Raw genomic sequence first — 92,753 nt, 5'->3', positions numbered from 1 at the left:
AAGGCTATATAAACGTCGCTCTGCTCCGGCCTTGACAAGTTTCCTTACTTGAGCTAGGGGGCATTTAAGATGATGAAAACAAAAGAAAAACAATAAAAAAAGTGTCAAGTAATTTCAGGACGCGACAATAGATTTGCAAACAGGGACGAGAAGCATGAAATTAGAAATAAGAAACAAGAGGCAAGAAAACGCGACAAAAATTTAGAACTTTGAAAGGGTCTGGTTGGAGTCTGACAAGGTTACAAAATCCCCGAGTCGTAACTCGGGGATTTTGTTGAAATGAAAAATGCCGATTCAAATTTGTTTGACCGAGGAGAGTTCTCCTCTCATTTATTTTGGGATGTAAATTTAGACTAATTAGATTTTCAAAAATAAAGCCTATCAGATTATAAAAACTCATGGGCTTTGTTTTACAGATTGCTCAGTTTGAAAAATCATTTAAAGGATTATTTGAAAATATTAGTATTTATTTAACTTTTTTTAATCTTTGAAAAATCATATAAAAAAGCACCTTTAGTTTAAAACTGAGTGTTTTATTGAATTTTTATTCAGCTTAGATAGGATTATTCCATTATCTCCTAAGTTAGGAATATTATATTTTCCTTTTTATATTCAAAAAATTAATTTTATAACTAATAAATTTTTATGTAATGAAAAAAGTTATCTATCTATCTATCTATCTATCCTTTTTATAGGATTTATTTTACTTAACTCTTGTCAGGATGCTGCTCAAGATGAAATTGAAGTCGAAGTTCAGGAAAAACTGAAAGTTAATGATCCTGTCGCTTATGAAAATAAGCTCAAAGAATTGACCCTTTTTATGGGAGAAGTGTTCAAAGAACCCGCAGCAAGGAGGGAGTTATTTGATTTAGGTGAAGCAGATGAATACAAGGAGGATATAAATTACAGTTTAAAGAAACTTTTGGATGTTAAAGAGAATCCTTATACGAGACAAAGTTCTGCTATTGTTAATGCATTTTATGCGAATGTAGAAAACCATAGAATCATGGGGGATGATGGGTTTAGTGAACAAGAGTTGATTGAATTTATTAATACTAATAATATAAGTATGTTAGCACCTTATATGATAGGGTATTTTGAACCTGAATCAATTAAGGAATTAACGATGTCTTGGTGGACAGAAGAAATGGAGAAATCTGCACTTAAAGATAATCCAGAATGGAAAGGAGAAACTCCAGCTGTTAAACTTAGATTAGACGAAAGAGGGAATTTTATTCAGTTTAAGAAGTCTGGGATTAATTATTTTACAAATGAGTTGATATATGTGAATGATAGCTATGCGATTTCCAACCCTACTGTTGTTTTGGGAAGTTTCCATGATGATAGAATTGATATTCCAATTGATGGTGATTCAATGATTGGAGGGAATATTATCGATTACAGCTTAAACACTCCTTATTGTGAGGATTTAACATCTAGTACAAATGAAATTGTAGTTTTAAGGGCTCCTGAATTACAATTAGATGGAAACATTAGGAATTGGCCAAATGCTAATTATATACATATGTGGGTTGCAACTGGAAGTTTTGAAGTAGATTCAAATGGTATCCCTAAAATAAATTCTTCAGTAAACTACCCAATTGCTGATTTGAAAGTAGTTAGAAGTGATGCTAAAAATAGAAGGTGGGTTTCCTCTCAAACTTCATTCATCATTTCAAATTGGAAATTTGATTCTCAAGATGCATATATCGTATGGGGAAGTAAAAAGACTTCTGCAAATATTGATGTTACAGGAACTGTAAGTGCAAGCTCTGGGACTTCTGGTAATACAGGATCCTTAAGTGTTAAGGTAGCATTTCAAAGTAAAATAGAATTAGTATCAGCAATGTCATATGATAAATGCTTTGTATTAAAGAATAATAGAGATAAGATAATTCAAAATAATTTACCACTAAGAAATAGAGTTCCTGTATATAAATTCGGCAAAATTAATTCATACTTTGAGGTTCAAAAATTATAAGTAATATGAAAAGAATTTTAATAATAAGTTTACTTAGTTTGTTGATGACTCCATTGCATGCGCAATTGGCTCAAAAAAACAATATTTATGTAAACTATGCAAATGTCACAGGAGATAGAACCTTATCTGGGAGCTTCCTAGGTCATGGATATGCAATAGGATATAGCAGGTATTTGAAACCAAGACTTTACGCGGACATTTCTGTTGGTAGGTTGGACTATGAAGGGAAGCAAAGTCCTTTCTTCCTTACCAAGGATGAGACTGGTCGTTTTGATATGGCTTTTTTCACATTAGGTTTTGGGTATGATTTGGTACAACGAGAAAAGTTTATCTTATCAGCGGAAGGTTCATATTTGCGAATTAGTAACACAATGCTAATGAGTCAGATAGAAAGTAATGGATTGACGATTAGAGAGATTTCTAGAAGTCCAGACGTTTCAGCCCGTGTAGGGATAAAAGCCAAGTTCTTTGTGAACGATCATGTTCAAGTTAGTCCATCTGCATCTTATGGTTTTGCAATTGAGAATTTTAGAACTATTTGGCTTAATTTGGGTATTGGGTATTCTTTCTGATTGAATGAAATTTTAGTGTAACTTACGTAGGGCTTAAAAAATTAAGAAGTCGATATTAATCTTCAAGTATTAAACACAAAAAAAGCTGACCCTTTTCAAGGTCAGCTTTTTTGCCAAAGTAAAATTCAGATATAAGATTTTTTTAATGTTGTTCTATTTTACGTAACTTTGTTTTGATATATAGAACAAGTAGAATCTTTCAAAAATTAATGAGAGTTGTAACTTATAAGCGAATACAAGAATTTGCAAAAAAGCATGCTGATGCTGAATTGCCATTGCGATTCTGGTATTCTACAACGAGTAAGAAAGAATGGAGCTCTCTAAATGATATTAAAAATGATTTCAATTCAGTTGATTATGTCGGAAATCATCGTTTTGTTTTCAATATTAAAGGGAACTCGTACCGGTTGATTGCCATAATTTCATTCAATGCCAAAAAGGTTTACATTCGATTCATAGGCACCCACGCTGAATATGATAAAATACAGGATATCCAAAATATTTGAGATATGATTAAGTCTGAAAAAGAGTATAATGCTATTATAGTAAGGATTGAAGAATTGCTTTCTAATCCTGATAATATAGAAAACACAGATTCCAAAAATTATATAGAATTGAACTTACTCTCTGATATGGTGGCTGACTACGAAGAGAAGTACTTTCCCATACAGACACCTACATTATCAGAGGCAATTAGACTTCGTATGCAGGAACGGGGATTAACCCAAAAATCCCTGTCAGAATATCTTGGTGTAAGTACCTCTAGAATCAGTGAGTATTTGAATGGGAAAAGTGAGCCTACGCTTAAAATCGCCAGAGAAATCAGCAGAAAATTAGATATCGAAGCTTCTATTGTATTGGGAGTATAAGTTTTTCCGTTTCATGCAGACGCTAAGCAAAGTTTGTTAGATTCTTTTTAATGTAAAACGTTGATCACTTTGAATACAAAGCGGGGAAAAGGTAAAATGAAAAAAAGCCGACTCCTCACGAAGTCAGCTTTTTTAGTATTTCTAAATTTTAAATCTAAGATCTTACATCTAATATTATCCAATAGATACTCTTTTGAAAGCAGCTACAGTCATACCTTTGCTTACTTTGTCAAGATACTGAGCGATAGACAATGAACCATCTTTCACAAATGCTTGGCTAAGCAAAGTGTTTTCTTTGTAGAATTTGTTCAATTTACCCAAAGCAATTTTCTCAAGCATTTCTTCAGGCTTACCTTCTTGTCTTGCTTGGTCTTTACCTACTTCGATTTCTCTTTCGATTACAGTAGCGTCAACGCCATCTTTATCTACGGCTACAGGGTTCATAGCTGCGATTTGCATAGCTACGTCTTTTCCAGCTTCCTCTACATCAGCACCGCTTGTGTTAGTCAATGCTACCAACACACCAAGCTTACCGTTAGAGTGGATATAAGGTACTACAGCTTCTCCTTTTACTACTTCGAAATTTGAGATTTCGATTTTCTCACCGATTTTTCCAGTCAATTCGATGATTTTCTCACCTACAGTGTTTCCTTCAAATGGAAGCGCCTGGATATCTGCTACGGAAGTAGCGTTGTTAGAAGTAGCCAAATCTAATGCAGTATTAGCGAAAGCTACAAACTCTTCGTTTTTAGCAACGAAGTCAGTCTCACAAGTCAAAGATAATAAGTAACCAGTAGCGCCATCAGCACTTACTTGTGTTACGATAGTACCTTCTTTTGTTTCTCTGTCAGCCCTAGAAGCAGATACTTTTTGACCTTTTTTTCTAAGGATGTCAATAGCTTTTTCGAAATCTCCTTCAGCTTCAGTAAGGGCTTTTTTACAGTCCATCATACCAGCTCCGGTCATTTGTCTCAATTTGTTTACTTCTTGTGCAGTAATAGCCATTGTATTAGTTAATTTATGAGATTAAACTTTTGTTCTGTTTCAATTAAACTTCAAAAATCTTGATAGTAAAGATCTTCGAAGTTTAAGGATATGTGTTGCTCAACCTGAATTGTAAAAACCTCAAAGGTCAGGCAAAAACAAAAAATTGAACATAGGTGAGTACCGTATGTTCAATTTTTGCAATTTATATTTCAAAGTAGTGGATTACTCTTGTGTATCAGCGTCCACAGCTCTTTTTGCTTCCTCTTCTTCAGAGAGTTTAGCATCTTCTTTGTCTTTCTTTCTTTCAGATAGACCTTCTTCAATAGCTGCACCAAATGCCTTTACGAGCAAAGAGATTGATTTGAAAGCATCGTCATTGGATGGGATTGGGAAATCTACCTCATTTGGGTTAGAGTTCGTATCTACCAATGCGAAAACAGGGATACCAAGCTTTTGTGCTTCAGCGATAGCGATGTGCTCTCTTTTAATGTCTACTATGAACAAAGCAGCAGGAAGTCTAGTAAGGTCAGCAATACCGCCCAAAACAGATTCCAATTTTTCTCTTTGTCTAGTGATCATTAGACGTTCTTTCTTCGCTAAGTTCTTGTAAGCGTCTTCTTTCATCAATTTGTCGATGGAAGACATTTTTTTCAAGGACTTTCTGATTGTAGCGAAGTTAGTCAACATACCGCCTAACCATCTTTCAGTTACGTAAGGCATGTTAAGTCTTCTAGCTTCATCGGCTACCAAGTCTTTCGCTTGCTTCTTAGTAGCAACGAACATGACTTTTTTACCTGAGCGTACGATTTGCTTGATTGCATTGGATGCTTCTTCTAGGCAAACAAGCGTTTTGTTAAGGTCGATGATATGGATACCATTCTTCTCCATGAAGATATATGGTGCCATTCTCGGATCCCACTTTCTAGTCAAGTGTCCAAAGTGAACACCAGCATCCAGTAAGTCTTTATATTCTATTTGTGCCATTAAAATATGATGTTGTTTCGATATAAAATGTAAAGAATCTCCCGATTAACGTTTAGAGAACTGGAATCTTCTTCTTGCTTTTCTACGTCCTGGCTTCTTACGCTCTACCATTCTAGAGTCACGAGTTAAGAATCCTTCTTTTTTCAATGCTTCTCTGTGGTCTGCATTGATTTCGCAAAGTGCTCTGGCGATAGCCATTCTTGCAGCTTCTGCTTGACCTTTGATTCCACCACCGTCTACGTTGATTTTGATGTCAAAAGCGCCATCTTCTCCTACTAGAGCAAGAGGCTGCTTTACTACGATCTGGTGCAGATCAAATGGGAAGTAAACTTCGATGGATCTGTTGTTTACAGTGATCTCACCTTTGCCTGGTTGCATATAGATTCTAGCAACAGACGTCTTTCTTCTACCTAAAGTGTTGATAATTTCCATAGACTGCTTTGATTAGAATTTGTGTTCTTTTGGTTGCTGTGCAGCATGTGGGTGCTCAGGACCATTGTACACGAATAGGTTTCTGTACAATTGTCTTCCAAGTCTATTTTTTGGAAGCATACCTCTCACTGCCTTTTCTACCAAGATTGAAGCTGACTTGTCTTTCAATAATCTTGGTGTAGAAATACGCTGACCTCCTGGGTATCCAGTGTGACGAACATATACTTTTTCGTTCCACTTTTTACCAGTCAATCTAACCTTGTCTGCATTGATGACAATCACGTTGTCTCCGCAGTCTACATGAGGGGTATAAGATGGCTTGTGCTTACCTCTCAAGATTTTCGCTACCTCACTAGAGAATCTACCTAATACTGCAGCCTGGGCATCCACTACGATCCAGTTCTTTTCTACAGTTGCGGCATTCGCTGATACGGTCTTATAGCTTAATGTATCCACTGTGTAAATGTTTAATTATTAGCTTGTTAAATATATTTCACCCTCAAAAAGGGACACAAAGATAGAAGTAATTTATTTTCTATGCAAAAGAAAGATCATTATTCCCCACATTTTCATCACTTTATGTCTAATTTTCTTCTATTTAATTGTCGAAGATTGAATTAGACAGGAAGTGAATCTCAGTGGGTAATTGTACTCAATGACTTTAAGCCGTTTTCTCCAATTGCTTGATCAGTACTTGCATGTCTTTAGGGTATGGAGCTTCTACATAGATAGGCTCTCCCTGTATACTAGTAAATTTCAAAGCAAATGCATGGAGCGAAACACGCTGCATGATCGGTAATTCTTCCGTGTCTTTTTTGAGATTGAATCGTCTCTTAAGTTCTGAAAGATATAACGGCTTGCCTCCATAAGTCTCATCTCCACAGATTGGAGACTTCAAATAGGCCAAGTGAACCCTAATCTGATGAAGTCTTCCAGTGATAGGTTTACACTCTATCAACGAATGTTTGAAATAAGTCTTTACAGTATTGAATACTGTCTGTGCCGGCTTGCCATCTTTACTGACTTTGGCGATTCCCTTATTGTTTGCAAGTAGGTTGCGGTCCAATAGTAAATCTTTGTACTCGTGAATGCCTTCTACTACTGCATGATAGATTTTATCAACTTTCCTGTCTTCAAACTGAATGGCGATATGACGGTAGGCCTCTGGATGCTTTGCTATTGCAAGGCAACCTGAAGTCTCCTTGTCCAATCGATGACACACCTGGGCATCAGGGATGTATCCTTTGGCCAAGTCCAGGATGTTCTGGGCCTCATGCCGGTCACTCAATGTCGATAAATATGGAAGCTTATTGATCACGAGGTAATCCTCATTTTCAAACAGAATAAGATCTTTAAAATCAATTTTCTTCATGCAGCTTCTTTTCCCAATAAGGGCGCAAAGGTATATAAATAAATTAATGTGATGAAATTTTAACAATAGATTATTTTGGGTAAGCTTTGAAAATCTCATAGTTGTGATAGATCTTTTGAGAATGGATTTGACTCCACTAGTGTCTGACTTCTGATTCCAAGTGTTTGTTGAGTTTGAATTGATTACATTTACGCTTTATGTTTTACCTTTGAGATAGGAAAACTTTCAAAAATGGATAGTCAAAAAACCAATTCTACACTTCGTACGGTAAATGTAGTCCGATATGTGATGCCGTTGCGAGAGGGTGGTTCATTACCAGCTTTGGCTGATGCTGACGATGGATTTAGCTATGTGCTTAAGTTTAGAGGTGCAGGCCAGCGTGAAAAGGCGCTTATTGCCGAGCTACTCGGAGGAGAGATAGCAAGACTTCTAGGATTGAAAGTGCCCGAACTTGTTTTTGCTAATTTGGATGAGGCATTTGGCCGATCTGAAGGCGATGAAGAGATTCAGGATTTGCTGAAAGGTAGTCAAGGATTGAATCTAGCACTTCATTTTTTGTCCAAGGCACTTACTTATGATCCAGGTGCTACAATAGTGGAATCAGTTTTAGCGTCCAAAATTGTCTGGCTAGATACTTTCATTACCAATGTAGATCGGACTTACCGAAATACCAACATGCTGCTGTGGAATAGGGAGCTTTGGCTTATTGATCATGGTGCATCATTTCTTTTTCATCACAGTTGGGATAATTGGGAGAAGCAAGCAATCAGCTCTTTTCCTTTGATCAAAGACCATGTTTTATTGCCTTATGCCAATGATTTGAAAGCTGTGAGTGAAGAGTTTGTTGCTATAATCACTGATGAAAAAATCGAAGAAATAGTAGCAATGATCCCCGACGAATGGATATTGGCTTCTCGTGACGTAGAGACTGCAGAAGAAGGCAAAGAGGTTTATGCTAGTTTTCTTAAAATGAGGTTGAAGAATTTTGAAGTATTTATAAAAGGAGCTGAAGATGCAAGGGAAGCACTTATATGAATATGCCATTCTCCGTATAGTACCAAGGGTCGAGCGTGAGGAATTTGTAAATGTAGGCGTGTTGATCTGCTGCAAGCGAGAAGGGTTTCTTAGCTGTAGGCTTACGGCGGACTTGTCAAAAGTCCAAGCTCTGGATAAGGATGCAGATATACAAACCTTTGATCAATACTTAAAGTCAATAGAAAAAATCTGTCAAGGGGAGGAGTCTGATAGTCCTATTGCAAGACATGATGCCCCATCAAGATTCCGCTGGCTTACAGCCAATAGGAGCTCAATGATTCAGACATCAAGGCCTCACATTGGGTTTGCAGACGAATTGCAATGCGCTTTGGATGAACTCTATGAACTTTTTGTAGCTTGATTATTCCTCTACTTTCTTTTTTTCTTTTTCCAGAGGGAGTGAAAAACTGAATATAGATCCTTTGCCTACTGTGCTGCTGACAGAAATCTTGCTCTTGTGTGCTTCTAGTATATGCTTGACAATGGCAAGACCAAGTCCTGTTCCGCCTTTTTCCCGAGATCGACTTTTTTCTACCCTATAAAATCTTTCAAAAATGCGTTTTAAGTCCTCTGGTGGAATTCCTTGTCCATTGTCTTTGACATCTACAATATGTTGATGTTTGTGCGTGTGCAAATTTACCTCCACTTCTCCACCATCATGATTGTACTTGATTGCATTAGAAATTAGGTTTTGGCAGACGCGGAAAATCTTATCTTTGTCAGCGGTAGTAGGAAAAGTTTTCGATTTATCGTAATAGAACCTTATGAGCACATCTCTTTTAGAAGCTTTTTGCTCCAACTCTTCTATCACTTCCAAGATTATGTCTTTGAGATCGAACTTTTCAAAGTGAAATTTAATCACTCCGCTTTCCATTTGATTCAAAGTGAGTAGGTCTTGTACGAGTTTGTCTAATGAATTGAGGCTTTTGGCAGCACGCTTGAGAAATTTGTACCTAACTTCTTCATCATCCACAGCACCGTCTAGAAGTGTATGGATAAATCCTTGAGCTGCAAAAATGGGGGTTTTTAGTTCATGAGAAATGTCTGCAATAAACTCTCTCCTGAATGTAGCGTTTTTTTGCAGTGTCTCTATTTCCTTATTTTTCGCCAAAGCATAGGAGTTTATTGTTTTATTAATTTTCCTAAGGGGTGAAATAGAGGTTCTTGTTGATTTTTCATTGATATTAGACAAGTCCTTTTTTTGGATTTTGTCCAAAACCGTATAGATGTTGGAGATTTCTTTGAAGATCAAAAACTCCAAAGTAAGGTTCATCAAAATATAGGCGACTGAAAATGAGATTGCTCCAGCTACCAGTAGTAAAGTGGCGGTGGCATCATCCAGTAGAAAGAGGAAAGCTACAGTAAGTGTAGAGATAGCTATAGCTAGCAATAAGGAAATTCCTCTAGACGTGGTAAGCATGTTGTTTGAATCAGTTCAATTCGAATTTGTACCCTACTCCTTTTACAGTAGTGATGTAATCATCTCCGATTTTTTCTCTTACTTTTCTGATGTGAACATCCACTGTACGAGCCAATACATAGACATCGGCTCCCCAAATATTTTGCAAAAGTTCATCTCTACTGAATACCATATTAGGGTTTTTTGCGAGAAAATACAAAAGTTCGAATTCCTTTTTAGGAAGGATGATCGTTTTGCCACTTTTGTCAATCGTATAGCTCGTCCTATCTATGACGAGATCTTTGATCTTAATTTGGGTGAGTTCTTGCTCTTTTTTGGCTTCTCTTCTAAAAAGCGCAGCAATTCGGCTCATCAATGCTCTAGGCTTGATAGGCTTGGTGATATAATCATCTGCTCCTACATCAAAGGCGGCTACTTCGGAATATTCTTCTGAACGTGCAGTCAAAAATATGATAAAAGTGTTTTTAAGTTCGGGGATTTCACGAATCTGACGGCATGTTTCTACTCCGTCTTGTTGAGGCATCATGATGTCGAGAAGTATGACATCAGGGATGAATTTGGCGGCGGTTTTTACGGCCTTGATCCCGTCTTCGGCTGTGGCCACGTCGTATCCTTCTTTGTTGAGGTTGTAGGAGAGGATTTCTACAATATCTGGCTCATCATCTACTACTAGGACTTTGACTTTCTGTTTTTCGCTCATGGGGTGTCTGACGATGGTTTCAGGTTGTTTTCCAGTACAAATCTATAAAAAGACCTTGCATAAATTTGCCTTATATTATTGGAGAAACCTAAATACAACATTAAATTTTTATTTGAGCACCTAATGTTATTTTAATGTTAAGAGAACTTTAATGTTTAATTACGTAAACCCTTTGCCTCAGTGATGTCCATGTTCAAAGCGCCGACCACAAGCCTTGCTTTTATTTTGAGAGGGATTTTGTTCTCATCATCAGAGACCCATACAGTGACAGGATGTTCTCCCTTGAATAGTTTATTTGAAGGCATTATGGGGGTAAACATGAAAGTGTCGAAATCTCCTACGCTGGTTGAAAGCTTCTCTTTCCCCCCGTATATTAATTTTATATTATATATTTCTTTATCGAAAAAACCAGTGATAGCTATGGTGTCTCCTTTTTTGTATTTGGATAAGTCCATGGTGCGCAATAGGTAAAAGCCACTGACTATGTCTTGAACATTTGAAGGGACTTTGAAGTCCTTTGTTTCTACTACTTTTTTATTCTCTTTATCATATAGTCGCACCATTGCATTGCCTTTTTTATGGTCAAAGATGATACGCTCATTTTTTCTAAATTTCCCTTCTTCTATATGTTGATAAAATTGGTGGGGGATGATTTTAGCAGTATCAAGATAGCTTCCCCAGACATTATTAACTTTGAATAGTTTGAAAATGCCAAGGGTCTGACCAGTGACATCGATTTTGTATACAGGATTACTATTGATTGTACTTACGTGGGGGTTGACTTTCATCTTTGCTTCTGCAGCATCGAGAAAACCATAAGACACCTTGAATGTAAGCTCTTCACCATGCTTGAAAGCGCTGTTTTTTGACTGAGCAAATCCAGAAAGACTTGCTAAGCAAAACACAAGTGCGACAATTACTGACAATTTGAGCTGGTTTTTCATTTATTTATAATTTTCAAACAAATCTTTTCAAATCTTATTCCAATCTTTACAGACACATAGTTGATACGCAAAGAAATGAATCGTGTTGTAGATACGAAATTATCCGACTAGGTTGATCTATCGGGTTGTCGTTCCAATAATCAATGATTAAATTCACAAATTCAAATTAGGAAATAGTTAATTTTAGAAATATGAGCGCAAATACAGAAAAACTTAAAGCATTACAGTTGACCATAGATAAGTTGGAAAAAACCTATGGTAAGGGAACAGTAATGAAGCTTAGTGACAATAAAGTTCAAGATGTACCAACGATTTCAACTGGGTCATTGGGCTTGGATATGGCTTTGGGTGTTGGCGGAATTCCTAGAGGTAGGGTGATAGAGATATATGGGCCAGAATCTTCAGGTAAAACAACACTGACCATGCACTGTATTGCAGAGGCACAGAAAGCTGGAGGATTAGCAGCATTTATTGATGCGGAACATGCATTTGATAAGACATATGCTGAGAAATTGGGGATAGATACGGAGAATCTTTTGATTTCACAGCCAGACAATGGTGAACAAGCATTGGAAATTGCTGAACATCTCATAAGGTCTGGAGCTATAGATATTATCGTGATTGACTCTGTGGCAGCTCTAGTGCCAAAGGGTGAACTGGAAGGTGATATGGGAGATAGCAAGATGGGTCTTCAGGCTAGGTTGATGTCTCAAGCACTTAGAAAACTCACAGGTGCTATCAACAAAACAGGATGTGCATGTATATTCATTAATCAGCTTAGGGATAAGATTGGGGTGATGTTTGGTAGTCCAGAGACCACAACAGGGGGTAATGCTTTGAAGTTTTATGCTTCAGTGAGGTTGGATATCAGGAGAATAGGCCAGATCAAAGAGTCGGCGGATAATGTGTTGGGTAATAGGACAAAGGTGAAAGTCGTGAAAAATAAGGTGGCACCTCCTTTCAAAGTTGTAGAGTTTGATATTATGTATGGTCAGGGAATCTCCAAAGTAGGGGAAATCATTGATCTAGGTGTTGAATTTGATATTGTGAAAAAGGCAGGTTCATGGTTTTCTTATGAAGGAAATAAATTGGGACAAGGAAGAGATGCTGTAAAGTCTCTCTTACTTGATAATCCTGAGCTTATGGAAGAATTGGAAAAGAAGATCAAAGAAAAAGCTGGAGTGGGTTCAGCTTCACTGCCTCAGGAGTTGGGAGAAGATTGATCTGAAGCTTTGTATATGGAAGCTATTTAATACATATATAAAATCTAAACCTATTGAATTGGGATCAATGCATGAATGAATCAGTTTGATTTTGTGCAAATTCAGCTTTGCTTCATTTCAGAAGACGATAAAATAGCAAGTTTGATCTTATATGATAACAAAAAAAGCACCTGTTGAAAGGTGCTTTTTTTGTTAATTCTTTAAATGCCTTAATTAAAAGCTAGGCAGATCTTATGGCTTCTACAGGATCAAGTCTTGCCGCTAAGGTCGCAGGCACTATACCTGATACAATTCCTATAAGTGATGATACGCCCAGGCCCAATATAATATTGGATAAGGAAAGAATCAGCTCAAGCGAACCAAGGTCAATAAAGGTAATCAGGAATACCATGATGATTCCTGTAACACCTCCGATTAGGCTAAGGAACATCGCTTCAAATAAAAACTGGAAGAGAATAAAGTAGTTTTTTGCCCCGAGTGATTTTTGTATACCGATGATGTTCGTCCTTTCTTTTACGGAGACAAACATAATATTTGCAATTCCAAAGCCTCCAACCAATATAGAAAAGCCTCCAATAATCCAACCTGCACCGCTAATCACATCGAAAATCGATCCGATTGTATTCATGATGTATTCAGATTTATTGATAGAAAAATCATCCTCTTGAGTAGGTTTGAGTCCTCTTTTGGCTCGCATGAGCCCCCTTACTTCGTTTTCTAAAGAAATCAAGCCAGTATCATCCTCTTGACCTTTGAGTGCTATGCTTGGTCCCATGCCATACCTGCCTACATTGTAAAGCTTTGTAAAACTCCCGTATGGAATCATGCATGCTTCGTCTTTGGAAGGTGTGTCAAAGAGTGCTTCTCCTTCTTCCTCGAATAAGCCAATCACCACGTATTTTTGCCCCCTAATCTTTACCTCTTTTCCAAGAGGATCACTATTTGGGAAAAGTGATCTTGCTATTTTGACACCTAATATAATGACGTTTCTGGCTGAAGTGATTTCAAGCTCTGTAAAATACCTACCCACGTCGATAGGCACATCGTAGACATCTTTATAAGAGAAAGCTACGCCTTTAAGTGATGTTCCGCTATAGCTATTGTTTCCAGCTTGTATTGTAACATTGGCATCTGCAAAAATAGTGACGGCATCAGCATTTTTGACACTTGAGCTTAAGAAGGTATATTCTGAATACGAATTGTTTGGTCTGCGAAAATACTTCCACCAAGGATACTCTGGTCCGCTTGACACATAGTCAAACTTATCAATACTCATTACATTGTTTCCTAGAAAGCTTAGACTGTTTTTGATGTTATTTTCTAATGAATCTACTAAGGTAAATACAGCAATAATGGCAAAAATACCCACAGTAACACCGAGTAGAGATAGAATGGTCCTGGTGAGGTTGGACTTCAGGGCTTGAATAGCAAATCTTATGCTTTCCCAGATAAGTTTGATTACGATCACGGTAAATGCTTGTGTTTTTGAAAACTAATTCCCAATATAGGATAGTTTTCGGAATTTTTCTTGTTAACTTTGCAGTTTTTACAAAGTACCGTAAAATTTAACAAAAGCACACTACATCATTCTATATGAAGTTATCAGATTTTAAATTCGAAATTCCGAAAAAACTAATTTCCTTATATCCAGTAGAAAACAGAGACGAGTCTCGTTTGATGGTGGTTCATAAAAAAACAGGGGAGATTGAGCACAAGATGTTCAAAGAAATCACTGATTACTTTGAAGATGGAGATGTGTTTGTAATGAACAATACGAAAGTGTTTCCTGCTCGTCTTTATGGGAATAAAGAAAAAACTGGGGCTAAGATTGAGGTTTTTCTTCTAAGAGAACTCAATCAAGAACTTAGACTTTGGGATGTTTTGGTAGATCCAGCAAGAAAAATCCGTGTCGGAAATAAGCTTTATTTTGGTGACAGTGATTTGGTAGCTGAAGTAATTGATAACACAACTTCTAGAGGTAGAACGATCAGGTTCCTTTTTGACGGAACGGATGAAGAGTTTTATAAGACTATAGATTCTTTGGGTGAAACTCCTTTGTTGAAGGAATTCATTGATAGAAAAGTTGAGCCAGAAGATAGAGAGCGGTATCAGACCATTTTTGCCGAACATGTAGGAGCCGTAGCTGCGCCTACAGCTGGATTGCATTTTACACCACATTTGCTCAAAAGACTTGAACTCAAAGGTGTGGATGTGTCGCCTATCACTCTTCATGTTGGGTTAGGAACTTTCCGTCAAGTTGATGTGGAAGATCTTACTAAGCATAAGATGGATTCAGAGAATTATGATATTCCTGAAAAGACTGTGGAGTTAGTAAATGATGCTTTGGATAATAAGAGAAGGGTTGTAGCTGTAGGTACTACAGTACTCAAAACTGTAGAGTCTTCAGTAACAGCGAACAATAGGCTTAAGGTAAGTAACGGCTGGACTGATAAGTTTATCATTCCTCCATATGACTTCAAAATCGCCAATGCTTTGATTACTAATTTTCACCTCCCAGAGTCAACTTTGCTTATGACGGCTTCAGCTTTTGGTGGGTACGATTTGATAATGAAAGCTTATCAGGAAGCAATCAAAGAAAAATACAGGTTCTTCTCCTATGGAGATGCGATGTTAATCATTTAATAATAGAAAGGCTCAAATTGAGCCTTTTTTTATTTTCGACAATTTGTCAACTTTGCGCATCCAAAAAATCAAAGGAATAATGTTGAAACATGCTATAATAGTAGCTGGAGGTAGTGGGACAAGGATGGGAGCACCCATGCCCAAGCAATACCTTCTACTTAATGATCAGCCGGTATTGATGCATACATTGAGAAAGTTTGCACATGCTGAACCAGAGGTGAAGTTGATTCTTGTGATTCCTGAGAATGATTTTGATCTATGGAGTGAACTCTGTGAAAAGCATAATTTTCAAATTCCTCATCATTTGGTTGCTGGCGGTAAGAGTAGGTTTCAGTCTGTGAGAAATGGACTAAAAGCCATAGAAGGTGAAGAGGGGCTAGTCGCTATACATGATGGTGTTCGGCCATTTGTCAATGCTTCGGTGATCAATGAATCTTATACAGTTGCAGCTTCTCAAGGAAGCGCTGTTGCTGTGATTGCATTGAAGGATTCGGTTCGGAAGCTACTCGATGATGGGAAGTCCGTTTATCAAGAGAGACAATATTTCAGGTTGGTACAGACTCCACAGACATTTCAATTAGCAAAGATCAAAAAGGCCTTTGAGATTACGGAGCTACATACTTTTACTGATGATGCTACTGTGTATGAGCATCAAGGGTGGCAAGTAACCCTGATCGCTGGCAATCCCGAAAATATAAAACTTACCACGCCAGAGGACTTGGATTATGCCGCGTTTTTATTGAGCCGTTAGTTTTTTACCGAAGAGTCAGGGCTATTTACCGAGTTTTTCGCTTTCTCTGCCTATTCTGTAGGTTTGAAAAGTGATGTGATGTCTAATTTTGGGATATTCTAAAACATCAAATATTCAAAGACATGGCAAATCAGAATTTCAAAAATCAGAGTAATAATTATACTTTGGGGATTATCCTCATCGTAATAGGTGGCATTATCTTAGTGAAAAAACTAGGCTTTATTTTGCCAGTTTGGTTGTTTTCATGGCCGGTAATCTTCCTTTGTGTTGGTTTAGTGATTTTGATCAACTCACAATTCAAAAGCGGAGCTGGATATTTCTTCTTGATTTTCGGTTCATTCTTTTTGCTCAAAAAATATGTTGACCTCCCTTATGGTTTTGAGGGATATGTGATAGCCCTTGGTTTGATAGGGGCTGGATTGTATTTCTTGGCCAATCAGAAAAGAAATATCCCAAATACTTTTGATTCAAAAGGGCAAGTGTTTGGTTCACCTTTTACTGGCGGTGGATTTGGGAATCAAGGATCATCGACCGTTGATGCGGAGGCAGAGGAAGTTAAGTTTGATGGGGCGGCGTTTGAACCTGAGATTATTACTTCTCAAGCATTTCTTTCAGGAGATCAAAAGCGAATTTTATCGAAGAATTTTAGAGGGGGGAAAATATCCGCCATACTTGGGGGTTCGGAGATAGATCTCTCACAAGCGGATTTGACTGAGCCCGCTATGCTTAATGTGGAAGTGGCTCTAGGTGGTATCAAATTGCTAGTTCCTCCACACTGGAATGTTCAAGTGAATGTTTCTAATGTGCTAGCTGGTATTGAGGATAAGCGAATGTTTTCGAATGTAAGCCCAGATCCGAAAAAAGTATTGAAAATTTACGGTTCTGTAGTGCTTGGTGGTTTGGAGATTAAATCATTCTAAGCCAAATTGTAACTGTGATTACAAATACCCTAAAGCATAGCGCTGCTCATAGATATAAAGCCACTTTGATTATCCTTATTTGGATTTTTGGAGTGGCCTACCTTATGCACTTGTTTGTACCAGGTTATTTGATGGCGCTTTTGGTCTCTGCCATACATACTGGTTATCTATTTGTTGGACTTTTTTTGTTGGAAAATATTTTCAAATATTATTCTCCACAAGGCAGGCATTACTTAGTATTCTTGCTATTTCCTTTACTTGTTTCGATTTTGGTAAATGTTGCTGCTGGGTTTACACTTGAGTACTCTTTAAATTCTAGTGATCCATATCATGCTTTTGTATTCCAAATTGATTTGATCAGGTGGTTTGTTTTGTTTCTAGTTTCATTAAGCTATGCGCTGATCTTGCTTTTACAATCTAAGCTCGAGTCTCAGCTGCAAGTCAAGGAACGTGAAGAGCAAGTTAAACAACTGGCTAAAGAAGCTGAATTGTACCAACTAAGACAGCAATTGCAGCCACATTTTCTGTTCAATAGCCTGAACTCCATAAGTTCACTGCTGAGAAAGAGGCCAGAGGAAGCCAGAGCAATGATTGTACAGCTTTCTGAGTTCTTGAGGAAAACAATTAGAAAGGATGAGCGGAAGTGGGTTTCTGTTGAAGAGGAGCTAGAATACCTTCAGTTATTTGTGGGGATAGAGCAGGTTAGGTTTGGATATAGGCTAAGTACCTCTTTTGATATACAGGAAGAGGCTAAGTCTTGTAAGGTGCCTCAATTGTTGATACAACCAATTTTGGAAAACGCCATCAAACATGGATTGTATGGAGTGTTAGGTGAAGTAGGTATTGATGTTTTTTTTGCTTTAGAAGATGTTTATTTGAAAGTGAAGGTGATAAATCCTTATGACCCTGCTGCTGGTCAAGCTCCAGGAGAAGGCTTTGGTCAGCGTGCTATCAAGAGGAGGTTGTATTTGCTTTTTGGCAGGCACGATTTGTTACGTGTAGTAGAAGAGTCAGACAGATATATAGTAGAAATCAGTATACCACAGAATTATGATCAAAGTAGTAATAATTGATGATGAGCCTTTAGCGGCTGAAATCGTGGAGGATTTTTTGGAGTCTTATCCAGAAATTAAAGTGCTTCAAATCTGCCATGATGGGTTTGACGGATTGAAGGCTATTAAAAATCATGAGCCAGACTTGATATTTTTGGATGTGCAGATGCCCAAAATCTCTGGTTTTGAAATGCTAGAACTGCTCGAAGTACAGCCTGCTGTGATTTTTACCACGGCTTTCGATGAGTATGCAATGAGGGCTTTTGATGCTCATGCAGTTGATTACTTGTTGAAACCCTTTTCCAAAGTTCGTTTTGAGCAAGCTTTGGAAAAATTTATGAAGATGAGAGATAGTAACACTCCCCTTGGTAGGGTATCGGAAGATTTGGCGACACCTGTAGAGCGAATAGTTTTAAAAGATCGTGGTGAAATCAAGATTGTCCCTTACAGCAATGTAAGGTATTTTGAGGCAAATGATGACTATGTAAATATTTATACTGCTGATGGTAAATTTTTGAAAAATAAGACGATGAAATTTTTTGAGAAGCATTTGCCACCTACTCAATTTGTGAGAGTACATCGGTCTTACATTGTCAATGTCACAGAAATTACAAAAATAGAGCCTTATGAAAAGGATGGGTATGTCCTATTGCTGAAGTCGGGAGCGAAAGTTCCTGTAAGCAAAACGGGATATCCCAAGTTGAAAATGGTTTTAGGGCTTTAGGTTGATATCAAGTGTAGATTGGTTTATGCAAAAGTGCATTGGTTTTTTTCGTAAACAGTTGTGAATGTAGATAAGCATAAAATAAAAAAAGAGCTATCTAGCTCTTTTTTTATTTTAATATTCGTCCTCGTTGAAGAAGAAATCATCCTTGGTCGGATAATCCGGCCAAATCTCTTCGATATTCTCGTAAGGCTCACCGTCATCCTCCAGCTCTTGGAGGTTTTCTACAACTTCCAATGGAGCACCAGAACGGATAGCGAAATCTATCAATTCATCTTTGGTGGCAGGCCATGGAGCATCTTCTAGGTAAGATGCGAGTTCTAATGTCCAATACATAGTGTCAATGTTTTAAAGTTTACCGCCTTAACGGGTTGCAAAAATAGAAATTGTTTTAAATTTTCAATCTTAAACTGATTATTTGTTGGAAAGTTCCTTTAAGATGAAATTTTTTACGTCTATTTTTCTACGGAAAGCACTAATTTTTCTTCTCATCATGATCTCAAAATCAGGCTCCTGACTTCTGAAATTGTCAGCATTTTCCTTGATTGTTTTTAACTCACTCTCATCTCTTTGAAGTAAGTCTTTGAGTATTATGGATTTGATTTTCGCTTGCTCTTGTTCTGACTTGTCTCTGAAGTCGGCATCCTTTGATACGGCAAGCCTGTTGAGAAAGGATTTTTCAAATACGATCTCTGAATAAAATATAAAATTCCTTGTAATGAAATTTGCGTCTCTTGGCCTTGTTTGGCTAAGGGGTTTCCATTCTGCTTGTAATTTTTTAGCCTGAGAGACTACCATTGGTGTGCTGTCAAGGTATGCTAGCTTTTTCATGGTGTCTGTGATTTGCTCCATTTTCGCTAGCACTTCTCTTGGGTTAAGCCTCGGACCAGATTGCATCTCTCTTTTGAATCGACTGAATATTCTGTTGTTGAGTTTAGAAAACTCATCCCAAAGTGGTTGTCTTTTCTCCGCAGGAACTTTTCCAGAAGCTTTCCATTCCTTTTGAATTCTTTTACTGACCTCAAAAGCTTTTTTTGCGTCTGGATTATTGAAAGCTTCTTGCGCCTGTCTTACCAAGTCCTCATAAATTTTGATGTTTTCCTCGGCTTGAGCGGCTAGTTCTTCGAAGAACTCTTTTCTTTTCTCAAAAAACGAATCAACTGCTTCATTGAAACGGTTTTCAATATCTTCTTCAAACTCCTTTTCTACTGGACCTGTTTTGATCCACCTAAGCTTAAGCTCTTTGAACTGCTCTGAAACTTCCTTCCAGTCTGTCTGGTTGCTCAAAGCTTCTGCTTCTACAATTAGCCCTTGCTTGATTTCAAGGTTTCTCTCTCTGTTTTTTTTGATGATATCCTCTAGAAAGACTTCTTGCTTGTCCAGCTCTTCGATCAGAGGGACGAAATCTCCCAAAGCATCATACTGGTACAGAGAATCCCTGAGGTGTATCAGTTTCATTAGGAATGAACCTTTGTTTTGGTTCTCTTCAATATTTGTTTTGAGATTCTCTACTTTCATTTTGACAGTAGCAAATCTATCTTCAAAGTATTTCAAGGTCGATGCTTCGTCTTCTTTGACTTCGCCGATGATTCTATCTGGCTGATTAAGAAAACCTTTTAAATACACTTTTCCTTCTTTGATGTATCCGTGTGGATGCTCCATTTGATTTAATAGGTTGTGGTGGTCTATAGCTTTACTAAATGCAAATTAATTAATTCGAAATGATTTATCCTAAGAAAGGGCTTTTTTTGCATCTTTGTTCCATAAGATGTAAAATTTTAATAAAAATTAAAACTTATGAGTGGAGAAAAGATCATATTTTCTATGGCTGGGGTATCCAAAATCTACCCTCCTCAAAAGCGAGTACTCAAAGATATATACCTTTCGTTTTTTTATGGTGCCAAAATTGGAGTATTAGGTCTCAATGGCTCAGGGAAAAGTTCCTTGCTAAAGATCATAGCGGGTATTGATAAAGAATTTCAAGGAGAAGTTGTCTGGTCACCAGGCTATTCTGTGGGGATGCTTGAGCAAGAGCCTCAGCTTGATCCAAACAAGACGGTGAAGGATATTGTAGAGGAAGCTGTATCGGAGACTGTCAACCTGCTGAAAGAATTCGAAGCGATCAATGAGCAATTTATGGATCCTGCAATCATGGAAGATCCAGATGCTATGGATAAGCTGATTACCAAACAGGGAGAGGTTCAAGAAAAGTTAGATGCTGCCAATGCTTGGGAACTAGAGACAATGCTTGAAAAAGCCATGGATGCCTTGAGACTTCCTCCTAGCGATGCGGTTATTGGGAATTTGTCTGGTGGTGAGAAACGAAGGGTTTCGCTATGCCGATTGCTACTTCAAGAACCGGATGTATTGCTTCTTGATGAGCCTACCAACCACCTAGATGCCGAGTCAGTTCACTGGCTTGAGCAACATTTGCAGCACTACAAAGGTACAGTGATCGCTGTGACCCATGATAGGTATTTCTTAGATAATGTAGCTGGGTGGATTCTTGAGTTGGATAGAGGTGAGGGTATTCCTTGGAAAGGTAACTATTCATCATGGCTTGATCAGAAACAGAGTAGACTGAAGCAAGAAGAGAAGACGGAGTCAAAGAGGCAGAAAACACTCGAGCGTGAGTTGGAATGGATCAAAATGACTCCTAAAGCTCGTCAGGCTAAAGGTAAGGCGCGTTTGAGTGCATATGATAAACTGATCAGTGAAGAAGGAAAAGAGAAGGAAGCTAAGCTGGAACTTTACATTCCACCAGGACCAAGACTAGGAGCCAAGGTGATCGAGGTCAATGGTGTTTCTAAAGCCTTTGGTGATAAGTTACTTTTTGAAGATTTATCTTTCAACCTTCCTCAAGGTGGTATTGTAGGAATCATTGGTCCAAATGGTGCTGGGAAGTCTACCCTTTTCAAGTTGATTACTGGTCGAGAGAAGGCAGATGCAGGTAATTTTGAAGTTGGGGAAACCGTCAAGCTGGCTTATGTAGATCAAGAGCATGATAGCTTAGATCCTAACAAATCAGTGTTTGAGTCTATCTCTGGTGGAAATGAGATTATTAAGTTGGGTAATAAAGAAATGAATTCCCGGGCTTATGTTGGGAAATTCAATTTTACAGGTTCTGATCAAGAGAAAAAAGTAGGGGTGCTATCTGGAGGGGAACGCAATAGGGTTCACTTAGCAATGACCTTGAAAGAGGGCGGAAACTTACTTTTACTCGATGAGCCTACCAATGATTTGGATGTGAATACGTTGAGAGCTTTGGAAGAAGCGTTGGAGAACTTCGGTGGCTGTGCGGTGATCATCTCCCACGACAGGTGGTTCTTGGATAGGATTTGCACCCATATTTTGGCATTTGAAGGAGACTCTCAAGTGTATTGGTTTGAAGGAAACTTCTCCGATTATGAAGAGAACAAGAAGAAACGCCTAGGCGACTTGACACCAAGAAGAATCAAGTACAAGCCATTGAGGTAAGTTAATGGTTAATTCTCGGAATTGAGAGGATATTTAAAGAGGCATCCGAGCTGATTTTTGTTAGTTCGAATGCCTCTTTTTATTTTTTGAATCATAAGTATGATTGGGTTTATGATAAAACCCAAAGCTGTCTTTTAAGTAGATATGGCTATTTTTTTATTCAATGAGTTGGAAGGTACTCGTTTGTTATGAGGAATTCTTTTGTCCACCATAATCGTCAATAAGCCACCTAATGCACACAGTGCCATGATACTCACCATAGGCAGGGCTGTGCCGTTGTGGATGAAACTGACTGTAGCGGAGACTACTCCTCCCATGGCCATTCTCATACTTCCTAATAGGGCAGAAGCACTACCTGCACTCTTTGCAAAAGGTGCCAAAGAAAGAGCTGCTGCATTTGGTTGATTAAGTCCGTGTGCCGTAAGGAAAATGAACATAGTGAAGACTAATCCATATACATTGAATAGATTCAGCCATAGTCCAGCCACTAGCACCAAGCCGGTAATGGTCTGATACCAAAGTGAAAATTGTATGATTTGTTTGCTGGTGAATTTTCTAAGTAAGTAATGATTGAGTTGTGTGGAACCTATCATTGCAAATGCCAAAACACCAAATATCAAACCATAAGTCTGCTCCGATACCTGATAGATATTCATAAATACATTGGCTGAACCTGCGATGTAGGCAAATGGTGCTGCTCCAGCAATTCCTCCCGCAAGCATGTAGGTTAGAAACTGGCGATTATCTAACACTGACCTGTAGTTTGATATAACCTTCATTGGTCTAAGTGAAAGGTTGCTTTCTGGTGCTGCTCCATTGGGTAATAGGAATATTGCAGCAACCAAAATTACAGCCGTTATAGCGGCCAGTACAATAAAAATGGCATGCCAATGAAAATGTGCGCTCATGTACCCCCCTACTGTAGGTGCAATCATAGGCGATACGGCAATCACCAAAGTAAGCAGTGCCAGAACCTGAGCGGTTTTATTGATAGGGAAGATATCTCTTACCAAAGCTTGAGCTGCAACCATACCAACACAACCACCGACGGCTTGCAAGAAGCGCATCAAGATCAAGCTATCCACAGATGAGGCATATGCACAAAATATCGAAGATACGATATAGATCAGCATACCTATGATCAGTGGTTTCTTTCTTCCATATTTGTCCAAAAGCGGGCCATAGAACAGCTGACCAATGGCAATTCCAACAAGGTAACTTGTCAGAGATAGTTGGATTTGGGAAATATCAACTCCAAGGTCTTTCGCCATAGCGGGAAACCCTGGGAGGTACATGTCAATCGAAAATGGACTGATGGTACATAATGCACCGAGTATGAGTATGATTACAAAATTCTCTCTATTTTTCATTTTATTCCTTCGAGATTCTGAAAATTGATAAAGCTTTTTCAGTAAGGAAATTTTGGGTATCAAAAATCAACAGGGATTTCAAACTTTGAGTTCTTTTTTGCAAAGATAAGTTGGAATAATTCTTGGTCAAAAAATTAAGTGATTAAGAAAATGTTTAGCGACCTTCCCAAAGGTCTGGATTTCTACTCATGTGAAAAACTGCCGCTATAATGATTTTACCGCTATCTTCGTCAAAAACGTAAGGTATCGTAAGTGTACTGATTTCAAATTTATAAAACTTGCAAAAGAATTTGAAATGCTATTATTTCCAGATACATTTAGTTGTTTCCATAGATTGTTTTCTAGGTTTGTGGTTAGGAAGAATCTCATTTCATTTTTTATGAAGGTTTGAATATCTTTCTTTGAAATTAATTAGTCTTCACATAGTTTTTTGTTTCTTTGCTGACGATTTTCTAAAATTTAAATTATGAGAACTTTGTTGCTTAGGCCAGGCGCCGAAGAGTTGAATTATGAGATCAGGGGAATTGTCAAAAAGGCAAGACAAGTTGAGGCTTTGGGACAAAGGATCACTTGGGAGAATATCGGTGACCCAATTCAAAAAAACAACAAAGTGCCCGTGTGGATGAAGGACATAGTCGCTGACCTGGTGAAGCAAGATCATTCTTACGGTTACGCAGACTCCAAGGGTGTTTTGGAAACCAGGGAGTTTTTGGCCAATTTGAATAATGAGAAGAATGGAGTTCAGATTACGGCCAGCGATATTTTATTTTTTAATGGTTTAGGTGATGCTATAGCTAAACTTTATCAGTTTTTGATTCCTACAGCTCGGATTATTGGACCTTCCCCAGCTTATAGTACACATAGTTCTGCTGAGGCTGCACATGCTAACACTTCTCCGATCACTTATAAGCTTGATCCAGACAACCAGTGGCTTCCAGATATGGAGGATTTATATAACAAGGTGAAGTATAACCCTAGCATAGTGGGTATATTGATTATTAATCCTGATAACCCTACAGGCATGGTCTACCCCAAGGAAGTGCTTGAAGGCTTTGTGAAAATAGCTAGGGAATTCAAGTTGCTTTTGATTGCGGATGAGATCTACCAAAATATCACCTATAATGGGATAAATGCAGTGGCGCTTTCCGAGGTAGTTGGAGATTTGCCAGCGATTTCGCTAAAAGGCATTTCTAAGGAATTTCCATGGCCAGGCTCTAGGTGTGGTTGGATGGAGTTTTACAATAGAGATGCTTCCAAAGAATTTGGAAAGTTGGTTCAGACTTTGGAGAATGCCAAGATGATAGAGGTGTGTTCGACCATTTTACCTCAACTTTCGATTCCAAAGATCATGTCGCATCCAGCTTACAAAACTTACAGGCTTGAGGAAAATAGTAAAATTGGGAAAAGAAGCCAACTCTTAAGCGATTTGCTTGAAGGAATTCCAGGTATCAAATTTAATCCTACGCAAGGGGCATTTTACAATACCATTGTTTTTGACGAGACTTATCTTCATCCAGATCAGTTGTTGCCAGTCGATAATCCAAATGTGAAAACCCTGTTAGATTCATGGCTGTTGGAAAAAGATATGCCGCTTGATAAGCGATTTGTGTACTGTTTGTTGGCATCTACAGGGATTTGTGTGGTGCCGATTTCTTCTTTTTGCTCAGAACTTAGAGGTTTTAGAGTGACACTGCTAGAGGATGATGAAGCTACTTTTCGGAGTACTTTTACAAAGTTGGCAGATGCCATAAAGGAGTATTTGAATGTTTAGCCTATAAATGAGCTCCTTGATGTTTTAAAGTTGTCAATTCCCAGTTCTCCACATAGACCTGTAAAATGATCTGCAGAGTTCTTCTTGAGATTCTTTGCTAGCAAGTCCTTCGTGTTCTCGTACGTTGAGTGGAGTGCTGGGTGAAGAGAACTTTTCTTCGAGATCTTCCACAGGTTTGTCCAAAAGATCATTGAGGATTGGTTGGCCAGCATCTATCCATGCACTATACCAAAAATCCGCTATCATTTTGATAGAACGCTTCATCTGTCGTTTAAGATTTTTTCAGAATGAAGGATAGAGTCAAGTGTCAAATGTGCATAGATTATTGCGTCCTAGGCAGCAAGTTGGGTATTTGGGATGATTTTAGCTTGTCCAACCAATAGGTCGTAATCATCCGATAATAGTTCTGGAATTCTACTTTCCCAAAATGCGTGAATTCCATATACATTTGTCAATTGGCCGTTATAGTTTTTGGTGGTATGTAACGGCACATTGATGTCGCCAATATAATGGACAAGATCAACCGCAAGTCTTAGAATGGCTTTTTTATCCTTTCTCTTAAATGCTTCCGTAAGTTGGCTTTTGGTGTTGTATGCATTCCAGGTACCTATTCCGTATTTGCCTAGCTCTTCTTCTCCGAATTTTTCTACCGCTTACTGCCAATACCTCGGAGGGGTGTAGAAAGCACTATGGCCATAGATGTCTGCGTCCAAATAATGTTTTTCAGCTTCGCCAAATACGGCGTAGCGCCTTCTGTCTGGGTTGACAGCGTTTTCAGTAATAAATTGGATATTTGACTTAAAAAAGCCTATCATTTCAGGTGGGAGTGAAAAAAAGCATGCCTGTTAATTTTTTTGTGAGCAAAAAATCCCAAGCCGCCATGACCATGTTACCTATCAGAAGAAGAACAATATCAATTAAAAGTATCTCATGATTAAAAAGAGTTTGTATTGATGAAATTTAAAAATATGTATTGAAAAATCAATCCTTTAAAATTTGCTAGCATTAAAAAAATCAGAGCAATATCACTGATTCCCTTGCTAGTATTTATAGCAAATCGATTTGGATACTGAAATTATATGTTACCTTTGCAGCACTAAGGCGGAAAAAGAAAAAAAAACTCATGCTGATTTCTCAACTTTACTAGGTTTAGTTAAGAAATCCTTTTGTGTTTAAAAATTAATCTATTAACTTTGCACTCCGTTTAGGAATAACGGGATTGTAAAAGAAATTAAGCAAATAAAGATATGGCAAATCACAAATCGGCACTTAAAAGAATTCGTGCAAACGAAGCCAAACGTTTGAGAAACAGGTATCAGGCCAAGACTACAAGGACTTTTATCAAAAGATTGAGACTTACTACTGATAAAGTTGAAGCTCAAGAATTGTTGAAGAAAGTTACTTCTATGATCGATAAATTGGCTAAGAAGAATATCCTTCACAAGAACAACGCTTCAAACAAGAAATCAAAATTGACCAAATTGGTTAATTCTTTGGGTTAATTGTAACCTGAAAAATATAATTAAGTCCTGATCTGTGAGGTTAGGACTTTTTTTGTGTCCAATATTTTTTTAACTTGTTAGAGATTATTTTTAACCTCAATGAATTTTTATGGATACATACCAGTCTATTAAGATCTCTATGCTCGCAGAAGAGGATAGACCTCGAGAAAAGTTACTGCTCAAAGGTAAGTCTGCCTTGTCAGATGCTGAGTTGATCGCTATATTGATCGGTTCTGGAACTAAGTCAGTAAGTGCAGTTGATTTATCACGCTTTATTCTCAGCAAGGTCAACAATAGTCTAGCTGAACTTGCTAGGCTTTCTGTCAAGGATTTGCAGCAGTTCAAGGGTATCGGTGAAGCGAAGGCAGTTACTATAGTGAGTGCGCTGGAGCTAGGAAGACGAAGAAAGCTGCAAGAGCCAGCAAAAAAAGATCGCATTACGTCTTCTACTGAGGCCTATCATATCATGATCCCCTATTTGCAAGATGAGATAGTGGAGAATTTTTGGGTAATTTATCTCAATAGAAACAACTATGTGATCAAAAAGCAGTTGATATCCAAAGGAGGATTAAATGCTACAATCGCTGACCCAAAGATAATCTTTAAGTATGCTTTGGAGCTGATGGCGAGTTCCATGATCTTGGTACATAACCATCCTTCGGGTAGTCTGAACCCTTCACGACAAGATATAGCATTGACGGATAGGCTAAAGCTTATAGGTCAAAATTTGGATGTTAGTGTATTGGATCATTTGATTTTCACAGATAGTGGTTACTTTAGCTTTGCAGATGAAGGAAAGATTTAAAAGATGAACAAAAGAAATATCGTTTTATTAATGGTTGCTATTGGTGTAATAGCTTCAGTAGCATATATGCTAACAAGTGCAGATGACCAAGAGGTGTATTTTGAAAGTGTAGAGAGGGAAAGGGATAAGCAGTTTAAGTTTCTGAGGTATAGCCCAGAGTCTCCTCTTGATGATGAGCAAAAAAAGGATTTGAATACTTTGACTTATTACCCTACAGATGCTAATTACAGAGTAAGGGCCAAGCTGGAGCCGGTGGAGGATAGGAAGATGATTGAAATCCCAATGACTGATGGTACTGTAGAGAAATATATCAAACATAGCTACGCAGTATTTGATTTGCAAGGGAAAACAGTCAAGTTGCTTTTGTTGCAGGCAAAAGATGAGTCAGATATGAGAAATTTTTTTCTTGCCTTTGCCGATGAGACTAGTGGAGCAGAAACCTATGGTGGAGGCCGTTATTTGAACCTGAGGCAGGATGGGAAAAATAGTGTTTTGATAGACTTTAACCTGGCATACAACCCTTACTGTGCATATAACCCAGAGTTTGCATGTCCATTGCCTCCCAAAGAAAATCTATTGGATGTGGCGATTACGGCTGGGGAGAAAGATTACGAGAAATAGAAAATGCTTTTGATAGGCTCGTAGAATTTTTATCACATTTTTTAATTGAGCTAAAATGGCCAAAAAAATAGGCTGATTTAGCCTTATGCCTAATGCATTTCTCTTAAATTTGTCCTTTATTCTGAAATAATAGCAAATTCATGAAGATTTCTATAAATAGACTCAAGCATTTTATTGAACTGGATCAGACTGCTGAAGAAATCGCAGCGCTATTGACTGGGTCAGGCTTGGAAGTAGAAGGTATCGAGACCTTCGAGTCGATAAAAGGTGGATTGGAAGGTGTGGTAATTGGTGAAGTATTGACATGCGAAAGACATCCCAATGCAGATAAGTTAAGCATCACTACCGTAGATATTGGCACAGAGGTAGTTCCTATCGTATGCGGAGCACCAAATGTAGCAGCCGGTCAAAAAGTAATTGTGGCTACTGAGGGGGCGATGTTATACCCTTTATCAGGTGAGCCTTTTCAAATTAAAAAAGCAAAAATCAGGGGAGAGGTTTCTCAAGGAATGATTTGTGCGGAAGATGAAATTGGCATTGGAGAAAGTCACGCAGGGATCATGGTTTTGGACACTGATTTAGCTAATGGTGCACCGGCAGCATCTTACTTCAATATTGAATCTACCGAAGTGTTGGAAATTGGCCTTACACCCAATAGGGCCGATGCAGCTTCACACTTGGGAGTGGCACGAGACTTAAAGGCGCTCTTGGGAAAAGATATTCAATTGCCTTTGATCGAACATTTTGATGCACCAAAGGGGAAAGATGGCATCGCAGTCGAGGTAGAAAATACAAATGACTGTCCAAGGTATGCAGGGATCACCATAGAGGGTGTTCAAGTAGCTCCTTCACCTGAGTGGCTGCAAAATTACCTCAAGGCTTTAGATTTGGAGCCAATTAACAATGTGGTCGACATTACAAACTTTATCCTACATGATCTCGGACAGCCACTGCACGCTTTTGATGCAGCAAAGATCGAAGGGAACAAGATTATAGTTAAGAAGCTTCCAAAAGGAACAAAGTTTACTACCCTTGATGAAAAAGAAAGGACACTTTCTGGTGAAGAGTTGATGATTTGTGATCAGAATGGAGGGTTGTGTATAGCTGGTGTGTTTGGTGGAAAAGGTTCTGGGGTGTCAGAAGAGACCACTTCAATATTCTTGGAATCGGCATATTTTTCACCTGATGTGATCAGAAAAGGGAGTCAGTTTCATGGCTTGAAGACTGATGCTTCTTTTAGATTTGAAAGAGGCACAGATCCAAATATGCCCATCTATGCGCTAAAGCGTGCGGCAAATTTGATAAAAGAAATTGCTGGTGGAGAATTCGCATCGGAAGTAATCGATATCTATCCAAACCCTGTCGAGGATTTTCAAATCGAAGTGAGCTACAAGCATATAGACAGGCTGATAGGTAAGCATATAGCTCCAGAAGAAGTTAAAACAATTTTAGAAGGCTTGGATATTCAGTTGAGCAATGAGTCAGCGGATGGATTTACTGCTACGGTAAAGCCTTACAGAGTGGATGTAACGAGAGAAGCTGATGTGATAGAAGAGATCTTGAGGATCTATGGTTTTGACCGGGTAGCATTGTCTGAAAACCTTGATGCAGATTATCTTGCTGAGCATCCGTCCAAAGACCTGAACAAACTTCAATATAGATTGAGTGAGCTGCTTACTGGACTTGGCTATTTTGAGATCATTACCAATTCATTGACTAAGCCAATATATGTTGAGAAGTCCTCATATTTGCAAGAAGCTGATAATGTGATGATTTTAAACAAATTAAGTGAAGATTTGGGTGTGATGCGTCAAAGCCTGTTGTTCACAGGACTTGAGGTTTTGGCTCATAATATCAATCGTAGGCAAAAAGATTTGAAGCTTTTTGAATTTGGATCTGTCTACTTCAAGGAAGCTCAAGGATATAGGGAAGAGAAAAGGTTGTCTTTGTTTTTGACAGGCGACAAGGTGGCAGAGAGTTGGCTAGCGCCTTCAAAATCCGTACAATTTCCAGACCTTTATGCCGTTGTAGAATTGATTTTGGAAAAAATGGGGATAGACAATGTGAATGTGTCTATTGTGCATGAATCTCCATATGACTATGCTTTGCAGTTGATGATCGGAACCAAGGTGCTGGGTAGTGTAGGGATGCTTAGTACTTCATCTGCTAAGCTTGCGGAGGTTAAGCAAGAAGTGTTATTTGCAGAGCTAAATTGGGGTTTGATTTGTAAGAAATCAAAGGGCTTGAAGAAGTATCAAGAAATCTCTAAGTTTCCTGAAGTTAGGAGAGACTTGTCTTTGGTGATTGACAAAGCGATTACTTTCGATCAGGTGAAAACTGTGGCATTGAAAGCCGGTGGGAAATTGTTGCAACGCATTGGGGTTTTTGATGTGTATCAAGGAGATAAAATCGAATCTGGCAAAAAGGCCTATGCGCTTAGCTTTTACCTTCAAGACACAGCACAGACGCTAACAGATAAAGTAATCGATAAAACAATGAATCGACTGATTCAGACATTTGAGAATGAAGTCGGAGCAATGATTAGGAAATAAATATGATTCACGAAGAACTCCAAAGGCTAGAGAAGCTCAGCAACCAAGTAAGCAAAAAAGTTGAACAGTTGGAAGAGCAAAACCTAATGCTAAAGCATGAGGTAGATTTCTTGAGATCTAGTGTCAAAGAGAAAGATGCAGCCTTGGAGGATTTTAAAAATCAAATTAAAATCACTAAACTTGTAAACAGCATACCAGTGGAGAACATTGAGTCTGCCGAGTTGAGAGAGAGGATCAATAATTATATACAAGAGATCGATAATATAATTGCCTATTTGTCTGAATGATATGGATACACTTTCGATAAAAATTAAAATAGGAGATAGGGAATATCCCATGAAAGTAAAAGTGGAGGATGAGGCGAAAATCAGACATGCAGGAAAATTGATTAATGATAAAATAAAAAGATATAGAGAAGAATTTGGTTTGGATGACAAGCAAGATTTGCTCGCAATGGCGGCATTTGATTGTATGGTAGAATCCATGGAACAAGACAAGGTCAATTCCGACGATAGTGAATTGATCAAAGAAAATTTGCATAAAATCAATCAAAGACTGACTAATCTATTATAATTAGATACTTGAACCAATCGGTACTTTTTGTTTTCCTATGAGGTATTAAAGCATAATAAACCTATGGGAGAATCAATATACATGATCGTCGCAGGCCTAGTAGGTCTTGGTATCGGCGCTTTGTTAGTTGGCCTATTTATGAAAGGCAACAACAAAAAAATTGAAGAAGAAGCTAGAGAAAAAGCTAAAATCATCACTCGTGAAGCTGAAGTGAATGCTGAGGCCTTGAAAAAGGATAGGATTCTTGAAGCTAAAGAAAAATACCTGAAGCTCAAGTCGGAGTTTGAAGAAGAGGTGAATAAGAAGAAAAACATCATCATCACCAATGAAAACAAACTCAAGCAAAAAGAACAGTCTCTCAATAAGGAACTAGAGCAAATCAAGAGGAAAGAAGCGGAGCTTGAAAGCAAAAAGGAAAACTTGAATGCACAACTTCACTCCGTGCAAGTAAAGAAAGATGAGCTTGATAAAGTAACTAGTCAGCGAATTTCAGACTTAGAGAAAATTGCTAACCTGACCAAGGAAGAAGCCAAAGAACAACTAGTCGAAATGCTCAAAGATGAAGCAAGTACAAAAGCTTCTTCTCATATCAAGGACATCCTCGATCAGGCTAAATTATCAGCAACCAAGCAAGCTAAAAAAATTGTTCTTGATACTATTCAAAGAACGGCTACTGAGCATGCAATCGAAAACTGCGTATCTATCTTCAACATTGAGAGTGATGATATCAAAGGTAAGATCATCGGTAGAGAAGGTAGGAATATCCGTGCATTGGAAGCGGCTACGGGTGTAGAGATCGTGGTAGATGATACACCAGAGGCGATCATTATATCAGGGTTTGACCCTGTAAGAAGGGAAGTCGCGAGGCTATCACTTCATAGATTGGTACAGGATGGTAGAATCCACCCTGCCAGAATCGAGGAAGTTGTAGCCAAGACGGAGAAAAATATAGAAGAAGAAATCGTTGAGATCGGCGAGAGAACTTGTATTGACCTAGGAATCCATGGCTTACACCCTGAGTTGATCAGAATGGTAGGAAGAATGAGGTTCAGATCTTCTTATGGCCAAAACCTACTTCAACACTCAAGAGAAGTAGCCAAACTTTGTGCTACTATGGCGGCTGAGATGGGCTTGAATGCCAAGCTTGCCAAGAGGGCAGGATTACTACATGATATCGGGAAGGTCTATCCAGAGGAGGCAGAATTGCCTCACGCTATCTTGGGTATGGAGCTTGCCAAAAAGTACAAAGAGCATCCTGAAGTATGTAATGCCATCGGAGCTCACCATGATGAGATTGAGATGACTTCGATGATATCACCGATTGTTCAAGCTTCTGATGCTATTTCTGGTTCAAGGCCTGGAGCAAGAAGGGAGATCATGGACAGCTATATCAAGAGATTGAAAGATCTTGAAGACTTGGCTTTGAGTTTTGATGGTGTCAACAAATGTTTTGCAATGCAGGCAGGTCGTGAGTTGAGGGTGTTGGTAGATGCCGACAATGTCAATGATCAAACAGCCAGTCAGCTTTCATTTGATATTTCTCAAAAGATCGAAAAGGAAATGCAATACCCTGGTCAGATCAAGATCACTGTGATCAGAGAAATGAGATCAGTGAGTTACGCAAAGTAATTGATAGCAATAGGCAGGATTCAGTTGTCGTTGAAAGAATAAAAAGGTTTGTGTTATCACAGGCCTTTTTTTATGCTCAACTATTCGGGTTTTGTGTCTCTACCAAACATTAATTTACCTTCACTTTGTTCTTTATTTCTTATTTCCCATGGTTTGTGTCCTCACAAGCTATGAGGAATGAGTAATTCATTTAGTATATTGTTTGCTTTTTATTACAAATGTAAAAGGTGTGTTATAGTCTGGTGAGGAAGCTAGTCAATGGGTAGTTTATAGTGACACATAAACAGTACGATAAGATTGACGCTAGAACAATTTAATTATGAACATTAGACCAATAAAAACAGAAGAGGATTATCAAGCTTCTTTAAGTAGGATTGAAGCATTGTGGGGGGGGTAAAAAAGATACTTCAGAAGGCGATGAATTAGATTTGTTGGTGACCTTGGTGGAATCATATGAGTTAAAACATTATCCTATTGCACCACCAGATCCAGTGGATGCCATTAAATTCCGCATAGAGCAAATGGGTATGTCTAGTGCCGATATGGTGAAATACCTAGGTAGCCAAAGTAGGGTAAGTGAAATTCTTAATAGAAAACGTAAGCTGACTTTGGGTATGATAAAATCCCTTTACAAAGACCTAAAAATACCAGCAGAAATTTTATTGTCCTGAAAAGGATTGAATCCTTACATTATTATGTGTCCTCAGTGGATATTCATGCCGCCAAGTTAACGCTTATTGCAAAACCATTGGTTATTCAGCCAATTTTCTTTTACCATAAGGTTTGTGTCCTCAAAAATCATGGATGATTCAAAAAGCCTTGGATCGATAATATGTTTTGCAAAAAAGCGTGGATATGTGTTAGCTATGTTCTATCTCTGCTAGCGTGTTCTATTACTTTTCATTATCTTTGCAGCTTCAAAAAAGTCGAACTATAATTTTAAAATATTATTGGTTTTTTAGACTATTTTATAACAATGTTTATTATTTCAATTATGAATGCGAAATTACAACCTGTCAAGGCTTGCATGATGCTGTGCTTATTATTAAGTTTTTTATCTATTTCATGTTCGGAGGATATGATTTTAGAAAGAAACAGTACGTCAAGATCCGAAAATGCTGTTTTAAAAGAGGAGAATTTGGTGAAGTTTGCCATTATTTTGTCCAAAGCTGTACATCAAAGAATGGATTTAAGAGATTTCCTCAAGGAAGAAGCTTTGAAACAGTTTGATAGGAATTATGATGTCTTGTATTATTTGGTTAAAGATGAGGTTATTGGAGATGAATCTTTTCGAGATATTTTGATTTCTTACTCCTCTACACAGGAATTGGAAAGTATAGAAAGAAGTATTCCATTGCTGAATATTTATTTGTCAAAAATTGAGTTTTTTGATGTTTTGCCTGAAAACTTAGACACAAATGATGCGGATGTCCCAGTGATTGTATCAAAAAGCTCAGAAAATGTGCTATTTTATAATGGGAATGAAGAATTAACTTTTGATAAAGGTGAGGTTCCTGATTTTCACGTGTTTGTTGTAAATGAGAATACTAGGGTTACTCTTCCAGAGAATAGCCATATGTTGAGGGGTAGAAAAGGGTTGAACTTTAGGTCGCCTATCTATGATGGAATTAATCCAAACTCCGTAGGTCAAGTTGAGACAGCTATAGGTATTGAAAATGTCGATTTCAAATCATTAGAAGCTTTTAAACATTTTTATAAAGATGATGAGAGTATTAATCGAAAAGGTTTTCAGCGAGACTATATATATTATGGTATTACTCCTGAAAAAAGGCAAGGGAGCTTAAACCTCGGAGTAACAGAGTATATTCAGTTTTTGGAAATTGACCCTGTGGTCTATTATGATATATCAAACCAAAGAAATGCTGAAATTTATAATGGAGACCCCTTTGTGAATAATACTGTAGCTGTCAGGAAGTCAAGAAAAGGATTCAGTGAAGCTGAACTAGTTAATAAAATGTGGTCAAAGGGTGCGTATAATTTTCGATTTGAGGTTTTCACTACTGAAGGTTCACCTTTAATTGTGTATGCCCCACTAAGGCCTGAGGAGATCTGGGATTTTAACATTGATCATACTTATAGAAACTCAACTTGGTTGAGAAAAGGTAAACATACCTATAAAATTGATCCTTCTAAATTCACTTCGAAGAAGGTTTTTTTACCCCACCCAGTCACAATTGGGAAATGGGATATTCGAAATGAATCAATTATAAGATATATCAAAGTTTATGAAGAAGATCAAGGTCTGGAGGTTTTAGAGAAGGATGTAAATGAAATGTTTTTTGTTCATAAATCAAATTTTATAGGAAGTAGTAAGATTAGCCTTGGGTTAAAAAATGAAGTAAATGAAGAAGTAGGTGTGTTTGGTGTTGTGAATTCTCCTATGACTAAGTCTAAATTTATCGAACATCAAATATATAGAAGTTCCGAATCAGATTATTTAGGACATGTTAAAATGTCTTTTTACGATCCTGTAATAGATGCTGTGGATGTTTCTAATAATTCAGTAGATGTTTTTACTTATAACACAGGGGTTGTTAAAATAGGTATTTTGGTGGAATGATTAAATAGTGTTTGGACATCTCCTACGTGTTTTGAGTCCTTACAGAATATGTTCAATTATTATTTGTGTCCTCACAAGCCACGGCCTAAGAAATGAGCAAATATGGCTGGGGAGGACACCAGACATGGGAGAGTATAAATTGCTGGTGAGGATACCAGCCTTGGGGTGGGGGAAAGAAAAGGAGCACATTAGCAAAGTAGCTGGTAAAGTAAAAGAGTGAATTCAGAAGCTTTTGTTATTTTGCAGGAGTCTTTCAATTTTAAACCAGCTGTTTGGATGTTTTTCTTCACACGTTTATTCTTTTCGCTTGGAGAGCATGTGTATGCTTCTTACAGAAATCTCAAATTGAGATTGATCAAGCAAAAACTTTCACCCCAAGATAAGAATGTATTAACAAACCTGTTTTCATATTATGCGGGGCTTTCCAACGTGCATAAGGAGGAATTTGTTGAAAAAGTGGAGTGGTTTATAGCCGAAAAGGAGTTTTTGCCACGAGGAGACTTGAAAGTCGTCACTCAAGAGATGAAACTTTTGATCGCCGCCACTGCGGTGATGGTCACATTCGGGTATCCTCGGGTCAGGCTGAAGCATTTCAGTAAGATTCTTATCTATCCAGATTCCTATTACTCGACCATAAACAAGCAATATCATCAAGGTGAAGTGAATCCTAGACTGGGTATCATAGTGTTGTCTTGGGAGAATTTTGTAAAGGGTTTTATAGACCAAGAGAATGGGGTGAACTTAGGAATTCATGAAATAGCTCATGCCATGAAACTGGAGAATCAGATTCATTACAACAGAGAGAGTCGTTTTTTTAATCCTGATCTTTGGGAAAGGTATGCGGAACAGGCCAAATTGGAAATGGAGAAAATCCGAAACAATCAGAAATCACTTTTCAGAGAAAGTGCAGGCATAAATGCTCATGAGTTTTTTGCTGTTGCCTTAGAAACCTTTTTTGAGAAATCATCCGCTTTCAAGGCTTACAACAAAGAGCTCTATCAGTCCTTGGTTTACTTACTTCGGCAAGATCCGCTAGTAATTGCTAGTAGGGGGTGATTTTTTCTTTGAATGTCTGGTGAGGATACCAGCCATGGAGTGTGGATAGGGGAATGGTTTGTGGGGACACAAACCATGGGGTTAGATCGGTTTCCCTGATAAAGTAGGGAAGATTGCGATTTATTTCAATTTATTTCGCGAAGCATTTATCCATCTTATTTCCCCCGTGCTCTGTGTCCTCACAGAACACTTGATTTGGATGGCTCGTGCGATATTGGCTGGTGAAGGCACCAGCCATGGGTATATATCTAATCTACTTCCTCTCCACATCTCTCAAATTCTCCAATTTCTTATTTCTCAGGAATCCATTGATGTCTTCAAAGTGTTCTTTGACACGCTTATTGCCAAATTCGAATACTTTGGTGACCAATCCATCCAAGAAATCTCTATCATGCGATACGATGATCAAGGTGCCGTCAAAGGCTTTTAGTGCATCTTTGATGATGTCCTTGGTCTTCATGTCCAAGTGGTTGGTTGGCTCATCGAGAATCAGGAGATTGACAGGCTCTAGCAAAAGCTTGATCATGGCAAGCCTGGTTTTTTCTCCTCCAGAAAGTACTTTTACTTTTTTGTTGATATCATCTCCTTTGAACATAAAAGCACCAAGCAAGTCTTTGATCTTGGAACGAATCTCACCTACAGCTATCTGGTCTATGGTCTCAAATATGGTCAAACTCTCGTCAAGTAAAGATGCTTGATTCTGAGCAAAATAGCCAATCATTGCATTGTGTCCAAGCTCGCACTTGCCTTCATAGTCAATTTCTCCCATGATGGCTTTGATCATGGTGGATTTACCTTCTCCGTTTTTTCCCACGAATGATACTTTCTGCCCTTGCTCGATGATCATGCTCGCATCTTTGAATACCACATGGTCTCCATATGCCTTGGAGAGGTCTTGTACGATCACTGGGTATTTGCCTGATCTTGGCGAAGGAGGGAACCTGAGCTTCAAAGCCGAAGTATCCACTTCATCTACTTCCACGATATCAAGTTTCTCTAGCATCTTCACCCGAGATTGTACTTGTAGCGTTTTGGAATAAGTTCCTTTGAATCTTTCTATAAACTGAGTAGTCTCTGCAATGAACTTTTGTTGCTCGTCATATTGCTTTTGTTGCTGCTCTCTGCGCTCTTTTCTCAGCTCGAGGTAATGGGAGTATTTGGCTTTGTAATCGTAGATTCTTCCCATGGTGACCTCGATGGTACGGTTGGTGATGTTGTCTACAAAAGCCCTATCGTGAGAGATTACTACCACTGCCTTAGCTTTTTCTGTCAAAAACTCTTCAAGCCACTGTATGGATTCAATATCCAAATGGTTCGTTGGCTCATCGAGAAGGATGAGGTCGGGCTTTTGAAGGAGGATTTTTGCGAGCTCTATGCGCATTCTCCAGCCACCTGAAAACTCAGAGGTTGACCTGTCCAAGTCAGCTCTTTCAAATCCTAATCCCAATAGCACCTTTTCGACTTCAGCTTCATAATTGACTTCTTCTATAGCATAGAATTTTTCGCTGAGTTCGGATACTTGTTCGATGATTTTATAATAATCTTCAGAATCATAGTCTGTTCTGACAGTAAGCTCTTCATTGAGCCTTTCGATTTCAGTTTTCATGCTCAGGTAGGAGGCAAATGCTTTGGCTGCTTCATCTCTTACTGAGCAATCGTCAGATGTGAGCAAATGCTGCGGCAGGTATGCAATCACTGCATCTTTTGGTGCAGAAACTCCACCTTTTGTGGCTTTGGTTGCGCCTGCAATGATCTTAAGCATGGTGGATTTTCCTGCACCATTTTTACCCATAAGGGCGATTTTATCATTCTCGTTGATTGAAAATGAAACGTCACTGAACAATGCATGTCCTCCATGCAAAACTGAAATATTGTCTACTGATATCATGATTTTCGCTATTCCCCTGCAAATGTAGGGAATTGAAGGCTGAAATTTATGGCTAGGCCTGAGATCGAATTTAAAAAATGGTGTTTGGATTTATAATATTGATAATACTTTTAAGTAGAATTATAGAAATCTAATCTAGTTTTAGCGCTACTTGCCATTTCTTGTCTCGCATTTTTAGTTCAAGAGCATTGTCAAATATTACACCCTGTTTTCTGTTAATGCCTTCAAAATCAATGAAAACCATTTTATTTTCAATCGCACGATCGAACCGTTCTTCAAGAATTGATCTGTTTCTGGGCTGGACAATTATGTAAATGGTCTGGCTATTTGTAGTTTCTATTTCGTTAAAGATTTTTTCTTTGCATGGTGCACAGCTGAAGTCTGAAACCAGTATGTATTGGTGATCTTCTTGAGGTTTGGAATTAGTGATTTCTTCAACATAGCTCAATATCATATTTTCCATGGAGCTTTTTGAGCTACAGTATGAAAGAAGCTGAAACACAAATATGAAATAAATATACCTCATTCTACTAAGTAGGTTTTGAAGTAAAGTTTATCCTCATTTTCATTGCTGACATAAGTGATATTGAACCCTTTTTCATTGACAAAACATCGGTCCAGATAAGTCCCATTTTCTGATTTTTCAACTAGGAGTTGAGCGATTTTACGATAGTTTTGCTTTGGGTCAAAAGCCATAATCGTCATATTCCGAGCTCGGTGAATTGGGTCACGTAGCAATCCTGGTTTATAATTTTTATTTGGCTCCTCAACTATTCTATAGATGAGTTTTCGAAATGGATCCCAATGAATAGATCCAAAGATGTGGTGGTTTTGATAATGAGATCTGTACGCATCATTGTTTTCGATTTCTTTAGAGGATAGAGGTGGGGCTTTTTTGTAGTTTTTCGGAAATGCGTCAAACTCTTCTATAATATTCAACTCCCTGTTTGCCAAGTAAGCTTTTTCGTCCGCAGCATAACTTAACAAGAAGAAGTCCTCATCATAGCTATAATCCATTAATACTTTCCCATAATATTCTCCTAATCCTTTACCTTGCAACTTTTCTGGAAAACCTAAAAGTGATTGTGTCTCGCCGTTGACTAGACTTTTGGAATTGAGAAGGGTTTTTACACTAGTTGCTTCGGCAAATACTGCATTGATATTTGGTGCGCCAGAGACATAGACCTTATCTTCGATCTTCCTGAAAAGTCTATTCCTGCTGAATACAGGCATAAATGCCTCTTTGGATTTCGGCCAACCTGTGTTTTTATCTATTTCATCATTTTCTAGAAAAAAATCTAAGGTTTGAACAATGTCAAACTCCTTGTTGATGAGGTACATTTTATATGCTCTCCGGCGATTTAGAAAGATGCTATCTTCATTTAGAATGAAAAATTCATGAATTCCAGTTTGAAGGTTAGGTTGATTTTCTGCATATGCAATACTTTCTATTAGCTCTCCTGTCTCTAGACTGTATAGCTTGATTTGTCCTTTTGCCTCAACATGAAAAGCATAAGCTTCTTTACCTTTCCAATCACTCAAATATTGAAAGTACTCCTCAACAGGAGAGGTGAATCGGTCAAGATGAATTTCATATGTGTGAATTTCCTTAAAGCTGAGTTCAGGTTCCGAGCTTTGATTTCCAGCGCAGGAGTACATGCAGACTAAAATAAGCTTTAGCAAAATAAGCTTAATATTGATTTTCTTCATGGTGTATCGGTTTGAAAAGTTTGTAGCTTCCGATTGCTCGAAAGCTACATTAGACTCATTTGTAATTTAATTAATCCTGGACTTCAACTTCTGGAATACATAAATAATTACCAGGTTCTTCACAAAATTCGCTACCTGCCCATGGATTAAACCCTTCTTGTGCATGAGCTTCTGTTAGTGAGCCATGGAACAATAAACCAAAAGAGACAATCATTGCGATAGCACAGGCAACTGAGAAAATTGATTTTTTAATTTGATTGTTTTTCATAGTATTTGTTTTTTAGTTGGGGTCAATTAAAAAAAAATAACATTAAAGCAAGTTTAATTTAAATAATTTTAAAATCAGGATGCTGCTTTTTGAGCTACAATATGAAAGAAGCTGAAACACAAATATGAAATAAATATACCTCATTCTACTAAGTAGGTTTTGAAGTAAAGTTTATCCTCATTTTCATTGCTGACATAAGTGATATTGAACCCTTTTTCATTGACAAAACATCGGTCCAGATAAGTCCCATTTTCTGATTTTTCAACTAGGAGTTGAGCGATTTTACGATAGTTTTGCTTTGGGTCAAAAGCCATAATCGTCATATTCCGAGCTCGGTGAATTGGGTCACGTAGCAATCCTGGTTTATAATTTTTATTTGGCTCCTCAACTATTCTATAGATGAGTTTTCGAAATGGATCCCAATGAATAGATCCAAAGATGTGGTGGTTCTGGTAATGAGATCTGTACGCATCATTGTTTTCGATTTCTTTAGAGGATAGAGGTGGGGCTTTTTTGTAGTTTTTCGGAAATGCGTCAAACTCTTCTATAATATTCAACTCCCTGTTTGCCAAGTAAGCTTTTTCGTCCGCAGCATAACTTAACAAGAAGAAGTCCTCGTCATAGCTGTAATCCAATAATACTTTTCCATAATATTCTCCTAACCCCCTACCTTGCAATTTTTCAGGAAAACCTAAAAGTGATTGTGTCTCGCCGGTGACTAGACTTTTGGAATTGAGAAGGGTTTTTACACTAGTTGCTTCGGCAAATACTGCATTGATATTTGGTGCGCCTGAGACATAGACCTTATCTTCGATCTTCCTGAAAAGTCTATTCCTGCTGAATACAGGCATAAATGCCTCTTTGGATTTTGGCCAACCTGTGTTTTTATCTATTTCATCATTTTCCAGAAAAAAATCTAAGGTTTGAACAATGTCAAACTCCTTGTTGATGAGGTATATTTTATATGCTCTCCGGCGATTTAGAAAGATGCTATCTTCATTTAGAATGAAAAATTCATGAATTCCAGTTTGAAGGTTAGGTTGATTTTCTGCATATGCTATACTTTCTATTAGCTCTCCTGTCTCTAGACTGTATAGCTTGATATGTCCTTTTGCCTCAACATGAAAAGCATAAGCTTCTTTACCTTTCCAATCACTCAAATATTGAAAGTACTCCTCAACAGGAGAGGTGAATCGGTCTAGATGAATTTCATAAGTATGAATTTCCTTAAAGCTGAGTTCAGGTTCCGAGCTTTGATTTCCAGCGCAGGAGTAGATGCATATTAAAATAAGCTTTAGCAAAATAAGCCTTATATTGATAATCTTCATGGTGTATTGGATTGAAAAGTTTGTAGCTTCCGATTGCTCGAAAGCTACATTAGACTGATTTGTAATTTAATAAAAAGTAACATTAAAGCAATTTTAGTCTGAATAATTTTAATATCAGGGTAGAATCAAAGTTTGTTATTTCTGGAACAGTCTTTGTACTTATCTTATCAAAAATTATATTTTAGATATGAATAACAGAGAGAAATTAGAGAAAATGGATAGGGCATTGAGAATGCTTGAGGACTTAAAGCACAGTCAGGTTGCCATGATCGAAAAATCCTCCAAACTTCAGTTGGACGCTATGGAGTTCAATTTTTCAGAAATGGAGAAAAACATGTCGGATTTGTTTGCAAGATACAATGAATCCCTCGACCTAGTAAATGCAGAAATCGAACGTTTCGAAATCAAGAGGAATCAGTTTGAGCAAGAGCATGGTCTAGACAAGATCGAAGAATAATTAAAATGGCTGTTTCGAATTTTCGAAACAGCCATTTTTTAGTTTTGATATATAAAAAATCGCTTCAAGAGAATTCCTGAAGCGATTTTTTTATGGTATTTTTAGATATTAAGCTTCCACCCCAAGTGCTTTAGCCATTACAGCACCAATCTCAGCTGGTGATTCGGCCACATGGATGCCATTTTCTCTCATGATTCTCATCTTGGCTTCTGCTGTATCATCTGCTCCGCCTACGATGGCTCCTGCGTGACCCATACGACGTCCTGGAGGTGCTGTTTGTCCTGCTATGAAACCTACTACAGGCTTTTTGTTTCCTGTTTCTCTAATCCATTTTGCAGCTTCAGCTTCATAGTTTCCACCGATTTCACCGATCATTACGATGGCATCAGTTTCGCTATCTTCCATAAGAAGTTGTACCGCCTCTTTGGTAGAAGTTCCGATGATTGGGTCTCCACCGATACCGATTGCTGTTGATACACCTAATCCAGCTTTTGCTACTTGATCAGCCGCTTCATAAGTTAAAGTACCTGATTTTGACACGATACCAATTCTACCTTTTTTGAATACAAAACCAGGCATGATACCTACTTTGGCTTCTCCAGGAGTGATTACTCCTGGACAGTTAGGACCTATCAAAGTAGCTCCTCTTTGCTTGATATATGGCTTAGCTTTCAACATGTCAGCTACAGGAATTCCTTCTGTGATAGCGATGATTACCTTGATACCAGCATCAGCTGCTTCCATGATGGCGTCAGCTGCGAAAGCTGGCGGTACAAAAATAATTGAGGTATCTGCACCTGTTTTTTCTACAGCTTCTTCTACTGAATTGAACACTGGCTTTTCAAGATGAGTAGAGCCGCCTTTGCCTGGGGTTACACCACCGACTACATTGGTTCCGTACTCTATCATTTGCTGTGCGTGGAATGAACCCTCAGATCCAGTGAAACCCTGCACAATCACTTTTGAATTCTTATTAACTAAAACACTCATGTTGCGATTTTTATAAGTTTGACACAAAAATAAAAGAATAAGCCCTTAGACAAAAAGAATTCTCAAACAATATCCATTTTATTTACACACTCATTATCTTTTTCCTATTTTAGACCCGCCTAAGCCCATTATATGAAGAGAATTTACGTTATCCTTTTATTTATGCTACTGGATTTTGATCTCTTTGGTCAATCTTTTCAATTCAATAGTGAAATCAAAGGTGTATCATTACCTACTTCCAATGTCAAACAAGTAACTCAAGATCATGAGGGCTTGATTTGGTTCAATACGAATGATGGGGTCTATTACTCAGATGGCATGTCTACATACAGTATACCAGATAGCGTATCTGAGGACCTTACGAACAAAGTGAATTTTCAAAAGGACAAAGATGGAAAGATTTGGATATTCAATACAGTCAAAGAGGCTAGGGTTTATTTTCAATCAAAGCAAGGCTGGGAAAGGCTTCAACTTCCTCCAGACTTGGAAGAGACGAATACACTAAAATATCTCAATGTGACCGTCCTGGGAGGGGGTAAAGATAAAGTTGTTTGTATCATCACGCATGATGCCATTTGGACTTTTTCAATGTCAGATGCAAAATGGGCAAAAACTAAATTTCCTACCCTAGAATATGGTCCTTTTGTATCGGGATTCTTTTATGATGGCAAGTCCTACTTGTCTTTTGAGTATGCGACTTTTCTGCTTTCTCCTGCTGGATTAGAGGAAATTCACTATGATGGGGTGGAGACTCCAGGTCCAGTATTGTATATAGCTTATTGTGAGATTAAGAAAGAATTTTACTATTTGGGGAAGGACTTTTTGGCTAGAGGCTCCTCATTTTTGAAAATTGATAAGTTGGTTCATAGAGGGTTTGTGAAGAATATTTACAGTGTGGTTGATTACAGCGGGCTTCAGTTTGAAAGTGGTAGGGTGTATTACTTTTTCAATTCACAGCTCTATAAGTATAATCCTGAAAATGATCAAGTCCAAGAAATAAGTGTTTTGGATGCGCTCAAGGCTTACAATATTTACACAGCTTTTGTAGATCGAGAAGGAGTAATATGGATTGGAACCAACCGGGGCTTAGTCAATATTAATTCGCTGTTGTTTTTGAATTATGATTCAAGAAGATTTCTAGAGGATGAGGTCACTGCAGTTGCCAAGTTGGGTGATGGGAAATTTTTGTTTGGTTTCAACAACGGGGTACAACTTTTTGAAAATGGCGCTTATAAAAATTTACGTCATGATTCAGCGCTGGGTGGCCAGCCTAGAAACAGGGTGACGAATTTTTCAAAAGATAAAAATGGCATATTTTGGTTTTCATCAAATCTTGCTGGTGTTGGGAGATACGATCCTGTCAATGGAGAGTTGACTTATGAAGAGAGTGGTGAGGGTAAATTTGTGACTTCTGTAAAAGCAATCGGAGACTCTTTATTCGTAGTGACTCGTGATCGAGTGTACCTTTCCGATATTTACAAAAAATCAGGTTTTTTTGAGAATGATATCACCCTAGAGCTATTGAAGGATATCCCAAAGGAACAGGTTTTTTTAAGAAAAGTTGACAAACTCAAAGATGGTAGATTGATTTTTTTACAAGGTGGAAATGAGTTGATTCAAGGAACAATGTCGCAAACTGACAAGTATATCAATGTCATAGGGTATGATTTTTTGGAAGAAGAAGGACGAATGCTTCTTGGCACAGAAACAGGACTCAAAGTATGGGAAAATGGGATGATTGAAGATTTTGAACTTAGAGGTCAGCGTATCAGGAGGCCAATATTTGTATTGATGAAAGATTCACGAGGGAAGATTTGGGCAGGATCAGATCAGGGTGTGTATATGATAGACGAAGTTTCAATTAGGAAATTTGATCAAAAAAGTGGCTTGATTGGGACAGAGGTGAATAGAGGTGCTATGTTAGAAACAGATAGGGGAAGGATCATGATAGGTACTCAGAGAGGTCTTTCTGTTTATTTCCCTTCGGAAGATAACGTCAAGCTGGTTGCACCTTCGACTTCTATATTGGGTGTTTCTTTGATGAATAAGGAAATAGAGCATCCGAACTTAGGAAGAATAGCTTATCAAAATAATTCCATTGAAATCCATTACAGAGCAATTAGCTTTCTTCAATTTACCGATTTGGTTGTGAATTATAAGCTGGAAGGTTATCATGAAGATTGGCAGCAAGTACAAAACCCGAATACAGGTGTACTTACCTTCAATAATCTTCCCGCAGGTACTTACAGGTTACGGATGTTTTCTAGTTTGGGTGGTGTTATTTATTCTGATGAGGTTCTCAGTGAGTCATTTACGATAAGAAGGCCTTTTTATTTTCAAGGTTGGTTTATTTTACTAATCCTTGGAGTCTTTGTAGGCATAGGTTTTTTGTTAAATACCTTGATCAATCAAGGAAAGAGTCAACTCTTACTCAAGAAAACGATTGATGAAAAGACCAAGGAGGCTTTTACTTTGGAGAATCAGTTTAGGAATGTTTGGAACAGTTCAGTCGATGGATTGATTTTGTCTCTAGAGGGAGGTAAGATTCTCACTGCAAATCCCAGTATGGAAAAGATGGCAGGGTTCTCCAAGCAAGAGCTTGAAAAGATGCAGATTGAGGAGATGTACACTGATCCACATTTTTATTCGAATCAAAGGGAAATCATATTGTCCAAAGTAGGAGCAAAAACAAAAAACCAAATCATAGAGCATGAAGCTGAAATGCCTTTTAGGTCGGGTAAAAGAATTGTGTCTATGTTCATCACTTGGTTAGATACAGAGTATCAAGGTAAGACAGTCTTGCTTACGGTTTTCAGGGATGTCACAGACAAGAGACTTTATGAAGAAAGCTTGAAGCAAGCAAAAGAGAAGGCCGAAGAGTCCAATAGACTAAAGTCTAGCTTCTTGTCCAATATGAGTCATGAGATTCGCACACCTCTCAATGGGATTCTTGGGACGGCAGCCCACATAGCGGAGACTTGGAGACAAGATCAAAAATTGCAGAGCCAACTTGAAGTCATCCGTGAATCTGGTGAACGACTTTTACATACTATAAATGGCATTTTGGACCTCTCAAAAATCGATGCTAACAAAATGGATGTGTTGCTTGAAGAGACTCAAGTCAATGATTATGTCCGAAAGATCTTGATACCGCTGAAGACTCTAGCAATGAAGAAGGGTTTGTTGCTTTCAGCGAAATTTGAAACAAAACCTTTTGTAGCAAAAATCGACAGGAGGTATTTGGAAATGATCATAAATAATCTCGTAGGTAATGCAATCAAATACTCTGAAAAAGGACTTGTCTCTGTGAAGGTTGGTGAAAGCAATGGAAATTTCAAGTTAGAAATCAGAGATCAAGGAGTCGGTATTAGTGAGGATTTTATGGATAAGCTGTTTAATCCCTTTGAGCAAGAGAGTGAAGGATATAGCAGGATGTATGAAGGTACAGGGCTAGGCTTAACTATTACTAGAAGCTTGGTGGAGATTTTAAAAGGCGAAATTAAACTAGAAAGTCAGAAAGGAAAGGGTACTTTAGTATTGGTAGAATTTCCATTATCAACAAATTGATTTTTCGGAAAACATTAAATCATGTAATTTGCAATTGAATTTAATCATCAACTATGTTTCCATTAAGGATATTAATCACTGAAGACGATCATGTTTCGGCTCTTTTACTCAAAAAAGCACTAGAAAAGAATAACCACCATATTATTGGGATTTCAGACTCTGGCGAAAAAGCTTTAGAGATTTTAGAAAAGCATACAGCTGACATTGTAATGATGGACATTAACCTTTCTGGTGAGCTAGATGGGATCAAAACAACGGAAATCATAAATGAAAAATATGATATACCTGTAGTATACCTTAGCGCAAGCTCAGATTCAGAGACATTGACCAAGGTAGTCGGTACCAATCCTAGTGCCTATGTGATCAAACCTTTCAATATCCGTGAACTCAATATGGTTATAGAGTTGGCTATATTCAAGGATAGAAAAGAGAAAGAATTACAAAAACTCAACAATGAACTCGAGGAAAAGGTAAAACAAAGGACAAAGGACCTTCATGAGGCGAACAAAGAGTTGACCAGGGCATTGGAAAAGGAAAGAGAGATTGGAGAGCTTAAGTCACGGATTGTTTTGAATGTCTCACACGGCTTTAAAACACCCTTGACATCCATACTGAGTTCAGCTCAGTTGCTTCAAGTGTATGCTGAGAAGGAGCATCCTTTTAAGGCAAAGATCACTAAGCATGCAAACAAAATAGAAAGTTCTGTTCGTAGTTTGAATGGCTTGTTGACTTCCGTGCTGTTTTTTGGAAAAGCAGATGCTAATAAAATTGACTACAATCCAAAGAAAATGTACCTAACCTCATTTTTTCAAGAGATCGTAGATGTGGTCAGGGCTGGCGCAGAAAATGATGTGAGAGTTACCCTTGAGATTGGTAAAATACCCAGATCAATGGTGACGGATGTCGATTTGATGTATCAAGTATTTGAAAACCTACTTTCTAATGCTGTCAAATACTCAAAAGACGGTCAGCAAGTCAATTTTAAAGTATGGGCTGAAGGAAATTTCATTGTTGCTGAAGTCAAAGATCAAGGGATAGGTATTCCAAAGAAGGAACAAGAACAGTTGTTTGACCGTTTCTTTAGAGCGAAGAATGTGGGGATTATAGAAGGTTCGGGGTTGGGACTTTCGATTGTGAAGAAATGTGTAGAAGTACTTAAAGGAGATATAAGTTTTGTCAGTGATGCAGGTAAAGGCACTACCTTTCATGTGAAAGTGCCAATAAATAGAGAATAATGCTAGAGATAAAAGGTGTAAAATTTCAATACGATAAAGGTAAACCATTTGATATTCCAGACTTCCAGTTGAATGCGGGTGATCAGCTTTTGATTTTAGGAAAATCAGGTAGTGGAAAGACTACTATTCTCAATATTCTTGGAGGCTTATTGAAACCTCTTGCTGGAGAAGTCAGGCTAGGTGATACATTGATCAATCAGCTCAGTGGAGCCAAATTGGATAAATTCAGAGGGAAGCATATTGGTATCGTTTTTCAAAAACCTCATATTCTTTCCCCGTTGACTGTAGAGGAGAACCTCAAATTAGCTAACTTTTTTTCTGGGATAAATGGGGATAGGAATCTCGAGTTGCTCCAAGAGTTAGGAATTGCAGATAAGCGCAAAGCAAAAGTAAATACCCTAAGTGAAGGAGAGGCACAGAGGGTCTCGATAGCCAGGGCATTGGCTAATAAGCCTGATTTGATCTTAGCCGATGAGCCAACAGCCAGCTTGGATGATCAAAATGCGGAAATTGTAGTAAAGCTACTTCAGGAGCAAGCCAGAAAGCATCATGCGGCACTCATCATAGTGACACATGACCAAAGAGTCAAAGATCATGTTGTGAATCAAATAACGATAGGAGGTTTGTCATGAATATGTTAAAACTAAGCTGGAAATATTTGATTGCAAAACCTTTAAATACAGGTTTGAATATACTTTTGTTGGCCTTAGGTCTTTCTATTATTACAGTGCTGATCTTGATACAAGATCAGTTTGAAAACAAAATGTCCAAAGATGCAGAGGGTATAGATCTTGTTGTAGGCGCCAAGGGGAGCCCGCTACAATTGATACTATCTAGTGTATACCATATCGATTTCCCAACCGGAAATATTGATATGGAAGAAGCGCAATCACTCTCTAGGAATCGACTTGTGAAAAACATCATTCCGCTAGGGATGGGAGATAACTATCAAGGATATAGGATCATCGGGACCAACCATGATTACCTCCAATTGTATAATGCAGAAATTGAAGACGGCGAGATTTGGAAAAAACCGTTTGAGGTAGTCTTGGGAGAAGAGGTAGCCAGAAAACTTGAACTGAAGGTTGGGGATAATTTCATAGGCTCGCATGGTATAGGGAGTAGTAGCCACGAGCACGATGAGCATCCTTACCTCGTTACGGGTGTTCTTAACAGAATGAATAATGTATTGGATAAATTGGTGCTGACAAGTATAGAGTCGGTATGGTATTCACATGATGAGGGGCATGATCATGATAAGTTTACTGCCGATGTAAGTACGACTGGTTTTCCTCCTACAGAAGAAGATCGTGAGGTTACCTCACTACTAGTGCAATATAGAAACCCTATGGCCGCTGTACAACTTCCGAGATACATCAATAGCAGAAGTTCTATGCAAGCAGCGTCTCCTTCTTTTGAGATTTCAAGATTGTTTGAGCTTTTAGGAGTAGGGGTGAAATTGATCCAAGGCCTTGCCTATGCCATTATATTTATTGCAGGCTTGGGGATATTTATTGCTTTATTCAATTCATTGAAAGAAAGAAAGTATGATCTCGCAGTTATGCGGACATTGGGGGCGTCTAGTTTACAGTTGTTCATGCATATTGTATTAGAAGGGATTATTTTGACTTTGCTTGGAGCATTGGTCGGTATTACGATTGGGCATGTTTTTCTTGCCGTATTGGTAGCGCAGAATGAGCAAGGTGCTATAAGTGGACTTTCTGCGGCAGTGTTTTTGCAAGAAGAAATGTGGATTATCGTATATGCAGTAGCTGTGGGTTTTGTTGCATCACTTATACCTGCTTACTCTGCATACAGAACAGATATAGCTAAGCAACTTACAAGATCCTGATAGTCTTAAATAGTCAAGTTGTTACGATGTTTGTGTTTTGTTAAATCCAAACAGATAGGCATGTAAAGTCAGCGCTTTAATGTAGTTTTGTGAAGAGAGAATTAAATTGTCAACCTAATATAATTGAATTAATGAGATTGAAGAGAGCACTATTGCTATTGGTATTGGTGGGTTTAAGTACGTTTACCTATGCCCAGACCAATGGTAATGTTTGGAGAGCCTTGTCTGAGGTGACTTATAAAATTGGCGAGGATGATTTCGGAGAATTATACATTCCCGTATTCAGTGATAATATCAAGAAACTGGAAGGAAAAGTCGTCGAGGCTGATGGTTACATCATCCCTTTTGAAGGGATGTTCAAGCCAGAGCATATAATATTATCTTCACTTCCACTTGCAGAATGTTTTTTCTGTGGTTCTGGTGGTCCAGAAACAGTGATGGAAGTAATGATGAAGTCCCCAATAAAGTACACTTCAAAGCGAGTGAAAGTAAGGGGGAAGTTGACTCTGAATGATAGTGATCCAGAGAAGTTAATGTATATCGTGGTAGATGCAGAATTAGTCAACTGATAATGCCAAACTTCCAATAGTATTATTAACAAAAAAGCTTCCAACAAACAGATTGTTGGAAGCTTTTTTTGTTTGATTTATATTCTTTTTTGTAAGTAAATCTAAAATAGCAAGCGCATTTACAAAGTTACTTGACGCAATGCTTCTCAATCAGGTGGGGGTTATTTTTTTGTATGCGTAGCCTCCATTTTTTTAAAATCGTCCATGAGTTGTTGGGTAATTGTACCTACTTTTCCATTTCCCACTTTAGCATCATCGATAGTTGTGATCGGCAGGATTCGCTTGGTGGTACTTGTCATGAAAACTTCATCGGCTTCCATAAGTTCATCTAAAGTGATAGACCTAATGCTTGACTGGGGAGCCAGTTCTAATACTCTCTTTCTTGTGATTCCATGAAGGATGTGCTCATTTGGAGTGCTGATTTCTCCATTTTTGATCATAAAAATATTACTTCTTGAGCTTTCAGAAATGATTCCTTGATGGTGATAGATTACATCTTCAGCATTTAGCGATTTCCATTGAGCACTTAGCCATACTGGGTAAGCATAGTTTGTTGTTTTGATGTCAGCTATTGCTCTTACATAATCGGCCGTTACAAGCTTTACACCATTTTCATATTTCGATAGAGCGGGAAACAACAGCTCTTCACAGAATATGAAAAGATCACTTTTGGCTGGACTAAAGTGGTTTTCAGAGACGCCACCTGTCAGAAGCATTCTGATACCACCATCTTCTAGATCATTTTTCTCGATTAATTTCAAGATGATTTCTTCTAATTCTTTTTTGGAGAACCTTAAATCTAAATGAGTTTTTTCAGCAGATCTGATGAACCTGTCCAAATAATCAGATAAAAATAGCGGGACATAGTTTGAAGTCCTGAAAAAATCAAATATCCCATACCCTCTGATCAGCCCTATGTCCATAGGGTGCAATTGTGCATTTTGGGATTGAATTATATCAGTTTTTGAAAAGCAATATGGTTTCATAGGTCTATATTTTTTATGCTTATGATTGAATTTTATTTAAGATTAAAGCGGATTGATAAATTTTAATATATATTTGCAACTATGTTGCAAAAACTTAAAAGAATATCCTCAAAGTCAGCTGACTTGATGGGCATATCGGCCTCTCTATTGTGTATGATTCATTGCTTAGCTATTCCAGTGATGATTTCATTAGGATTCATATTTGGTCATGATGATCATGGTCATGATCATACGCATGCCCATGATCATCATATTCATTTCCATGGACATTGGATGGATTTCATTTTTGTGGCATTGGCTATTTGGGCGGTTTTAAACGCCTCTAAAAGTACAAATTCCAAAGGGATAAAAATAGCGCTTTATGCTGCGGTATCGATTTTTTCTGTAGCAGTTTTGCTACATGAAAGTATCTCTTGGATGATCTATGTTTCCCTTGTTGCTTCTTTAAGTTTAGTTATTGTTCATATTATAAATTGGAAGTTTCACAGGAAATGCAATGTAAATGTTAAATAATTTCTTTTTTTAGTGAAATTATTTTTTCTTTGTGTAATTAGTAGAGAAAAAATAATGAATGCTTATTTAAGAAATTTTTACATTTTGATATTGATCTCATTGTCCTATTCTTGTACTGAGGATAAAGCCCAAGAGAATCAAAAACTTAGAGACGAAGTGATTCAGATTCACGATGAAGTCATGCCTTATATGGGTGAGTTAAAATCGCTTAGAAAGGATGTTATTGCCAAATCACATGAGATCGAAAGAAACCAAGGAGAAGAAGGTGCTAAAGAGGTAGAGTCTCTCAAACTTTTGGCTAAACAGCTTGATGATGCTTTTGATGGTATGTTCGTGTGGATGCGTCAATTCAATCAAAAGGAAGATGAGATGTCCGATGAGGAATTGGAATCTTATTTACTCAACCAAAAGGAAATGGTCAAAGTAGTGAATGAAGATATCAAAACAGCCATAGCTGATGCTAAGGCTGTTTTGAAGGATTAATTTTCTTTCAGGTAATCAGCTACGCTTTGGCTACTAATGATTCCCTCATTGCTGCCCCAGATATTGTAAATATATGTGGTGATTTGTGCGATTTCCATATTTGTAAGCATGGGATTGGCAGGCATGGGTTGATTGTACTTTTGGCCATTGACATAGATTTCGCCTTTTAGCCCATTTTTTATGATTCCTACTGTTCTTCCGATATCCTCAAGCATGTAGTCAGCACCATTGAGTGGAGGAATGAGCTTTCCAAGTCCTTTTCCGTCAGTTTGGTGACAGTTTGCACAGTGATTTTCGAATAGAACCTTTCCTTCTATTGCATATTGTAAGACTTTCGCATCCTTGATGTCTGATAGGCCTTTTTCATCATCGCTTTTTTCTGGTTTACAAGCAAGTATCAACCCAAGGCTTAGGAGGCATAAGACAGTCTTTTTCATTCCTAATTGTTAAAAAGTTTAGGAATGTCTCTCATGAGTTTGTTCACTTGGTCTTCTTTGGTTCCGTCATACACTCCTCTGATACGCCCTTTTTGATCTACTAGGACAAATGCACCCGAATGTAAGATACCTCCTGGTTCACTACTGTCTTCCATTGCTGTGGTTAAGTAGCTTGTTTGCCCTATTTCAAATATTTTCTCTTGGTCTCCACTTAGAAACTGCCAAGTGTTGTCATCTTCGATGCCTATTTTTTCGGCAAAGTCTTTTAGAAGTTCTGGCGTGTCATGTTCCGGATCTAAAGTGTGGCTTAAGATCATAAACTGGTCCTCTTCTTTGAATTTTTCGTGAACCCTTAGCATTTGAGTTTTCATGATAGGGCATATGGTCGGGCAAGTGGTGAAGAAAAAATCTGCCACATATACTTTGCCAGCTGTTGTGCTGTTGCTTACCTCTTTTCCTTCCTGATTGATAAAGCTGAAATCAGCGATTTTGTGAAAAACTGTGTCTTGAATGGTTTTTCCTTCCATTTCGAACTCATTGATGTGCCAGTTTCCCAAAATAGGTAATGTGTTTGATTCTTCTTCTTGTTGCTTTTGACAACTTATGACAAGGAGAAAAACAAGGGCTAATAAGAATACGGATTTCAATTTATGATTCATTTTTTTCTCTGATTTTTTTATAAAACTTGATTCCTATCATCATGAGTATACTCAGTAATAATAGGCCCACAATTCCCCAGACAGCGCTTAGGAGGCTTTTTAGCACGATGATAAATACTATAGCAAATAACAGTACGGTGGCAATTTCGTTCCAAATGCGAAGCTTTGTTGATGTCCATTTGGAGGTTCCCGATTGCAAATCTTTGAATAACTTGTGGCAATAGAAATGATAGATATACAAGACAAAAACAAATGCTAACTTAGCATGCATAAAGCCTAACTGCATGTATCCCCACCTATAAGACAAAGTCCAAAATCCAAAAATCAATGTCAAAATTGCTGAAGGCCAAGTGATGATATACCAAAGCCGAGACGCCATAAGGTTCAATTGGGGGATCAGGATCTTTCTTTCAAACTCGGGCTTTTCCCAAGCCTCAGCTTGATAGATGAATAGCCTCACGATATAGAACAGGCCTGCAAACCAGGTGACTATGAAAATGATATGCAGTGCTTTTATATATTCGAATGCCATTGTCCTTTTTTTCTGCTAAATTAAGGCTTTAAATGCAAAAAACATCTCTTATATGAAGTTCAGTCGCCTCATTTATATTTTGTTCGCTTTGGTAATTGGTTTGATGGTTTGGATAGTGAAGGATTCATTTACCCAGCCGGGTGTTTCTAATTTAGATTTGGTTTATGAAGAGCTTGCTTTTTATAGAAATGAGAATAATACTGGACCTATTCAGCGGGTGTATGTCGTGTATGTGGAGGATGATTCTCGAGAGTTACTCGAGGCTTATGGCAACTATATGCCACATACAAAGTATGGAAATACCCAAGTTTTTTTCTTCACAGACAGTACCAAAGCTCCTAAGGATGTGCTTCATGTTGCTCCTTTTATTCCAAATGAATATCAAGCATATTGTGTGGCAAAATATGAAAAATCAGCGATGGGTGATGTGAAATTTTCAAATAGACCTTTTGGAAACAAAAGTGTGGTGAATCAATGAAAAGACGGAAAAGGTTATCAGCAAAATCATATGTGGAAGGTGTTCTGAAAGGAGATAGGGTGATTCTAAGTCAGGCAATTACCTTGATAGAGAGCTCTTTAGATTTAGATCAAAATCTGGGTGATGAAGTAATGGATGCCATACTTCCTTATACTGGCAAGTCTATCAGAATAGGTGTCACAGGGGTGCCGGGGGTAGGGAAGAGTACTTTTATAGAGCAGTTTGGTCTTTTGCTTGTGGAGAAGGGATTCAAGGTGGCCGTTCTTGCCGTGGACCCCAGTAGTCAATCAAGTCGTGGGAGTATATTGGGGGACAAGACTCGGATGGAAGAGCTTTCTATGGATCAAAGAGCTTACATACGACCAAGTCCAGCGGGTACTACTTTGGGTGGGGTGAGTGCAAAGACAAGAGAGGCCATGTTGCTTTGCGAAGCGGCAGGCTTTGATGTGATATTGATAGAAACCGTCGGAGTGGGTCAGTCTGAGATTGCGGTCAAAGCAATGGTGGATTTCTTTTTACTTCTGATGCTGGCGGGAGCAGGAGATGAGCTTCAAGGGATCAAGAAGGGGATTGTTGAAATGTGTGATGCATTGGTTGTCAATAAGGCAGATGGAGAGAATATTGACGAGGCAAAAAAGGCAAAAAGAGTTTATTCAAATGCCCTTCACCTTTTTCCAATGAGAGAAAATGGATGGAGTCCCAAGGTGCTGACTTGCTCGGGGTTGAAAGGAAATGGCTTGCCTGAAGTTTGGGAGGTGATCTTGCAGTACAAAAGTATGATGTTAAGCAATGGCTACTTTGAAGGCAACAGGTCAAAGCAAAGGGTGAGTTGGTTGAATGAGCATGCGAAGTACCTCTTAGAGACTGCGTTTTATAAGAATGAATCTGTCCAGTCAGTTTTAGCTTCATCTTTGCAAGAGGTAGAATCTGGAAAAACATCAGCCATAAAAGTCGCTAGAGCCTTAGTCAAATTGTTTATAAATCAAGAAACAGAAAATGAAGAATAAATTTTATTTAAACTTAACATTCGGCTTGTTATTAGCCTCTTGTGGAGTCAAAGAGTCTGATAAGCCTCTGATAGCTGAGATCAAAACGTATACTGATGAGCAGTGTCATGGCGATGCTTGCGCTAAGGTGGATTTGTCCTATGTGTATTACACAGGGGAGAGTGAGGTTGATTCCTTAGTCAACTTTAATATTGATCAGGTTATTACAAACTTTGTGTCATTTGAAGAACCAGCGGAGACTTTGGCATTGGCAGTGGATCATTTTTTTGATGAATTTGATCGTTATATCGAGAGTTTCGATCATGGGATAGGTTGGTTTCATGATGTGAGTGCCAAAGAAGATTTTCAAAATGATCAAGTTTTGACGGTTACTGTGAGAGGGACATCATTTTTGGGAGGTGCTCATCCTAATACTTTTCCTAGGATATTGAATTTCAGCAGGCAGACTGGTAAGTTGATCTCTAACGAGGACTTGATCTTAGATCAAGAGGCACTTTTGATTAAGGCTGAGGAAAAGTTTAGGGATTACCATGAAGTAGCAGAAGAAGTGTCTCTAGGCGGAGATGGGCGATTTTTTCTGAAAGATGATAAATTCTTCTTCTTACCAGCCAATATGGGTTTTTGTGAAGAAGGATTTTGTTTGTTGTATAGCAGCTATGAAATAGGGCCTTATGTACTTGGGGAGACTTCTTTGGTGTTGACCTGGGATGAGCTTGATGGGCTGATAAAAACTGAGTTTTAAAAATAATGCGATCTTTTAATAAGATCGCATTTTAAATTTTTTCTTAAGTTCATTTACAGAGTTCCTAAAAGAAGTATCCGTTTCCATTAGGTCATTTACTGTTTGGATGGCATGTATTACAGTGCTGTGATCTCTGCCTCCAAAGTGGTAGCCAATCGATTTCAGAGAGTGATTGGTGTATTCTTTTGAGAAGTACATGGCTACTTGACGAGCTGTTACGATTTCTTTCTTTCTCGTTTTTGCTTTGAGGTCGTCAAGTTTGATTTCAAAATAGTCAGAAACAGATTTTTGGATAAAGTCAATGCCTACTTCGGTTTCGATATCTTTGACGATGTTTTTCATGATCGTCTTGGCCAAAGTGAGGTCTATCTCTACACGATTGAGAGAAGCATGAGCAATCAGCGAGATCATCACTCCCTCTAGCTCACGGACGTTGGTGTCTACCGTATAGGCCAAATATTCAATTACATCATCAGGAATATAGATCCCTTCAGATTGCATTTTTCGTTTGATGATGGCTACCCTTGTTTCGAAGTCTGGCATTTGCAAATCTGCAGTCAGTCCCCATTTGAACCTCGATAGAAGTCTTTCCTCTAGTCCTTTCAGGTCTCTAGGAGGACAATCTGAGGTCATGATGATTTGTTTCTTATTCTGGTGCAGGTGATTGAAGATATGGAAAAACATTTCCTGCGTTCTATCTTTTCCTGCCAAGAACTGGATATCATCAATGATCAGCACATCTACCTGCATGTAGAAATTTGTAAAGCTCTTCACATTTCCGTCTTTGATGGAGTCCATGAATTGATTCACGAATTTTTCAGAAGACACATACAATACAAATTTCTCCTCAGGACCATTTTTGATTTCATTCCCAATGGCTTGCACCAAGTGAGTTTTGCCTAGACCTACGCCTCCATAGACCATGAGTGGGTTGAATGAAGTGATTCCTGGCTTTGTCGCTACTGCAAAGCCTGCCGATCTTGCCAACCTATTACAATCCCCCTCAATGTATGTATTGAAAGCATAGTTAGGGTTCAGGTTGGATTGTAAAAGCATTTCGCTATTCAGACTCTGCATCTCAAATGGACTCTTGCTTTCAGGAAGATTGGCTGTGTTTTGCTTTTTATTTGAATTGGAAGCATTTCCCTGCGGGAAACTCACCATATAGGGTTGGTTTTGAGAGTTTCCACGATCTACTACTACTGCATACTCAAGACGCCCATTTGGGCCTAGGGTGGTTTTGATGGCAAGTTTGAGAACTTCTACATAATTATCTTCCAGCCATTCATAAAAAAATTGGCTTGGAACCTGTATGGTAAGGCTACCGCCTTCCAACCTAACTGGGTTGATAGGTTGAAACCAAGTGGAAAAGCTTTGTTCATTAACGTGTTGTTCGATCACACGCAAGCATTCCTTCCATACTGCATTAGCCTCTGAACTCATTTACTTATGATATGAATAGAATTAATTGAAAAGATTTAACTTGCCTTCATGGTCAAAATGAAGGGGAACAAAATTGGGGAAAATATATTTAAATAAAAAATCAAATTCTGCTTGACTTTTTAATAAACTTGAAGATTTCTTGCTGATGCAAAGGAAGTTTGGAGATTTTTAGAAAATTCAAAATCTAACTTACCCAACCTTAGCGCTCCAGTACCTACTTGATTGATGATCGTTTTGTGGTTGTGTGCATCGAGTTTAACAATAGGTTCATCCAAAAAGGTGTGCGTATGCCCACCCAAGATAAGATCAATACCCGTGACTTCATCAGAAAGTTTGAGGTCTGATTGGTATCCTAGATGAGAAAGACAGATCGTAAGATCACATTTTTTTGCTTTGAGCTCTTGAATCATTTCATTTGACACGCCAACAGGATCTAAAAACTTGGTGTTTCCATAATTTTTTTCAGAAACCAATCCTTTGAGTTGAATACCTAGTCCAAAAACCCCAATTTTCAATCCTTGTTTTGTGAATATTTTGTAAGGAGAAAATGCGTCTTTGAGTATGGTTTCAGAGAAATCGTAGTTGGCGCACAAGATGTCAAATTTGGCATGTTCGATTTGATTCGCAATGCCCTCAAGTCCATTGTCAAATTCATGATTTCCAAGAGTGCTTGCGTCATAGCCCATTTGACTCATCAGTTTGAGCTCTAGCTCGCCCCCATAGAGGTTGAAGTAGGGTGTTCCTTGGAAGAAATCACCTGAATCTAACAATAGAATATTTTCTTCTTCCTTTCTTACCTTATTAATTAATGAGGCTAGTTTTGTCATTCCGCCTTGATTAGCATTTCTGCTGCCATCATTGGGGAATGGCTCAATACGGGAGTGCATATCATTGGTGTGGAGGATAGTCAGTTTCTTTGCATGAGTAAATTCGCTTTCTGAAGCCCAAAGGGAACTTGAAAGTCCCAACCCTATACCAGCTAAAGTACCTCTTTTTAGGAATTCTCGTCTCTGCATGTCAATTATATTTTTGTCTTCCTTCGATTTCAGCATTAAGCTGCTCTCCATTAGAGCTCATCTCTCTGATTACTTCGATCAGCATGTCTCTCAACAGGATGTCTGTTTTTTCTTTTGCAGGTAGCGCTGACAAAAAGCCCATATTGTCTCCACCATTTGCTAAGTAATCATTGATGGCGAGCAGGTATGTTCTATTTTCCTCCAAAGACTTTCCATTGATGAGGAACTCATCCAGCTGGTCTTCCCTTCCCGATATTTGCATACCGCTTACGGACATGTTTTTATATTTTGCCATGAAAGTAGCAAGGGTACTGACATCTGCGGCACGCAGTTCTAATATGGTAAGATAGTTGTCAAAAGGAGAAAGCTCATAGATATTTCCTAAGGTAATGTTGCCCTTTGGAAGGTCATTTCGCATGCCTCCATTGTTGATGATTGATATGTCAATAGGGAGATTCAACGCTTTTTCGGTATAATCCCTTTGAACATCTGCTACAAAATTGCCCAAAAGCGATTCGCCTTTGCTTCTAGTAAGTGCTTGACTAGAAACGCCTATCACCTCATTCATTTCTTGCTCCAATTTCACTTTATATGGTGTGATCATTTGAACAAGCTCTTCTGATTCTTGGATTTCTTCCGAGACTGGAACAAAGTTCCCACTTGATTGTAATGAAAGCTGCGGAGCACAGCACGTCCAAAATATAACAGCAAAGATTAAAAAAGGATGATAATGCTTGGATAGGTTTTTCATGTCAGTTTTGTGTTCCTGATTTGTGCGGCTAAGATAGGTTTTTTTTTATTTTTAATCCTTGTAAAATTACAAGTCAAGGGTTTGAAGCAAGTCAATCCAATGTTATTTTATTGAGGATATTATAAACTAGGTGATCAAGTCCTGAATTATATTTTCTTGGACAAGAAGACTATAAAAATTAACTTTGATGATATGATCAAGGATTTTCCGTAGCTTGTGGAAGTCGATGATCAGTTGAAATAGCCCAAATAGTTACCAGTTTTATGAGAGATAAATTGTTTGAAGATTTTCGTGCCACGAGTAAGTCAGACTGGATGGAACAGGTGCTCAAGGATTTGAAGGGTAAATCCTTTGAAGACACCCTGATAAGTCAGGCCGAAGGAGGGATTCATATAAAGCCATTTTATACAAGAGAGGATTTAGGGGCAGAGTTTCCGTTGTCTACCATTCATAATCAAGTCAATCCAATACCTAGTCTGCCAGGACTTTCTCCCAGGCAGTGGAGCAATACGGTTAGGGTAGCGGTAGGTGAACAAAATGAAGTTTCGGAGAATAAGAAGTTGATAAATGCCTTACAAACCGGCGCTGATGGACTCGTCTTATCCCTGACTGGTAAGGAAGATTTGGCAGTGCTTCTCAAAGATGTTGAGCCTTCATACATTCAAATTTTCATTGAACCAAAGGATCATGTGCTGAATGTTGCAGAGGTATTTGAAGCATGGCTGGAAAGCAAAAATGTGGATTTGAATGATGTGATAGGTGGGTTTTTATGGGATCCTGCGACGGTTAGCTTGACACTGGAATTCTATCGGTCTGAAGGGTTGGAAGTGATAAAGAAGCTACTTGTTCAGTTCGAAAAGTATCCTAATTTCAAAACGTTTACCATAGATTTTGCTCACTATCATCATGCGGGGGGGCTTAGTTTCCAAGAGTTATCCTATGGATTTGGAGCTTTTCTTGAGCATGTTGATAGGTTGACTGAAGAAGGTGTGTCTTTAGAGTTGATTTTTAAAAATGTCCTTTTAAAATCGGCTGTGGGATCTGACTTTTTCTTGGAGATTGTCAAATTGAAAGTAGCAAGGATGCTGATTTTTCAAATTGCCAACCTTTTCAAACATAAGCTAGACCCAAAATCTATACCTTTCTATGTACAGACAAGTTATTGGTCAAAAAGCAAGTTTGATATGGATACCAATATGCTTCGGAATACCACTGAGGCCATGTCTGCAATAATCGGAGGATGTACAGCATTAGAAGTGCTTCCTCATGATCTCTCTATGGGTTCTTCTAGGGACTTTGCCTCAAGGATGGCTAGAAATGTGTCCAGTATATTGAAGGAGGAGGCTTATTTGGATAAAGTATTAGATCCAGCTGCAGGATCTTATTATATTGAAAAGCTTGCAGAAGAACTTTTTAATCGAGTTATCAATGGGATTTTGACAGTGGACGCAGAAGGAGGGTGGTGGAGTATGTCTAGCCTTCATGATATTCAAGCTGAAATCAAAGAAACGAGATCACAAAGACAAGATGAATTGATCAGTGGGCAAAGTGTGAAAGTAGGAGTAAATAAATACAAGCAAGAAAAAGCTAATGCCTCCATTGATGATGAGTCGGAAATGTTTGACTACCAATTGAACTGGAGCAGACATGCGTTGAAATATGAACTTTTAAACTCTAGTAACTCATGAAAATTGATCTTCTAAAATTGGGCTTTTACACACGAAGAGAAGAGTTTATAGTTGACAGAGAAAGCGAAAGTTGGGAAACCGCAGAGAAAATCATTGTTCCACCAGTCACTTCAAGTGATTTGATTGAAGGAATGGAGCATTTGAATTTTGCAGCGGGAATTCCTCCCTACCTTCGTGGGCCTTACAGTACCATGTATGTGACTAGACCATGGACGATTCGTCAATACGCAGGCTTTTCTACAGCAGAGGAGTCAAATGCTTTTTATAGAAGAAATCTAGCCGCTGGTCAAAAAGGGCTTTCTGTTGCTTTTGATTTGGCGACTCATAGGGGGTATGATTCTGATCATCCTCGGGTAGTAGGTGATGTTGGGAAAGCTGGAGTTGCAATAGACTCTGTTTTGGATATGAAGGTTTTATTTGACCAGATTCCTTTAGATCAAATGTCGGTTTCTATGACCATGAATGGTGCTGTTTTACCTATTATGGCATTTTACATTGTAGCTGCCGAAGAGCAGGGAGTTACTTCAAATCAATTGACTGGAACAATTCAAAATGATATTTTGAAGGAATTCATGGTGCGGAATACGTATATCTATCCACCCCAAGCTTCCATGAGAATCATTGCGGATATATTTGAATATACTGCGAAGTACATGCCCAAATTCAACTCGATATCCATATCTGGGTATCATATGCAAGAAGCGGGTGCTTCGGCTGAATTAGAATTAGCTTATACTTTGGCTGACGGCTTAGAATATTTGAGGACAGGCGTTGCAGCTGGTTTGGACATTGATGATTTTGCGCCTAGGTTGTCTTTTTTCTGGGCGATTGGGATGAATCACTTTATGGAAGTGGCTAAGATGAGAGCGGGAAGATTGCTATGGTCAAAAATTGTTAACCAGTTTGCTCCAAAAGATCCAAAATCCTTGGCTTTGCGAACGCATTGCCAGACCAGTGGCTGGTCACTCACTGCGCAAGACCCCATGAATAATGTGGCTCGAACGGCAGTTGAAGCACTGGCAGCAGCATTGGGGCATACTCAATCTTTGCATACCAATTCATTTGATGAAGCCATAGCACTTCCTACAGATCATTCTGCTAGGATTGCAAGAAACACACAGCTTTATCTGCAAGAAGAAACAAGGATTACTAAAGTTGTGGATCCATGGGGAGGTTCGTTTTATGTGGAATTTCTCACAGATCAGCTTGTGTCTCAAGCGTGGAAATTAATCCAAGAAGTAGAAGATTTGGGCGGAATGGCAAAAGCAATAGAAGCCGGTATACCTAAAATGAGGATCGAGGAAGCAGCTGCAAGGAAGCAAGCGAGGATAGATAGTGGAAAAGATATCATTGTAGGTGTGAACAGGTATATTTCCGATGAAGAGGAAGATTTTGAAATCTTGGAGGTGGATAACGATGCCGTGAGGAATGCTCAAATTGCCCGACTCCAAAAGCTGAAGGAAGAAAGGAATAGTGAAGAAGTAGCTGAGAGTTTGGAGGAAATTAGAAAATCGGCGAAGTCTGGTAAAGGAAATCTTCTTGAACTAGCTGTCAAAGCTGCGCGTAAAAGAGCTACATTAGGGGAAATATCAGATGCTATGGAAGATGCTTTTGGAAGACACAAAGCCACAGTAAAGTCAATATCTGGGATATATAGTGGTGAAGCAAAGGATAATCAAGGATTTCAGGAGGCAAAAAAATTAGCAGATAAATTTGCTTCACTGGAAGGGAGAAGACCAAGGATCATGGTGGCGAAAATGGGCCAAGATGGACATGATAGAGGAGCAAAAGTAATTGCTACAGGTTTTGCAGACCTTGGTTTTGATGTGGATATTGGGCCACTTTTTCAAACTCCAGAAGAAGTTGCAAAACAAGCTGCTGAAAACGATGTTCATATAGTAGGTGCCTCTTCATTGGCAGCTGGGCATAAGACCTTGGTGCCAGCCTTGATCAAAGAGTTGAAGCGCTTAGGTAGAGAGGATATAATGGTAATTGCTGGTGGTGTAATACCAGCTAAGGATTATGATTACCTTTATCAATCAGGAGTGTCAGCGGTATTTGGTCCAGGCACAGTGTTGCCCAAAGCAGCAGTTGAAATATTGAATAAATTGATGGAAGGTTGACATTCAACCTTTCTTTTTTTTAAATAACTATATGAAGTCGATTATTTTAATTTATGATGAAAGTCAGGTGGAGTTTGTGGAAGATACAGTGTTGCCATTGTTTTCTAATAATGTCAAGCTAAAACTCCCTTACAAAGACTACCGAAAGCATGATTTTTCTGAAAGCGATTTCATAGTGACATACCTTTCTGATGAGCAGATCAGGTCTTTGCTGGATATAATCATAGAAGATCATTGGAAAATTGGCTTTTTGCCACATCCAAAGATGGTTGAGGCAAGGCAAGGGTTTGGGGTGTCCTCCAATCTTGAAGTAGCCGTGGAAAATATTTTGACAACCGAAGAGGTTTTTGAGATTGATGTCTTGACTGCAAATGGACAGCCTGTTTTGAATAAGTTGATGGTAGGTGATTCATTTAGTTTATTGTATTCAGTAGACAAGGAGAGAAATTGGCTATCTCAATTTGTAAGAAGATTCAAAAGGCTTATAGGGTCTTTTAGAAGGGTGAAACTTCAGCCGTATGCAATCAACTGGAGTACGGAATCTGGAGATTTTAGAGAAAAGCCAATAGATACAGCTGCCTTGGGTATGGTAGTCGTACAGCATGGTCAAAGTTCAATTTTGTCACGACGAATTATTGAAGGTTCTTATGCAAATGATGGTCTTATGCACTGTCTTATACTCGCCCCTAGTAGCATATGGGAAATTTTAAAGTTTGGGTTTTTCAGTCTTTTTAATAGTTCGAAGAAAAATGGATTGCCTGATTATGTCGCTCACATCAAGACAGATAAGGTTAAAGTAATAAGTCGGGAGCCTATTAATTACACCATAGATGATGTGTTGTTGACTTCGAAATCTATAGAGCTTGAAGTACATCCTCAATCCTTGGCTATTGTTCCCGGTAAATCACTTAAAACAGAGGAAAAAGTAGAAAAAAGCAAGGCGTTTAAAATCCAAAACCTTCCTCAAGGAGAATTGAAGAATGAGTTACTAGAGCGCTTTTTGCCAATTACCAATCATGCTACTACAGAAGAGTTTAAGTGGCTTTTTTCTATATTAAGAGAGAATTCAAAGCTTAGTTCTAGCTATATGGTACTCATGGCTTTGTCAACAATTATTGCAACATTTGGTCTATTTGGTGATTCGTCCCCTGTGATTATTGGGGCCATGATATTAGCTCCCTTGATGTCACCTATTATTTCCTTAGCAATGGGAGTATTGAGACAGGATGAAAAGTTGATCAAAGAAAGCTTCAAAACCATTGGTTATGGCTTAGCCATCGGGTATTTGTTTGCTGTTTTGATTACATGGTTCACGCCTTTGAATGTGATGAATAGTGAGATTACAGCTAGGATAAGGCCGAATCTGCTCGATTTGGGAGTAGCCGCAGCCTCTGGTATGGCAGGAGCATATGCTCATGCCAAAAAGGAAATAGCAAAGACACTTGCAGGTGTGGCCATTGCCGTAGCTTTAGTTCCGCCTTTAGCTGTTTCTGGGGTGGGATTAGGCTGGGGAGATTGGTCGGTATTTTGGGGAGCGCTTCTATTGCTAGGCACCAACTTGGCAGGTATGGTATTGGCTGCGGCAATGACTTTTCTCTTTTTAGGCTTTAGCCCATTCAAATTGGCAAAGAAAGGACTTATCATTTCTTTAGTTTTTGTAGGAGTGATTTCCGCGCCTTTGGCTTTTGGTTTTTCGAAGATGGTAAAAGAGAATAAAATCATTCAAGAGTTGAGTGGAAAAGAATTGTCTATCGGTACACTTAGAGATGTAAAAGTGATCAAAGTGGCACCATTGAAGTTGTCTGCCACGATTGTTTCCGAGTCCCCCCTTGATGTCAATGAGCTAGGTATAGTCAAAGAAGATATTGAGGAAGTTCTATCACAAGAAATTGAGCTTGAACTTTCTGTTGCTATTGAACTGTAAGGGGCGTGGAAATCAGGAGCAATAATCATGTTTCCAGAGAAATAAGTTTCTTTTGATTATGCTACCAATAATTTGGAAGCTAATTATTTAATTTTTCTAGCTTTAACCCCAAACCAATACCAGTGGTCCGCTCGCCATTTTGGGTTGCTGCTTTAGGGTTATAATAAAATGAGACTTGAATGGCTGCTATTTTATAGCTGTAAGTAAACCCTATACCTAGGTTAGGAGTTACAAAGCTGTTTCGCGGAATGTTTCTGTCTTCTTTGAAACGAAGAGAGGGCAGTGTGCCTAAAATGACTTTTTAGTTTTTGTAAGTCGAATTGATATTAGGGCCAGTGAAGTTGATAAATGCATCCTGTTCAACATATCCTATGATACCGATACCTTCGTAGAAAGCTGCCTGTGTTTTTAAGTTTTGAGAGAAGGTGGGAAAGCTCATGAGGAGTAAAACGAATGTTATTGCCTTTTTCATTTTCCAAAAGTTTAAAGGTATTTAAAAGTAGTTTAACTTGCTATTTAGCAAAAATCAAAGATTTATACTAAGCTATAAGATTAGATTGAAAAATTTTCTTTAATATGTTTGAACATATGAACAAAATATTTAAATTTAGATTCTCAAAATTACAACCCAATTAATAACCCGCAATTTTAATGGAAAGAAGGCTTTATATTGGTAAAATCACCTTTATAAGTTCTCTAGGAGGACTTCTTTTTGGATTTGATATGGCCGTCATCTCAGGAGTGCTGCCTTTCGTTCAGACACAGTTTGACCTGAGTCCCTCCCAAGAAGGATGGTTTGTATCATCAGCACTACTTGGTGCAGTGATGGGAGTAGGTTTGTCTGGGGAGCTTTGCGATCGATTTGGGAGACGAAGTTTACTCTTTATCGCCGCTATTTTGTTTCTATTGTCCGCTATAGTCAGTACTGTTCTTCCTACCTTCACGCTTTTGATCATAGCAAGAATACTTGGCGGGATTGGTGTTGGGATGGCGTCTAATGCTGTTCCGCTTTACTTGTCAGAGATTGCTCCATTGAAGATTAGGGGGCGATTAGTTACTTGTTATCAGCTTGCAATTACATTTGGTATTCTATTGGCATATTTGACCAATTCAGGAATGCTAAAGTTATCCGGCTCTTTTTCTGACAGTTCAATAAATGAATCATATTTGGGTTATATTTTTAAAGATGAGGTTTGGAGAGGAATGTTTAGTGTTGAGATAATTCCAGCCACATTGTTTTTGATAGGATTAGTGCTGGTACCTGAAAGTCCAAGATGGCTGCTCCAGCAAGGTAGGGTTAAGGAAGCGATTGCGACATTTTCAAAACTGAAAGATGGGTCTGAAATGAAGCAAGATTTGGAAGAGCTTGATGTTCAGAAAAATGATGGAATCAATGCGTACAAAACACTCTTTTCAAAAAGATTGAGGAGGCCCTTGCTTATTGGTGTTCTATTACCACTTTTCTCACAATTCAGCGGAATCAATGCGATAATATATTATGGGCCAAGTATTTTGAAGGATGCTGGAGTATCTTTAAATAATGCTCTTATAGGTCAGATAGTATTAGGAACTGTCAATATGTTATTCACTTTCATTGCAGTATGGAAAGTTGATAGCTTAGGAAGAAGACCATTGTATTTAGTTGGATCAATGTGTGCATCTATTAGTTTATTCGTTACTGGGTATTGTTTTTATGAAGGAATGACGCAGAGTCTTCTGCTACTACTTAGTGCTACGATATTTCTTGCAAGTTTTGCATTTTCAATTGGTCCTTTAAAGTTTGTAATAGCCTCCGAAATCTTTCCTGATGCTATTCGTGGTAGAGCACTGGCATTGAGCATTATGGTGATGTGGATAGCTGATACTATAGTAGGACAGCTTACACCTATAATGTTTTCGACGCTTGGCACCTCAGGAGCTTTCTGGGTGTTTGCATCATTTTGTTTGATAGCTTTCATCGTAGTATCCAAAATGGTGTCAGAGACTAAAGGAAAGTCCTTGGAAGAAATACAAGAAATTTATGTAGATCATAAAGATGAAAACACATGATCCATACCAACTCATATTACGGTGGTTTCAATTATGGCCTCTCTGCATTTGGTTTAATTGCAGTTGAAAATAACTTTGCCAAAGTTTGTTCTGCATTATGGTATGATGCTTTGGATAATATTATAACAAGGAAGAACTATTTATTAGAAAGTTGCCTTTCTAAAGTGATTCTAATTTCGAGTAGGTTATTGAGTCAAGTAGATAAAAATAAAAATGTGCTATATTGTAGCTTGTTTAGACATAGGTACAATAATATAATTGAAGCGGTGGATATAAAAGTAGATCATGAGAGCCCAATTCCATTACATATTCAGGTGGAAGAGTTGTTGAGAAAATTAATAGAGCTTCCTGAATTCAAAAATGGGGCATTTTTACCAAAAGAAGTTGAGCTTTCCAAATTATTAGGTGTTTCTAGGAATACTATTCGTCAAGCAGGTAACAAGCTCGAATATGAAGGGTTGATATCAAGGAAAAAGGGGGTTGGGACAAAAGTTTCATCAAAGTCAATCGTGACAAATCTTGGTGAGTGGCATAGTTTTACCCAAGAAATGAATTCAAAAGGGATTCCATTTAAGAATTTGAGAATTGAAATAGAATGGGTCTCTATAAGTAAACATATTTCTAATTTTTTGAATGTCGAAGAAGGAACAAAAGTCTTGAAATTAAGTCGGTTGAAGGGGTTTGAAGAACCGTTTGTATACTTTGAAAGTTACTTTCAGCCACGTATAGGCCTTACTGGAAAAGAGGATTTTAGTAGGCCCTTATATGAAATTCTGGAAAAGGATTATTTTTCAATACCAGCTGTTTCAAGGGAAAAAATTAAAGCAGGCTTAGCTGGAGATTTTGCTTCTGTTCTAAATGTGAAGCCAAAAGACCCAATCCTGATCAGGGAAAGATTTGTTTCTGATCCTGGAGATAGGCCACTTGAATATAATATTGGATATTATAGAAATGACTTATTTACTTATTCCATAGAAATTAGACGTTAAAAACATGTATAGTATCGGAGTAGATATAGGAGGAAGCCACATTAGCTCATGTATGTTTGAACATTCAGACAAAAGGTTGTTGTTAGAAAGTATGGTGTGCTTGCCTGTAGACAATAAAGGCTCAATAGAAGAAATATTGAGCGTGTGGATTCAGGCAATTAGACAAACAATAACAATTTCCAAAGTTAAGTTTCAAGGAATAGGCATAGCCATACCTGGACCATTTGACTACATCAATGGGATAAGTTTGATCAGTGGAGTTCAGAAATATGAGGCTTTGTATAATGTAAATGTACGTGCAGAGCTTTCAGAGCAACTGGATATTCCTGCTTCGGAGATTTATTTTATAAATGATGCCATGGCATTTGGTGTTGCAGAATCGACAATTGGGACTACTTCAAACTACAATAGAGTGGTAGCTATTACGCTAGGGACAGGTTTGGGGGCGACCTTTTGTATATCTGGAGTTCCATACATCGAGGGAGAGGGAGTGCCTCAAAATGGGATTCTATTTGAAAAGCAATACAAAGGTCAATTAGCTGATGAGTTTTTTTCGACTAGAGGTATAATCAATCACTACAAGTCAATTTCGGGAGAGAAGGTCGGTTCAGTTTTAGAACTTAGCAATAAAATATCATCTGATAGCAATGCAATGGCTACATTCATATGGTTTGGGAAAGAACTTGGTACTTTTTTACAACCGTTTCTTGATTCCTTTGGTGCGGAAGTTTTGGTTCTCGGTGGTAATATTTCAAAATCATTTGAGCTTTTTGAAGAATCATTGAAATCTCAGGTGAATGATATTCCAATATGCATCTCAACTCAGACCGAAGAATCAGCAATATTGGGAGCGGCTATGTATTATCAACTGAAGCACCATTTTGCAGTTTGAAGAATGGAATTTAAGTATAGAAACAATGAACCAAAATAATTTATTAATGAAACGATTTCAAAAATTAGCATTTTCATTACTCAGCCTTGTTGTATTGGCTTCATGTCAGTCGACATATACTGGGTATTTGGATAACAATACCGAGGAAGATCTATTGAGTCTTGTAGATCCAAATATTGGCTCGGTGCATAGTAGGTGGTTCTTTTACACTCCAGGAGCGCTTCCTTTCGGAATGGCAAAACCAGGTCCTTCTACAGATGGAAGCTATGGTAATCCCAATGGTTGGGAGGCTGTGGGGTATGATGGTAGACACGAGAGTATTGAAGGGTTTGCAAATTTACGAGAATTTCAAGTAGGAGGCTTTCTTTTTACTGCGATGACAGGTGATGTAAAAACAGTGCCAGGGAAACTTGAAAATCCTGAAGAAGGATATCGTTCAAGGTTTGATAAGAAGGATGAATATGCAAGACCTGGATATTATAGCGTGAAACTGCTAGATTATGATGTGACTGCAGAACTTACGGCCACAGAAAGGGTTGGATTCCATCGATATACATTCCCACGATCAAAGCAATCGCATGTTATCATGGATATTGGAAATCAACTCGGAGAAAGTGGGAAAGTGAAGGATGCTTATGTGAAGTTTAATGATGATGGCACTGTTGAAGGTTGGGTGATCACTTATCCTGAGTATGTCAAAAAATATCAACCAGAAGGTGAAATTAGGATGTATTTTTCTGCTATTTTAGATAAGAAGCCTATATCAGTCGGTGTGTTCAATGGAAAAGATAAAAGAGATGGGCAGCGTGAAGCTTCAGGGCCAGGGGCTGGTATTTATTTGACTTTTGAGACAGATGAGAATGAGTCTGTTGAAATAAAAGCAGGGTTCTCATACACATCTTTGGAAAATGCTAAGAAGAATCTTTTATCTGAAGCAAGTGACTTGACATTTGATCAAGCAAAATCATCAGCTCAGAGTAAATGGGAGAGTGAATTGGGGAAAATTCAAATCAAGGATAATTCCAAAGAGAACAAAGTTAAGTTTTATACAGGCTTGTATCATGCCCTTTTAGGAAGAGGTTTGGCTAGTGATGTGAATGGGCAGTTTCCTGAAAATGATGGAACTATTGGTCAGATTCCTCTGGATAAAGATGGCAATCCAAAATTTAAATTTTATAACACAGACTCTGTTTGGGGGGCATTTTGGAACCTAACACAGCTGTGGTCCTTGGTTTGGCCAGAGTATTATAATGATTTTGTTCAGAGTCATTTGGCCGTGTACAAAAATTCTGGTTGGATGAGTGATGGTTTGGCAAATAGTAAATATGTATCTGGCGTGGGGACTAATTTTGTAGGACTGGTTATTGCTTCTGCATACCAAGCAGGAATTAGAGATTTTGATTTAGAATTGGCATTTCAAGCAGCTTATGAAAACGAGTTGAGGTATGAAGATAGAAATGAAGGAGCTGGTAAAACCGATTTGAAACCTTTTGTGGAAAAAGGGTATATACCATATGTTCCGGGTTGGGATACTTCGCCTGAAGGATCAGCATTCTCAGTTTCTCATGCTTTAGAATATAGCTATAGTAGTTATGCTGTAGCACAATTTGCCAAAGCTTTAGGAAAGCAGGATGAGTACGATAAACTAATGTCCTTGTCCAATAACTGGAAAGCGTCTTATGATGATAGAATAGATTTTGTAAGACCAAAAAACCAGTCAGGAGAATTTATTGAGGATTTTGATCCATTTGCGCCTTGGGTTGGATTCCAAGAAGGCAATGCATGGCAATATACATTTTATGTGCCACATACTCCAGAAGAGTTGGTTAACAAAATGGGTGATGAAAAATTTGTGTCTCGACTAGACTCCATCTTTACAGTGTCAGAAAAGACCAATTTTGGTGGAGAAGATATAGATGCTTTTGCTGGACTTACTTATCTATACAATCATGGAAATCAACCAAACCTTCACATATCTTGGTTATTTAATTTCACCAGTAAGCCTTGGTTGACGCAACAGTGGGTTAGAAGGATTTGTGATACTTTTTATGGAGTGGAAGAGGTGCATGGCTATGGTTTTGGTCAAGACGAAGATCAAGGTCAGCTAGGTTCGTGGTTCGTGATGGCGTCTATGGGATTGTTTGATGTCAAAGGACTGATAGAAATTGACCCATCTTTTCAATTTTCAAGTCCTCTGTTTGATGAAATAGAAATTAAAACAGGCAATGGGAAAAAGTTAAAAATAACGACAAATAAGAAAGGTGTCGATGATGTATTTATTCAGTCTATCAAGCTGAATGGATCCAAATATACTGATCGCAATATAAGCTTGGAAGCGCTACTAGAGGATTCTCATTTAGAGTTTGATCTTGGGAGACAACCCAATAAAACGCTTTATTGAAAAAGTTTTGAATCGCTGTGGAAGTAGGTTCTTTTGATCCGAGTATCCATGCTTTGATTACATAAGTTCTCACAATTTTAATAAAATCAATAACCCAAAACCAATAATATGTTTAAACATATGAACCTAAATTTTACAATAATTTGGTCAGCCAAACTTAAGTTATTGGCGATCACCTTGCTCATGTTAGTGAATTGGCAGCAAGGATTCGGACAGAGTAGAATGGTATCAGGTACCATTACAGCGGAGGGGGAGCCCCTTCCAGGAGCATCAGTGCTTGTCAAAGGAAAGTCACAAGGGACAGTAAGTGATATTGATGGTGTATTTCGGTTGGAATTGACTAGTTCAGGAGAAACGACCTTGTTGGTATCATTTATAGGTTTTATTTCTAAAGAAGTAATTATCTCTCCTAATCAAACAACAGTGAACGTTGAACTTGAAGTGGATTTAAGTGATATGGATGAATTTGTTGTCGTAGGTTATGGGACCAAAAGGAGGGATAACATCACTGGAGCGATAAGTGAGACGGGTGAGAGGGCCATAGCAGGTAAGCCCTTGACCAATGCCTATCAAGCACTTCAAGGAGAAGTGCCTGGTTTAGTTATTCAACAAGGTACTTCAGAGCCAGGCTCTCTTCCAGAGATCAATATTCGTGGTCTGAGTACGATGAGTGGAAATTCACCATTGATTGTAGTGGATGGCGTGATAGGCTCGCTCAACAATGTCAACCCAAATGATATCGAAAATGTAAGTGTTTTAAAAGATGCTGCCTCAGCGGCAATCTATGGGTCAAGAGCGGCCAATGGAGTGATATTGATTACGACAAAAGGAGGGAAAGAAGGTAAGCCCAAGTTTTCATACAATGGTCAGTTTGGGGTACAGCAGCCAACAAATTTTCCTAAAATAGCAGACTCTTGGGAGTATGCCACTTTGAGAAACGAGGCATTGGTAAACTCAAGGATGAATCCTGTATTCACACCAGAGCAAATTTTAGGCTTCAAAGAAAATGGACCTAATGTGTCTCATTATGAAGCATTATTCAAAGATCAAGCCATACAAAGTAATCATAATTTGTCAGTGAGTGGCTCGGAGAAGGGGCTGAATTACATGATGTCACTAGGGTATATGGATCAAGAGAGCTTGTTTCATGGTCCAGGTTATGGGCATCAGCGCTATAATGTCAGGATAAATTTAGACAAGCAGGTCAATGATAAATTAAAAGTAGGTGGTAGAATATCCCTTGCTAGAAATGACATCAAAGGACATGCTTGGTGGACAGAGTGGCTTATAGAGCCTACAGTGAGGATGCCACCGATTTACAATATTGTTGATGCAAATGGTAATTATACCCTATCAAGTGGGAGCAATGGAAATCCACTGGCCCAGCTAGAGCAGGGTGGAGCGAGGAAAAATCAAAATGATGAGGTTCTCGTCAATCTAAGTTTGGAGTATGAGCCTATAGAGAACCTATTGATCAAAGGTGTAATTGGGGGCAATACCACGAGTAATTTGACTCACGAGTTTAGAAGGGCGATATCATATGCATATCCTGGTGGAGGAAATAACCAAAACTCTGTGGCAAATCAATATGGTAGGTCTTTATACCTTAATCCTTATATTACTGCATCATACAAGTTGAATATAGCTGAAAAGCACGACTTTGACTTCCTTTTGGGAGTTTCTTCGGAATCATTTAAGAATGAGTTCTTTGGTGTGTCAGGTTTAGATGTTCCTGGTAATGAGTTTGGAGTGATAGATAATGTGTCTGAAATATTACAAAGTGGGACATATGGATCAGGTAATGAGTGGGGGATTCAGTCTTTTTTTGGTAGAGCTGGGTATAGGTATGAGGATAAATACCTACTAGAAGGTAACTTGAGAGTAGATGGGTCATCAAGGTTCACATCAGCGAATAGGTGGGGAGTATTCCCCTCTGTATCTGGTGGATGGGTGATTAGTAGAGAAGATTTTTTCGCCCCAGTTGAGGAGGTTGTTTCATTTGCGAAACTTAGAGCCTCATGGGGACAGCTTGGAAATCAAGATATCGGAAGCTTGTATGGGCATCAAAGCCTAGTGAATATGGGAAGTAATGTTTACGCATTTGGAGGAGTAGGAGTACCTGGGGCATTCTATTCGGTGTCCAATCCCAATAGAACTTGGGAGACTTCTACCATGTCAAATATAGGTATGGATTTGGGCTTTTTTCAAAGAAAATTAAATGTAAGCTTTGACCTATTTGATAACCTAACCCGAGATATTCTATTGCAACTTCCTGTGCCTGCCGCATATGGACTTGGACAGCCAATACAAAATGCAGGAGTAGTTAGAAACAGAGGGTGGGAAATTTCAGTAGATTATGGTTTCAAAACAGGTGCAGTAGATCATTCAGTAATATTAAATTTATCAGATAGCCAAAATGAGGTAGTAGACCTTAGGGGTCGTGAATTTATAAATGGATCAGATGTTCAGACTATTCTGAGAGAAGGATACCCAATGAACTCTTATTTTGCTTTGCGGTCTGATGGGTTTTTCAATTCGCAAGAGCAGATAGCGGGAAGTCCTACACCAATTTTTACCAACAGCGTGCAGCCGGGAGATATCAGGTATGTTGATAGGAACAATGATGGGGTCATCAATTATGAGGAAGATAGATTTGTACTTGGTCATGCATTTCCTAGGTATACTTTTGGGGTAACTTATGCAACAAGTTTTAAGGGTTTTGACTTTTCGATCTTCATCCAAGGAGTAGGAGAAAGGTCTCAATGGGTCAGAGGTGAAATCATAGAGGCCTTCCATAATAATAATGAGGGGCCTGTATTTAAGAGGCACTTAGACAGATGGACTCCTGAAAATTTGGATGCATCCTACCCAAGACTTACAGTGGGAGCCGAATCCGTCAATAATGCTGCAAGATCTGACTTTTACATATTTAATGCTCAATACCTTAGGATTAAAAATGTGCAGTTAGGTTATACCTTACCTAGCACACTAGTTTCTAAAATTGGCTTAGGGCAAGCCCGCTTATATGTTACAGGTTTCAATTTACTCACATTTAGTCCGCTTATGGATATTGGTTTAGATCCAGAGACTTATGGTGGGGCAGGCTCCAATGGCAGAGTATATCCTGTATCAAGAGTGATATCAACAGGTATTGACATTAATTTCTAATCTAAAATAGCCATTCCATGAAAAAGTATATAATAGTTTTAGCATTGGCGTTTCTTAGTTCAGGGTGTTTCAATGAGCTAGATTTAGCGCCTATAGATGCTACAAGTGAATTAACATTTTGGCAAACAGAAGAGGATAGCAGAATTTTCTTAAACTCTATGTATGCAGATTTGATGAGTGCTGACACGTATTTATTTCTAAGTGCGATGACAGATGATGCATATTCTAGGGCAAGAGAAGATGTCAGGAATATAGGTAGTGGAAGTTACGGATCATCCAATGGTATGATAGCAGGTGTATGGTCATCTAGGTATGAAGGGATTAGAAGAGCGAATATCTTTTTCAACAATGTGGATAGAATTCCCAATATCAATGATGAAACAAGAGAATCTTATAAGGCTCAAGCTAGATTTATCAGGGCTTGGCATTATTTTCACTTGAGGGAATTTTTTGGAGGTGTACCTCTAATTACAGATGAGATCAGCCTAGAAGAATCTATACAAATCACTAGAGATGATCAAAGCGTCATTCTGAACTTTGTTTATGAAGAATTAGAACAGGCGATCAACAACCTTCCTAATTCATATCCTTCAGATCAATTTGGGAGGATCACACGTGGAGCAGCCATCGCTTTCAAGTCGAGAGTTCACATGTACAATCAGGAGTATGAACAAGCGGAATCCTTGGCCAGTCAAATCTTAAGTTCTTATTCACTTTATCCTAACTATGGAGAACTTTTCCAAAACCCCAATTTTGGAAACAATGAAGTCATACTTGCGCTACAATATGTGCCTACAGATAGAGAGCATAATATTCAGTATTCTCTAATACCACCTAGCTTGTCAGGTTATGCTAATTTTTCTCCACTTCAAGAGCTAGTAGATAGTTATCCAATGATAAATGGTCTTCCTATTGATGACCCAATGTCAACCTATGATATAGACAACCCTTATCAAAATAGAGATCCAAGACTTCAGGCATCTATAATTTATAATGGATATGTGATGAGGAATTTTGCGGGGAATGATGTTGTCATCAATACCATGCCTGGTGCTGCACCAGATGGACTTAATTATTCTTCCAACTCTACACCCTCTGGATATTATGTGTCAAAATTCTATGATAGAGAAGCGAGGAATCAGGTGAATTCGGGTAGAAATCTAATTTTAATAAGACATGCAGAGGTTTTGTTAAATTATGCAGAGGCAAAGATTGAAAGGGGGAATTTCACGCAAGAGGATTGGGATGCAACAATCGGAGCTATTAGAGCACGCGCAGGACTTAATTCTTCAGCTTTATCTTTTCCAAATGTGGGACAGGATGGACTTCGTGAAATTGTAAGAAATGAAAGAAGGATTGAGCTGGCTTTTGAGGCAGGTCATAGATTCTTTGATATCAGAAGGTGGAGAATTGCCGAAGATGTACTCAATGGATGGGCAACTGGCATGCGAATCACAGGTGCTGATGGGAACAGTGAATTCGAAAGAGTGGACTTGAGAACCTTTGAATCTTCTCGACACTATCTGTGGCCAATCCCTCTTCGTGAAACAGACCTTAATAATAACCTAACCCAAAACCCAAATTGGTAATGAAATCAAACATAAAAATATATTGGATTATAGCCATTACCCTGTTGGCTTTCCAAGCTTGTCAAGATGAGTCATTTCAATTAGATCTTGAATTTGCAGAACTAGGAACTTTACAAGGACCTCAAAATAGCGGTCACATAGATATCAATCCAGAAAGCAATGATAGAGTATCGTTTAGTTGGTCTGAGGCGAAGTCTCGTGGAGGTGGTCTTGTACTTTATAGGGTGCTCTTTGATACAGAAGATGGAGATTTTGAAGAACCTATTGCGACTTTTGTATCTTCGAGTGGTGGGGCTGGTCTTACTCTCAACCTTACACAGCCTGCGCTAAATAACATAGCTTCAGAAGCTGGGATCCCACAATTGGGTACTGGAAGAATCAAATGGACCGTAGAAGCATCGATAGGGTATCAAAAAGTGCATTTTGAAGACGTGAATATTCTTTCTTTAACTAGACCTGAAGGTATAGCGATTCTTCCTGAGGAACTATATATTTTCGGCTCAGCCACTGAAAGTCAATCAAGAGAAGATGGAGTGGCTTTCAAAAGGTTAAGCAACCTATTGCCTATTGATGACTTTGTGAATGGAGTTTATGAATCAATTACATACCTCAAACCTGGGGATTTTCAAATTATAGATTCTACAGACGACACGGATGGAATAACGCATTTCTATATTAATGATGAGGGTAAAATTAGAACTGGAGAGCAAGCAAGCTCATTTGAAGGAGATGAAGGGGTGTATAGAATTCGTCTGAATTTAACACAATCCATGGTTTCTTTTGAGAAAATCGACAACCTAGAGCTTTATATACTTGCAAATGGGGCAGGCAAGGCTCAACTGAATTATATTGGGGATCATACTTTTGAAAGTACAGAAGGGTATTTTGATTTTCTTACTCCTGGTATGCCTGAGGCTCCTTCTTGGTTGGGATGGGAAGAAGAAAGGTATAGGTTCAGATTTTCTATAGATGGACAGACCTCATATCTAGGAAGCAATCAAAATGATGACATGAATGCATCTTTAGTATCAGGTTTAAGCTCTCACAACCCAAGACCAAATGGCAATCAGCCAGGATATTATCATCAAGTGTTTATGCTAGGACAGAATGCTTCGTATTGGCAAGGAGCATGGAAGTTTGCTGATCAATTCAATGGCGTATCATTCACGGTTAGGGTTGTTTTTGATCCAAAAGCAGATAACTATTACCATGAGATTGCAAGAAACTAAACCATTTAAGATTAACTACTTACCATTATGGCTAAATTTAAAATGTATATAATATTCTTGATGATTCTTAGTTTATCGCTGAATTGCAAAGATTCACTTGATGATCAGCTTACTTTTCCTGACGAGAAAGAAGAAGATCCAGTTGAAACTTTGACCTATAGAGAAAGAGCAAAAGCAGTGTATGATATGATCCAGATGCATTATAGAGAAGGGGAACTCTACAAGGAGAACTTCCCTTCTCAACCTGGTGAAAACAGGTACTGCTACCTTTGGCCTTATGTAGGTATGCTTACAGCTGGAAATGTTTTGTATGAATTGGGATACGACAAATCCATCTTTGATCGTGAGTTTGAGGGTCTAGAGAGGTATTATGATGATAGAGACTTATTACCTACATATCAAGCCTATCCTAGATCGGAGCAAAGTACGGATCATTATTATGATGACAGTGCGATTGTAGCTATGGAATTGATTACTGCATATAGGTTGACAGGGAATCCTTTTTACCTGGAAAGAGCAAAACTAATCACAGATTTCATCATGTCTGGAGAAGATGACAGAATGGGTGGAGGATTATATTGGTTTGAGAGAGTATCCACAAACTGTATGACAGACCCAAACTGTATAAAAGCAGCTAATACCACAGCTTATGCAGCATATGTCACAAGTGAGCTCTTTTTGATAACTAATGAAAATTTGTACAATGAGTTTGCAAAAAGGACGTACCAGTGGAATTATGATAACCTGAGAGATCCCGCAGACAATGTTTACTGGAATGATATTCATATTGGTACTGGAAACATAAATACTCGAAAGTGGACATACAATGCTGCTATGATGATCATGTCAGGAATAAATTTATATGAAATTTCAGGTGATGAAAAATATATAGATCAAGCCAAAGCTACAGCAGCAGGGGCATTTTCAAGGTTTACTAGTGTGGTAAATGATCAGCTGTTTTACCCAGATCACGATTCATGGTTCAATGTCGAATTGATGTCTTCTTATATAGAACTTGCAGCATATGATCCAAAAGCTAGGGATTATATCCAGGTTTTCTTGCGGAATCTTGATTATGCATGGGAAAATGCGAGAAATGACAGAGGTCAATTCTATGAAGATTGGTCAGGGAATAATCAAGGTAGGTATTACTGGTTGCTCCATCAGGCAGCTTTGATTGAGGCTTATGGTAGAGCTTCTTTATTCCTAGAGGAATGATGGATACATGTTTTAATAGATAAGATTCAGCTTAAAAAGACCAGTTGAAAGTAAGAGTATTTTGTAGTTACAATTGAAAATTGGCTAATAGAATGATGAAATACTCAAATTAAGGGAACAAAGTAAAATTTTATAGAAACAGATGGAAGAAGTTAATGTAGAAAAAATCAGGGAATCGACTCAGTTTGAACTGCCTGTGAAAAGTCCACAGATTAATGGCACATACAATATCTATCCCACTCATGAGATTGAAGGGAGATGTATTCATATTGGGTATGATTCACTTGCAAAGGAGTTGGCCAATCATCAATGTGTGAAAATTGACGGCTATATAGGTGTCTTTTTCCAAGATCTGAAATACAAGCTTGATTTGGCTTTCTCTCAATTAGGGAAGAATCCTGTTTGGGTAAATGTAGAAGAAGCATTGAAGAGTGAAGATGCTATCGATGAGTTAATAGCTCCGTACTTGGGTGGAGATGATCCTGTATTTGGTAGGCGTGCTGAATTGGGTCTGGAGGATTTTTATGATTTAGACAAGCTAGAATCACTTTCCAATATGGTAGGAGATGAGCAAATGGTATACTATGGGATAGGTGCTAGCTTAATCCATAAAAAGGGAACTTTAATATATACCGAGATCAGCAAAAATGAAATTCAATTCAGGTCTCGTGCTGGCTCGATTACCAACCTTGGTGCCAGCAATGCTTTAGACTCAAAGGTAATGTATAAGAGGTTTTACTTCGTGGATTGGGTTGTGCTTAATGTCCTTAAGAATAAAATCAAAGCTGAAATAGATTTCTTAATTGATGCTCAGAGGACAGATGAAGTTACCTGGATATCAGGTGATGTTTGGAGAAAAGAAGCGCAAAAAGCTGTCATGGCTCCTGTAAGAGTTAGACCTTGGTTCGAGCCAGGAGCTTGGGGAGGGCAATGGATCAAGGATAAGATTGAAGGCTTGAATCAAGATGTAGATAATTACGCATGGTCATTTGAGTTAATTGTTCCTGAAAACGGAGTGATTTTTGAAAGCTCTGGCATCATGCTAGAATTCTCTTTTGACTTCTTGATGTTCAATGCTGGAGAAAAAATACTAGGAGTGGATTTTGAAAAATATCGGTATGATTTCCCAATTCGATTTGACTTTCTAGATACATTCGATGGTGGAAACCTATCAGTTCAGTGTCACCCACAAACTTCCTATATTCAGAAGCATTTTGGAGAAAAAATCACCCAGGAAGAGACTTATTATATTCTAGACAGAAAGGGTGATGCACAAGTGTTTCTTGGTTTTCAAGAGGGTGTAAAACCAAATGACTTTCAACAGGCTTTGGAGACAAGCTTTGAAAATGGGGAGGAAATGGATGTAACAAAATATGTGCAATCATTTACTTCAGAAAAACATGGGCTCTACTTGATACCTCCGGGGACTGTACATAGTTCAGGCAAAGATAATTTGGTATTAGAAATTAGTTCGACACCTTACATATTCACTTTCAAAATGTATGATTGGCTTAGAGTAGATCTTGATGGAAAGCCAAGACCAATTAATATTCAAAGAGGTATGGATAACCTGGTGTTTGAATATTCAGGAGATGAGGTTGAAAAAAGTCTAATTTCCAAACCAGTCACAATCAAGCAAACCGAAGATTGTCTTTTAGAACACCTTCCTACGCATAAACATCACCTATATGATGTCCACAGATTTATCTTGAAATCAAAAGTGGATGTCGATACAGCCGATAAAGCTCATGTTTTAAGTCTAGTAGAAGGAGATCATATGGATGTTATAGTTGGAGACAAGGCTTTTACAATTAATTATGCAGAAACACTCATTATGCCTGCAGCAGTGGGGAAGTATAGCATTGTGAACCAATCTCAAGCACCTATCATGGTCGTTAAGGCTTTCATAAAGTGATAGCTAAATTTTAATAGACATAGCGAAGTATCAAACTTCATTAGGATTTTAATTTTCGGATAAAAGTATTTTCTTTCAAGCCTATTTTAATAATTGAAAAGTCGGTCTCTAACCACGAGGCCGGCTTTTTTGTTTGAAAAAAATAAATCATCAGTGTTAAATGAAACCTTTGATTCTATTTTAAAGTTAGAACTATCTTTATCAAGTCTTCTGACAAATCTTGATTCCTTAAGTAAGATTTCAAAATTGTTATTTAAGATTAAATCTAAACTTAAACGTGTATTTTATGCTGTTTCTCGCAGAATTGAACTTCAGTTTACCATGGTCAAACCCTGTGCTGATATTTTCAAGCATACTTTTCATTATCTTATTTGCTCCTCTTCTTTTGAATAGAATTAAAATCCCACAGTTGATAGGACTCATAGTGGCAGGAGCTATTATAGGTCCCAATGGGATCAACTTGCTGGAAAGAGATAGTAGTGTGGTTCTTTTTGGTACTGTAGGCTTGCTTTATATCATGTTTTTGGCTGGATTGGAAATTGACATGGCTGATTTCAAAAAGAATAGTGGAAAATCCGTCATTTTCGGTCTTTATACATTTTTGATACCTATGGTTTTAGGAACCTTAGGTGGATTGTATATCCTCAACTTTACATTCCCTACTTCGATACTTTTGGCCTCCATGTTTGCCTCACATACTTTATTGGCTTATCCGATCATCAGTAAAATGGGCATAGTCAAAAATAGGGCAGTCAATATCACTGTAGGAGGGACTGTAATCACTGATACACTAGCGCTCTTAGTTTTGGCTGTGGTGGTTGGGGTCTCCGCGGGTGAGCTTACCAATGAATTCTGGATCAGGTTGATAGTTTCACTCTTGATATTTTCAGCAATTGTAGCGTTCGTATTCCCAATCATAGGAAGGTGGTTTTTTAAAAAATTTGATGATAATGTCTCTCAATACATTTTTGTTTTGGGGATGGTGTTCTTTGCGGCCTTTCTAGCCGAAGCCGCGGGAGTGGAGGCAATCATTGGTGCTTTCCTGGCAGGTTTGGCTTTGAACAAATTGATCCCGCATACTTCTCCCCTGATGAACAGGATTGAGTTTGTAGGTAATGCTTTATTTATCCCATTTTTCTTGATAGGGGTTGGTATGCTGATAGACTTTCGTGTCTTTTTCAATAATATAGAAACAATCATCGTCGCTGTAGTGATGTCTGTGATAGCAACAACATCAAAATTCCTTGCTGCATGGGTCACTCAGAAGACTTTTAAGTTTTCAAGAGCCCAGAGAGATGTGATATTTGGATTGAGTAATGCACAGGCAGCAGCAACCTTAGCGGCGGTATTGGTGGGTTACAATGTGGTTTTAGGTGAAGATGCCAATGGTGAGCCTATCAGGCTGTTGGGGGAAAGTATCCTTAATGGTACTATTTTGATGATTCTGGTGACATGTACCATTGCTAGTTTTGTGGCACAAAAAGGGGCAACCAAATTGGCTTTAGAAGAGGAAAGTGGAAATGGAGAAGAGGAAGAAACTGAAGCGGAAGAGAAAATTTTGATCCCAGTGAACTATCCAGAAAATGTAGAAGAACTTATACACCTTGGTGTTACGATCAAGACTAAATCCCAAAAAGATGCTTTGCTTGCTTTGAATATCATCCCTTCTGATTCTCAAGATGCGTCGATGGAAAAGCAAGCAAAGAAACTCTTGGAAAAAGCAAGTGTGTTTGCAGCCTCTACGGATAATCACCTGACAGAATTGACTAGGTTTGATTCCAATGTAGTCAATGGCATTACCAATGTGGTCAAGGAAAATAAAGTGACTGATATCATCCTTGGCCTTCACAAAAGTCAAGGCATTTCGGGTTCCCTACTTGGGAAGTTGACAGAAGGTATTCTTGGAAAAATTAATTTGACGGCATTGATTTATAATAGTGTGCAGCCATTGAATACTATCAAGCGATACATTGTTGTGGTACCCCCTGGTGCTGAGCATGAAATGGGTTTTGCTTTTTGGCTTTTGAGGGTGTGGAATATAGGCAGGAACACAGGAGCCAAACTGGTATTCTATGCTTCTGAAGAGACATTGGGTTATATCAAACAAGTGCAGAAGAAATTTAGTGTCGAGGCTGAGTTTAAAGATTTTTCTGATTGGGATGATTTCTTGATCATTTCTAAAGACCTCAAAGACAATGATGCCTTGATCGTTGTGATGAGTAGACGAGGAGGAGTGTCATATAGCCCATACATGGAAAAAATACCAAAGTACCTCAACAAATATTTTAAAGAGAATAATTATGTTTTGATTTACCCGATGCAATTTGATTTTGATCAGCGTGGGTACACATCCTATGGAGGCACTCCTCTACTTAAACCACTTCTTGAGGGAGTTAGTACCTTGGAGAGTTTCCCAAAAGTTGTTGGTCAACTTTTCAAATGGAAGTAAAAAAGAAAAGAGGCTCAAAGGAGCCTCTTTTTTTATATTGTAAAAGGATTTGGATTTTAGTTGTCTTCGCCTCTAAGTTTGACTACAGCACCTTCTAAAACATCTCCTATTCGAATTTGACATGCCAATCTACTCGTAGGGAAATACTCAGGAAGATTCTCTAGCTGATCAAGCTCAACATCTGTGGCTTCACCAAGCTCATCTTTGCCTTCAAGTACCTCGATGTGGCAAGTAGCACAGAGTGCCATTCCTCCGCAGGTAGCTAATACAGGGTATTCTGATGCTTTAAGGATTTCCATAAGGCTTAAGCCCATATCATCTGGGGCTTCTATTTCTTGGCGATTGCCAGCGTGATCTTCTACAGTGAATGTTACCATGTCGCAAAGGTAAGGTTAAAATGCATTTACACCATTAACAGTCGTGTATTTAAAGCTAAGTTTTTGGTCTGGATAAACATACTTGAATGCTGAATGCATCATGATAGCTGCCTCATGGAATCCACACAGAATCAATTTTAGTTTTCCTTCATAAGTATTGATATCTCCAATGGCATAAATCCTATCAACTCCTGTAGAATAATCTTTAGTATCTACTTCAATGGCATTTTTGTCTATGCTCAATCCCCAGTCAGCGATAGGTCCAAGTTTAGGGCTCAAGCCAAAGAGTGGAATTAGGTAATCCACGTCTAGGGTAATTTCTTCCTTGCCTTTGGTTTCTAGCTTGAGTGATTCAAGGTGCTCTCCACCATTGATTTCTTTCAAGTTTGCAGAAAGTATCAAATCGATTTTACCGTTATTAGCCAAGTCAAATACTTTGGCTGCAGAATCTGGGGCACCTCTGAAGGTTTCATTCCTATGAACAAGAGTTACCCTTTCCGATACATTGGCCAAATATATGGTCCAATCAAGGGCAGAGTCTCCTCCTCCAGCGATCACTACCTTTTTATCTCTAAAGGTTTCTGGGTTTTTCACCATGTAGTTTACGCCCTTTCCTTCAAATAGCTCAAGGTTTTCAAGAACAGGTTTTCTTGGCTCAAAACACCCTAGTCCTCCAGCGATTACTACCACTTGTGCATGAACTTTGGTTTTGTCACTTGTGGTTATGATAAAAGAACCATCATCTTGCTTAGCTAAATGATCTACTCTCTCTCCAAGTGTAAAAGTAGGATTGAAAGGCTTGATCTGATCCATTAGATTGTCTACCAATTCTTGTGCTTTGACTTCTGGATACCCAGGAATATCATAAATCGGCTTTTGTGGGTATATTTCAGAAAGCTGACCGCCTACTTGTGGCAGGGCATCGATCAAATGGCAACGCATTTTTAATAGCCCAGCTTCAAAAACCGCAAATAGACCTACCGGTCCAGCTCCAATGATGCAAATATCAGTATTAATCATATCGGTAGTTTTTATGGGTAAACCCATTTTTGTTTGAGATTGTTCGTGTAAATATAATTAGTATAACAACTTTATTTATAACTCTTGAGCATTATTGCCTTCGAGGTTGTCATAGATCGTATTCAAGATTCTTCTAAATTCCTCAAAGTCCCTCTCATCCAAGTTTTCCCAAGCTTTTTCTCTAATCTTTGTTATCTGTGGTTTAAGTTCTCTAACTTTCGCCACGCCCTCATTTGTCAGGTGTAATTGGAAGCTTCTTCTGTCTTGAGGATGAGGAACACGCTCCACGTAACCTTTTTTACACAAGATGTCAATGATTCTGGTAAGGGTTGGGTGATCTTTGAAAACTAATTGCGCTAGCTCTGTTTGACTCACTAGTCCGTTCTCTGAGAGGTTTTTCAATACCAACCATTGGTCCACAGTTACATCAAAATCCCCTTGATTGAATTTTTGCTGTGCATATTGCTTTACCTTACGAGCTGTTCTATCGAGAAGGAAGGAGTATTTGCTGAATTGTTCTTGTGTCATACCAATAATTAGTGTGACAAATATAATAACAATATGATACAAAATCAATTCCCTACAAAAAAAGTAGGGAAATTGTTTATTGATTAGAAATCAAGTTGTTTCTGTAAATTAGATTACCGTCTTTATCCCATTCTGCACGAATGTAAGGGCGAGCATTTTTGGTAAATGCCTTTTCTTGATATTGAATCTCACGCTTTCTGATGGCTTGTGTGTTTTTGGTATCCCAATATTCTGTCCACAAGCCTACTTTTTCACCATATTGATATTCACCTACTACTGCGACTTGGCCGTTTTCATAAAAATGGAAGTAATTACCCTCCATGAGATCATATTCCATAGGAGTCATTTTTTCAATAACTTTATTGTTGGCATCATAATAGGAGGTTCTTGAATCTTTTCTCCAGCCTCCATTATAATGTCCTTTGTCTAAAAGGACACTCTTGCTATCGAAAGACATCCATATACCATGTTTGGTGCCAAAGTAGAACATACCTTTTTCTACAGTGATATCGCCGATGATTTTTTCATATGGGCCATGTAAAAGCACCCCTTTACTTGCGTCGAAGTTTTTGGTTCGTATGATCTTTTCTTTACTATCATACCAATAGATGTCTCTGATATAAGGGTCAGGATCTTTGTCTTGTGTTGTGTAATTAAAGAGCGTGTATTGTATCTGATCTTTCAGTACTTGTTTTGTTCGGGCTTTCCGAGTCTTTTCTCCAAAATAGATGTTCTTTTTTTCCTTTTTCTTTTTCTTCTTCTTTTTTTCTTTTTTGGATTGTTCGTCAAAAAGTAGAAGTGGGGAAGTAGTAGGCAATAGCTTATCGCTCACTATTCCAGAGGAATCTGGGTCAGAAATTGGAGTTTCAATTTCTTTTTTGTTTTTCTTCTGTGCGAAGAGGGTTGCAGGAGCCAAGAAAAATAGGGAAATCCCGATCCAAATTGCTTTCATATTTACTTAAACGTGTTCGAAAACCAAATATTGAATTTTAAAATTACTAATTGATGATCAAATCTCCGTTATGTTTAGAATTTTATATTCAAATCTTTAATTTTGGACAAATTTTAAAAACAACCAAGTAAAATGAATTCAATCCTATCAGACCGAATTAACCAAATGGAGGAGTCAGCTACGCTGGCAATGGCAAAAAAAGCCCGTGAACTGAAGAGTCAAGGTGTAGATATTATTAGCTTGAGCTTAGGTGAGCCTGATTTCAAGACCCCAAAACATATTCAGGATGCAGCTAAGGCCGCAATTGATGAGGGGAAATATTTTGCTTATCCACCTGTGGCAGGATATCAAGATTTGAGAGAAGCAATTGCCAAGAAGCTAAGAGATGATAACAATATAGCTGATGCTAAGGCAGAGAATATAGTAGTGTCTACAGGAGCAAAGCATTCTATTGCGAACATTTTTATGTGCATGATCAATGAAGGAGATGAAGTGGTAATTTTCTCACCTTATTGGGTGTCTTATGCTGAGATCATCAAAATGGCAGGTGGAGTTCCTGTACTCATAGAAGGAACTTTAGAAAACAACTTCAAAGCTACAGCTCAACAGCTTGAAGATGCCATGACTTCAAAAACCAAAGCAGTGATCTATTCTTCACCTTGTAATCCGACAGGTTCTGTTTTCAGCAAGGATGAGTTAGAGGCTGTGGCCGCAGTGGTAAAGAAAAGAGATGATGTTTATGTGATCGCAGATGAAATTTATGAATTGATCAATTTTACTGGCAAGCATTTTAGTATTGCTTCTATACCAGGGATGTTTGACCGTACCATCACGGTAAATGGATTCTCAAAAGGGTATGCGATGACAGGCTGGAGAGTTGGGTACATTTGTGCTCCATTGTTTATAGCCAAAGCTTGTGAAAAAATGCAAGGTCAATTTACTTCAGGAGGTACAGGGATAGCACAACGAGCTGCCCTTGCGGCGATAGCTGGTGACCAAACACCTTCCAAAGAAATGGAAAAAGCATATTTGAGTAGGAGAGAACTTGTGCTTGCTTTGTTGCAAGATATTCCTGGGATCAAAACACACATTCCAGAGGGAGCATTTTACTTCTTCCCAGATGTCACGGCTTTCTTTGGTAAGTCTAGTGGATCTCATAAAATCAACAATGCTGATGATTTATGCATCTATTTGCTTGAAGATGCCAACGTGTCATTGGTGACTGGGGCTGCTTTTGGTGCGCCTGATTGTGTTAGGTTGTCTTATGCTGCTTCTGATGAAGAATTGAAGGAAGCTTTGAAGAGGATAAAAGAGTCACTGGGTAAATTAGGATAATTTTATGTTTATATGAAGGAAGGTATGGGGGCACTGTTCTTCATACCCTTCATTCATTTTTTGATGCCATAAGGTGTGAATGTTGCCTTGTTTTTCTTGGTTTCTTTACGGATTGCTTTATTTTGGATCAAGTCTTCTTCTTTAATGTACGATCTTTCATGATCCAAGTGTACACATACTGCTTTGTACCTGATCTGCAATCCGGTAATTCCGTAATTTTCTAATCTTTCACCAAGCTCACGATCTTCTCCACCATACTTCATCCTTTCATCAAAACCATTTACAGCTAAAATATCTTTCTTCCAGCCAGAAGCATTGTGACCATTCCATGAGGGTTTGGTAGTTGTGATAGCATTGAGGATACTCGTGAGGGTTTTGCTATTTGATAATTTTGTATTTTTAAAGGTGCTCTCTAGTCCATTATTGGCCAACCATTCGATATCAAAACAAAGCTGTTTCTGAATTATTTCAGTAGATATGATATTTGATATTGAAAGGGGTAGTTTGAAATACCCTCCAGAAAGAAACTTGCCTTCATCTCTGTACTTTAGGTGGGTATTTATAAAATCGTTTCTTGGAATACAATCTCCATCAGTAAAAATCAAGTAAGAAGTAGTGGAGGCTTCAATTGCTTTATTAAGAATTTCACATTTTCTGAAGCCATCATCAGGATGCCATACATGAATGAGTGATTTAAAGTTAGTTTTATATTTATCGAGTAAATTGGCTGTATCCACAGTCGAGCCATCATCAGCGATGATAATTTCAAAGTCCTTATGAGATTGACATAGAAACCCAATTAGAACTTTTTCAAGCCATAAGGGTGAGTTGTAGGTGCTGATGATGACGGATGCAATCATTTTTAAAGATACTTGTTGATGCCGTTTTGTGTTTTGATAATGGTTTGATTTACAGATTTTTGATAGATTTCATCATTTATATTTTGACTAGATCGATTCGAAAATTGATGCCAAATGTGATAAACTATTGCTGAAAATTTCAAAAATCTCTTTTCTTTTCCGTTATTGATCATTCTTGTCACAAACTCTTTGTCTTCACTACCCCAACCAATCATATTCTCATTATATCCATTAATTTGAATTGCATCATCTCTCCAATATGCCATATTACAACCTCTTGTAAAGTCTCTGTATTTATTTTTTGTCTTATATTTATTTGAAAGAAATTTTGTTAAATAGGGTATTCTAAGGCCATTAAAAAAATTATTACTATTTCTTTTAATTTCAGATATAGGCGGAAGTATTCCAGAGTTTAAAATTTTTTTTGAGTAAGGTTCATGTAAATTAACTCTACTTCCAGTTGTGAAAGAGTTGGGTTTTATATGGTTAATATGATCTTTAATAAAGTATGGATTTAAAATTAAATCACCGTCAATTTGTATGATATAGGGATGTTTACATGCTGCAATTGCTTTATTTCGAATTTTAGCTAGTTGAAATCCATCATCTTCTTGCCAAATATGTTGAATAGGGGTATCAGTCTTTTCACGAAAGCTTTCTATTAAGATTCTTGTGGGATCTTTTGACCCATCATCGGCAAAAACTACCTCATCTGGCGGTGTGTACTGATTCAAAATACTTTGAAAACAAAGTTCTAAAGCCTCCGGCCAGTTATAGGTTGTTATTAATAGTGAAACTTTGGTTCTGTAACTCATTACTTGTTATTTAACAGGGACTTGTTCAATCAATATTTTAAGATCTGAAATTATTTTCTTCCAATTATAATGTGTTAAAACATATTCCTTAGCTTTTCTTGTCATATTATCTCTGTATTTTGAATTCTCTAGAGATAATTCCAATTTTTTTAAAAAATCATTTTTGGATATGAAATAGTCGCAGGCAAAGTCACTTTTTATACAGTGTTGTTTCATCACCTCACAATTTCCATTTACGATAACTGGTTTACCAAGTGCCATTGACTCGAGTAATAATAGGGATAGACTTTCTTTATCTGAAGGGTTTACGACGACTTTAGCTTTAGAGATAAGTGCTGTTTTTTCAGCTTCAGAAACAAATCCTGTATAAATAATGTCTTTATTATTTACCTTCTCCATGAAAAGTCTCCCAGTTAAAACAAGTTTAACATTTGATTTATGGTTCTTTTTAAATTCTAGAAACCAATCAATTAGTTTTCCAATTTTTCCAGAAGTAATCCGCCCAAAATATAGAATATATGAATCAGGTAAATTGAATTTTTCAATTATATGATTCTCTGAGGCTGGATCGGTAATGTCTATACCAACTGCTAGTATACTAGACTTAGAAAGTTTGTTGCCAAATACCTTTTTGCACAAATCTCTTTCAGCTTCTGTGTTGAATGCAATATGAAATATTTTCGTAAAAATTTTTGATTGGATGGATCTGTAAAGATCACCTTCTTCATGTGCTGTTGGTATCAAAATACACTTGCTAGGATATTTTTTTCCTATGAAATAAGTTGAAGGGTAAGGATAAGAAATCAGGATTAATGCTTGATAATTATTTACATTTTGATTTACATATTCAATTAAAGATGGAGAATAAAAGCCATGAGATTTTAGCATTTCCTCTTCATTTTTAGTGCCTATTGACCAAACAGGAAATATATTGGATATCCATTTTAAAATTTTTAGTCGATATAGATTACGTCTAATTTTTCGACCTAACTTACTAGCCTTGTAAAGCTTTTCGTATCTTGTTTTTTGAAATGGAATTGGTTGAAACCTTCTGACTTTTACCTCGTTTACTATTTCAAGACCTTCTTCATAGAAAGGTTCAAAAGTGCTAATATCTATGGTTGTTGATGTTAGAACCTCTACATCATAGAAAGGGGTAAGCCTCTCTGCAAGCATTTTACAGTGAATTTCAGCGCCTCCATTTACTTCTTTACCGTATTGACATACTATAAATGCTATTTTTTTCATGGTAGGCTTTTAATTAACTTGAATAAATGACGTTCTATTTGTTTTTCAGTAGGACCTCTTCCACCTTCTCCATCACCATCTCTGGACTTACTAAATCTATAGCCTCCACACCATCACAGTCACAAGGTTTGTTTCCATAGATAGAGCTTGGTCTTGATGGGTGTTCTACTTGAACACAGTTTTCCAAGGATTGTCCATATCCTAAAAAACCAATTTTGGGATGGGTAGCTCCCCAAATTGAAACACATTTTGTGCCAACAAGCGAAGCCATATGCATACCTGAACTGTCCATGCTAATCATGACGTTTAAATTTGCAATTATGTCCAACTCTTCGCTCAAGGAATGTTTACCAATAGTGCTAATCGTATTTGAATACTTTTCAGCCCAGGCTTCTGTCTTCAATTTTTCCTCTTTTCCACCTCCAAATAAAACAATAGTGTAACCTTTTTGATTAAGTTGAGCAATTATCCGACTCATTTTTTCTTCAGGAAGCACTTTATAAATGTGTTGAGCAAAAGGCGCAATTCCAATGAATGATGTTTCCTTAGAAAAAATCTCTCTTAAGTTTTCAGGAATTGGTCTAGATTTTCTATGAAGCTTATGTGAAAGATTCAAAGCGTAACCCAAGGTGCGAAAAGTATCAGCATATGCTTCTGTTACTAAAGGTAATTTGTTGCATTTTATGCTTTTGTGATTTATAATGAATTTTTTTTCTTTCCTCCTTTTATTCAATATACCTACTGGTTGATTAGAGAGTTTGAAGAAAAACCTGATGAATTTACTTCTTAGATTATTATGTAAATCCACCAAAGTGGCAGGCTTATATTTTAACAACTCAATATAAAGCTTGATCAGACCAATCAAACCTTTATGAGTAGACTTCGGCTTAATTTCATGAAATTTTACCCTTGGGATACCTTTAAAAAAATCAGCAAAATGAGTCCTTGAAACCATTATGATTTCCACATCTCTGTTTTGTTCGACAAATTCTTCGATAACAGAAGCTGTCATGGCCACATCGCCCATTGCAGAAAAACGCGTCACTATGATGCGGTTCATGTTCAGCTTTTAGGATTCCCGTATAATACTGGGTTCATTGTAGGGTCATTATACATTTTCATTTGTCGATAGACTTTCATGTATTTTTGCCCTGATTGAATGTCCGCGAGTAAGTCATCAATACTTTGAGATAAATCCTTTCTTTGCTCTAGTAAGATGTCAAGTTTTTCTTTACACTTTGAAAAGTGTGCCTCAGAGATGTCTGTTCTTAAGGTCTCTTGCTCCATGTGAAAAATCTTAAGAGCAAGAATAGATAGTCGATCTATAGCCCATGCTGGACTTTCACTATTTACTTTTGCGTCATTTTTGGGAGTTATATTTTTAAATAGATTCAAATAATAACTGTCAATAAACTCCACAGTGTCAGTGCGTACTTGGTTCTGTTGATCAATTCTTCTTTTCCAGTATAGTCCTTCTTCAGGGGCAATATCTGGATTTCGAACCACATCTTCCATATGCCATTGAGCAGTATCTATCCAACATTTTAAATACAATAAGTGCTCTAAAGTATTCTCTCCATAAGGGTTTTCTATAGGGCGATCTATCTGATCGAAAATGTGATAATCAAGTATGGCTTTTTGGAAAATTTTGTTGGCTGTCTCGCTGATCATGATACAAAAATAGAGATAGTTAAATTATTTTACAAGCTAACTAATGCAGGCTTGTCAACTCTGCTTTAAGGTAGGTTAGGAAAATATGGAAGCTTTAAAATGATTTTAATTTTTATTTACTATTTTTCACTTAGGAATTCAAGTTTTTTCCAAGTGAATTTCATCGCTTTTAGTCCGTTTTTTGTGATTTTTTAAAAAATGTCGATGCTAATCAAATTAGTAGATTATTTAATTTTGCGTATGTTTAATATGATTAAAAGAATAAAAAATTAGACTCATACGATTTAGTGTTGTGACATATAAAATATTAGTTGGGTTTTGATTTTCGGTAAATCCGTGTTGTGACATGAGTTAAGTTATCTAAGGTGTTTAAGTCATTTTGGTTTTAAAATAATGTATTTCATGTGTTTTATTGAAATATTATTTTATCTTGAAGCTTGTCTAAATTTAATGCGATTGTTGTGATATTCGGTATTGCTGTGCAATCGTTTACACATTTTTCATGAAATGCATTTTTGTTGCAGGTGTTACTATTTTTATATTTTATCAAAAAAAACCGTGAATTAATGTTTGGAAATTTGGAAGAAATTTATCTACCTTTGTCATGGGTGATTAAGCAACTTTTTCTGCTTAGAATTTTTGATTAATGTAAATGTGAAGGTCATTATGACAATGGTTTTTTCTGGCCTTCACATAATTTTAAGGTCCTGCCTTTGGTGGGACTTTTTTATTGTGTGCCGTGCATGGTAACTAACTAGGTGGTGAAAGTCCACTGTGGGGGTTTGTAATCGCCAACCACTAGCCAAGAGCAAGGGTGTCCAATGCGAAGTGGAATCTGAAGGAAGCTGGCGGCAAA

Annotated in this window: 87 protein-coding genes; 49 read left to right on the top strand and 38 right to left on the bottom strand. The window is 38.0% G+C overall.

Annotated features, from left to right (window positions below; all coding sequences use genetic code 11):
• Positions 1-820 precede the first annotated feature (820 nt).
• The 4 genes from MM239_RS07125 (at position 821) to MM239_RS07110 (ending at position 3,422) form a co-directional block, all read left to right on the top strand.
• Positions 821-1,981, top strand: coding sequence for a hypothetical protein (locus MM239_RS07125; protein WP_241347511.1), 1,161 nt, complete (start codon positions 821-823; stop codon positions 1,979-1,981).
• 5 nt (positions 1,982-1,986) lie between these two features.
• Complete coding sequence (locus MM239_RS07120) at positions 1,987-2,553, top strand: hypothetical protein (protein WP_241347510.1); 567 nt, start codon at positions 1,987-1,989, stop codon at positions 2,551-2,553.
• A gap of 209 nt (positions 2,554-2,762) precedes the next feature.
• Complete coding sequence (locus MM239_RS07115; RefSeq protein ID WP_241347509.1) at positions 2,763-3,059, top strand: type II toxin-antitoxin system HigB family toxin; 297 nt, start codon at positions 2,763-2,765, stop codon at positions 3,057-3,059.
• Positions 3,060-3,062: 3 nt separating this feature from the next.
• Complete coding sequence (locus MM239_RS07110; protein ID WP_241347508.1) at positions 3,063-3,422, top strand: helix-turn-helix domain-containing protein; 360 nt, start codon at positions 3,063-3,065, stop codon at positions 3,420-3,422.
• A gap of 174 nt (positions 3,423-3,596) precedes the next feature.
• Here the strand turns inward: MM239_RS07110 and tsf are convergent, their stop codons facing one another.
• The 5 genes from tsf to MM239_RS07085 all read right to left on the bottom strand — a co-directional run bounded on the left by tsf (position 3,597) and on the right by MM239_RS07085 (position 7,197).
• A complete protein-coding gene (tsf, locus tag MM239_RS07105; RefSeq protein WP_241347507.1) occupies positions 3,597-4,427 on the bottom strand; it encodes a translation elongation factor Ts in 831 nt (276 codons plus the stop codon).
• Positions 4,428-4,631: 204 nt separating this feature from the next.
• Positions 4,632-5,393: a 30S ribosomal protein S2 gene (gene rpsB, locus MM239_RS07100; RefSeq protein ID WP_241347506.1), complete on the bottom strand. Its 762-nt coding sequence runs from the start codon at positions 5,391-5,393 to the stop codon at positions 4,632-4,634.
• Between the two features lie 45 nt (positions 5,394-5,438).
• Positions 5,439-5,825, bottom strand: a complete 387-nt coding sequence (gene rpsI, locus MM239_RS07095) for a 30S ribosomal protein S9 (RefSeq protein ID WP_241347505.1) — start codon at positions 5,823-5,825, stop codon at positions 5,439-5,441.
• Between the two features lie 12 nt (positions 5,826-5,837).
• Positions 5,838-6,281: a 50S ribosomal protein L13 gene (rplM, locus tag MM239_RS07090; protein WP_076502814.1), complete on the bottom strand. Its 444-nt coding sequence runs from the start codon at positions 6,279-6,281 to the stop codon at positions 5,838-5,840.
• Positions 6,282-6,486: 205 nt separating this feature from the next.
• Positions 6,487-7,197: an RluA family pseudouridine synthase gene (locus MM239_RS07085; protein ID WP_241297610.1), complete on the bottom strand. Its 711-nt coding sequence runs from the start codon at positions 7,195-7,197 to the stop codon at positions 6,487-6,489.
• A 231-nt stretch (positions 7,198-7,428) separates the two neighbouring features.
• On the opposite strand from MM239_RS07085, the gene MM239_RS07080 reads away from it, so the two are divergent.
• Both MM239_RS07080 and MM239_RS07075 read left to right on the top strand, forming a co-directional pair.
• Positions 7,429-8,232, top strand: a complete 804-nt coding sequence (locus MM239_RS07080; protein WP_241347504.1) for a HipA family kinase — start codon at positions 7,429-7,431, stop codon at positions 8,230-8,232.
• Positions 8,210-8,593: a DUF3037 domain-containing protein gene (locus tag MM239_RS07075; RefSeq protein ID WP_241347503.1), complete on the top strand. Its 384-nt coding sequence runs from the start codon at positions 8,210-8,212 to the stop codon at positions 8,591-8,593. The genes MM239_RS07080 and MM239_RS07075 overlap by 23 nt, the downstream gene beginning before the upstream one ends.
• Here the strand turns inward: MM239_RS07075 and MM239_RS07070 are convergent, their stop codons facing one another.
• The 3 genes from MM239_RS07070 to MM239_RS07060 all read right to left on the bottom strand — a co-directional run bounded on the left by MM239_RS07070 (position 8,594) and on the right by MM239_RS07060 (position 11,296).
• On the bottom strand, positions 8,594-9,652 hold the full coding sequence (locus tag MM239_RS07070) for a sensor histidine kinase (RefSeq protein ID WP_241347502.1): 1,059 nt from the start codon (positions 9,650-9,652) through the stop codon (positions 8,594-8,596).
• Positions 9,653-9,662: 10 nt separating this feature from the next.
• Entirely contained in the window at positions 9,663-10,352 is a 690-nt protein-coding gene (locus tag MM239_RS07065; RefSeq protein WP_241347501.1) for a response regulator, read from the bottom strand.
• Between the two features lie 155 nt (positions 10,353-10,507).
• A complete protein-coding gene (locus MM239_RS07060; RefSeq protein WP_241347500.1) occupies positions 10,508-11,296 on the bottom strand; it encodes a DUF3108 domain-containing protein in 789 nt (262 codons plus the stop codon).
• 191 nt (positions 11,297-11,487) lie between these two features.
• Between MM239_RS07060 and recA the strand changes: the two genes are divergently transcribed.
• Positions 11,488-12,519: a recombinase RecA gene (gene recA, locus MM239_RS07055; RefSeq protein ID WP_241347499.1), complete on the top strand. Its 1,032-nt coding sequence runs from the start codon at positions 11,488-11,490 to the stop codon at positions 12,517-12,519.
• Positions 12,520-12,739: 220 nt separating this feature from the next.
• Here recA and MM239_RS07050 read toward each other — a convergent pair whose 3' ends face one another.
• Positions 12,740-13,987, bottom strand: coding sequence for an ABC transporter permease (locus MM239_RS07050; RefSeq protein WP_241347498.1), 1,248 nt, complete (start codon positions 13,985-13,987; stop codon positions 12,740-12,742).
• A gap of 125 nt (positions 13,988-14,112) precedes the next feature.
• Here MM239_RS07050 and queA point away from each other — a divergent pair, with 125 nt between their 5' ends.
• From queA to MM239_RS07025, 5 genes are all read left to right on the top strand, one after another.
• Positions 14,113-15,162, top strand: a complete 1,050-nt coding sequence (queA, locus tag MM239_RS07045; protein WP_241347497.1) for a tRNA preQ1(34) S-adenosylmethionine ribosyltransferase-isomerase QueA — start codon at positions 14,113-14,115, stop codon at positions 15,160-15,162.
• 79 nt (positions 15,163-15,241) lie between these two features.
• Positions 15,242-15,913, top strand: a complete 672-nt coding sequence (locus tag MM239_RS07040; RefSeq protein ID WP_241347496.1) for a 2-C-methyl-D-erythritol 4-phosphate cytidylyltransferase — start codon at positions 15,242-15,244, stop codon at positions 15,911-15,913.
• Positions 15,914-16,035: 122 nt separating this feature from the next.
• A complete protein-coding gene (locus MM239_RS07035) occupies positions 16,036-16,833 on the top strand; it encodes a LiaF transmembrane domain-containing protein (protein ID WP_241347495.1) in 798 nt (265 codons plus the stop codon).
• 14 nt (positions 16,834-16,847) lie between these two features.
• The gene (locus tag MM239_RS07030) at positions 16,848-17,906 is read left to right on the top strand and encodes a sensor histidine kinase (protein WP_241347494.1); all 1,059 of its coding nucleotides are present in this window, start codon (positions 16,848-16,850) and stop codon (positions 17,904-17,906) included.
• Positions 17,884-18,609 (top strand): LytR/AlgR family response regulator transcription factor, encoded by a 726-nt coding sequence (locus tag MM239_RS07025; RefSeq protein WP_241347493.1) that lies wholly within the window; start codon positions 17,884-17,886, stop codon positions 18,607-18,609. Before MM239_RS07030 ends, MM239_RS07025 begins: the two co-directional genes overlap by 23 nt.
• Positions 18,610-18,723: 114 nt before the next feature.
• On the opposite strand, the gene MM239_RS07020 is transcribed toward MM239_RS07025, so the two are convergent.
• Both MM239_RS07020 and MM239_RS07015 read right to left on the bottom strand, forming a co-directional pair.
• Positions 18,724-18,945, bottom strand: a complete 222-nt coding sequence (locus tag MM239_RS07020; protein ID WP_010855875.1) for a DUF2795 domain-containing protein — start codon at positions 18,943-18,945, stop codon at positions 18,724-18,726.
• A 78-nt stretch (positions 18,946-19,023) separates the two neighbouring features.
• Positions 19,024-20,271, bottom strand: a complete 1,248-nt coding sequence (locus MM239_RS07015) for a DUF349 domain-containing protein (RefSeq protein ID WP_241347492.1) — start codon at positions 20,269-20,271, stop codon at positions 19,024-19,026.
• A gap of 135 nt (positions 20,272-20,406) precedes the next feature.
• Between MM239_RS07015 and ettA the strand changes: the two genes are divergently transcribed.
• Positions 20,407-22,086, top strand: a complete 1,680-nt coding sequence (ettA, locus tag MM239_RS07010) for an energy-dependent translational throttle protein EttA (protein WP_241347491.1) — start codon at positions 20,407-20,409, stop codon at positions 22,084-22,086.
• Positions 22,087-22,220: 134 nt separating this feature from the next.
• Here the strand turns inward: ettA and MM239_RS07005 are convergent, their stop codons facing one another.
• Positions 22,221-23,456: a Bcr/CflA family multidrug efflux MFS transporter gene (locus MM239_RS07005; protein WP_241347490.1), complete on the bottom strand. Its 1,236-nt coding sequence runs from the start codon at positions 23,454-23,456 to the stop codon at positions 22,221-22,223.
• A gap of 466 nt (positions 23,457-23,922) precedes the next feature.
• Here MM239_RS07005 and MM239_RS07000 point away from each other — a divergent pair, with 466 nt between their 5' ends.
• Positions 23,923-25,227, top strand: a complete 1,305-nt coding sequence (locus MM239_RS07000; protein WP_241347489.1) for a pyridoxal phosphate-dependent aminotransferase — start codon at positions 23,923-23,925, stop codon at positions 25,225-25,227.
• A gap of 33 nt (positions 25,228-25,260) precedes the next feature.
• Here the strand turns inward: MM239_RS07000 and MM239_RS21175 are convergent, their stop codons facing one another.
• From MM239_RS21175 to MM239_RS21165, 3 genes are all read right to left on the bottom strand, one after another.
• Positions 25,261-25,491 carry a hypothetical protein gene (locus MM239_RS21175; protein WP_394801492.1) on the bottom strand — a complete coding sequence of 77 codons (231 nt, stop codon included), beginning with the start codon at positions 25,489-25,491 and terminating at the stop codon, positions 25,261-25,263.
• A 68-nt stretch (positions 25,492-25,559) separates the two neighbouring features.
• Positions 25,560-25,682: a hypothetical protein gene (locus MM239_RS21170; RefSeq protein WP_394801491.1), complete on the bottom strand. Its 123-nt coding sequence runs from the start codon at positions 25,680-25,682 to the stop codon at positions 25,560-25,562.
• A gap of 198 nt (positions 25,683-25,880) precedes the next feature.
• Entirely contained in the window at positions 25,881-26,042 is a 162-nt protein-coding gene (locus MM239_RS21165; protein WP_394801490.1) for a hypothetical protein, read from the bottom strand.
• Between the two features lie 432 nt (positions 26,043-26,474).
• On the opposite strand from MM239_RS21165, the gene rpsT reads away from it, so the two are divergent.
• The 10 genes from rpsT (at position 26,475) to MM239_RS06945 (ending at position 36,546) form a co-directional block, all read left to right on the top strand.
• Positions 26,475-26,729, top strand: a complete 255-nt coding sequence (gene rpsT / locus MM239_RS06990; protein ID WP_241347488.1) for a 30S ribosomal protein S20 — start codon at positions 26,475-26,477, stop codon at positions 26,727-26,729.
• A gap of 109 nt (positions 26,730-26,838) precedes the next feature.
• On the top strand, positions 26,839-27,534 hold the full coding sequence (gene radC / locus MM239_RS06985; protein WP_241347487.1) for a RadC family protein: 696 nt from the start codon (positions 26,839-26,841) through the stop codon (positions 27,532-27,534).
• A 3-nt stretch (positions 27,535-27,537) separates the two neighbouring features.
• Positions 27,538-28,155, top strand: a complete 618-nt coding sequence (locus MM239_RS06980) for a DUF1684 domain-containing protein (RefSeq protein ID WP_241347486.1) — start codon at positions 27,538-27,540, stop codon at positions 28,153-28,155.
• A gap of 140 nt (positions 28,156-28,295) precedes the next feature.
• Positions 28,296-30,707, top strand: coding sequence for a phenylalanine--tRNA ligase subunit beta (gene pheT, locus MM239_RS06975; RefSeq protein ID WP_241347485.1), 2,412 nt, complete (start codon positions 28,296-28,298; stop codon positions 30,705-30,707).
• Between the two features lie 2 nt (positions 30,708-30,709).
• Complete coding sequence (locus MM239_RS06970) at positions 30,710-30,994, top strand: hypothetical protein (protein WP_241297150.1); 285 nt, start codon at positions 30,710-30,712, stop codon at positions 30,992-30,994.
• A gap of 1 nt (position 30,995) precedes the next feature.
• The gene (locus tag MM239_RS06965; protein WP_241297149.1) at positions 30,996-31,280 is read left to right on the top strand and encodes a cell division protein ZapA; all 285 of its coding nucleotides are present in this window, start codon (positions 30,996-30,998) and stop codon (positions 31,278-31,280) included.
• 63 nt (positions 31,281-31,343) lie between these two features.
• Complete coding sequence (gene rny / locus MM239_RS06960) at positions 31,344-32,909, top strand: ribonuclease Y (RefSeq protein WP_241347484.1); 1,566 nt, start codon at positions 31,344-31,346, stop codon at positions 32,907-32,909.
• Positions 32,910-33,283: 374 nt separating this feature from the next.
• Positions 33,284-33,580 carry a helix-turn-helix domain-containing protein gene (locus MM239_RS06955; protein ID WP_241347483.1) on the top strand — a complete coding sequence of 99 codons (297 nt, stop codon included), beginning with the start codon at positions 33,284-33,286 and terminating at the stop codon, positions 33,578-33,580.
• A gap of 323 nt (positions 33,581-33,903) precedes the next feature.
• The gene (locus MM239_RS06950) at positions 33,904-35,490 is read left to right on the top strand and encodes a hypothetical protein (RefSeq protein ID WP_241347482.1); all 1,587 of its coding nucleotides are present in this window, start codon (positions 33,904-33,906) and stop codon (positions 35,488-35,490) included.
• A gap of 276 nt (positions 35,491-35,766) precedes the next feature.
• Positions 35,767-36,546 (top strand): zinc-dependent peptidase, encoded by a 780-nt coding sequence (locus MM239_RS06945; protein ID WP_241347481.1) that lies wholly within the window; start codon positions 35,767-35,769, stop codon positions 36,544-36,546.
• Between the two features lie 253 nt (positions 36,547-36,799).
• Here the strand turns inward: MM239_RS06945 and MM239_RS06940 are convergent, their stop codons facing one another.
• The 5 genes from MM239_RS06940 to MM239_RS06920 all read right to left on the bottom strand — a co-directional run bounded on the left by MM239_RS06940 (position 36,800) and on the right by MM239_RS06920 (position 41,740).
• Entirely contained in the window at positions 36,800-38,434 is a 1,635-nt protein-coding gene (locus MM239_RS06940) for an ABC-F family ATP-binding cassette domain-containing protein (protein ID WP_241347480.1), read from the bottom strand.
• Positions 38,435-38,564: 130 nt separating this feature from the next.
• Positions 38,565-38,897 (bottom strand): hypothetical protein, encoded by a 333-nt coding sequence (locus MM239_RS06935; protein ID WP_241347479.1) that lies wholly within the window; start codon positions 38,895-38,897, stop codon positions 38,565-38,567.
• A gap of 59 nt (positions 38,898-38,956) precedes the next feature.
• Entirely contained in the window at positions 38,957-40,144 is a 1,188-nt protein-coding gene (locus MM239_RS06930) for a DUF4221 family protein (protein WP_241347478.1), read from the bottom strand.
• A 70-nt stretch (positions 40,145-40,214) separates the two neighbouring features.
• The gene (locus MM239_RS06925; RefSeq protein WP_241347477.1) at positions 40,215-40,412 is read right to left on the bottom strand and encodes a hypothetical protein; all 198 of its coding nucleotides are present in this window, start codon (positions 40,410-40,412) and stop codon (positions 40,215-40,217) included.
• A 140-nt stretch (positions 40,413-40,552) separates the two neighbouring features.
• A complete protein-coding gene (locus MM239_RS06920) occupies positions 40,553-41,740 on the bottom strand; it encodes a DUF4221 family protein (RefSeq protein ID WP_241347476.1) in 1,188 nt (395 codons plus the stop codon).
• A 187-nt stretch (positions 41,741-41,927) separates the two neighbouring features.
• Between MM239_RS06920 and MM239_RS06915 the strand changes: the two genes are divergently transcribed.
• Positions 41,928-42,197 carry a hypothetical protein gene (locus tag MM239_RS06915; RefSeq protein ID WP_241347475.1) on the top strand — a complete coding sequence of 90 codons (270 nt, stop codon included), beginning with the start codon at positions 41,928-41,930 and terminating at the stop codon, positions 42,195-42,197.
• A 108-nt stretch (positions 42,198-42,305) separates the two neighbouring features.
• On the opposite strand, the gene sucD is transcribed toward MM239_RS06915, so the two are convergent.
• Positions 42,306-43,187: a succinate--CoA ligase subunit alpha gene (sucD, locus tag MM239_RS06910; protein ID WP_241297128.1), complete on the bottom strand. Its 882-nt coding sequence runs from the start codon at positions 43,185-43,187 to the stop codon at positions 42,306-42,308.
• A 132-nt stretch (positions 43,188-43,319) separates the two neighbouring features.
• Between sucD and MM239_RS06905 the strand changes: the two genes are divergently transcribed.
• The 5 genes from MM239_RS06905 to MM239_RS06885 all read left to right on the top strand — a co-directional run bounded on the left by MM239_RS06905 (position 43,320) and on the right by MM239_RS06885 (position 50,410).
• A complete protein-coding gene (locus MM239_RS06905) occupies positions 43,320-46,754 on the top strand; it encodes a sensor histidine kinase (RefSeq protein ID WP_241347474.1) in 3,435 nt (1,144 codons plus the stop codon).
• Positions 46,755-46,807: 53 nt separating this feature from the next.
• A complete protein-coding gene (locus MM239_RS06900; protein WP_241347473.1) occupies positions 46,808-47,989 on the top strand; it encodes a hybrid sensor histidine kinase/response regulator in 1,182 nt (393 codons plus the stop codon).
• Positions 47,989-48,621, top strand: coding sequence for an ABC transporter ATP-binding protein (locus MM239_RS06895; protein ID WP_241347472.1), 633 nt, complete (start codon positions 47,989-47,991; stop codon positions 48,619-48,621). Before MM239_RS06900 ends, MM239_RS06895 begins: the two co-directional genes overlap by 1 nt.
• On the top strand, positions 48,618-49,841 hold the full coding sequence (locus tag MM239_RS06890; RefSeq protein ID WP_241347471.1) for an ABC transporter permease: 1,224 nt from the start codon (positions 48,618-48,620) through the stop codon (positions 49,839-49,841). Before MM239_RS06895 ends, MM239_RS06890 begins: the two co-directional genes overlap by 4 nt.
• A gap of 131 nt (positions 49,842-49,972) precedes the next feature.
• A complete protein-coding gene (locus MM239_RS06885; RefSeq protein WP_241347470.1) occupies positions 49,973-50,410 on the top strand; it encodes a hypothetical protein in 438 nt (145 codons plus the stop codon).
• 161 nt (positions 50,411-50,571) lie between these two features.
• Here MM239_RS06885 and MM239_RS06880 read toward each other — a convergent pair whose 3' ends face one another.
• A complete protein-coding gene (locus MM239_RS06880) occupies positions 50,572-51,396 on the bottom strand; it encodes an aminotransferase class IV (RefSeq protein ID WP_241347469.1) in 825 nt (274 codons plus the stop codon).
• An 81-nt stretch (positions 51,397-51,477) separates the two neighbouring features.
• Between MM239_RS06880 and MM239_RS06875 the strand changes: the two genes are divergently transcribed.
• Positions 51,478-51,909, top strand: a complete 432-nt coding sequence (locus tag MM239_RS06875) for a MerC domain-containing protein (RefSeq protein ID WP_241347468.1) — start codon at positions 51,478-51,480, stop codon at positions 51,907-51,909.
• Positions 51,910-51,963: 54 nt separating this feature from the next.
• Positions 51,964-52,392, top strand: a complete 429-nt coding sequence (locus tag MM239_RS06870; protein WP_241347467.1) for a hypothetical protein — start codon at positions 51,964-51,966, stop codon at positions 52,390-52,392.
• Here MM239_RS06870 and MM239_RS06865 read toward each other — a convergent pair.
• The 3 genes from MM239_RS06865 to MM239_RS06855 are packed head-to-tail and all read right to left on the bottom strand — an operon-like array spanning position 52,389 to position 54,020.
• Positions 52,389-52,829 carry a c-type cytochrome gene (locus MM239_RS06865; RefSeq protein WP_241347466.1) on the bottom strand — a complete coding sequence of 147 codons (441 nt, stop codon included), beginning with the start codon at positions 52,827-52,829 and terminating at the stop codon, positions 52,389-52,391. The genes MM239_RS06870 and MM239_RS06865 overlap by 4 nt on opposite strands.
• Before the next feature lie 2 nt (positions 52,830-52,831).
• Complete coding sequence (locus tag MM239_RS06860; RefSeq protein ID WP_241347465.1) at positions 52,832-53,488, bottom strand: SCO family protein; 657 nt, start codon at positions 53,486-53,488, stop codon at positions 52,832-52,834.
• Positions 53,478-54,020 (bottom strand): CopD family protein, encoded by a 543-nt coding sequence (locus tag MM239_RS06855; RefSeq protein ID WP_241347464.1) that lies wholly within the window; start codon positions 54,018-54,020, stop codon positions 53,478-53,480. Before MM239_RS06855 ends, MM239_RS06860 begins: the two co-directional genes overlap by 11 nt.
• 52 nt (positions 54,021-54,072) lie before the next feature.
• Here MM239_RS06855 and MM239_RS06850 point away from each other — a divergent pair, with 52 nt between their 5' ends.
• Genes MM239_RS06850 through MM239_RS06840 form a run of 3 tightly spaced genes read left to right on the top strand, consistent with a single transcriptional unit; the run spans position 54,073 to position 56,247 of the window.
• On the top strand, positions 54,073-54,498 hold the full coding sequence (locus MM239_RS06850; protein ID WP_241347463.1) for a hypothetical protein: 426 nt from the start codon (positions 54,073-54,075) through the stop codon (positions 54,496-54,498).
• A complete protein-coding gene (gene meaB, locus MM239_RS06845; protein WP_241347462.1) occupies positions 54,495-55,505 on the top strand; it encodes a methylmalonyl Co-A mutase-associated GTPase MeaB in 1,011 nt (336 codons plus the stop codon). Before MM239_RS06850 ends, meaB begins: the two co-directional genes overlap by 4 nt.
• Complete coding sequence (locus MM239_RS06840; protein WP_241347461.1) at positions 55,495-56,247, top strand: DUF3298 domain-containing protein; 753 nt, start codon at positions 55,495-55,497, stop codon at positions 56,245-56,247. Before meaB ends, MM239_RS06840 begins: the two co-directional genes overlap by 11 nt.
• A gap of 15 nt (positions 56,248-56,262) precedes the next feature.
• On the opposite strand, the gene dnaA is transcribed toward MM239_RS06840, so the two are convergent.
• The 3 genes from dnaA to MM239_RS06825 all read right to left on the bottom strand — a co-directional run bounded on the left by dnaA (position 56,263) and on the right by MM239_RS06825 (position 59,457).
• Entirely contained in the window at positions 56,263-57,690 is a 1,428-nt protein-coding gene (gene dnaA / locus MM239_RS06835) for a chromosomal replication initiator protein DnaA (protein WP_241347460.1), read from the bottom strand.
• A 119-nt stretch (positions 57,691-57,809) separates the two neighbouring features.
• On the bottom strand, positions 57,810-58,706 hold the full coding sequence (locus MM239_RS06830) for a bifunctional metallophosphatase/5'-nucleotidase (protein ID WP_241347459.1): 897 nt from the start codon (positions 58,704-58,706) through the stop codon (positions 57,810-57,812).
• Position 58,707: 1 nt separating this feature from the next.
• A complete protein-coding gene (locus MM239_RS06825) occupies positions 58,708-59,457 on the bottom strand; it encodes a 5'-nucleotidase C-terminal domain-containing protein (protein WP_241347458.1) in 750 nt (249 codons plus the stop codon).
• A 263-nt stretch (positions 59,458-59,720) separates the two neighbouring features.
• Here MM239_RS06825 and MM239_RS06820 point away from each other — a divergent pair, with 263 nt between their 5' ends.
• The 3 genes from MM239_RS06820 to MM239_RS06810 are packed head-to-tail and all read left to right on the top strand — an operon-like array spanning position 59,721 to position 65,192.
• Complete coding sequence (locus tag MM239_RS06820) at positions 59,721-61,145, top strand: methylmalonyl-CoA mutase family protein (protein WP_241347457.1); 1,425 nt, start codon at positions 59,721-59,723, stop codon at positions 61,143-61,145.
• Positions 61,142-63,268, top strand: coding sequence for a methylmalonyl-CoA mutase (gene scpA, locus MM239_RS06815; RefSeq protein WP_241347456.1), 2,127 nt, complete (start codon positions 61,142-61,144; stop codon positions 63,266-63,268). The genes MM239_RS06820 and scpA overlap by 4 nt, the downstream gene beginning before the upstream one ends.
• Before the next feature lie 31 nt (positions 63,269-63,299).
• On the top strand, positions 63,300-65,192 hold the full coding sequence (locus tag MM239_RS06810; protein WP_241347455.1) for a TIGR00341 family protein: 1,893 nt from the start codon (positions 63,300-63,302) through the stop codon (positions 65,190-65,192).
• A gap of 301 nt (positions 65,193-65,493) precedes the next feature.
• Here the strand turns inward: MM239_RS06810 and MM239_RS06805 are convergent, their stop codons facing one another.
• On the bottom strand, positions 65,494-65,664 hold the full coding sequence (locus tag MM239_RS06805; protein ID WP_241347454.1) for a hypothetical protein: 171 nt from the start codon (positions 65,662-65,664) through the stop codon (positions 65,494-65,496).
• 179 nt (positions 65,665-65,843) lie between these two features.
• On the opposite strand from MM239_RS06805, the gene MM239_RS06800 reads away from it, so the two are divergent.
• The 10 genes from MM239_RS06800 to MM239_RS06755 all read left to right on the top strand — a co-directional run bounded on the left by MM239_RS06800 (position 65,844) and on the right by MM239_RS06755 (position 83,091).
• Positions 65,844-67,241, top strand: coding sequence for a sugar porter family MFS transporter (locus tag MM239_RS06800; RefSeq protein WP_241347453.1), 1,398 nt, complete (start codon positions 65,844-65,846; stop codon positions 67,239-67,241).
• Positions 67,238-68,230: a GntR family transcriptional regulator gene (locus MM239_RS06795; protein WP_241347452.1), complete on the top strand. Its 993-nt coding sequence runs from the start codon at positions 67,238-67,240 to the stop codon at positions 68,228-68,230. Before MM239_RS06800 ends, MM239_RS06795 begins: the two co-directional genes overlap by 4 nt.
• Before the next feature lie 4 nt (positions 68,231-68,234).
• Entirely contained in the window at positions 68,235-69,122 is an 888-nt protein-coding gene (locus MM239_RS06790) for an ROK family protein (RefSeq protein ID WP_241347451.1), read from the top strand.
• A 46-nt stretch (positions 69,123-69,168) separates the two neighbouring features.
• Positions 69,169-71,523, top strand: a complete 2,355-nt coding sequence (locus MM239_RS06785; RefSeq protein WP_241347450.1) for a GH92 family glycosyl hydrolase — start codon at positions 69,169-69,171, stop codon at positions 71,521-71,523.
• Between the two features lie 120 nt (positions 71,524-71,643).
• Positions 71,644-74,691 (top strand): SusC/RagA family TonB-linked outer membrane protein, encoded by a 3,048-nt coding sequence (locus tag MM239_RS06780; RefSeq protein ID WP_241347449.1) that lies wholly within the window; start codon positions 71,644-71,646, stop codon positions 74,689-74,691.
• Positions 74,692-74,708: 17 nt separating this feature from the next.
• Positions 74,709-76,280, top strand: a complete 1,572-nt coding sequence (locus MM239_RS06775) for a RagB/SusD family nutrient uptake outer membrane protein (RefSeq protein WP_241347448.1) — start codon at positions 74,709-74,711, stop codon at positions 76,278-76,280.
• Positions 76,280-77,509, top strand: coding sequence for a SusE domain-containing protein (locus tag MM239_RS06770; RefSeq protein ID WP_241347447.1), 1,230 nt, complete (start codon positions 76,280-76,282; stop codon positions 77,507-77,509). The genes MM239_RS06775 and MM239_RS06770 overlap by 1 nt, the downstream gene beginning before the upstream one ends.
• A 27-nt stretch (positions 77,510-77,536) precedes the next feature.
• Positions 77,537-78,727 carry a glycoside hydrolase family 76 protein gene (locus tag MM239_RS06765; RefSeq protein WP_241347446.1) on the top strand — a complete coding sequence of 397 codons (1,191 nt, stop codon included), beginning with the start codon at positions 77,537-77,539 and terminating at the stop codon, positions 78,725-78,727.
• A 142-nt stretch (positions 78,728-78,869) separates the two neighbouring features.
• Complete coding sequence (locus tag MM239_RS06760) at positions 78,870-80,642, top strand: class I mannose-6-phosphate isomerase (protein WP_241347445.1); 1,773 nt, start codon at positions 78,870-78,872, stop codon at positions 80,640-80,642.
• A 286-nt stretch (positions 80,643-80,928) separates the two neighbouring features.
• Positions 80,929-83,091 (top strand): cation:proton antiporter, encoded by a 2,163-nt coding sequence (locus MM239_RS06755; protein ID WP_241347444.1) that lies wholly within the window; start codon positions 80,929-80,931, stop codon positions 83,089-83,091.
• Between the two features lie 56 nt (positions 83,092-83,147).
• Here MM239_RS06755 and MM239_RS06750 read toward each other — a convergent pair whose 3' ends face one another.
• From MM239_RS06750 to MM239_RS06735, 4 genes are all read right to left on the bottom strand, one after another.
• On the bottom strand, positions 83,148-83,468 hold the full coding sequence (locus MM239_RS06750) for a 2Fe-2S iron-sulfur cluster-binding protein (protein ID WP_241347443.1): 321 nt from the start codon (positions 83,466-83,468) through the stop codon (positions 83,148-83,150).
• 15 nt (positions 83,469-83,483) lie between these two features.
• The gene (locus MM239_RS06745; protein WP_241347442.1) at positions 83,484-84,488 is read right to left on the bottom strand and encodes an NAD(P)/FAD-dependent oxidoreductase; all 1,005 of its coding nucleotides are present in this window, start codon (positions 84,486-84,488) and stop codon (positions 83,484-83,486) included.
• Positions 84,489-84,563: 75 nt separating this feature from the next.
• Entirely contained in the window at positions 84,564-85,016 is a 453-nt protein-coding gene (locus tag MM239_RS06740; protein ID WP_241347441.1) for a MarR family winged helix-turn-helix transcriptional regulator, read from the bottom strand.
• Between the two features lie 76 nt (positions 85,017-85,092).
• Positions 85,093-85,968 carry a toxin-antitoxin system YwqK family antitoxin gene (locus MM239_RS06735; RefSeq protein ID WP_241347440.1) on the bottom strand — a complete coding sequence of 292 codons (876 nt, stop codon included), beginning with the start codon at positions 85,966-85,968 and terminating at the stop codon, positions 85,093-85,095.
• Positions 85,969-86,100: 132 nt separating this feature from the next.
• On the opposite strand from MM239_RS06735, the gene MM239_RS06730 reads away from it, so the two are divergent.
• Entirely contained in the window at positions 86,101-87,303 is a 1,203-nt protein-coding gene (locus MM239_RS06730) for a pyridoxal phosphate-dependent aminotransferase (protein ID WP_241347439.1), read from the top strand.
• A 53-nt stretch (positions 87,304-87,356) separates the two neighbouring features.
• Here MM239_RS06730 and MM239_RS06725 read toward each other — a convergent pair whose 3' ends face one another.
• The 5 genes from MM239_RS06725 to MM239_RS06705 are packed head-to-tail and all read right to left on the bottom strand — an operon-like array spanning position 87,357 to position 91,897.
• On the bottom strand, positions 87,357-88,163 hold the full coding sequence (locus tag MM239_RS06725; RefSeq protein WP_241347438.1) for a glycosyltransferase family 2 protein: 807 nt from the start codon (positions 88,161-88,163) through the stop codon (positions 87,357-87,359).
• A gap of 2 nt (positions 88,164-88,165) precedes the next feature.
• Positions 88,166-88,978, bottom strand: a complete 813-nt coding sequence (locus tag MM239_RS06720) for a glycosyltransferase family 2 protein (RefSeq protein WP_241347437.1) — start codon at positions 88,976-88,978, stop codon at positions 88,166-88,168.
• A gap of 6 nt (positions 88,979-88,984) precedes the next feature.
• The gene (locus MM239_RS06715) at positions 88,985-90,226 is read right to left on the bottom strand and encodes a glycosyltransferase family 4 protein (protein ID WP_241347436.1); all 1,242 of its coding nucleotides are present in this window, start codon (positions 90,224-90,226) and stop codon (positions 88,985-88,987) included.
• A 34-nt stretch (positions 90,227-90,260) separates the two neighbouring features.
• Entirely contained in the window at positions 90,261-91,286 is a 1,026-nt protein-coding gene (locus tag MM239_RS06710) for a glycosyltransferase family 9 protein (RefSeq protein WP_241347435.1), read from the bottom strand.
• Between the two features lie 2 nt (positions 91,287-91,288).
• Complete coding sequence (locus MM239_RS06705) at positions 91,289-91,897, bottom strand: DUF4254 domain-containing protein (RefSeq protein WP_241347434.1); 609 nt, start codon at positions 91,895-91,897, stop codon at positions 91,289-91,291.
• Positions 91,898-92,753 lie beyond the last annotated feature (856 nt).

This window comes from Belliella filtrata, from assembly GCF_022549775.1.
GTDB classification, from domain to species: domain Bacteria; phylum Bacteroidota; class Bacteroidia; order Cytophagales; family Cyclobacteriaceae; genus Belliella; species Belliella filtrata.
The sequence above is the reverse complement of the archived record's forward strand: the minus strand, read 5'-3'. Positions and strand labels throughout refer to the sequence as shown.

What these genes read in the sequence shown, in the direction of transcription:
- MM239_RS07125 (WP_241347511.1), top strand. Translation starts at nt 821, where the DNA reads ATGGGAGAAGTGTTCAAAGAACCCGCAGCAAGGAGGGAGTTATTTGAT.
- MM239_RS07120 (WP_241347510.1), top strand. Translation starts at nt 1,987, where the DNA reads ATGAAAAGAATTTTAATAATAAGTTTACTTAGTTTGTTGATGACTCCA.
- MM239_RS07115 (WP_241347509.1), top strand. Translation starts at nt 2,763, where the DNA reads ATGAGAGTTGTAACTTATAAGCGAATACAAGAATTTGCAAAAAAGCAT.
- MM239_RS07110 (WP_241347508.1), top strand. Translation starts at nt 3,063, where the DNA reads ATGATTAAGTCTGAAAAAGAGTATAATGCTATTATAGTAAGGATTGAA.
- tsf (WP_241347507.1), bottom strand. Translation starts at nt 4,427, where the DNA reads ATGGCTATTACTGCACAAGAAGTAAACAAATTGAGACAAATGACCGGA.
- rpsB (WP_241347506.1), bottom strand. Translation starts at nt 5,393, where the DNA reads ATGGCACAAATAGAATATAAAGACTTACTGGATGCTGGTGTTCACTTT.
- rpsI (WP_241347505.1), bottom strand. Translation starts at nt 5,825, where the DNA reads ATGGAAATTATCAACACTTTAGGTAGAAGAAAGACGTCTGTTGCTAGA.
- MM239_RS07085 (WP_241297610.1), bottom strand. Translation starts at nt 7,197, where the DNA reads ATGAAGAAAATTGATTTTAAAGATCTTATTCTGTTTGAAAATGAGGAT.
- MM239_RS07080 (WP_241347504.1), top strand. Translation starts at nt 7,429, where the DNA reads ATGGATAGTCAAAAAACCAATTCTACACTTCGTACGGTAAATGTAGTC.
- MM239_RS07075 (WP_241347503.1), top strand. Translation starts at nt 8,210, where the DNA reads ATGCAAGGGAAGCACTTATATGAATATGCCATTCTCCGTATAGTACCA.
- MM239_RS07070 (WP_241347502.1), bottom strand. Translation starts at nt 9,652, where the DNA reads ATGCTTACCACGTCTAGAGGAATTTCCTTATTGCTAGCTATAGCTATC.
- MM239_RS07065 (WP_241347501.1), bottom strand. Translation starts at nt 10,352, where the DNA reads ATGAGCGAAAAACAGAAAGTCAAAGTCCTAGTAGTAGATGATGAGCCA.
- MM239_RS07060 (WP_241347500.1), bottom strand. Translation starts at nt 11,296, where the DNA reads ATGAAAAACCAGCTCAAATTGTCAGTAATTGTCGCACTTGTGTTTTGC.
- recA (WP_241347499.1), top strand. Translation starts at nt 11,488, where the DNA reads ATGAGCGCAAATACAGAAAAACTTAAAGCATTACAGTTGACCATAGAT.
- queA (WP_241347497.1), top strand. Translation starts at nt 14,113, where the DNA reads ATGAAGTTATCAGATTTTAAATTCGAAATTCCGAAAAAACTAATTTCC.
- MM239_RS07040 (WP_241347496.1), top strand. Translation starts at nt 15,242, where the DNA reads ATGTTGAAACATGCTATAATAGTAGCTGGAGGTAGTGGGACAAGGATG.
- MM239_RS07035 (WP_241347495.1), top strand. Translation starts at nt 16,036, where the DNA reads ATGGCAAATCAGAATTTCAAAAATCAGAGTAATAATTATACTTTGGGG.
- MM239_RS07025 (WP_241347493.1), top strand. Translation starts at nt 17,884, where the DNA reads ATGATCAAAGTAGTAATAATTGATGATGAGCCTTTAGCGGCTGAAATC.
- MM239_RS07020 (WP_010855875.1), bottom strand. Translation starts at nt 18,945, where the DNA reads ATGTATTGGACATTAGAACTCGCATCTTACCTAGAAGATGCTCCATGG.
- MM239_RS07015 (WP_241347492.1), bottom strand. Translation starts at nt 20,271, where the DNA reads ATGGAGCATCCACACGGATACATCAAAGAAGGAAAAGTGTATTTAAAA.
- ettA (WP_241347491.1), top strand. Translation starts at nt 20,407, where the DNA reads ATGAGTGGAGAAAAGATCATATTTTCTATGGCTGGGGTATCCAAAATC.
- MM239_RS07005 (WP_241347490.1), bottom strand. Translation starts at nt 23,456, where the DNA reads ATGAAAAATAGAGAGAATTTTGTAATCATACTCATACTCGGTGCATTA.
- MM239_RS07000 (WP_241347489.1), top strand. Translation starts at nt 23,923, where the DNA reads ATGAGAACTTTGTTGCTTAGGCCAGGCGCCGAAGAGTTGAATTATGAG.
- MM239_RS21175 (WP_394801492.1), bottom strand. Translation starts at nt 25,491, where the DNA reads ATGAAGCGTTCTATCAAAATGATAGCGGATTTTTGGTATAGTGCATGG.
- MM239_RS21165 (WP_394801490.1), bottom strand. Translation starts at nt 26,042, where the DNA reads ATGATAGGCTTTTTTAAGTCAAATATCCAATTTATTACTGAAAACGCT.
- rpsT (WP_241347488.1), top strand. Translation starts at nt 26,475, where the DNA reads ATGGCAAATCACAAATCGGCACTTAAAAGAATTCGTGCAAACGAAGCC.
- radC (WP_241347487.1), top strand. Translation starts at nt 26,839, where the DNA reads ATGGATACATACCAGTCTATTAAGATCTCTATGCTCGCAGAAGAGGAT.
- MM239_RS06980 (WP_241347486.1), top strand. Translation starts at nt 27,538, where the DNA reads ATGAACAAAAGAAATATCGTTTTATTAATGGTTGCTATTGGTGTAATA.
- pheT (WP_241347485.1), top strand. Translation starts at nt 28,296, where the DNA reads ATGAAGATTTCTATAAATAGACTCAAGCATTTTATTGAACTGGATCAG.
- MM239_RS06970 (WP_241297150.1), top strand. Translation starts at nt 30,710, where the DNA reads ATGATTCACGAAGAACTCCAAAGGCTAGAGAAGCTCAGCAACCAAGTA.
- MM239_RS06965 (WP_241297149.1), top strand. Translation starts at nt 30,996, where the DNA reads ATGGATACACTTTCGATAAAAATTAAAATAGGAGATAGGGAATATCCC.
- rny (WP_241347484.1), top strand. Translation starts at nt 31,344, where the DNA reads ATGGGAGAATCAATATACATGATCGTCGCAGGCCTAGTAGGTCTTGGT.
- MM239_RS06950 (WP_241347482.1), top strand. Translation starts at nt 33,904, where the DNA reads ATGAATGCGAAATTACAACCTGTCAAGGCTTGCATGATGCTGTGCTTA.
- MM239_RS06945 (WP_241347481.1), top strand. Translation starts at nt 35,767, where the DNA reads ATGTTTTTCTTCACACGTTTATTCTTTTCGCTTGGAGAGCATGTGTAT.
- MM239_RS06940 (WP_241347480.1), bottom strand. Translation starts at nt 38,434, where the DNA reads ATGATATCAGTAGACAATATTTCAGTTTTGCATGGAGGACATGCATTG.
- MM239_RS06935 (WP_241347479.1), bottom strand. Translation starts at nt 38,897, where the DNA reads ATGGAAAATATGATATTGAGCTATGTTGAAGAAATCACTAATTCCAAA.
- MM239_RS06930 (WP_241347478.1), bottom strand. Translation starts at nt 40,144, where the DNA reads ATGAAGAAAATCAATATTAAGCTTATTTTGCTAAAGCTTATTTTAGTC.
- MM239_RS06925 (WP_241347477.1), bottom strand. Translation starts at nt 40,412, where the DNA reads ATGAAAAACAATCAAATTAAAAAATCAATTTTCTCAGTTGCCTGTGCT.
- MM239_RS06920 (WP_241347476.1), bottom strand. Translation starts at nt 41,740, where the DNA reads ATGAAGATTATCAATATAAGGCTTATTTTGCTAAAGCTTATTTTAATA.
- MM239_RS06915 (WP_241347475.1), top strand. Translation starts at nt 41,928, where the DNA reads ATGAATAACAGAGAGAAATTAGAGAAAATGGATAGGGCATTGAGAATG.
- sucD (WP_241297128.1), bottom strand. Translation starts at nt 43,187, where the DNA reads ATGAGTGTTTTAGTTAATAAGAATTCAAAAGTGATTGTGCAGGGTTTC.
- MM239_RS06905 (WP_241347474.1), top strand. Translation starts at nt 43,320, where the DNA reads ATGAAGAGAATTTACGTTATCCTTTTATTTATGCTACTGGATTTTGAT.
- MM239_RS06900 (WP_241347473.1), top strand. Translation starts at nt 46,808, where the DNA reads ATGTTTCCATTAAGGATATTAATCACTGAAGACGATCATGTTTCGGCT.
- MM239_RS06895 (WP_241347472.1), top strand. Translation starts at nt 47,989, where the DNA reads ATGCTAGAGATAAAAGGTGTAAAATTTCAATACGATAAAGGTAAACCA.
- MM239_RS06890 (WP_241347471.1), top strand. Translation starts at nt 48,618, where the DNA reads ATGAATATGTTAAAACTAAGCTGGAAATATTTGATTGCAAAACCTTTA.
- MM239_RS06885 (WP_241347470.1), top strand. Translation starts at nt 49,973, where the DNA reads ATGAGATTGAAGAGAGCACTATTGCTATTGGTATTGGTGGGTTTAAGT.
- MM239_RS06880 (WP_241347469.1), bottom strand. Translation starts at nt 51,396, where the DNA reads ATGAAACCATATTGCTTTTCAAAAACTGATATAATTCAATCCCAAAAT.
- MM239_RS06875 (WP_241347468.1), top strand. Translation starts at nt 51,478, where the DNA reads ATGTTGCAAAAACTTAAAAGAATATCCTCAAAGTCAGCTGACTTGATG.
- MM239_RS06870 (WP_241347467.1), top strand. Translation starts at nt 51,964, where the DNA reads ATGAATGCTTATTTAAGAAATTTTTACATTTTGATATTGATCTCATTG.
- MM239_RS06865 (WP_241347466.1), bottom strand. Translation starts at nt 52,829, where the DNA reads ATGAAAAAGACTGTCTTATGCCTCCTAAGCCTTGGGTTGATACTTGCT.
- MM239_RS06860 (WP_241347465.1), bottom strand. Translation starts at nt 53,488, where the DNA reads ATGAATCATAAATTGAAATCCGTATTCTTATTAGCCCTTGTTTTTCTC.
- MM239_RS06855 (WP_241347464.1), bottom strand. Translation starts at nt 54,020, where the DNA reads ATGGCATTCGAATATATAAAAGCACTGCATATCATTTTCATAGTCACC.
- MM239_RS06850 (WP_241347463.1), top strand. Translation starts at nt 54,073, where the DNA reads ATGAAGTTCAGTCGCCTCATTTATATTTTGTTCGCTTTGGTAATTGGT.
- meaB (WP_241347462.1), top strand. Translation starts at nt 54,495, where the DNA reads ATGAAAAGACGGAAAAGGTTATCAGCAAAATCATATGTGGAAGGTGTT.
- MM239_RS06840 (WP_241347461.1), top strand. Translation starts at nt 55,495, where the DNA reads ATGAAGAATAAATTTTATTTAAACTTAACATTCGGCTTGTTATTAGCC.
- dnaA (WP_241347460.1), bottom strand. Translation starts at nt 57,690, where the DNA reads ATGAGTTCAGAGGCTAATGCAGTATGGAAGGAATGCTTGCGTGTGATC.
- MM239_RS06830 (WP_241347459.1), bottom strand. Translation starts at nt 58,706, where the DNA reads ATGCAGAGACGAGAATTCCTAAAAAGAGGTACTTTAGCTGGTATAGGG.
- MM239_RS06825 (WP_241347458.1), bottom strand. Translation starts at nt 59,457, where the DNA reads ATGAAAAACCTATCCAAGCATTATCATCCTTTTTTAATCTTTGCTGTT.
- MM239_RS06820 (WP_241347457.1), top strand. Translation starts at nt 59,721, where the DNA reads ATGAGAGATAAATTGTTTGAAGATTTTCGTGCCACGAGTAAGTCAGAC.
- scpA (WP_241347456.1), top strand. Translation starts at nt 61,142, where the DNA reads ATGAAAATTGATCTTCTAAAATTGGGCTTTTACACACGAAGAGAAGAG.
- MM239_RS06810 (WP_241347455.1), top strand. Translation starts at nt 63,300, where the DNA reads ATGAAGTCGATTATTTTAATTTATGATGAAAGTCAGGTGGAGTTTGTG.
- MM239_RS06805 (WP_241347454.1), bottom strand. Translation starts at nt 65,664, where the DNA reads ATGAAAAAGGCAATAACATTCGTTTTACTCCTCATGAGCTTTCCCACC.
- MM239_RS06800 (WP_241347453.1), top strand. Translation starts at nt 65,844, where the DNA reads ATGGAAAGAAGGCTTTATATTGGTAAAATCACCTTTATAAGTTCTCTA.
- MM239_RS06795 (WP_241347452.1), top strand. Translation starts at nt 67,238, where the DNA reads ATGATCCATACCAACTCATATTACGGTGGTTTCAATTATGGCCTCTCT.
- MM239_RS06790 (WP_241347451.1), top strand. Translation starts at nt 68,235, where the DNA reads ATGTATAGTATCGGAGTAGATATAGGAGGAAGCCACATTAGCTCATGT.
- MM239_RS06785 (WP_241347450.1), top strand. Translation starts at nt 69,169, where the DNA reads ATGAAACGATTTCAAAAATTAGCATTTTCATTACTCAGCCTTGTTGTA.
- MM239_RS06780 (WP_241347449.1), top strand. Translation starts at nt 71,644, where the DNA reads ATGAACCTAAATTTTACAATAATTTGGTCAGCCAAACTTAAGTTATTG.
- MM239_RS06775 (WP_241347448.1), top strand. Translation starts at nt 74,709, where the DNA reads ATGAAAAAGTATATAATAGTTTTAGCATTGGCGTTTCTTAGTTCAGGG.
- MM239_RS06770 (WP_241347447.1), top strand. Translation starts at nt 76,280, where the DNA reads ATGAAATCAAACATAAAAATATATTGGATTATAGCCATTACCCTGTTG.
- MM239_RS06765 (WP_241347446.1), top strand. Translation starts at nt 77,537, where the DNA reads ATGGCTAAATTTAAAATGTATATAATATTCTTGATGATTCTTAGTTTA.
- MM239_RS06760 (WP_241347445.1), top strand. Translation starts at nt 78,870, where the DNA reads ATGGAAGAAGTTAATGTAGAAAAAATCAGGGAATCGACTCAGTTTGAA.
- MM239_RS06755 (WP_241347444.1), top strand. Translation starts at nt 80,929, where the DNA reads ATGCTGTTTCTCGCAGAATTGAACTTCAGTTTACCATGGTCAAACCCT.
- MM239_RS06750 (WP_241347443.1), bottom strand. Translation starts at nt 83,468, where the DNA reads ATGGTAACATTCACTGTAGAAGATCACGCTGGCAATCGCCAAGAAATA.
- MM239_RS06745 (WP_241347442.1), bottom strand. Translation starts at nt 84,488, where the DNA reads ATGATTAATACTGATATTTGCATCATTGGAGCTGGACCGGTAGGTCTA.
- MM239_RS06740 (WP_241347441.1), bottom strand. Translation starts at nt 85,016, where the DNA reads ATGACACAAGAACAATTCAGCAAATACTCCTTCCTTCTCGATAGAACA.
- MM239_RS06735 (WP_241347440.1), bottom strand. Translation starts at nt 85,968, where the DNA reads ATGAAAGCAATTTGGATCGGGATTTCCCTATTTTTCTTGGCTCCTGCA.
- MM239_RS06730 (WP_241347439.1), top strand. Translation starts at nt 86,101, where the DNA reads ATGAATTCAATCCTATCAGACCGAATTAACCAAATGGAGGAGTCAGCT.
- MM239_RS06725 (WP_241347438.1), bottom strand. Translation starts at nt 88,163, where the DNA reads ATGATTGCATCCGTCATCATCAGCACCTACAACTCACCCTTATGGCTT.
- MM239_RS06720 (WP_241347437.1), bottom strand. Translation starts at nt 88,978, where the DNA reads ATGAGTTACAGAACCAAAGTTTCACTATTAATAACAACCTATAACTGG.
- MM239_RS06715 (WP_241347436.1), bottom strand. Translation starts at nt 90,226, where the DNA reads ATGAAAAAAATAGCATTTATAGTATGTCAATACGGTAAAGAAGTAAAT.
- MM239_RS06710 (WP_241347435.1), bottom strand. Translation starts at nt 91,286, where the DNA reads ATGAACCGCATCATAGTGACGCGTTTTTCTGCAATGGGCGATGTGGCC.
- MM239_RS06705 (WP_241347434.1), bottom strand. Translation starts at nt 91,897, where the DNA reads ATGATCAGCGAGACAGCCAACAAAATTTTCCAAAAAGCCATACTTGAT.